The 106,247-nt window shown below is 47.5% G+C and carries 93 protein-coding genes, 1 rRNA gene and 2 pseudogenes; 42 read left to right on the forward strand and 54 right to left on the reverse strand.

Annotated features, from left to right (window positions below):
* Nucleotides 1-377: 377 nt before the first annotated feature.
* The 3 genes from HRU42_RS08035 to HRU42_RS08045 all read right to left on the reverse strand — a co-directional run bounded on the left by HRU42_RS08035 (nt 378) and on the right by HRU42_RS08045 (nt 2,774).
* Nucleotides 378-1,592: a 4Fe-4S binding protein gene (locus HRU42_RS08035; RefSeq protein WP_295030122.1), complete on the reverse strand. Its 1,215-nt coding sequence runs from the start codon at nt 1,590-1,592 to the stop codon at nt 378-380.
* Nucleotides 1,593-1,852: 260 nt separating this feature from the next.
* On the reverse strand, nt 1,853-2,500 hold the full coding sequence (locus HRU42_RS08040) for a DUF2959 domain-containing protein (RefSeq protein ID WP_295030124.1): 648 nt from the start codon (nt 2,498-2,500) through the stop codon (nt 1,853-1,855).
* Between the two features lie 52 nt (nt 2,501-2,552).
* Entirely contained in the window at nt 2,553-2,774 is a 222-nt protein-coding gene (locus HRU42_RS08045) for a hypothetical protein (RefSeq protein ID WP_295030126.1), read from the reverse strand.
* Nucleotides 2,775-2,936: 162 nt separating this feature from the next.
* Between HRU42_RS08045 and HRU42_RS08050 the strand changes: the two genes are divergently transcribed.
* The 4 genes and pseudogenes from HRU42_RS08050 to HRU42_RS08065 all read left to right on the forward strand — a co-directional run.
* Nucleotides 2,937-3,893 carry a virulence factor BrkB family protein gene (locus tag HRU42_RS08050; RefSeq protein WP_295030272.1) on the forward strand — a complete coding sequence of 319 codons (957 nt, stop codon included), beginning with the start codon at nt 2,937-2,939 and terminating at the stop codon, nt 3,891-3,893.
* Nucleotides 3,890-4,834 carry an alpha/beta fold hydrolase gene (locus HRU42_RS08055; RefSeq protein ID WP_295030128.1) on the forward strand — a complete coding sequence of 315 codons (945 nt, stop codon included), beginning with the start codon at nt 3,890-3,892 and terminating at the stop codon, nt 4,832-4,834. Before HRU42_RS08050 ends, HRU42_RS08055 begins: the two co-directional genes overlap by 4 nt.
* A gap of 4 nt (nt 4,835-4,838) precedes the next feature.
* Nucleotides 4,839-5,411: a hypothetical protein gene (locus tag HRU42_RS08060; RefSeq protein ID WP_295030130.1), complete on the forward strand. Its 573-nt coding sequence runs from the start codon at nt 4,839-4,841 to the stop codon at nt 5,409-5,411.
* A gap of 87 nt (nt 5,412-5,498) precedes the next feature.
* Nucleotides 5,499-5,669 (forward strand): annotated as a pseudogene (locus HRU42_RS08065) (D-aminoacyl-tRNA deacylase); the annotation flags it as partial.
* Between the two features lie 130 nt (nt 5,670-5,799).
* On the opposite strand, the gene HRU42_RS08070 reads toward HRU42_RS08065, so the two are convergent.
* The 30 genes from HRU42_RS08070 to gmk all read right to left on the reverse strand — a co-directional run bounded on the left by HRU42_RS08070 (nt 5,800) and on the right by gmk (nt 37,020).
* Nucleotides 5,800-6,393 (reverse strand): 2OG-Fe(II) oxygenase, encoded by a 594-nt coding sequence (locus HRU42_RS08070; RefSeq protein WP_295030132.1) that lies wholly within the window; start codon nt 6,391-6,393, stop codon nt 5,800-5,802.
* 53 nt (nt 6,394-6,446) lie between these two features.
* Entirely contained in the window at nt 6,447-7,682 is a 1,236-nt protein-coding gene (locus HRU42_RS08075) for a beta-ketoacyl-ACP synthase (RefSeq protein WP_295030134.1), read from the reverse strand.
* Nucleotides 7,682-8,416: a 3-ketoacyl-ACP reductase FabG2 gene (locus HRU42_RS08080; RefSeq protein WP_295030136.1), complete on the reverse strand. Its 735-nt coding sequence runs from the start codon at nt 8,414-8,416 to the stop codon at nt 7,682-7,684. Before HRU42_RS08080 ends, HRU42_RS08075 begins: the two co-directional genes overlap by 1 nt.
* Nucleotides 8,413-8,913: a hotdog family protein gene (locus HRU42_RS08085; RefSeq protein WP_295030138.1), complete on the reverse strand. Its 501-nt coding sequence runs from the start codon at nt 8,911-8,913 to the stop codon at nt 8,413-8,415. Before HRU42_RS08085 ends, HRU42_RS08080 begins: the two co-directional genes overlap by 4 nt.
* Nucleotides 8,913-10,124 (reverse strand): beta-ketoacyl-[acyl-carrier-protein] synthase family protein, encoded by a 1,212-nt coding sequence (locus HRU42_RS08090; RefSeq protein ID WP_295030141.1) that lies wholly within the window; start codon nt 10,122-10,124, stop codon nt 8,913-8,915. The genes HRU42_RS08085 and HRU42_RS08090 overlap by 1 nt, the downstream gene beginning before the upstream one ends.
* Before the next feature lie 53 nt (nt 10,125-10,177).
* Complete coding sequence (locus HRU42_RS08095) at nt 10,178-10,840, reverse strand: DUF3261 domain-containing protein (protein ID WP_295030143.1); 663 nt, start codon at nt 10,838-10,840, stop codon at nt 10,178-10,180.
* Nucleotides 10,841-10,853: 13 nt separating this feature from the next.
* The gene (locus HRU42_RS08100) at nt 10,854-12,116 is read right to left on the reverse strand and encodes an NAD(P)/FAD-dependent oxidoreductase (RefSeq protein WP_295030273.1); all 1,263 of its coding nucleotides are present in this window, start codon (nt 12,114-12,116) and stop codon (nt 10,854-10,856) included.
* Complete coding sequence (locus tag HRU42_RS08105; RefSeq protein ID WP_295030145.1) at nt 12,116-14,512, reverse strand: MMPL family transporter; 2,397 nt, start codon at nt 14,510-14,512, stop codon at nt 12,116-12,118. Before HRU42_RS08105 ends, HRU42_RS08100 begins: the two co-directional genes overlap by 1 nt.
* Nucleotides 14,509-15,315: an outer membrane lipoprotein carrier protein LolA gene (locus HRU42_RS08110; RefSeq protein ID WP_295030147.1), complete on the reverse strand. Its 807-nt coding sequence runs from the start codon at nt 15,313-15,315 to the stop codon at nt 14,509-14,511. Before HRU42_RS08110 ends, HRU42_RS08105 begins: the two co-directional genes overlap by 4 nt.
* Entirely contained in the window at nt 15,312-15,839 is a 528-nt protein-coding gene (locus HRU42_RS08115) for a thioesterase family protein (RefSeq protein WP_295030149.1), read from the reverse strand. Before HRU42_RS08115 ends, HRU42_RS08110 begins: the two co-directional genes overlap by 4 nt.
* Complete coding sequence (hutH, locus tag HRU42_RS08120) at nt 15,839-17,398, reverse strand: histidine ammonia-lyase (RefSeq protein ID WP_295030151.1); 1,560 nt, start codon at nt 17,396-17,398, stop codon at nt 15,839-15,841. The genes HRU42_RS08115 and hutH overlap by 1 nt, the downstream gene beginning before the upstream one ends.
* Nucleotides 17,399-19,114 carry a glycosyltransferase gene (locus HRU42_RS08125; protein WP_295030153.1) on the reverse strand — a complete coding sequence of 572 codons (1,716 nt, stop codon included), beginning with the start codon at nt 19,112-19,114 and terminating at the stop codon, nt 17,399-17,401.
* Nucleotides 19,114-19,491, reverse strand: a complete 378-nt coding sequence (locus HRU42_RS08130) for a thioester dehydrase (RefSeq protein WP_295030154.1) — start codon at nt 19,489-19,491, stop codon at nt 19,114-19,116. Before HRU42_RS08130 ends, HRU42_RS08125 begins: the two co-directional genes overlap by 1 nt.
* Nucleotides 19,484-20,848, reverse strand: coding sequence for an AMP-binding protein (locus HRU42_RS08135; RefSeq protein ID WP_295030156.1), 1,365 nt, complete (start codon nt 20,846-20,848; stop codon nt 19,484-19,486). The genes HRU42_RS08130 and HRU42_RS08135 overlap by 8 nt, the downstream gene beginning before the upstream one ends.
* A complete protein-coding gene (locus tag HRU42_RS08140; protein WP_295030157.1) occupies nt 20,845-21,393 on the reverse strand; it encodes a hypothetical protein in 549 nt (182 codons plus the stop codon). The genes HRU42_RS08135 and HRU42_RS08140 overlap by 4 nt, the downstream gene beginning before the upstream one ends.
* Nucleotides 21,393-21,641, reverse strand: a complete 249-nt coding sequence (locus HRU42_RS08145) for an acyl carrier protein (protein WP_295030158.1) — start codon at nt 21,639-21,641, stop codon at nt 21,393-21,395. Before HRU42_RS08145 ends, HRU42_RS08140 begins: the two co-directional genes overlap by 1 nt.
* Nucleotides 21,642-21,649: 8 nt before the next feature.
* On the reverse strand, nt 21,650-21,904 hold the full coding sequence (locus HRU42_RS08150) for a phosphopantetheine-binding protein (RefSeq protein ID WP_295030160.1): 255 nt from the start codon (nt 21,902-21,904) through the stop codon (nt 21,650-21,652).
* Nucleotides 21,891-22,697, reverse strand: coding sequence for a 1-acyl-sn-glycerol-3-phosphate acyltransferase (locus HRU42_RS08155; RefSeq protein ID WP_295030162.1), 807 nt, complete (start codon nt 22,695-22,697; stop codon nt 21,891-21,893). The genes HRU42_RS08150 and HRU42_RS08155 overlap by 14 nt, the downstream gene beginning before the upstream one ends.
* On the reverse strand, nt 22,690-23,406 hold the full coding sequence (locus tag HRU42_RS08160) for a beta-ketoacyl synthase chain length factor (RefSeq protein WP_295030164.1): 717 nt from the start codon (nt 23,404-23,406) through the stop codon (nt 22,690-22,692). Before HRU42_RS08160 ends, HRU42_RS08155 begins: the two co-directional genes overlap by 8 nt.
* A gap of 239 nt (nt 23,407-23,645) precedes the next feature.
* The gene (locus tag HRU42_RS08165; protein ID WP_295030167.1) at nt 23,646-24,512 is read right to left on the reverse strand and encodes a DUF3014 domain-containing protein; all 867 of its coding nucleotides are present in this window, start codon (nt 24,510-24,512) and stop codon (nt 23,646-23,648) included.
* Nucleotides 24,513-24,673: 161 nt separating this feature from the next.
* Nucleotides 24,674-26,749: an ATP-dependent DNA helicase RecG gene (gene recG / locus HRU42_RS08170; RefSeq protein ID WP_295030168.1), complete on the reverse strand. Its 2,076-nt coding sequence runs from the start codon at nt 26,747-26,749 to the stop codon at nt 24,674-24,676.
* A gap of 98 nt (nt 26,750-26,847) precedes the next feature.
* Nucleotides 26,848-27,147 carry a hypothetical protein gene (locus tag HRU42_RS08175; RefSeq protein WP_295030169.1) on the reverse strand — a complete coding sequence of 100 codons (300 nt, stop codon included), beginning with the start codon at nt 27,145-27,147 and terminating at the stop codon, nt 26,848-26,850.
* Nucleotides 27,148-27,309: 162 nt separating this feature from the next.
* Nucleotides 27,310-28,242 (reverse strand): calcium/sodium antiporter, encoded by a 933-nt coding sequence (locus tag HRU42_RS08180; RefSeq protein ID WP_295030171.1) that lies wholly within the window; start codon nt 28,240-28,242, stop codon nt 27,310-27,312.
* Between the two features lie 181 nt (nt 28,243-28,423).
* Complete coding sequence (locus HRU42_RS08185) at nt 28,424-30,082, reverse strand: AMP-binding protein (protein ID WP_295030172.1); 1,659 nt, start codon at nt 30,080-30,082, stop codon at nt 28,424-28,426.
* Between the two features lie 647 nt (nt 30,083-30,729).
* On the reverse strand, nt 30,730-31,173 hold the full coding sequence (locus tag HRU42_RS08190; protein ID WP_295030173.1) for a hypothetical protein: 444 nt from the start codon (nt 31,171-31,173) through the stop codon (nt 30,730-30,732).
* 1,561 nt (nt 31,174-32,734) lie between these two features.
* Nucleotides 32,735-33,430, reverse strand: a complete 696-nt coding sequence (gene trmH / locus HRU42_RS08195; RefSeq protein WP_295030174.1) for a tRNA (guanosine(18)-2'-O)-methyltransferase TrmH — start codon at nt 33,428-33,430, stop codon at nt 32,735-32,737.
* Between the two features lie 90 nt (nt 33,431-33,520).
* Nucleotides 33,521-33,904 carry a RidA family protein gene (locus HRU42_RS08200; RefSeq protein WP_295030175.1) on the reverse strand — a complete coding sequence of 128 codons (384 nt, stop codon included), beginning with the start codon at nt 33,902-33,904 and terminating at the stop codon, nt 33,521-33,523.
* Between the two features lie 32 nt (nt 33,905-33,936).
* A complete protein-coding gene (gene spoT, locus HRU42_RS08205) occupies nt 33,937-36,042 on the reverse strand; it encodes a bifunctional GTP diphosphokinase/guanosine-3',5'-bis pyrophosphate 3'-pyrophosphohydrolase (RefSeq protein WP_295030177.1) in 2,106 nt (701 codons plus the stop codon).
* 13 nt (nt 36,043-36,055) lie between these two features.
* A complete protein-coding gene (gene rpoZ / locus HRU42_RS08210) occupies nt 36,056-36,340 on the reverse strand; it encodes a DNA-directed RNA polymerase subunit omega (RefSeq protein WP_295030179.1) in 285 nt (94 codons plus the stop codon).
* A gap of 56 nt (nt 36,341-36,396) precedes the next feature.
* Nucleotides 36,397-37,020 carry a guanylate kinase gene (gene gmk, locus HRU42_RS08215; protein ID WP_295030180.1) on the reverse strand — a complete coding sequence of 208 codons (624 nt, stop codon included), beginning with the start codon at nt 37,018-37,020 and terminating at the stop codon, nt 36,397-36,399.
* Nucleotides 37,021-37,358: 338 nt separating this feature from the next.
* Here gmk and HRU42_RS08220 point away from each other — a divergent pair, with 338 nt between their 5' ends.
* Entirely contained in the window at nt 37,359-38,444 is a 1,086-nt protein-coding gene (locus HRU42_RS08220) for a DUF805 domain-containing protein (RefSeq protein ID WP_295030182.1), read from the forward strand.
* Between the two features lie 97 nt (nt 38,445-38,541).
* Nucleotides 38,542-39,609, forward strand: a complete 1,068-nt coding sequence (locus tag HRU42_RS08225; RefSeq protein ID WP_295030184.1) for a phosphotransferase enzyme family protein — start codon at nt 38,542-38,544, stop codon at nt 39,607-39,609.
* A 40-nt stretch (nt 39,610-39,649) separates the two neighbouring features.
* On the opposite strand, the gene HRU42_RS08230 is transcribed toward HRU42_RS08225, so the two are convergent.
* Nucleotides 39,650-40,288 carry an ERCC4 domain-containing protein gene (locus HRU42_RS08230; protein WP_295030186.1) on the reverse strand — a complete coding sequence of 213 codons (639 nt, stop codon included), beginning with the start codon at nt 40,286-40,288 and terminating at the stop codon, nt 39,650-39,652.
* A gap of 151 nt (nt 40,289-40,439) precedes the next feature.
* Here HRU42_RS08230 and HRU42_RS08235 point away from each other — a divergent pair, with 151 nt between their 5' ends.
* From HRU42_RS08235 to HRU42_RS08250, 4 genes are all read left to right on the forward strand, one after another.
* On the forward strand, nt 40,440-41,165 hold the full coding sequence (locus HRU42_RS08235) for an amino acid adenylation (protein ID WP_295030187.1): 726 nt from the start codon (nt 40,440-40,442) through the stop codon (nt 41,163-41,165).
* 389 nt (nt 41,166-41,554) lie between these two features.
* Complete coding sequence (locus HRU42_RS08240) at nt 41,555-41,722, forward strand: HipA N-terminal domain-containing protein (protein ID WP_295030189.1); 168 nt, start codon at nt 41,555-41,557, stop codon at nt 41,720-41,722.
* Between the two features lie 7 nt (nt 41,723-41,729).
* Nucleotides 41,730-42,236: a HipA domain-containing protein gene (locus HRU42_RS08245; RefSeq protein WP_295030190.1), complete on the forward strand. Its 507-nt coding sequence runs from the start codon at nt 41,730-41,732 to the stop codon at nt 42,234-42,236.
* Nucleotides 42,237-42,361: 125 nt separating this feature from the next.
* Entirely contained in the window at nt 42,362-43,369 is a 1,008-nt protein-coding gene (locus HRU42_RS08250) for an SEC-C domain-containing protein (RefSeq protein ID WP_295030192.1), read from the forward strand.
* 124 nt (nt 43,370-43,493) lie between these two features.
* On the opposite strand, the gene HRU42_RS08255 is transcribed toward HRU42_RS08250, so the two are convergent.
* The 10 genes and pseudogenes from HRU42_RS08255 to HRU42_RS08300 all read right to left on the reverse strand — a co-directional run bounded on the left by HRU42_RS08255 (nt 43,494) and on the right by HRU42_RS08300 (nt 57,813).
* A complete protein-coding gene (locus HRU42_RS08255; protein ID WP_295030194.1) occupies nt 43,494-46,484 on the reverse strand; it encodes a UvrD-helicase domain-containing protein in 2,991 nt (996 codons plus the stop codon).
* Between the two features lie 776 nt (nt 46,485-47,260).
* Nucleotides 47,261-48,124 carry a hypothetical protein gene (locus HRU42_RS08260; protein WP_295030196.1) on the reverse strand — a complete coding sequence of 288 codons (864 nt, stop codon included), beginning with the start codon at nt 48,122-48,124 and terminating at the stop codon, nt 47,261-47,263.
* Between the two features lie 14 nt (nt 48,125-48,138).
* On the reverse strand, nt 48,139-48,768 hold the full coding sequence (locus HRU42_RS08265) for a hypothetical protein (RefSeq protein ID WP_295030197.1): 630 nt from the start codon (nt 48,766-48,768) through the stop codon (nt 48,139-48,141).
* A gap of 157 nt (nt 48,769-48,925) precedes the next feature.
* Nucleotides 48,926-49,789 carry a hypothetical protein gene (locus HRU42_RS08270; protein WP_295030198.1) on the reverse strand — a complete coding sequence of 288 codons (864 nt, stop codon included), beginning with the start codon at nt 49,787-49,789 and terminating at the stop codon, nt 48,926-48,928.
* Nucleotides 49,776-51,359 carry an ATP-binding protein gene (locus HRU42_RS08275; RefSeq protein WP_295030200.1) on the reverse strand — a complete coding sequence of 528 codons (1,584 nt, stop codon included), beginning with the start codon at nt 51,357-51,359 and terminating at the stop codon, nt 49,776-49,778. Before HRU42_RS08275 ends, HRU42_RS08270 begins: the two co-directional genes overlap by 14 nt.
* The gene (locus HRU42_RS08280; protein ID WP_295030202.1) at nt 51,359-53,044 is read right to left on the reverse strand and encodes a restriction endonuclease subunit S; all 1,686 of its coding nucleotides are present in this window, start codon (nt 53,042-53,044) and stop codon (nt 51,359-51,361) included. Before HRU42_RS08280 ends, HRU42_RS08275 begins: the two co-directional genes overlap by 1 nt.
* A complete protein-coding gene (locus HRU42_RS08285; RefSeq protein WP_295030204.1) occupies nt 53,037-54,656 on the reverse strand; it encodes an N-6 DNA methylase in 1,620 nt (539 codons plus the stop codon). Before HRU42_RS08285 ends, HRU42_RS08280 begins: the two co-directional genes overlap by 8 nt.
* Nucleotides 54,657-54,730: 74 nt before the next feature.
* Nucleotides 54,731-55,849 carry a protein adenylyltransferase Fic gene (fic, locus tag HRU42_RS08290; protein ID WP_295030206.1) on the reverse strand — a complete coding sequence of 373 codons (1,119 nt, stop codon included), beginning with the start codon at nt 55,847-55,849 and terminating at the stop codon, nt 54,731-54,733.
* A gap of 263 nt (nt 55,850-56,112) precedes the next feature.
* Nucleotides 56,113-56,334: pseudogene (locus tag HRU42_RS08295) on the reverse strand (type I restriction-modification enzyme R subunit C-terminal domain-containing protein); the annotation flags it as partial.
* A 615-nt stretch (nt 56,335-56,949) separates the two neighbouring features.
* Nucleotides 56,950-57,813: a YicC/YloC family endoribonuclease gene (locus HRU42_RS08300; protein ID WP_295030208.1), complete on the reverse strand. Its 864-nt coding sequence runs from the start codon at nt 57,811-57,813 to the stop codon at nt 56,950-56,952.
* 194 nt (nt 57,814-58,007) lie between these two features.
* Between HRU42_RS08300 and rph the strand changes: the two genes are divergently transcribed.
* Together rph and pyrE are read left to right on the forward strand one after the other, a co-directional pair.
* On the forward strand, nt 58,008-58,721 hold the full coding sequence (gene rph / locus HRU42_RS08305) for a ribonuclease PH (RefSeq protein ID WP_295030210.1): 714 nt from the start codon (nt 58,008-58,010) through the stop codon (nt 58,719-58,721).
* Nucleotides 58,722-58,806: 85 nt separating this feature from the next.
* On the forward strand, nt 58,807-59,448 hold the full coding sequence (gene pyrE, locus HRU42_RS08310) for an orotate phosphoribosyltransferase (protein WP_295030212.1): 642 nt from the start codon (nt 58,807-58,809) through the stop codon (nt 59,446-59,448).
* Nucleotides 59,449-59,637: 189 nt separating this feature from the next.
* Here pyrE and folE read toward each other — a convergent pair whose 3' ends face one another.
* From folE to coaBC, 5 genes are all read right to left on the reverse strand, one after another.
* Nucleotides 59,638-60,297 carry a GTP cyclohydrolase I FolE gene (folE, locus tag HRU42_RS08315; RefSeq protein WP_295030214.1) on the reverse strand — a complete coding sequence of 220 codons (660 nt, stop codon included), beginning with the start codon at nt 60,295-60,297 and terminating at the stop codon, nt 59,638-59,640.
* Between the two features lie 225 nt (nt 60,298-60,522).
* Nucleotides 60,523-62,487, reverse strand: coding sequence for a S9 family peptidase (locus HRU42_RS08320; protein WP_295030215.1), 1,965 nt, complete (start codon nt 62,485-62,487; stop codon nt 60,523-60,525).
* 138 nt (nt 62,488-62,625) lie between these two features.
* Nucleotides 62,626-63,219: a nucleoid occlusion factor SlmA gene (gene slmA / locus HRU42_RS08325; protein WP_295030216.1), complete on the reverse strand. Its 594-nt coding sequence runs from the start codon at nt 63,217-63,219 to the stop codon at nt 62,626-62,628.
* Between the two features lie 134 nt (nt 63,220-63,353).
* Nucleotides 63,354-63,812 (reverse strand): dUTP diphosphatase, encoded by a 459-nt coding sequence (dut, locus tag HRU42_RS08330; RefSeq protein WP_295030217.1) that lies wholly within the window; start codon nt 63,810-63,812, stop codon nt 63,354-63,356.
* Between the two features lie 3 nt (nt 63,813-63,815).
* Nucleotides 63,816-65,057, reverse strand: coding sequence for a bifunctional phosphopantothenoylcysteine decarboxylase/phosphopantothenate--cysteine ligase CoaBC (coaBC, locus tag HRU42_RS08335; RefSeq protein ID WP_295030219.1), 1,242 nt, complete (start codon nt 65,055-65,057; stop codon nt 63,816-63,818).
* Nucleotides 65,058-65,225: 168 nt separating this feature from the next.
* On the opposite strand from coaBC, the gene radC reads away from it, so the two are divergent.
* The 4 genes from radC (at nt 65,226) to argA (ending at nt 68,062) form a co-directional block, all read left to right on the forward strand.
* Nucleotides 65,226-65,903: a DNA repair protein RadC gene (gene radC / locus HRU42_RS08340; RefSeq protein ID WP_295030220.1), complete on the forward strand. Its 678-nt coding sequence runs from the start codon at nt 65,226-65,228 to the stop codon at nt 65,901-65,903.
* 128 nt (nt 65,904-66,031) lie between these two features.
* Nucleotides 66,032-66,268: a 50S ribosomal protein L28 gene (rpmB, locus tag HRU42_RS08345; protein WP_144048435.1), complete on the forward strand. Its 237-nt coding sequence runs from the start codon at nt 66,032-66,034 to the stop codon at nt 66,266-66,268.
* Nucleotides 66,269-66,274: 6 nt separating this feature from the next.
* Nucleotides 66,275-66,448 (forward strand): 50S ribosomal protein L33, encoded by a 174-nt coding sequence (gene rpmG / locus HRU42_RS08350; protein WP_287943287.1) that lies wholly within the window; start codon nt 66,275-66,277, stop codon nt 66,446-66,448.
* Between the two features lie 294 nt (nt 66,449-66,742).
* Nucleotides 66,743-68,062, forward strand: a complete 1,320-nt coding sequence (argA, locus tag HRU42_RS08355) for an amino-acid N-acetyltransferase (RefSeq protein ID WP_295030223.1) — start codon at nt 66,743-66,745, stop codon at nt 68,060-68,062.
* Between the two features lie 65 nt (nt 68,063-68,127).
* On the opposite strand, the gene rarD is transcribed toward argA, so the two are convergent.
* A complete protein-coding gene (gene rarD / locus HRU42_RS08360) occupies nt 68,128-69,024 on the reverse strand; it encodes an EamA family transporter RarD (RefSeq protein ID WP_295030225.1) in 897 nt (298 codons plus the stop codon).
* A 148-nt stretch (nt 69,025-69,172) separates the two neighbouring features.
* Entirely contained in the window at nt 69,173-69,637 is a 465-nt protein-coding gene (locus tag HRU42_RS08365) for a thioesterase family protein (RefSeq protein WP_112350919.1), read from the reverse strand.
* 165 nt (nt 69,638-69,802) lie between these two features.
* Here HRU42_RS08365 and recQ point away from each other — a divergent pair, with 165 nt between their 5' ends.
* On the forward strand, nt 69,803-71,635 hold the full coding sequence (gene recQ / locus HRU42_RS08370; protein ID WP_295030229.1) for a DNA helicase RecQ: 1,833 nt from the start codon (nt 69,803-69,805) through the stop codon (nt 71,633-71,635).
* A 172-nt stretch (nt 71,636-71,807) separates the two neighbouring features.
* Here the strand turns inward: recQ and HRU42_RS08375 are convergent, their stop codons facing one another.
* The gene (locus HRU42_RS08375; RefSeq protein WP_295030231.1) at nt 71,808-73,559 is read right to left on the reverse strand and encodes a diguanylate cyclase; all 1,752 of its coding nucleotides are present in this window, start codon (nt 73,557-73,559) and stop codon (nt 71,808-71,810) included.
* Nucleotides 73,560-74,074: 515 nt separating this feature from the next.
* Here HRU42_RS08375 and leuA point away from each other — a divergent pair.
* The 7 genes from leuA to glpK all read left to right on the forward strand — a co-directional run bounded on the left by leuA (nt 74,075) and on the right by glpK (nt 83,272).
* The gene (gene leuA, locus HRU42_RS08380; protein ID WP_295030232.1) at nt 74,075-75,646 is read left to right on the forward strand and encodes a 2-isopropylmalate synthase; all 1,572 of its coding nucleotides are present in this window, start codon (nt 74,075-74,077) and stop codon (nt 75,644-75,646) included.
* A gap of 53 nt (nt 75,647-75,699) precedes the next feature.
* Nucleotides 75,700-76,794 carry a 3-isopropylmalate dehydrogenase gene (gene leuB / locus HRU42_RS08385; protein WP_295030234.1) on the forward strand — a complete coding sequence of 365 codons (1,095 nt, stop codon included), beginning with the start codon at nt 75,700-75,702 and terminating at the stop codon, nt 76,792-76,794.
* A gap of 172 nt (nt 76,795-76,966) precedes the next feature.
* Nucleotides 76,967-78,367 (forward strand): 3-isopropylmalate dehydratase large subunit, encoded by a 1,401-nt coding sequence (gene leuC / locus HRU42_RS08390; protein ID WP_295030235.1) that lies wholly within the window; start codon nt 76,967-76,969, stop codon nt 78,365-78,367.
* Nucleotides 78,368-78,448: 81 nt separating this feature from the next.
* Nucleotides 78,449-79,054, forward strand: a complete 606-nt coding sequence (gene leuD / locus HRU42_RS08395; RefSeq protein ID WP_295030237.1) for a 3-isopropylmalate dehydratase small subunit — start codon at nt 78,449-78,451, stop codon at nt 79,052-79,054.
* A 514-nt stretch (nt 79,055-79,568) separates the two neighbouring features.
* Nucleotides 79,569-80,921, forward strand: a complete 1,353-nt coding sequence (locus tag HRU42_RS08400) for an outer membrane protein transport protein (RefSeq protein WP_295030275.1) — start codon at nt 79,569-79,571, stop codon at nt 80,919-80,921.
* Between the two features lie 281 nt (nt 80,922-81,202).
* Nucleotides 81,203-81,730, forward strand: coding sequence for a nuclear transport factor 2 family protein (locus HRU42_RS08405; protein ID WP_295030239.1), 528 nt, complete (start codon nt 81,203-81,205; stop codon nt 81,728-81,730).
* A gap of 48 nt (nt 81,731-81,778) precedes the next feature.
* Nucleotides 81,779-83,272 (forward strand): glycerol kinase GlpK, encoded by a 1,494-nt coding sequence (glpK, locus tag HRU42_RS08410; protein WP_295030241.1) that lies wholly within the window; start codon nt 81,779-81,781, stop codon nt 83,270-83,272.
* 29 nt (nt 83,273-83,301) lie between these two features.
* Here the strand turns inward: glpK and HRU42_RS08415 are convergent, their stop codons facing one another.
* Nucleotides 83,302-83,601, reverse strand: coding sequence for a hypothetical protein (locus HRU42_RS08415; protein ID WP_295030243.1), 300 nt, complete (start codon nt 83,599-83,601; stop codon nt 83,302-83,304).
* 395 nt (nt 83,602-83,996) lie between these two features.
* Between HRU42_RS08415 and mraZ the strand changes: the two genes are divergently transcribed.
* From mraZ to lpxC, 15 genes are all read left to right on the forward strand, one after another.
* Nucleotides 83,997-84,455 (forward strand): division/cell wall cluster transcriptional repressor MraZ, encoded by a 459-nt coding sequence (gene mraZ, locus HRU42_RS08420; RefSeq protein WP_295030244.1) that lies wholly within the window; start codon nt 83,997-83,999, stop codon nt 84,453-84,455.
* A gap of 31 nt (nt 84,456-84,486) precedes the next feature.
* Nucleotides 84,487-85,428 (forward strand): 16S rRNA (cytosine(1402)-N(4))-methyltransferase RsmH, encoded by a 942-nt coding sequence (gene rsmH, locus HRU42_RS08425; RefSeq protein WP_295030245.1) that lies wholly within the window; start codon nt 84,487-84,489, stop codon nt 85,426-85,428.
* Between the two features lie 68 nt (nt 85,429-85,496).
* Nucleotides 85,497-85,811, forward strand: coding sequence for a cell division protein FtsL (gene ftsL / locus HRU42_RS08430; RefSeq protein ID WP_295030246.1), 315 nt, complete (start codon nt 85,497-85,499; stop codon nt 85,809-85,811).
* Nucleotides 85,812-85,891: 80 nt separating this feature from the next.
* Nucleotides 85,892-87,634, forward strand: a complete 1,743-nt coding sequence (locus HRU42_RS08435; RefSeq protein WP_295030247.1) for a penicillin-binding protein 2 — start codon at nt 85,892-85,894, stop codon at nt 87,632-87,634.
* A complete protein-coding gene (gene murE / locus HRU42_RS08440) occupies nt 87,634-89,112 on the forward strand; it encodes a UDP-N-acetylmuramoyl-L-alanyl-D-glutamate--2,6-diaminopimelate ligase (RefSeq protein WP_295030249.1) in 1,479 nt (492 codons plus the stop codon). Before HRU42_RS08435 ends, murE begins: the two co-directional genes overlap by 1 nt.
* Complete coding sequence (gene murF, locus HRU42_RS08445; protein WP_295030251.1) at nt 89,109-90,476, forward strand: UDP-N-acetylmuramoyl-tripeptide--D-alanyl-D-alanine ligase; 1,368 nt, start codon at nt 89,109-89,111, stop codon at nt 90,474-90,476. Before murE ends, murF begins: the two co-directional genes overlap by 4 nt.
* Nucleotides 90,476-91,558, forward strand: coding sequence for a phospho-N-acetylmuramoyl-pentapeptide-transferase (mraY, locus tag HRU42_RS08450; RefSeq protein WP_295030252.1), 1,083 nt, complete (start codon nt 90,476-90,478; stop codon nt 91,556-91,558). Before murF ends, mraY begins: the two co-directional genes overlap by 1 nt.
* Nucleotides 91,559-91,564: 6 nt before the next feature.
* A complete protein-coding gene (murD, locus tag HRU42_RS08455; RefSeq protein WP_295030254.1) occupies nt 91,565-92,914 on the forward strand; it encodes a UDP-N-acetylmuramoyl-L-alanine--D-glutamate ligase in 1,350 nt (449 codons plus the stop codon).
* On the forward strand, nt 92,907-94,121 hold the full coding sequence (gene ftsW, locus HRU42_RS08460; protein ID WP_295030256.1) for a cell division protein FtsW: 1,215 nt from the start codon (nt 92,907-92,909) through the stop codon (nt 94,119-94,121). The genes murD and ftsW overlap by 8 nt, the downstream gene beginning before the upstream one ends.
* Nucleotides 94,121-95,218, forward strand: a complete 1,098-nt coding sequence (gene murG, locus HRU42_RS08465) for an undecaprenyldiphospho-muramoylpentapeptide beta-N-acetylglucosaminyltransferase (RefSeq protein ID WP_295030258.1) — start codon at nt 94,121-94,123, stop codon at nt 95,216-95,218. The genes ftsW and murG overlap by 1 nt, the downstream gene beginning before the upstream one ends.
* Before the next feature lies 1 nt (nt 95,219).
* Complete coding sequence (gene murC / locus HRU42_RS08470) at nt 95,220-96,689, forward strand: UDP-N-acetylmuramate--L-alanine ligase (protein WP_295030259.1); 1,470 nt, start codon at nt 95,220-95,222, stop codon at nt 96,687-96,689.
* A 131-nt stretch (nt 96,690-96,820) separates the two neighbouring features.
* Complete coding sequence (locus HRU42_RS08475; RefSeq protein WP_295030276.1) at nt 96,821-97,588, forward strand: cell division protein FtsQ/DivIB; 768 nt, start codon at nt 96,821-96,823, stop codon at nt 97,586-97,588.
* Nucleotides 97,588-98,823, forward strand: a complete 1,236-nt coding sequence (gene ftsA, locus HRU42_RS08480; protein ID WP_295030261.1) for a cell division protein FtsA — start codon at nt 97,588-97,590, stop codon at nt 98,821-98,823. Before HRU42_RS08475 ends, ftsA begins: the two co-directional genes overlap by 1 nt.
* 74 nt (nt 98,824-98,897) lie before the next feature.
* Complete coding sequence (gene ftsZ / locus HRU42_RS08485; RefSeq protein ID WP_295030263.1) at nt 98,898-100,070, forward strand: cell division protein FtsZ; 1,173 nt, start codon at nt 98,898-98,900, stop codon at nt 100,068-100,070.
* Between the two features lie 166 nt (nt 100,071-100,236).
* On the forward strand, nt 100,237-101,157 hold the full coding sequence (lpxC, locus tag HRU42_RS08490) for a UDP-3-O-acyl-N-acetylglucosamine deacetylase (protein WP_295030265.1): 921 nt from the start codon (nt 100,237-100,239) through the stop codon (nt 101,155-101,157).
* A gap of 7 nt (nt 101,158-101,164) precedes the next feature.
* Here lpxC and HRU42_RS08495 read toward each other — a convergent pair whose 3' ends face one another.
* The gene (locus HRU42_RS08495; RefSeq protein ID WP_295030267.1) at nt 101,165-101,617 is read right to left on the reverse strand and encodes a DUF721 domain-containing protein; all 453 of its coding nucleotides are present in this window, start codon (nt 101,615-101,617) and stop codon (nt 101,165-101,167) included.
* 27 nt (nt 101,618-101,644) lie between these two features.
* On the opposite strand from HRU42_RS08495, the gene HRU42_RS08500 reads away from it, so the two are divergent.
* From HRU42_RS08500 to HRU42_RS08510, 3 genes are all read left to right on the forward strand, one after another.
* Nucleotides 101,645-102,544 carry a M23 family metallopeptidase gene (locus HRU42_RS08500; RefSeq protein ID WP_295030269.1) on the forward strand — a complete coding sequence of 300 codons (900 nt, stop codon included), beginning with the start codon at nt 101,645-101,647 and terminating at the stop codon, nt 102,542-102,544.
* 60 nt (nt 102,545-102,604) lie between these two features.
* Nucleotides 102,605-105,328 carry a preprotein translocase subunit SecA gene (gene secA / locus HRU42_RS08505; protein ID WP_295030271.1) on the forward strand — a complete coding sequence of 908 codons (2,724 nt, stop codon included), beginning with the start codon at nt 102,605-102,607 and terminating at the stop codon, nt 105,326-105,328.
* A gap of 808 nt (nt 105,329-106,136) precedes the next feature.
* Nucleotides 106,137-106,247, forward strand: a 16S ribosomal RNA gene (locus HRU42_RS08510); the annotation flags it as partial.

Below are 106,247 nucleotides of genomic sequence, written 5' to 3' on the forward strand. Positions count from 1 at the left end.
AACGGCATCAGGAACTGTGAGCCCGTGGGCCCAGTAATGTTGAATCCAGATAAAGAGCCTGAAACGGATGTAAGAAATGTAGCGTAAAATTAAGTAAAGAGTGCCAACTACCTTGAAAAACACCGAAACCTCAATCTAAGAGACCACTTATCTTGTAAATCAGCAGGTGTAGATGCGGCTGCGAGCTTCCAAAAAAAGGACTTTTTGGCAGAGCCCACAGGGACGTGTTCACGGCGTCTCGCAGAAGTATCTGCACAATCCTCGCCGGACAGGCGTTAGGTTACAATGAAGGGGGCGACCTTCAAGCTACTACTCAAGAACGAAATAGCCAAATGAACCCCAAAAATGCATTAAGCCTTCATTTGAAGGCTAGTGAATCAATGCCCAATTGAACCTAAGTGCTGTATCAAGTAGATGCGATCTGCATCCAAGGTTTGGCTAGGCCAGAAGCCGCCCATATAAGCGCCTAATGGAATGAGGAACATAATGAGTAGCAGGATCACGGTTAATCCCCTTGCGGATAACTTAATCCCATTGCGGGTGCTGAAGTGGAGCGCTTCCTTCTTGGGGCAGGCCGATACGCAGCGCATACAGGCCTGACATTCGTCGGAACGAATATTCTTCTGAGTGTGGACTGAAATATTGGCCGGACAGGCGCGGGTACATTTGTCACAGTTCATTCCCTTAGACTCGATCAGGCAGTGTTGTGTGCTTCTGCGTATCTTAAACGGGCTCAGGAAGCTGATTAAACCTAATAAGGCACCATAAGGGCAGATGTAGCGGCAGAAGCCCTGACGTCGCCATGCTGCGAGCGCTAAGATGAAGGCAAAGCATGCGAGAGTGACCAGCCCCGGGGTGATGAAGAACAGGCCCATCTTGAGATCGGCTATCTTGTGGTAGTTACCCTCCAGATAGTGCGGAATAGTCTGAGCCGGCATGCCTATGATGATGTAGAGCAATGCGGCTAACAGCAGATATTTGAGCATTCGAAGGGGCCAGTCTAGCCAGGCTGGTGGTAGCATCTCATTCTTAATGAAGCGTTTTCTCAGTTTATACAGGTATTCCCCTGCGAGTCCCAGGGGGCAAGCCCAACCACAGAAGGCGCGTTTGCATAGCAGTCCGGTCAGCAAGACCACGGCTAACATCACGGCCGCCGCTGGATGAGTCTGATCCCATAGGCCTAGAGTCAGTATGGCCTTGAGTTCTATGCCACCGGCGATGGGTAAGAAGGCATCGCCAACATCTGGCCTCATTAACCAAGGCGTGATGCCAGCTTTTAATAATGCCGTGTTTATCGCAAATTGAACCCCGACTAACAGCATAGACAGTGCCAGTAGATGTTGAGTGGCATCTCGCAGGGTATTTATCCTCTGTTCACCTCTGGCTAGCTCAGGTTTAAATTTAGTGAGCAGTAAGATTGAAGATGCTGCGATAGCACTCGCGAGCATCAAGGGCCAATACAGTGAGCTTATGCAGGCACCAACACCCAGAATGATAGTGGTCAAGGCTCCCGATTTTTTCCCACTCCAATAAAGTAAGCTGGCGCTATAGGCGAGTGCAAGCATTAAGGTTAATGATTCTACAAAGGTCATAATGATCTGATATGAGTGACAAGGTGTATCAATCAGAGGCTAGTGTAGAGGATTAGTTCTTTAGTGATCATGGGTTTGTGGAGCGGCTCATACTTCAAGGTTTACTAGGACTTCTTTTGGGGAGGTATATCACAAAGGTGTATGCGGGGAGTTTGTTTTACTTGTTTAAAACTATGAGTGCGCTAGGGAAGTGTAGGAAGCTTTCCGGGAACTAACCGAGTCTTGTTCCATAAGACTCGGATCACGATAGCCGGGTATTATTAATGGCCTTCCATGGCGGCAATAAATTTATTCGATGCCTCGATAGATTTATTCATCTCCTTGATCAGCCCTGAAATATCGGTCTTCAGGCTGGAAAACTCACCCTTGATGGCTCCGATCGCTTGGGCATTCAAGTTATGCTTCAGATAAAGCATATTGTCTTTCATTGCGGTTAACACAGGTGCCATCTTACTTTCGGCGCGCTTCATGGTACGAATTAGCTGCTCGTAGGAACGCTGAGTCTCACGTAACTTACTCTCACTGCTACGGCGTAGGCTGGCCTTGCTTATTTCGCCTATTTCGGTTTGCCATTCATCGAACAGGGCATCGGCCACATCTTCCACTTTTTCGATGCGGTTGCTGACGTCATCGGCTGCATCTTGAGATGATTCATATTCATCCTTGGCCTTGTTGTAGGCTGTCTCCAGATCGCCACCATCGTGGTTAATCAGGGCCTGCATCTCTTCGAGTGCCGAGCTAAATTGCTTCTGCGCCTCCTCTTGAGACTCTCTGGCATCCTCAACTCGGTCGACCATGATGTCACGCTTGTGATAACCTACTTTTTCCATTGCACCATAATAGGCGCTCTGGCAGCCTGTCAGGAGTAAGCTGGTGGCCACGATGGCAATTGCTAGGTATTGTTTCATTTGAGATTGTCCTTATCTGTGGGCGCCAACCGAAATGGCTTTGCTTGAACGCTTAGTTAGCTCTATATTTTGCGGCATCTATGATGCACCAAAGGTGGGCTATTGCGCCTATGATTGCAGGAAAGATCAGCCACCACATGGCATAACCGACTAGGGTAATGATGCAAAACAGCAATGCTGCTATGATTCTTCCTTGTACTAATTGCCCCAATCCTGGAAAGAAGAAGCTAGCGATAGCGGCAATTACGTTGCCTGCCGATCCTTGTTGTGACATCTATTTATTCCTTACACTTGTAAATATTAGGTTATAAGCTTTATTGTACGAATATACGTATTTAATACCAAGTCTTCAAATCAACACAATCAAGAGAACGCAGTGATAAATAAGATAGATGCAACACATTTTCGTACCTTGGGGCTAAGCATTTGGCATTTCATGGTACATCTAAAGCAGAGATTAGCGGAAGATCAGATCAATATACGTGCGGGGCACCTAGCCTATGTCACCTTATTGTCCTTGGTACCTATGGTGGCCGTGACCATGTCTATGTTGTCAGCCTTTCCCGTGTTTAGCGAGATTAGGGGCCTGATAGAAAGCTTTGTCTATGATAACTTCCTGCCTGCTGCCGGAGACAGTGTTCAGGTCTATATCAATGAATTTGTCGACAATGCTTCCAAGGGGACCGCAGTGGGTATTGCGGCCTTGATGGTCGTAGCTATCATGCTGATATCTAACATAGATAAGTCCCTCAACAGTATTTGGCGCACCACGGAGAAACGCTCCATAGTGGTGTCATTTTCCATGTATTGGATGGTGTTGACCCTTGGCCCTGTATTGATGGGGGCAAGCCTGGTGGCAACCTCCTATGTGGTGTCACTCAAGCTATTCAGTGGTGCAGATATCTCGGGATTTGTGCCCTTATTAGTTGAGCGTTTACCGCTGTTTTTCTCGGTCGCCACCTTCCTGCTCATCTATATGGTTGTGCCCAATATTAAGGTTAAATTTTTTCACGCCCTGTTAGGGGCGATTGCGGCGGCACTATTGTTTGAGTTTGGCAAGAAAGGTTTCGCCTTCTATCTGACTGAATTTCCAAGCTACGAGGCGATATATGGTGCCCTGGCCGTGATCCCCATCTTGTTTGTTTGGGTGTATCTCTCCTGGATTATCGTCTTGATTGGCGCTGAAATAACGGCGGCCTTGCCGGAATATCTTGATCATAAATTGCCTGCGTCTTCTGAGTCGTCATCGGATACTGCATCAGCTAAAGATACGATAAAGACCAGCATCTCCTATACCAACCATATCTTAGAAGTTAGGCCTGAGAAGAAGAACAAACAAAAAATTGCAGATAAAGCAGCAGAGATATCAACAGAGAAAGTGACCAAACTATGACGTCATTGCCCACATTTATTCGCCGAGACTGGCTAGATGTGGGTGATGGTCATCAGCTTCACTTGGCGCAATACGGCGATCCAACGGGGGTCCCCGTGCTATATCTTCATGGTGGGCCTGGGGCGGGTTGTATGAGTGAGGAATTAGCCCTGTTTGACGCTGAAAACTGTCATGTGTTGATGTTAGATCAGCGGGGAGCCGGTCGTTCTCAGCCTCTGGGTGAGATAGATAAAAATAATCTATTAGCCTTGCTTAACGATCTGGAAAAAGTACGCCTATGGCTAGGCATTCCGGCCTGGTGTTTAGTCGGGGGCTCCTTCGGTGCCACCTTAGGCATGCTCTATAGTGGTTTATATCCTGAAAAAGTGCTGTCTCAGGTATATTGGGGGCTGTTTATTCCCAGTGAAAATGGCATAAATTGGCTGTATTCGAATAAGGGCGCAGCCAACTTGTTCGCTGATGAGTACTCGGCATTTACAGCTCTTGCGCCTCTTTGTTCCAATGTAGAGCAGTTATTTGCAACATATCGGCTTGGACTCAAGCATATTGATACCGATACGCGTCATCAATATATCCGTTCTTGGCTAGCCTGGGAGTCGGCGCTTGCTATGCCTGCTAATGAACAGTCAAGCTTGGATGCCTTTATGAGTAAAAGTTTAGCCGCAATAGAGCTCCATTATGCGAGTCATCAATATTTTGGAGCTTATGCATTAATGCGAGCAATATCGGCACAAATTCAGGCGCCAAGCCTCATACTACAGGGGGAGATGGATTGGGTCTGCCCCACTCAAATAGTCGAAAAATTCTTAGCTCAATTTGGCTGTGACAGCATAAGTTACTCTGTGATTAAAAGTGGGTATCATGGATTAGCCGATGATAAGATGTTTCGGGAAGTCGTCTATGCCATACGGGAAATGGCAAACAATATGAAGGAAGTATAGATAAATGAAAAAATTGATTATCGCTGGCTTGGCCATCACATTGGGTGCCTGTGCGGCGACGGAATCTAGCGATGGGGCTCCAACGAGTGCCGTGCTGGCACCGGAGAGAGTCACACTAGGTGGCATGACGAATGATGAGGCGACTAAAATCTTATTCGAGGCATTGATCCATAAAAATTATTTGGCGACTATGGCGGGCCCCAACAGGATTGCCCTGCAGTTCGATGATACTCAGTTCTTGTTGCAGCCAAGTATTAATCCAGATGGCATAGATCGCATCATGATGAATCGATTCTACGCGGTTCATCCAAAACTGCGTGGCAGTAAAGACTTGCTCATCTTAGTCGGTACCCTCAACCATAAGCTTAATTTCGCTAAATTTACCCTCAGAGAAAATGGCGCAGTTATCCAGGTGCAAGGGGCCGCAACGTTCGTTAACACCATAGAGCTGGAAGAGATCAGACGCTTCATGTTGTGGACCGACGAAGGTCTGCGTCAGGTCGCTAATTCAATGCCCAAAGGCTCGGAGCAGCTAATCAAGCCTATTCCGGTAATGCAGCAGTCGCAGTCTTTGTGACCAAAAGTTCCTAGGAGCTAGATTTTAGTTCCTAGGCCCTTCTAAATAAGAGTAAATTGCAACGTGATAGCCCTCAGCGTGTTAAACAGGCCGAGTTTCTCCGGGGCGGGTACGCCGGAGCAGGCAAGAGTGTTGTATGAAGAGTTTATTGCATTCTGTCAGTCTAAAGGGGTGACAACTCAGACTGGTGAGTTTGCTGCCGACATGCAGGTGAGCCTGGTCAATGATGGTCCTGTTACCTTTAACCTCACCGTATAGGCTAGGCCTTGATGGCTAATTCGGAGCCATGTGCTGAGGTGCTGATCAGCAATACTCAGATAAGCTGGAAAACATAGACAGCTTCTTGTCTGAGCCGGGTAAATCAGGCTAACTCAGATATCTCAGTTGTTTATTTCAGCCAACCTGTGACGCTATATCTGACCATATTATTCTCTACCACTTCATGTTCTATGAGATGGCTTTTAAAGATAACTGTGTTACCAAAAATAGGCTGCACCTCGATGACCTTATCCTCGAGATGCAGCTTTAGCTCGCCACCATCTCCGTATTGCCAGGTGTCATTTAAGTAGGTGATAAAAGAAAACTTACGCTTGGCGTCATTCTTGAAACGATCGACATGCTTCTGGTAAAAGGTGCCTCGTTCATAACAGGCATAATGAAACTCAAAGTCTGAGATCCCGGTGAAGCAGGCTCGATTCAGGTAGGTAGAGAAGGCCAGTACGGCTCGATAGTAGGCTTGTTCGCAGGGGACTCTGGAATCCTTGTCGATCCAGGAAATTTTATCCGAGCGGATAAGATCATTGATTGTTCTGTTGGCACCATTGCCGATCTCGGCTCGTTGCAACGCTTCTCCAGCGTGCTTCTTGATGAGTTCAGCTCTCAAGTCGAATAATATCTCAGATTCGATCAGGCCATCGACCACCACATAGTCCCTATTAGCTAGTTCATCTATGATGTGCTCGTAAGTTGCAACTGGAGTCATATTTTCTCTTTTAAAATAATGTTCGATAATAATCTGCTGATTAGATCGCTTACCTAGTTGTCATTCCATCGTTTAAATATCAGTGAGGTGTTGATCCCACCGAAGGCGAAGTTGTTACTCATCACATGATCTGTGTCGATATGGCGAATGTCATCGCGGATATAATCTAACTCGCCGCAGGCGGGATCGATCTCGGTCAGGTTGAGTGTGGGCGCGAACCAGCCTTCATTCATCATCTCTATGCTGACCCAAGCTTCTAGTGCACCACAGGCACCTAAGGTGTGACCCGTGTAGCTCTTAAGAGAAGAGATTGGCATGTTAGGGCCAAATACTGAGCTGGTGGCTTGAGTCTCGGCGATATCGCCTCTGTCTGTCGCGGTGCCATGGGCGTTGACATAGCCGATGGCATCGGGCGCTAATTGGGCATCTTTCAATGCATGTCTGATGGCGATTGCCATGGTGGTCGCATTGGGCTGAGTCACATGCACGCCATCAGAGTTAGTGCCAAAGCCGACGATCTCGGCATATATCTTAGCACCTCTAGAGCGAGCATGTTCCAGCTCCTCGAGCACTAAGGTGCAGGCACCTTCACCGATCACCAGACCGTCCCGATTCTTATCGAAGGGGCTGGGAGTCAGTTTAGGGGTGTCATTTTTGGTGCTGGTGGCAAATAGAGTATCGAAGACCACGGCTTCGGTGGGGCATAGCTCCTCGCCGCCGCCGGCAAGCATCAGGTCTTGCTGACCATATTTTATCGCTTCATAGGCGTAACCTATCCCCTGACTCCCCGAGGTGCAGGCGCTGCTGGTGGTGTGCACCCGGCCCTTGAGACCGAAGAAGACACCCACGTTGACAGCTGTGGTGTGGGCCATCATGCGAATATAGCTGGTGGCGGTGATGCCTGACATGTCGCCATTCTTGAGCATGTCGCCGAAGGCTATGAGGGGATCGGTACTGCCTGTAGATGAGCCATAGGCTATGCCCATGGCACCGGAACTGACAACCGGATCATCGAGTAAGTTTGCATCTATAAGGGCGAGTTCACTGGCTCTGGTCGCCATTAAAGAGACTCGTCCCATGGAGCGTACCTTTTTACGCGAGTAGTGTGCTGGCTTGTCGAAATCGGTTACCGGGGCTGCTAGGCGGGTGTTGAGACCTGCATATCTGTCCCATTCATCGAAGCGAACCACGCAGTTTTTCTGCGCTTTTAAATTTCTGGCGATAGTCGGCCAGTCTTGGCCTAGGCTGGATATGCCCCCGATGCCGGTGATCACTACACGTCTGGACATTAGATCATGCCTCCGTTGACCGAGATAACTTGCCTGGTGATGTAAGCTGCATCTTCAGACATCAAAAACTTAGCGAGTCCCGCAATTTCAGCGGGTTTACCCATGCGCCGCATAGGCACGATATCCTTGATCATATCTTTGGGGAAATCTGCCACCATATCTGTCTCTATAAGCCCTGGAGCGATGCAGTTTACGGTGATCTTACGTTTTGCCAGCTCAAGAGACAGGGCCTTAGTCGCGCCTATGATGCCCGCTTTTGAGGCGCTGTAATTGACCTGACCTCTGTTACCTGCGATACCCGATACTGATGCCATGGTGATGATGCGGCCGCCTTTGCGGGTCTGGATCATCGGCATTATGGTGGGATGGATCACATTGTAGAAACCATCTAGGTTGGTATGTACCACCTTGTCCCATTCATTTTCTGTCATGGCGGGAAATGCGGTATCGCAATTGATCCCCGCATTGAGTATCACGCCATAATAGGCGCCATGCTGCTCGATATCGGCTGTGATGGCGGCCTTGACTCGCTCTCGATGGGCGATATCAAACTGCAGGCAAGACACCGAGACACCCAGGGCAATAAGCTCGCGCTTAGTCTGTTCGGCCGCGTCGACATTGCTGTGAAAATGCAGGGCGATATCGAATCCAGCCTCCGCCAGCTGTAAGGCGATGGCTTTCCCTATGCCGCGGCTAGAACCTGTGATCAGTACTCTTCTCTTTTCGGTGTTCATTTTTGCTCTTCCTGCTTGCTGTCAGAGATATAGGTTTCGATATCCTGAGGCTGAAATACATTCACGTTCGCCGCTGCGACTAAGGTTTGTTGATGAAATATCTGGCAATCGAATACCGCCAGCCCTGACTCTTCCTGGTAGAGCCTGGTGACCCGAGTCTGATAACTTTCCCCCAGCCGATAGTCGGGTATGTGCATCTGCAGCTTACGTGTGCCAAGCAAGAAACCGACGCGGATAATATCGCCACGGGATCTGGCTTCCACACCCGCGAGGGCGGCAATGCTCTGAGCCATATACTCGATACCCACGTAATTGGGCACGCCGTTAAGCTCTGCATCGAAATAGGGGCTGAGTTCGCCGATATCTACCTGGGTCAACAGGCTGTCAGTTTCATAGCTGATGAGGCGGTCGATCAAGATCATAGGATCTCTATGGGGGATCACATCTGCAATCGCCATCTGCGATAGTACATGGGCTGACATCTGTTGTGGACTCATTATTTATCTTTCCCTCGCGGGTTCCTGGCGAAAATGAGGCTGGCATTACTGCCGCCGAAGGCGAAGGAGTTACTCATCAAATAGTGTAGTTCAGCACTCTGGCCTTGGCTGACTAAGGGAAGTGATGGATCTTGTGGATCTTGAACGCCGTCCCATATCTGCGGTGGCAAGATTTGTCGGCTGTTCTCCTGGCTCAATAACAGGTAACAAAATGCGGCCTCTATGGCGCCTGCTGCGCCTAAGGTGTGGCCGGTGATGGGCTTGGTGGAGCTACAGGGGGGAGGCGTAGCGCCGAATACCTGCTCGATGGCTCTGCTCTCCATGGCATCATTTTTTTGGGTCGCCGTGCCATGTAGGTTGATGTAGTCGATATCAGCTGCAGCCAGATTGGCATCTGCCAGCGCCGACTGAATGGCCGCGATGGCGCCGCGTCCTTGTGGATGTGGCGCCGAGATGTGGTGGGCATCACTGGACTCGCCGATACCGGCTAAGATCACGCTGCTGGTGTCGTCAGCAGTGAGCTTTTGCAGGATAAAAAGGGCTGCGCCTTCACCTATGTTGATGCCATTTCGGTTCGCACTGAAGGGTTGGCAATGACCCTTGGAGACAGATTCAAGCGAGCTAAAACCGTTAAGGGTGAGCTTGCAAAGACTGTCGCCGCCGCCGACGATCACCAGATCGCACAGATCGGCTTGCAATAGGCGTCTGGCACTGGCGAAGACCTTGGCGCTGGATGAACAGGCGGTGGATACCGTGTAACAGGGGCCGGAAATGTCGAAATAGTGACGTAAAAAGTCACTGGCGTTACCTAGCTCTTGCTGGGAATAGCGATATTGTTCAGGGAAGGCCCCGGTTTGCGATCTTATCTTTAGGGCATCTTCACCGGCTTGGATCCCAGATGTGCTGGTGCCTATGACAATACCTATCCTTTGAGGCCCCCAGTCTACTTTTGCCCGGGCGACCCTGTCGGCAATCTGCTCTGCAGCGCACAGGAGCAGCCGATTGTTGCGGCAGTCATATTTGGCCAGGGACTCGGGTATCACCGGCAAGTCGAAGCTGACTTGTCCCACTAAGGTCTCGGCATCGGGGATGATATCGGTTCGATTCTTCATCGCGCCGACATCCCCCCTCGAGAGTCGGGATAGTACGATTGCAGCAGTCTTGCCCAGAGGCGTACACAGGCCTAAGTGTGAGATGGCTATTTTAGTCATGGTGTCTTTTTATGTTAACTCTTTGATAATGTGGTCAAGGAAAACCCCATGGGCTAAATTGGCGTTAGCGTTAACTCAAATTTAGCTTGCGGTATCTTCAGCGCTATTTCTGCCTGCCAAGGGTCATCATGACTGTACTCGATATTCACAATACTGTCATTCTGGGTGCCTGTGTTTATATTCGTTGTCGGATTGCTTGGGTCGGCATATATTTTTCGGCACCGAGATCCGCCACAATCCCCAGAGATCAGTATAGCCCCTTGTAAATGGGCATTTACCGTCTCTTCGGGCCAATAAATCAACTGAATCAGTGCCAGTAGGTACTCGGCCTTGAATTCGCTGCCCAATAATACACTCTGCTCACTGGTGAGCGTGCTGCCGTCATAGATCAAGGTAAACAGTGCCTGACCCAAGGGGGCAAGGCCGACTAAGGTGAGCCCGTTGGCATCGATCTCGACTTGTGTCATCAGTTCATGTTGAGATGAATCGACCCTAATAGCGGCTTTTTGTGTTGCCGAGCGTACCCAGATCTGATTCGTTTCGTCTAAGGGAATAGGCGCGAGGCAATAATTCACCTCTTTGGCCAGCGCGACACACGTTTGCCTCTGCAACGTCTGGCTGCAGGCCGACAGCATGAATGCCAACATAATCGTGGCACTCAGGGCTATCACAGTTTTTAGTTTGTGTTTAAGGCCGGTAAGCAAGCTCAGTGACATCAGAATGAACCCCTTATCTGCATAATTCGACAATCATGTTTAAGCGGCGCTCGGAGTCACTCACGAAGGGATTGCTCTCATCCCAGGCGTATCCGGCTAAGATAGAGCAGATCATCTGCTTGATGTTATTATCGGGCGCGTCGAAAAATATGATCTCCTGGAAGCGACCATCGTACCAAGCCTCGACATAGGTTCTAAAGGTATCGACGCCGCGCATAAGGGGCTTAGCATATTCGGCATCCCAGTCCACCTCTTCACCATCGAGTTGCCTGATGACACATTTAGCCGCCATTGAGGCCGATTGCATAGCGATAGTGACCCCAGAAGAAAAAACCGGGTCGAGAAACTCGCCAGCATTGCCCAGTAAGGCAAACTTGTCGCTGGCTAGGGTGGTGACATTAGCGGAGTAGCCCTTGAGCAGTGAGCATTCCCTTACTAGCTCGGCATTGGCTAAGAGTCTGTGTAAGTCGGGTTCCTGTTTTATCATCTCCATCAGCACATTCTGCAGATCGGCTTCAACATCCCCCAAGAGATGTGGCTCGGCCACAACGCCTAATGAACACCTGCTGTCACTCAAGGGGATCAACCAGTACCAGATATCTTTATTTTCAGGATGAACGCTGATTAGAATTTTCTGCCGATCGAAATGGACATTTTCCTCAGCACTGGGATCGATATTATCCTCAATATGGGTAAACACTGCGGTGCGACTCGGTAGGCAAGAGGGTTTCTCCAGCTCCAGTAATCTAGGTAGCACTCGGCCAAATCCACTGGCATCGAGCAGGTATTTAGCCTGAATACAATAGACTTCCCCTTGGCGGTTGCTGATGGTGAGTATCGGGTCTTGAGTCAGATCTATGGCTTGAACCGATTCACCAAAACGTATCTCAACCCCTTGGGACTCGGCCGTATCTGCCAGTAGTTTGTCGAAACTGGCACGCTCTACCTGAAACGTAGTGCCAGGGCCGCTGGAAAATTTATCGGTGAAATCGAAGTGAGTATATTTTCCTCTAGAGCTGAAGGCAGCACCATTTTTAAACTGAAAGCCAGCCTGGTTAACGGCCTCGAGCATGTTGGCCTCTTCGATGACTCTCATACAGGCAGGTAATAGACTCTCACCGATGGAGAAGCGAGGGAAATCTTGTTTCTCTATGACTATGACTCGCTTTCCTTGCTGGTGGAGTAGGCTGGCGGCAATGCTACCCGATGGACCGGCACCGATAATAGCAACGTCATAATCTGCTTGTATGCCTGGGTTTGAATGGGGTGCTTGCATCACTTAACAGTCCTTGTAAAAGTTTGAATAAAGGGGGAGAGCATAAAGGTGAAACTTATCCCTATCAGTAGGGTTAATCCAAAAAAGTGTATTGCCGGCGTACTGCTAAATGCCAGTAAGCCAAATGCGAGTATCGTCGAGCTAGCCGACATAAACACGGCCATCATGACGCCTCTACTCTCTTGTTTCGATTCGGCGAAGAACACGCTGTGATCGACGCCGATACCGAAAACGAGGATCAGCGCCAGGGAATGAAATAGGGTGAGTGAGGCCCCCATTATTCCCAGTGTGGCTAAGGTAAAAATCGCCGAAAGTGCCGGTACTGCAACGACCAGACAGGCTAATTTTATGCTGAAACGGCTGCAGAAAATCAAGGTTGCAGCCAGCATGGCCACAGCCAGCAAGATCAAGGTCAACTGACGATACTTGCCCATGACCTTAGAGATATCGCCGACCTTATCGACCAGCTGCACATGGGGGAAATCTGCGAAGAAATGACTGAGTGTATCTATATCTGCGATCCCGCCGAGTAACACTAGGGCACCGAATTCTTCTTGACCACTTGAAGGTAGTATCCATAAGGGAGCGAAGAGTTTGCCTGCTGGCGAAGCCAAGAAGGAGCTGGCATCGATATAATGGCCCTTGGCTGCCAGATACGCGTGTTTGAGCTTAGGGGCTAGCGCATCATCCAGGCCTAGAGTGTCAATAACCTGGATCAGATTCTGCTGATAAATCTCACCCTGAAGGCGATAATTTCTCGCTTGCCTGTCATGACTTGGTAGATACTTGCTCAGGCTAAATGAGTTACCAATTAGCTGTTGATTCACCGCATGGTTTAATCTTGGGGCCAGATCTTCTAAATGCTGTAGCAAAGCTTGCTCGCTGTCGCCCCTGACTAACAGAAATTGATTATCCGTGCCGCCACTGAGCAGCGCTCTCAAGGTGTTCTCTGGTACTTGTACCTCAGGTGGGCTCTGCTGCAGGTTGCGGATATCATCATCGCTTGTCAGTCTCAGTATGCCAAAACTTGATACCGATAAGCAGAGGATAATGATTAGGATCAAGCCTTTAGGCGTGAGTTTAATCAGCAGAGAGTCGATGATTTGTAGGTATCGGTCTGCTAATTTGAGTCGCTGCTCACCCTTAGGCAAGCTGCCAGATGCCAATAGTGGATAGGCGAGTACTAAGGTGATATAAGCCGACATTAGCCCGGAGGCACAGAACACGGCGACCTGTTGCATGCCGGGAAACGGTGCAAAACCTATGCTGGAGTAAGCTAAGACGCTGGTGATAAGGGCCAGAGTGATCGCGGGAAATATGTGTTGGATAACTTGGGTGGCACTGGCGTCAGGCTTATTTAGGCGTTCACAATAGAAGTGAAAACTATAATCGATGGCTATGCCTATCAAGCTGGTGCCGAAGACGAGCGTCAGCAGGTGCAATTCGGCAAATACCCAGCTAGTCATGACGACGGCGACTAACATGCTAGTCGTTATGGTCAGTAAGGCTATGGTCAGTGGCATCAGGGAACGAAATGCCAGCCAAACTAATAGACACGCGCCTAAGAGTGAGGCCAGCCCAAGGCTGGTGACTTCACTCTTAGCGAGCTGGGTCGCGGCCGCCGCATGAAAAAGTGCGCCGGCTCTGAGTATCTCTATCTCTGTATCTTGTCGCGCTAAGTGCTCGAATGCCTGAGTGAGTACCGCTATCTGCCGATCTTGCACCTTAGGGTTGAAGGCGCTGCCGACCCCTTTTGCCATGACTATGGCTGCCACTCTTTCCCTTGAATCTACTCCCGGCAACCTGGCAATCAAAATGCCTTGATGGACTTCCAATGCTTGTTGGGGAGCCAGTGCTTGCAAGTTTTGCGGGTAGAGCAGCAGGGGGTCATTGGCTAACAGGCCGCTGCTTGCGTAGCTAAATGCGTTATAGATTTGCTGCTGAGCTTGGTCTATGAGGCTGTCTAGCTTGCCGCTCTCTAGTGTGTGAGCCTGATCTGGTGTTAACAGGCTAAACCTATAGGGAAAATAATAGTTATTCAGAGACTCGGCCTGATTGATGTCGGCGCTCTTTATATCGACAAAGATGCCTTTACCTTGTTCATTTAGCTGTGTCATCACCCCTTGCGCAGCCTGGATCGCTTGTGCCTGGTTATCGGCAACAAAACCAAGATAGATTGAGTTTGAGAGTTGTTCTTCTACCCGCGACAGGGCGATATCTGTGAGGGGGTCTTGCTGAACATTTGGCAACATGGCCAAGATATCACTCTGAATTCTAGTGCCGCCTTGCCAGAGTGAGCAGCCGATAATCACGATGAGGGACATCATGATGAGCCAGATGGAGAATTTAAATTTTGCCGAATATTGGCCCAGCAGAGCGGCGAGCTTATCGATCATGATGCCTGCTTAGGTTTACGTTCTGGCTCTGTGGTGGCTTGAGAAGGCTTGCCTTGTTGCTGAATGAAATCAGGTGAAACTAGCTCTAACTCGGCTTCTGTCAGGGGACCATTGTTGATCGCTTCGAATTCGATTCTGCTGGTGTCCCCATTAGCGCTGACTAGTGTGAGCGCCGAGATCTGGCTGCTACCTTCTAATATCATCTGTGGGATGGCTTTTAGCAGCAAGGGATCTTTGGGGATCAAGCCCAGTGTCCAAGGTGCCTGTGAGTCAGGTGCCAGCAAGTAAAAGCTAAAGTGCTCATCTAGGGTCTGCAGCTCGCCACCGAGTAGGGCCTTGAGTAAGATGGGTAAGGTCTGCGCCAGGGCGCCGGCTCCTTGATTACCGCGGGTTTGAGAGACCTGTTGCTTGCCCGAACTATCGATCTGAATTAATGCATCGTCCTTGAGTATCAAGGTGGATTTGAAGGGCGTCTCTTGATTCCAGACCAGACCCAGTTGGGCATCGAATATAAAACTCCCCTTGCTAATTAGGGGTTTCTTAAGCACCTTTAGGCTTCGGTATTGGGTAAACTTTCCCCTAGCATGTTGGTTTAATTCGAGTCTCTTGCTGAGCTTCTCTATCTCTTGATTGTTTACTTCGGATTGAAACAGAGCCTCAAACTTGGCCGCTTGTGAACTGATAACAGATGATTCACTGGTGTTAGCCAGGGCAGGGCTACCCACGAGTGTGAGTAATAAGGCCGATAGCAATAATAGCGTCGAGGAAAATTCGCCACGTGAGCCGAACTGGATGTTAATCATCGCCCATTCTCCTCAGTACTTCTTGTTTTAGTACCTTGAGTTTCAATGCCTTGAGTTTGAGCGCTATCGATTGCAGCGCCGTCGATTTCGATGCCGGGAATGAACTGAGCTAGCTTCTGCCTGAATATGGTCGGAGTCACGAAGCACAGCTCATTGTTACTATCTACGGCAGCTTGGATGGTATAACCTTTAGTGAGACGTTTATTAGTGGCTAGATCTCTGATTTGGTAGTTGATCTTCATGCGGTTTTCCCATTCGACCAGGGAGGCTGTCACCTTCACTCTTTGATCGAAGGTACTAGGTTGCACATACTTTATCTGTAGATCCACGATAGGCCAGGAATAGCCCGAGGCCAACATTTCACGATAACCATAGCCAAACATATCCAACAGCTGACATCTGGCCATCTCGAAATAACGCAGATAGTTACCATGCCAGGTGATCCCCATGGAATCGACATCATGAAAGGGGATCAAGATCTCCAGCTCTGTGGTTAAGATAGATTTGTTGGAGCTTGAGATCATCAACAGACTTCCCACTCACCGGCCTGGATCTTATCTACCGTTTGTCTAAGCACAGACTCTAGTGGCCTATCTTCGGTTAACAGCTCAAAATCTGCCCTGACCTGATCTAATGTTTTCGCCAACGAAGGGGTGAGTGAAGACGGGCACAGCTCATCTTGTGAGATACGTAAATTGATCCCTTGAGTCATGGCCAGCAAAGCGGCAGCGGCAACTTGTTCGGTCAGCTGCAATACCCGCATGCAATCTCGCGCGGCTATGGTGCCCATGCTCACCTTGTCCTGATTGTGACATTCGGTGGAGCGGGAAAATACACTGGCTGGCATGGTATTTTTCAGCGCTTCGGCGGTCCAGGCGGATGCGCCTATTTGTACGGCCTTGAAGCCATGGTTGATGGAGCGTCTGGCTCCGGTCGCCGCCGATAAATTAGCGGGAAGACCATTGTTGAACTTAGGGTCCATGACCAGAGCCAGCTGACGATCGATGAGATCGGCGATGTTGGCGACTGTGTTCTTCATCGAGTCCATCACGAAGGCGATATGACCGCCGTAGAAGTGACCCCCATGCAGTATGTGCTCACCTTCGGCATCGACTATCGGGTTGTCGTTGGCACTGTTAAGCTCGGTCTCGATAAACTGACGCATGAAGGGCAGTGCATCTTGCATCACGCCTATGATATGGGGGGCGCAGCGAATCGAATATCTGTCCTGGAGCCGATCAGAATTACGTGGATGCTCATGGTGATTGAGATCGGTACGGATCCAGGCGGCTATCTGGTTCTGTCCAGGATGAGGCTTGGCGGCAAATAAAATAGCGTCGAAATGGTTCGAATTCCCCTTCAGTGTGAGGGAAGCCATGGCCGTGAGTCGACTGGCCAGACGACACAGATACTGGCCCCTGTCGAAGGCGAGGCAGGCGAGTGCCGTCATGACGGCTGTGCCGTTCATCAAGGCTAAGCCTTCTTTGGGGCGTAGCTTCAATGGCGTGATGTTAAGCTTGGCATAGACATCGGCAGTAGGCTGACGTACGCCTTGGTAGATCACGTCGCGCTCACCCACCAGCACGGCGGCAAGATAAGATAAGGGGGTAAGATCGCCACTGGCACCGACTGAGCCCTCTTCGGGGATCACGGGAATAATATTTAAGTTGAGTAGCATCTCTATGCGCTGCAGCAGCTCATAGCTCACCCCAGACTTGCCAATGGCCAGAGAGCTGAGGCGACAGGCCATCACGGCTCTGGCCTGTACTGTGCTTAGGATCTCACCGAGTCCACAACCGTGGAAACGCAAAAGATGCAAGGGCAGTTCGTGAACCAGATCGAGTCCGACGGTGACAGTGCAAGAGTCACCGTAACCTGTGGTGACACCATAGACGACGCCTTCTTCATTGAGCAAGCTGTCGATGAAGAGGGCCCCCTTCTGGATATAGGTCTGAAAATCACCGGTATCTGTTAATTTTGCCTTAGCGCCCTTGGCCACAGCCACCACATCTTCTAGGGTTAACGCCCTGAGACCAAATTGAACAATCATGTCCGCTGGGTTTGCTTGGCTATTCTGAGTCATCTAGTTATCTGTCCTGTCTTTATCCTGAGAGTTGGCGCGTTGGATATCGTCATCTTTACGCCAAAAATCAAAAAAATTAAACCATTGCAAGGGTTCTCGCCGTGCAAAATATTCGAGTCGTGCACTGTAATGATTGACGGCTTGTTCGAGCCTCTGCATGCGTCCTTTTCTGGGGCCCTTGAGTGTATTTGAAAACGTTTCCAGGTGGACCACATAGCGGCCCTGTTCTCGCAGGCAGAACATGAGGTAGACAGGACAATCGAGCAGGCCGGCAAGGATAAAGGGTCCCTGAGGGAAGGGGGCCGGTTCTCCCATAAAGGGGGCATATATGACCCGCCCTTGGCTGTTGGACGAGGTCCTGTCTCCTGCGATGACGACCAGTTCACCGTCTTCTATCTTCTGCTGCAATAGCATAGAGGTGCTGGGGCCGAGCTCGCTGACCTGGATAAGGTTGACCGAACTGTCCGGATTGAGCTGTTTCAGTACCCGGTTAAAGTTCTCGGCATTATCGGTGAGCACCATGACGTTCACTTTCACCTTTTTTTGGTGAACCGATATCGCGCGGCATAGCTCTAAATTACCTAGGTGAGACACCAATAATACGGCACCTTGGCCGGCTTCGAGCCGATCCGCCAGTAGGACTCTATTGGGAAAGTCTATCTGGCTGAGCTGGATGCGGTCGCACCAGGCATCGATGCGGTCAAGGGCCGCATTACCAAAGGCAAAGAAATGTTTGAGGCCGTGCTGCCATCCTAAGTCTCCCTGCAGTTGAGGGTGCTGGGGATCGCATGCTTTTACTCGGTTGAGAAACTCGAGGGAGGCCTTTCTCGCGTTGCGCCCGGTGAGGAAAAAATACAAGATCACCGGATACATGATGGCGCGACAAAGCCAGTGGCCACCGAGTTTATAGCTTGATGCCAGCAGCTTGATGCCCCAGTAACTGCCTCGCTCGCCTATGCTGGACCAGTGGGAGTTTGATTGATCACGATTACTGCCGCCTATTATCTTGCGGGGCAAACGTTTCAGCATGCCGAAGAAGAGACGAGTATGCATACCTGAAATACGCAAGTTATCCCATAAGCCCTGAAAATGGCTGATGCCGTCTTCGGGATAGATGACTCGGGTCGGCAGATGAATGACTTGTACGCCTTGCCAGTGCAAGCGAACCATGACTTCTATATCGAAATCCATGCGCTCGCCGAGGGCATTGGTGAGGAAAAGCTGCTCGGTTGCTGCCAGGGGATAGACACGAAAACCGCACATGGCGTCCTGAATATCGAGACTTAGAGTCTCAACCCATACCCAAAAGTGAGTGAGGTAGCGAGCGTATAAACGGATTTTAGGCACTGACTCATCGTATTGAGGCAAGCCGGAGATGAGTGCCTCTGGTTTTTCTTCGGCCCGAGCGAGCATGGCCGGAATGTCGTCTAAATTATGCTGGCCATCGGCATCGACCTGTAATGCATGGCTGTAACCCTCCCTGTAAGCGGCGCGCAATCCTGTGGTCACCGCGGCGCCTTTGCCGCGATTAAAGGGGTGGTGCAACAGGGTGACCCAGGAATAACGCTGGGCCAGAGATGTCAGCAGGTAGCGAGTGGCATCATCGCTGCCATCGTTAACCAAATAGCAAGGCAGCTCAAGATGTGCCAGCCTCTCGAGGGTTGCCTCGATGGCGACAACATGGTTGTAATTAGGGATGACTAATGCGACTCGCATCAGCTGGCCTCACGAATAAGTGTTGATTCGGTCGCGAGTGCGACCCGACCCGATGCGAAACGTTTGTCGCCATCGAAGTAACGGAAAATCAACTTGGTCTTGGCCTTGTTCTCGCTGATCTCCAGGGTCACTTCAGAGTCAGGTAACATCAACTGCTGAAACTTGAGCACTTCTAAGGTGGCAATATTTCGCGGGTAGCCGAAATGCTGGCAACCTAAGCGAATGGCCCAATCCAGTTGGGTCACGCCGGGAAGCACGGCCTGTTCGGGAAAGTGCCCCTTAAAAAAGGGTAAATTTGCGGCGATGAAGAGGCGAAATACGATGGCATCGCCATCACAGCTCTTGGATAGAATTTGAGGCAAACTGGATTTAATCATGGTTGAATAACTCGGTTAGCTGTGCCTGAATGCGTTTGCCTTGTTTGTTGACGGGCAGCCGATCTGGGTAGCGCCAACGTCTGGGTAAGGTCACCCGTTCAAACTGGCTCAACAGCTGGGCCTTGAGTAAATTGTTTAGGCTCAGCTTGCCTTCACTCTCGAGGTGGGCCTTACCATGTTCAGATAGTTCGATGACGGCGCCCAGTTGCATGCGTGGCTGATTTAACATCACCAGGGCGGCATGACTGACTAGGGGGTGGCTCTCGAGTAGTGTCTCCATCTGCACCAGGCTGACACGTTTCTCTTCGATCTTGATGATGCGATCCAGGCGTCCTTGCAGTCGAAACAGCCCAGGCTCGATGAGGGTTATCTTGTCTTCACATCTAAGCCAATGCTGATCTTCTAAATAGGGAGACTTGACGGTGAGGGCACCATCTTTGGGATCGGGTGATATTTCAACATTGGCAAAGGCTTGCCATGGTTGATCTTGCCTCATCTGGCGACGATAGCCGATACCACCGGTTTCCGTGCTACCGAACACTTCGATGGGCAGGCGTCCATAACAATGAGCTATGCCTTGCGCGGCGTCGAAGCTCAATGGACCGCCGGAACTGAAGACTAGGCTGGGTGATCTAAGTTGTTTCTCATTGTTTAGAGACTCAGGTAAGCGGGACAACTGAGCCGGACTGCTGATGAGGCACAGATTAGGAAACAGGCTGGTGTAGTAGGTCAGGGTCTCTGGATATTCGATGATATCACTCAAGAAGGGACGCCCTGCGGCTAATGGCCAAAGGATCTTGAACAATAAGCCATAAATATGTTGATGTGAAACCGTCGATACCACGCTACATTGGGGCAAGTGCTTGGCGAATGTGTGCTCCAACACGGTCACTTCGGCGTCTAATTGAGCGAGTGACTTACGGACGGCTTTAGGCTGGCCACTACTGCCCGAGGTATACAGCACCAGCTCGCCCCATTTCTCGCTGGTCGGCCATTGGCTTGTAGCCGATGAGAGCTCTTTCTTAAGCATGACTAATGCCTTACCTTCACATAAAGCTTCATCGGAAATCACGCCATCGAATTTATGGGTCAAGTCACTCAAGCTACCCGTCTGGGTATTAGTCGGTAAGATGATCTCTTTTCCGGCGAGTAGTGCGGCACATAAACCGACAGCAAACAGATCACTGCAATCACAGGCTAATAACCAACGTCGGCAAGGTGATTGACTCAGTTGCCGATGCACACTCGCAACCTGGTTGGTGAATGCACCGCCAGTGATAATATCATGATGGTTAAAACTGATAAGCTGTTGGCGCGAAGGCCCCTTGGATAACCAAGATTTGAGTAACGCTGTCATGATTTATTCAACCAAATAGTTCTATACAACCACTCGCCACCCAGTAGCGAACCGATAAGTAGATAGGCGATGAGCCCATTATACAGGGTCCAGATCTCTAACGAGGCGTAGAGCGCCGTGTATAACGCCATTGACCCATTAAAAACAAATAAGCCACACCATATCAGGGTGACTTTTTTCAGGTAAGGAGTCGCCTCGTGCGGCAGTTCGGGCTCCTTTAATCTTGCTAGTCTCTCTATCATGCTAGGGCCTAACTTTAGAGAGTAAACAAACAGCATCAGCATACTGAGATTTATGACTACAGGATAATAGAGTAACCAGTCATGCCGTTTGGCGATAAAACTTGCCGCCGTTAATCCTATGCCTACTAAAATCGGCAAGATCATGGCTTTGACTTGTTGCTTCTGAATCAATAATCGTAGGATTAAGATGAAACAAAGCACCATAGCTATGGTGCCAGCAGGCAAATAGTTGAGTCCGAAATAGACTGCTAAAGGGTATCCCAGCAGCAGAATACCGGTGACTATTTGCAAAAATAGCCGCATTACTCTTGAACGAGTCCTTCGATGGCAGAAACCACATCGTCTACGGTGCGCACGGCTTTAAATTCTTCAGGTTTGATCTTCTTGCCTGTCATCTGTTGTAGCTTGATGACGAGATCGACAGCATCGATACTGTCCAGATCGAGTTCTTCGTATAGGGACGCTGATGGTGAGATATCGGCCTCATCGATCTCGAATTCTTCGACTAAAATGCGAGTTAAGGTGTGCAGTATTTGTTCACGGCTTTGCATAATCTCTCCTAAACTCGCTGCGATTCGATAAAGCTGGCCAGACTCGACACGCTGTAAAAATGTGCCTTGGTGGCATCTGAATTGGCTTCGATTTTGACATCGAACTGCTTCTTAATTGCCAGTCCAAGCTCCAGGGCATCGATTGAATCTAGTCCTAGACCTTCACCGAATAGCGCCGCCTCGGTGTCGATATCATCGACAGTGACATCTTCGAGATCTAGGCTATCTATGATTAATTGTTTTATTTCGTTATCTAGTTTCATCATGTTCTAAGTTCGTCTTAAAGTAATCTTCCAGATCCCGTGTAAGTTGACGTGCCATTTTCGCATCGCCTCCGGCAATCGCATCATACCTGATATGGTCGATGGTTTCGCCTACTTCGACTCGCATGCCTATGGTGCGACGGGGTATTTGATACCAGGCTTCTTGTTTACTCAAGCCTGGTGCATTGGTACGAAGAACCACAGGCAACAAATCTGTCTTGGTTCTCAGTGCAATATTGGCGGCGCCTCTGGCAAAGCTGTTGATGCTAGTGCCTAAGACTGTGCGTGTGCCTTCGGGGAAAATGATTAAATTGGTGCCGTTTTTTAGCACATGTCTGCAATCTTCCAGTAGCAATTCGGCGCCTCGATTGGGGATATAACCGGCACAGGCGACCACTCCACGCATGAAAGGGTTGCGCCAGATCCCTTGTTTAACGATACAGCCCGCGTTGGGCATCAAGCTGATCAATACCACCACATCGACCAGAGTCGGATGATTAACGATCACCACTCTGCCTTTAGCCGAGGTGAGACGCGCTATATTTTCAGGACTCACCTTGATGACCCCCGCCCAGGTTAGCATATAAACGAAGCCGCGAAACATGATGTGTACCGCCTGCTGTACGCGGCGGATCCGCTCTAATTCTGTGCCTGGCCAGAACCTCAACAGGGGTAACAGGGTTAACGAGCTCAGCAAGCCACCGATACCGAAGGTGATATAACAAGTAACGCCGCCTATCCATCTGGGAACATAGGCTAGTCCTGTTAATCTGACTGCGGGGGTATCAGTCAAAGCTGAGTTGCCAATGATAGTGACCCAAGTTACCGGCTAGAGTCCTGACAACAGACAAACTGTGTATCAGCTCAGCATAACTAATCTTTCTATTTCCCCGGGGCTGACTGAGCGTTAATTGTGGTTTTGTACATGTCTCATCGTATCGCTGGAGAACTAAGGCAAGAGAGATGGGGAGGCTAATGTCATCAACAAAATGTGTGTATATGTCGGGCACAGGCTGATCGCCGAAGACGAGTAATACCGGGGCCGGATCTTCATGGAGCAGGGCATAGGCTTCGATAAGTGCCTGTGGCAAGCTTTCTTCACCCGCGGCAATAGACGTCGACGGGGCTCGATTATCCGTAAGAATACTGTAAATTCCGCTTGCTGTGTTGTGCACCGATTGGCTAAAGGCCGTTGGAGAAAGAGGTTCTTGTGCGACTAGGTTATCGAGTAAGCCTAAGGTGCGATGTAACTCTCCGTGCCTGGAGGCAAAAATTGTGCGGCATGAATTAGGTGCATCGGCCTGAAATGCGGCCTCGAGTTGCATCTTGGTCAAGGCGCTATAGCGTCGTCGCTGCATTGCAGGGACTCGTGCTAATTTAGGCGCATCAGGCACAGAGGGGCTTTGGTTATCATCGGAACTTTGCCAATGCTGCCAATCTTGGGGTTGCTGATGTCGGGGGGACCAGGCTCCCCAAGAACAAATGTTAAACCTTAACTGCAACGGAATGCCTCTGACACTAGATTAAAAATTGAGGATATATTTATTAAATCAAGGGATTATCTTGTCAAATCCCGAGCTGGCAAGCAAGTTGCCATTTTTGCGTTATTCTACACTAGATTAACTGGGATGATGAAGTGTTTTGAGACACAGGTGTTGTTGAAATGTATATGCTTGTGACGTTTGGAGTGATAAAACCCGCAGCCTATGCAACGGGTTGGTTTGTGGCGGGAGCTTGTCTATTAGCCTGCTAAATATTTTTTCAGCTTACGCAGCGCCGCTTTCACCTTCTTGGTGTTTTCGGGACCCATGCGCACCATAAGTTTCTGTGCGTTGGGCAGTGCTTCTAGCTGAGGATCGACAAACTGATAGTTTACACTGATGCCATCGAGTTCAATGGGCTGCTCTATGACAGGAGCCGCCAGCATGATGTCGATCGCTTGCAGTAACCTCTGATTGAAGCTCATGTCACCGTAGCCTAGCTCCTCGAATGCCTCTTCAAGCAAGGGCGTTAGCTCCTTGTAGGTCGCTGCGAGTTGTTGTTCATCTAAGTTAGCGACAAAATTGGCGTACAGATCATATCTGTGATAGCTATCGGGATTAAGATATGTCTTGTTGGTGATGTCTGACACCGTGAAGCTTCTGTCGGGGGCCTTGAGAGGGCTCACTTTTCGTGCCAGTTCACCCTGGGCTATGTTATCGATGAAGACCACGAAATGCCTGACCAGATCTTTTTCCACTAACATTGGCTCGATCTTCATGCCATCGGCAATTTCGACCGTTTTCTGATGTACATAGCCGTCGCTGTTACTCAAGCTCGGCAGTGGTTCTACCTGTATTTGTGGTTCCACTTCAATTTCAATTATTTCAGGCTCTATGACGTCTTCAATCACAGATTCCGCAATATCCGCAATCGTTATCAGGGGCTCTTGCGGTATAACATTCTGCACTTCAACGGGCTGCGGCACAGGCTCAGGTTCATCGGCTTGGAAGTAATAATAGGCACCTCCTGCAATGATCGCTGCCACCGCAAGGGTAACAATGGCTAAAGTACTGGAATTAGCTGACTTCTCTTGTGGCGCGATTCTATCTTCTTGATTGACTTGCATGTAATACCCTTTGTAAATACGACTCGGTTACAGGAGGTGACAGCTCTAATACCCAAAAGAGGGCTAGTCCATTTTGCAAAATTTAGCGGCCTTGTCTATAGGTATTAGCCGAATTAAAGAATAATTAATCGAATAACAATTAACGGATTTATGCTTGCCCTCTAAGCTTGGACGTACTGGTCTCGATCGCCTAGCCAACGTTGCACTATGCCATCGACATTATCCGGGACCTGTTCCATGATATGTACGGCCAGCTTCTGAATGTTGGGGATCAGTGCCTGATCTCGAACCAGATCGGCAATCTTCATGTCGGCAATGCCGGTCTGCTTGGTGCCTAAGACCTCGCCCGGGCCCCTGATCTCCAGATCTTTCTGCGCTATGATGAAGCCATCGTTGCTCGCTCTGAGTACCCCCAATCGCTTGGTCGCCGTCGGTGACAAGGGCGCCTTATACATGAGTACGCAGTGACTGGCGACGGCGCCTCGACCGACTCGTCCCCTGAGTTGATGCAATTGAGCCAGACCTAAACGTTCCGGGTTCTCTATGATCATCAGGCTGGCATTGGGAACATCTACCCCCACTTCTATGACTGTGGTGGCCACCAGGAGCTGCAGTTCACCAGATTTGAACTCGGCCATGATGGCCTTTTTCTCGGCAGACTTCATGCGTCCATGGATCAAGCCTATTTTGAGTTCGGGCAGTGCCAAGGTCAGCTCTGCGGCGGTATCTTCTGCCGCCTGACATTCCAGAGCTTCCGACTCTTCGATCAAGGTGCATACCCAATAGGTCTGTCTACCATCATAGGTGGCAGCATGGCGAACTCTCTCTATGACCTCATTGCGTCTCATGTCGGCCACGGCTACGGTTGTCACCGGAGTTCGCCCTGGTGGCAACTCGTCTATCACAGAGGTATCGAGATCGGCATAGGCTGTCATGGCCAAGGTGCGCGGAATTGGCGTCGCTGTCATGATCAGCTGGTGGGGATGGAAGCCCTGGCTGATGCCTTTCTCTCGCAGGCCAAGCCTCTGATGAACGCCGAATCTATGTTGTTCATCTATGATGATGAGAGCAAGATTGTTGAACACAACCTGCTCCTGAAAAATCGCATGGGTGCCGATAACGATATTAGCCGCGCCGGACTCAATATCTTGCAAAGCTTGCGCTCTGGCCTTGCCCTTGACCTTACCGGCTAGCCAGCCGACTTTGAGCCCCAGAGGCTCAAACCAGAGGGCGAAGTTCTCGGCGTGCTGTTCGGCGAGTAATTCTGTCGGGGCCATCATGGCCACCTGATAGCCATTTTCTATGGCCTGCAATGCCGCCAAAGCTGCCACTAATGTCTTCCCCGAGCCCACATCTCCTTGAACCAGACGCATCATAGGCGAACTTTTTTCGAGATCGCTGCCGATGTCAACGCCGACTCTCTGTTGCGCCCCGGTAGGCTTAAAAGGCAGTGCCTTGAGGAAGGGGTTGAGTAGTTTACCTGTTGCGGTCAGACTCACGGCGTGATCGCGATTGCTGCGTTGACGCAACTTGAGCATGCTCAGGTTATGGGCTAAGAGTTCCTCCTGGATCAAGCGTTGCTGCGCCGGGTGGTGACCTTGCTCAAGATCGAACTGGGAAACCTGGTTATTGGGTCGATGTAATAGCTGTAAGGCCGCGTTGAGACTCAGGTTGTTGGGTTGCAGCTGAGGTGGGAGGAGTTCCTGCAAGCCGCCGCCGTCGAGCATGGCCAAGGCTTGATCTGTCAGCTTTATCCAACTCGCCTGCTTTAAGCCTTCGGTTGTCGGATAAACAGGCGTCAAGGTATCACTCATGACCTGGTCGTCATCTGCGTGGATCAGCTTATATTCTGGATGGACTATCTCGGCCTGATGTTTGCCGCGACGTATCTCTCCATAGGCCCTGATGCTTGCGCCATTGACTAGGCCATTCTTCTGCGCCACAGAAAAATTAAAAAACCTGAGGGTTAAGTAGCCTGTGTCATCTCTCACGGTACAGGTCATCATGCGCTTGCGGCCCTGGATGATCTGACTGGACTGGATCACGGCTTCTATGGTGCCGTAACTGCCAGGATAGAGTGAGGCTATGGGATATATTTGAGTGCGGTCTTCATATCTTAATGGCAGGTGGAATAGTAGATCTTGTATCGTATGAATGCCGAGCTTAGCCAGACGTTCGGCCATCTTCTTGGCAACGCCCTTAAGATCTGTGACAGGAACAAGATCGAGTCTCTTCACGCCCGGTACCCATTTTATCGATTGAATGTTATCTGAGTAAAATACTCAAACACTGTATTTATATACATATACTATCAGATAAACCCATGATGGCAATGTTAGGGCCAATTTAACCCTTTATAGCCAGCCTTTTTGTCTTGCAATTCGGGCTGCATCGATTCTATTGCTTGCGTTAAGTTTGCCAGTGTGGGCTGACCGAGTATGTTGGCACCTATGGCTAAACGATAATTTGCATAAGCCTTATCATAATCTTGGCTTTGCTCTCCGAGAGTTTCTAGCTGTGCTAGGTTCATGGTGTTGGCTGCTGCATCTATGGCGGTGATCTGATTTGCGCTAACGGGCAGGGTAAAGATTGCCGCTGTGCTGATGAGAGTGCCGACCAATAAGAACGTCTGCATATATTTCTCCTTGTAGTCCCGAGTGCTCGGGTGGATTAAGTCCCTTTATGGGGTCAGGACTAGTATCAAAGAGATTGGAAGAAACTTGCAGACACAAAGGTCATAAGATCATGATGACAATTGTCATCATGATCTTATTTTCAGAATGTAAGGGGCTGGATATTAGGCTGAGGCCTGCACGACCAGATAGCCCATATAGCTGAGATAACCGGTTAGCAGTATGGCGCCTTCGCGGCGGCCGATCCTGAATCCTGTCCAAGCGAAGGGCAATAAAAGCAGGGATAGGGCCAGCATGACGATAAAATCGAAATTCTGAATACCGGCGGCGGCAATAGGATGAACCAGGGCGGTTACACCTAAAATGCCCAAAATATTGAACAGGTTAGAGCCGACTATGTTACCTATGGCTAGGTCACTCTCTCCCTTACGTGCGGCCACCAGAGAAGTGACTAGCTCGGGCATGCTGGTGCCTATGGCGACTACGGTCAAGCCTATGATGACTTCGCTGATCCCAAATGTCTTGGCCAGATCCACGGCGCCATCAACGAACAGTATCCCGCCACCCACGAGCATGGCGATGCCTACGATAATAAACAACACAGAAAGCCCAGTTTTTTGTGGGGTATCATCTATCTCTTCGCTGTCACCACTATTGCGCGAACTGATAAAGCTGAAGCTGAGATAGCCGACTAATAAGCTGAAGAGCAGGGCGCCATCCCAGAAGCTGAGCTCGCCATCGAGTAGCAAGCCCCAGAAGAGCATAGAGGCGGCGATCATGATGGGAATATCACGTTTGACCATCTGTGACTTCACCTGGATTGGACGTATGAGGGCTGTGATAGCCAAGATGAGTCCTATGTTGGCGATGTTAGAGCCGATGACATTACCTAAGGCGATGCCACTATTGCCAGCCAGGGCCGATTTTAAACTGACGGCTAGCTCGGGGGCGCTGGTACCGAAGGCGACTATGGTGAGGCCGATAATTAGCGGGGTAATACCGAGTCTAAGGGCGATTGCGCTGGCGCCTCGCACTAAAGCTTCGGCGCCTAAGGTGAGGATCACGAAACCACCTATGATATAGAGAGCGATTAACATCTTAGTTCCAATTATCCTGTGGTAAATTTTTTGATTATCTAGCTTAAAGTTTTTTCATCATAAGGCAAACATTAACGCCATATTATGTCATTAATGTTGCTATAGGTTTCAGGCTGGGACCACCACACAAAAAAGCACGCTCGGCGCGTGCTTGCTATTATTTTGTATTAAAGAGTCACAACTAGTCTATTTCATCTTCCCAGCGTATCTTGCCGCCACGTATGCCGTCGACTCTGTCAGTGAATCTTTTTTCCAGTACATGACGCTTAATTTTAAGTGTTGGAGTCAGCACATCGTTATCGACATCCCAGGCGTCCTTGACGACTATGATGGCATCCACAGTCTCATGGGATTCAAGATTGGGGTTGATACTGTCCAGTGTCGCCTTAAGTGAGCGACGAACCTCTTCCCTCGGCTGCAGATATGCCCCTTCGGAGAGTTGCACTAAGGCGATAGGGTGAGGCAGACCAGAACCTATGACACACAGTAATTCAATATGGGGATCTTGTGCCATCTTGCGCTCTATGGGCACGGGGGCGACATATTTCCCCTTAGAGGTCTTGAAGTTATCTTTAACCCTACCGGTAATTGATACACAACCATCGCTGTCGATGGAGCAGAGATCTCCGGTGCGGAAATAGCCGTCTTCATCGAATGAGGCGGCGGTCAGCTCATCTTGTTTATAGTAACCTGTCATCAAGCCCGGGCTTTTTACCAAAAGCTCGCCCTTGTCCGTTTGCTTGATTAGGCAACCTTCGACGGCGCGGCCGACTGTGCCGATTTTACTGGCATCGAAGGGATAGTTGATGATGGAGTAGGCGCTGTTTTCTGTCATCCCCCAGGCCTCACTGATATTGAGGCCTATGCTGTGATACCAGTTGATCAACGATGGTGGAATGGGTGCAGACCCAGATCCTAACAAGCGACAATGCTCCAGGCCTAGGCCTGCATGGATCTTCTTCTTGATGATGCCGTTGATAATAGGGACCTTAAGCAGCAAGTTCAGCTTAGCGTTACCTATCTTGGCGATAATATTTTGCTGAAATAGGCTCCAGAGCCTAGGGACCGAGAAAAATACCGTGGGTCTGGCACGTTGCACATCGGCAACGAAACTATCCAGACTCTCGACGAAGGCGACGCTGCTGCCGGAGTAGAATGAGGAGCCTTCCATCGCCACGCGCTCTGTGATGTGGGCCAGAGGCAGGTAAGAGATTAATCTGTCGTCGACACCTGTGTTTAGATCTCTTACCACCGCCTTACAGGTCCAGGCGTAGCTGGCGAAGGTCTGCATCGCCCCCTTAGGCTTGCCGGTGGAGCCAGACGTATAAATGAGCGTCATGGTCTGCTCAGGAGTCGCAAATGGGGCATCTAGCAGGGGCTCACCAAGTTGCAGTAGGTTCTCCCACTTATATTGAGCCGGCATGGTGTCGTAGGGCATGGCCATTCGCAAGATATCGCCGCCAACTCCAGCTTCTTGATCGGCCCAGTAATCTAGCTTACCAATAATTATGGCCTTGGCTTCGCTGTGCTCCAACACGTAACGTATGGTATCGGCGTTGGCAGTTGGGTAGATGGGCACACTGATATAGCCGCCATGCATCAGGGCGAGATCGGTAATAAACCATTCGGCACAGTTTTTAGAGAGCAGGGCGATTTTATCACCCGGTTTGAGGCCTAAGTGTCTCAGTGCACCGGCGAGCTGCTGCATCTTCTGCTGTACTTCGCGCCAGCTAAAATCTAGGTACTGGCCATTGATCGGTTGTCGCAAGTAAGTCGAGTCACCTAGTGTGTCAACCCAGTGGTTGAGCATCTCTACAGGTGTTTTGATCTGTGATTCCATCGGCAACTCCATACTTGTGATTGTTAATTCCTTTCCAATCGGCAAACTTTTGTTTTTATAAGGCTTGTGTTTGCTGTTGGGATTAATTTGAGTATGGCGAAAATTGTGAACGATGACAATTAGTTTGGATAACTGTGAGATAAATCGATACAAAATTGGGCTAGCCTTGGAATGAAGGCTGATGACATTTTTTGGTTTAGCTTCTGGCTGAATGGGTATTGGGGAGTGTGTTTTAAGGTCGTCCTTTCATGGTGATCTATCGCCTGTCCGGCGAGGCATGTGCACTCTTTATTTTGAGACGGTTCTGCGAGTCGCCGGCTCTTGATTTCATAAGAGTCATCCATGTGGGCTCAGCCAAAACATCTGACCGCCACGGGCCAATGATACTCCCGGTATCATTATGGCATTCCCTACATCCTTGTAGGTCAAGGAGGAAATGCCGAAAAATGTAGGGAACATTTTCGGCCCTGTTTTGGAAGCTCGCAGCCGCATCTACACTCAGTTATTTACTTCTTCGATTTGGGTTTCATTGGTTGAGTCGGTAACACGGAAATGCCCCAATATGAGTTTCAAGACTGAATACCTTGAATTAGATGTTGTATGGCTAAACTAATGGTACAGCTATTTTTTGAGGCTAAAAAGTGTGTTTAACTCTTGAAACTGGATATGTAGCGTCCAATATTCTCCCCGTCTACTCTTTCATTTTTGAAGTAAAGAGAGACTACAGTTAGAAAATTGCCTGCTTTATTTTCGGTGTAGCGAAGTACTAACAGAGAGTCAGGGTTAACTCTCATCATTATTTTTATCTTATTGTTTTCTTCAGTGGTGTATATAGTGCCAGGTTGAGATAGCTTAAAGGATAGGGCCTCTTGCAAACTCTTCTTTATCTTTTTTAACCAGTGTCCATGTCTGTGTTCAATGTGAATTTGGCCAAATCCCCTATGTCCTACTTGGAGTCTAATGGGAAGATCTTCATCAAAATTTACCATGGTGCCAGCTGGAATTACGGCCCAGTCTCTGTTGCCATTAATTTCCCAGAAATCAAATTTATGTGTACCTGTGCCAGTGTAAGTAAAAATATCTGATGCCATGGAAAAACGTATCTGTCTAAAAGGGCTAGGATACTATCAGCTTTGAACTATTGACACCATCGTCAATCTTAACTAAGATGAGCTTAGGTCGTTTAAAGACGATTTGTCAGCCTGAGGTAACCTAAGATGGCTAGACAGAATAGTAAAAGCACAGTTACCCTTGACGTGCAGAGCGAGGTATAAATTATTTTGAAAGTTATATTTAACTAACAAATTAATTTGTTCAGTGACTCATTTATGAGACTGCGGGCGGCGCTCCGACCAAATCATTCAAGAAGCTGCTATATAATAGCAGCTTTTTTTATGCCTAAGATCTAAGTCTACGATGTAGACAAACAATTGATCCTATGGTTCTGGGGAAATTAGATGCCTTACTGATTTCCCTTGTTAACCTCAGGTATCCCTTTTAATACCATCTTTATCTAATATTCTTATAAAGCAGCATAGTTAATTTATCTACTTTGCTAGTATAGTTACACACAAAATTTAGCTACTTGATTGGAAGTTGAACACAATCGGTGTTCTCTTAGATGCTTCAATCTTCCCCATACTGATCGTAATGCAAATCGTAGGTAACTCTAACGTATTGTGTCTATTCATGAGTGAGCTTGTTATTAACTCCAGTAAAACAAACTGTTATAACATGGTATGCTGACTTAAATTTTATACAATACAGAGGGCGGAGCGGATTAGGGATCTAAGATACTTTTTCTAATCAATGTCAGGATCACTAGAGTGGTTGCACTAAACCATTTCTGTCCATAAACGTGTTTAGTTGTCACAAGCCAGTAGAACTAAAATCGAAGAAATAAATACTCAGGTGTGAACGCGGCTGTGACCTTCGACAGCATGGCGAGGTTTCACTACGTGAAACTATCCGAGCGAGAGATAGGGATATCGAACTGGCAGCTAAACACGGACGTTGTTTGCTGTCGCAGAGGCTATATTGTGCCGTGTCACTGAAGTGTTTGCACTTAAGGTCGTTCATTCACATCTGACCCATAGGGATATGGGAAATGTCTTGAGATGTAGGGAACATCTCTGACCATGTGATCACGACATTCATACATCCTGTACAGCACCTGCTGCAAGCAATAAATACCAATGAAGCCATGCTTACCAGATAACAACCAAATACCAAACCAGCCAAATGAACCGACATTAGATATTTCAGCAACTTGTTATCCGACAAGTAAACACATTTTTGTCCACAAATGAGTTTCAGACTCCCTGAAAACTAAAATCGAAGAAATAAATACTCAGGTGTGAACGCGGCTGTGACCTTCGAAAACAGGGATGTTTTCGTAGAGCTTACATGGACGTATTTACAGCGTGTCATAGAAGTGTTTGCACATTCTTCGCCGGGCAGGCGTTAGATAACAGCTAAGCTATGGCATTCATAAAACCAGCCAAACAACAAAACCTGTCAAATGAACCTAACCCCTAAAGATATTTAACTAACTTGTTATCCGACAAGTTGATAAGGTTTTTAGTCTAGAGCAGCCCAGAGAGCGGGATGAACTAGCGCGAATAGCTATGCTGGGTGAACTAGCTCGCGTCACTAGGCGGGGTGAAATTCGGGAGAGCGCATTTTTGCCCACCAGATGTCATCGGCGACGATCTGGCCTAGGTCATCGACCTTAGGGTAGGGAACATTCTTGCGTAGACAGGCTTTGGCGTAGATGGGGTGGCCTTGTTCAAATAGCTTTATCTGACAGTAGTCATCATCTAGCTTGCGACGGCCATACATGCCGGCGGCTTGTCGTTGGCGCTGGGCCTCATACATGATGAGTGCAGAGGCTACCGAGACATTGAGTGATTGCACCATGCCTATCATGGGAATAATAATATGTTGATCGGCTGCCGCTATGCCTTCGGCGCTCACGCCATCATGTTCATTACCTAAGATGATGGCGGTGGGGCGGGTATAGTCTATGTCACGAAAATCGACGGCCTGTTTCGAGAAGTTGGTGGCTAATATCTGCATGCCCTGAGCGCGAAACGCGGCTGTGGCATCATGCATATGATAGTGCTTAATCGTTTTTACCCATTGCTGGCTACCGGAAGCTGTGTTGCCCGAGACGCGCATCTCTATATCTGGCCATACCGCATGAATTTGATGAATACCCACGGCATCGGCGGTGCGGATCACGGCTGCTATGTTGTTGGTCTTATGCACCTTATCTAAACAGAGGGTGAGATCTGGCTGACGGTTATCCAACATTTCATTGATACGTGCTAAGCGTTCTGGGCTCATAGACTTACTTCTTAAATCTGTAGCTGTATATGCATTTATGCAAGGAAAGCAAAAGGGCGCCGAAGCGCCCTGATCGAGATTGAGTAGGGATTAAATCTCCATCACTCCATCCATCTCCACTAGTGAGTCTTTCGGTAGCTGTTTAACTCCGATAGCCGCACGAGCCGGGTAAGGCTGTGAGAAGTAAGTTTCCATGATCTCGTTGACCGTGGCGAAGTTGCTCAGATCTGTCATGAAAATATTAAGTTTGACTATATCACTCAGAGAGCCGCCGGCGGCTTCACAGACCGCGGTCAAGTTGTCGAAGACTTGCACCACTTGTGCAGAAAATTCATCGCTAACCATCTGCATAGTCGCTGGGTCTAATGGGATCTGACCAGACAGATAGACTGTGCTACCCACTTTAACAGCCTGAGAATAGGTGCCGATTGCCTGTGGTGCCTTATCGGTTGCTATGATGATTTTTTCTGCCATAACGCTCTCTCTAGTTAGTCTTAATGAATTATTTATCGATTACGGGATGTTCTGAGTACTTCGGGCAGTACCCTGATACGTCGCATCACGTTTGCTAGATGAATTCGGTCTCTTACTGAGATCCTCAGGTTGACTAAGAAGACTCTTCCGTCACGCTCTTCGGTACTTAGGCTGTGAATATTGGCACCCTCTCCGGCGACAATTGAGGTGATCTTAGCCAGGGCACCTTGGTGATTCACTATCTCTACCCGCAGATTAGCCTGGAACTCGACGCCTTCGGCATTATCCCATTGAACCGGGATATATTTGTCTGGTTCACCTTGATAGCCCCGGATATTGGCACAGCTTTCCATATGGACGACTAGGCCCTTACCCGGACTCACGTGGGCAATAACCGCATCACCCGGAATGGGGCGACAACAGTTGGCGAAGGTGACAAGCATGCCCTCGGCGCCACGAATAGGCATCATGTGGGAATCATTATGTTCCAGAGGTACGACCTTATCGCCCACTAACCTCTGCGCTATTACTATGCTCATCGCATTGCCCAGGCCGATATCAGCCAGCAATTCATCTAAGGTATTATGCTTGGTATCGTTGACGACTTTATCGATCTGCTGTGGATCGATAGAATCTAATTTGGTTTGGCCTAAGGCATGATTGAGTAGACGTTTACCTAAGATAACCGCGTCGTCTTCGGTGAGACTCTTGAGTAGCTGACGGATCTTAGCGCGTGCCTTGCCAGTCACCACGAAGTTTAGCCAGGCCGCATTGGGTCTGGCACCTTTGGCAGTGATGATCTCTATCGTCTGCCCCGAGATCAGCGGCTGACTCAAGGGGTAGGCTTGACGGTTAACGCGAGCGCCGACACAGGTGTTACCCACGTCGGTATGAACTTCATAGGCAAAATCGACCGGAGTTGCCCCAACCGGAAGTTCGAGAATACGCCCCTCTGGGGTAAATACGTAGATCTCTTCCGGGAAGAGTTCGGTCTTGAAGTTTTCCACAAATTCGAATGAGGTGCTGGCGCTCTGCTGCAGTTCGAGCAGGCTCTGCATCCACTTGCGAGCACGAACTTGACTGGTGGTGCCTTGCTGCGCCGAGTTGCCTTTCTTATAGATCCAGTGAGCAGCAACGCCTTTATCCGCCATCTGATCCATGTCTTCGGTACGGATCTGTATTTCGACCGGTACTCCATGGGGGCCAAATAACGAGGTATGCAACGACTGATAGCCGTTGGCCTTTGGAATGGCGATATAATCTTTGAAACGGCCCGGGCGAGGCTTGTATAGGCCATGCATGGCGCCCATGACTCGATAACAGGTATCTATGGAATCGACGACGATACGAAAGGCATAGATGTCCATGACTTCCTGGAATTGAAGTTCTTTATTGCGCATCTTGTTGTAGATGGAGTAGAGGTTTTTCTCGCGACCTTGGACTGTACCCTCGATCTTGGTATCTTCGAGGCGAGTATGTACCGCGGCTTCTATGCTCTGGATCAGTTCCTTGCGGTTACCTCGAGCGGCTTTTACCACCTCTTTCAATACGCGATAGCGCATTGGGTAATAAGCCTGAAAGCCTAAGTCTTCTAGCTCTATCTTGATATTATGGATACCGAGACGATTGGCTATGGGAGCATAAATTTCCAGAGTCTCCCGCGCAATACGGCGACGCTTATCGGGCCTTAAGGCTCCTAGGGTGCGCATATTGTGAGTGCGGTCGGCTAATTTGATGAGGATAACTCGGATATCTTGAGTCATGGCCATCATCATCTTGCGGAAGTTTTCGGCTTGTGCCTCTTTCTTGTCGCGAAATTTTAGCTTATCGAGTTTGGAGACGCCTTCGACCAGTTCGGCGATGGATTCACTGAAAATATCAGCCAACTCATCTTTAGTGACCGGGGTATCTTCGATAGTGTCATGCAGGAGGGCGGCCATAAGCGTCTCATGATCGAGACGCATATCGGCCAGGATGCGGGCGACCGCAACCGGGTGGGTGATATAGGGTTCACCACTTGTGCGCATTTGACCTTCATGGGCATCACGCGCCACCTGATAGGCCTGCTTGAGTAACGCTACCTGATCAGGTTCTAAATAACTTGATGCAGACTCTTTGAGACCTTCAAACAGATACAAGTGGTTGTACTCCTTATATTACGTTGTTGCGACCTTCGGCAATCGCTGCAACGGCAGCAATTTCTGCTGCTTCACGTTCACGAACCGTTTGGCGCTCATCGGCATCCAAAGTCTCGGCGGTAACTAGACCTAATTCGATTTCGCGCAATGCGATAACGGTAGGCTTGTCGTTCTCCGGATCTACCATAGGCTCTTTGCCCTGCACAGCGATTTGGCGAGCACGACGCGCTGCAACCAGGATCATATCAAAACGGTTACCGATTTTGTTTACGGCGTCTTCTACAGTTACGCGAGCCATGTGTGAAACTCCAGTGTTAGGATGAAAAAATGACGCAAAATTGTATATGATGGCGGCTAGTCTGCCAACAGATCTTTAATCATATCATTTAGTGCATGAATTTGGCTAGCACCTGTTAGGCGTTGGCTGCGAATAATTGCGACTAAGTCGGCTAAAGCTGTGTCGAAATCGTCATTTATGATGATGAAATCATACTCGTCATAATGGGAGATCTCTGATGCTGCTTGAGCCATACGCCCGGCGATGACTTCGCTGCTATCTTGGCCACGACCCGTGAGGCGTTTTTCTAATTCGGCTCTTGAGGGGGGGAGAATAAATATTCCAATGGCCTCGGACATCACTTTCTTGACCTGTTGCGCCCCTTGCCAGTCGATATCGAGAAAGACATCTATGCCATCGGTCAAGGTTTGCTCGATCACTTTTCGCGATGTGCCGTAGTAGTTGCCAAACACCTCGGCCCACTCGAAAAACGCATTTTCGGCGATCAAGGCTTTAAACTCTTCGGTTGTCACGAAATGATAGTGCTGGCCATTGACCTCACCCGGACGAGGTTTACGAGTCGTATGTGACACGGAAACTTGTTTATCGGCGGGCTTATCTTGTAGCAATGCCGAAATGAGAGAGGATTTACCCGCGCCGCTGGGCGCCGATACGATAAAGAGATTTCCGCGTGCGGTCATGAGCTAAGCATCCAAAATGTAAAACGAAATATGGCTCCCGAGCATCGGGAAGTCGCATATTATACGCCCGACAGCCGCTGCGGCGCTAGTGGCAGTTTAATCTGAATCCTATTAATGTTTTTTGAGGGAACGGGATAAGTGAAACAAGTTTAATGCCTGATCCACACGCTTTATTCAAGCTGGCACTGACTTTGAGCTATAAATTGGTTAGTCTGTATACGGTTAATTCGACCATTTTAGGTGTATGACGCTTAAGAAATATGAGACCTATGGGTCGCTTCATTTTTACTCTTAACTCCTAGGAGTAAGAGCATTCAATTTTATTAGGTATTTTTTCCATGCAATATCAATCACTTTTTTGCTTCAAGGGCCTAGATAATGGGGTCAGATTTGCGGTAATTAGTGCCTCCGTGTATCTTATTTTACTGCTTAGTTTTGTGATCTTGGGTCAAAGTGCAGCCCTCTTGGTGCTAGGCTGTTTACTCGCCCCGGTACTTGGCTTGAGCGCTTATAGAAGGATGCGTGATGTGGCAGGGCCAACCTGGTATGCCAGCCTGGTGTTAATCCCCCTATGCCTATTTTCAATCTCACTCGTCTATGCCGCTAGCCTGACGCTAACAGTCGTTATTCTTATCATCGCTGCTTTACTCAGCCTGTTTTTTGCCAGGCTCTCCCCGGTTGGCAAGGTTAAGTCCTATCATCAAGGTTATGCGGGCCCAGCAGTCACATCTGTATCTAGAGCCAAGGTTAGACGAGTAGAGCCTAGATTAGGTGGTCATGGGGGCGTTGCAGATAGCGATGAGTATGACGTACAAGAGCCTGATGCATATGAAGACGTGAGTGAGGAGGAGCAATGGCAGACATCCTCCTCTCAGCAGAGATTTTCTGACTCGATGGCACTGAGGCAGTGGATTTATTGGGCTAAACAGAATAAAAAACTATTATTCGGTGTCGTAGCCGGTCTGGGTGTTTTAGTGCTTATAGGCGGCTTGTATGAGGCATTATCTTCTGCTGATGAGCCTGCAAACGAACGGATTCAAGCGCTATCAGAGCAGGTAATTGCACCCATTAGAGAAGAAGCTAAAATACCGGACGGATTTAGCGTGTTGTTGGAAAACGATGTGCTGATCATTCGCTGGTTAGGAGAGAAGGGAATCGCGGGCGAGATCTGGTCCCTCGCATCGGCAAAGGGAGACCGCAGCTGTGCCAAGCTGAGTTTCAACGATGGCAGTCATTATCGGCCCATGCGAGTGGAATATATGCCTGATACGTCCATCGAGGCGCGTTTCTCACCTCTCGATACGCGAGGGATAATCTCAGACATCGCAATGCGTGGCAGCATCAAGCTATGTGGCTATGGTTTCAGCCTCAAGGGAAGCCAGTCCGCATTGGCTAAAAATGCCGCTTTTATCCCTTATTTATAGCTGACATAATAGCTGGAATAAATGTCACTTAGACTTTAGACTGCTCGGCAGAAAAGCTCTCAGGAGCTTTAACTAATAAGTGAAATGGAGTTGTTGAGTGATTGATTTTATCAGGCAGTCTGTGTTGCCTTATTTTGGTATTGGGAGCAGCGATGCCAAAGTCTCATCTCTGGGAAATGGTCATATAAATGATACTTTCTTGGTCCGTTGGAGTGATGGTGAATTCGTTCTTCAAGGACTCAATACTCAGGTATTCAAGACGCCGAACGCCTTGGTTGAAAATGCTCATAAAATATCTGAACACTTAGCAAGAAAGCGTAAGACCAATGACTATTCGCTTAAGGTCGTTAAGCCTGTGCGTACCGATAAAGGCCTGCTGGCTGTCGATCTCGGTGAGCAAGGTTTTTGGCGTGCCATCACTTACCTTCCCCATAGCCGGAGCATAGACGTGGTCAGCTCTGAAGATGAAGCCTACTCCGCGGCCAAGGCATTTGGGCATTTCTCATCTTGCCTGAGCGATTTTGATGCGACTCAGCTTGAGGATGTTATCCCACAGTTTCATCACCTTCCCGGACGTATAGAACAGCTCATGGTTGCAGTGAAGAATGACCAACATAATAGGTTGGCTAGCTGTCAGGACTGGGTTGATTTCGTCTTTTCTCAGCAAGACATCCTACAAGAACTTGGTGAGGTTTCGTCAACTTTGCCATTTAGAACATGTCATAACGACACTAAGATCAATAACATGCTTTATGATGAACGGAATATGAGCAGCTTGGCTATCATAGATCTCGATACCTGCATGAAGGGACATCTCATGTATGACTTCGGTGACATGGTGAGAACCTTCACCTCGCCGGAAGAGGAAGACTCGACATCTCTGGAGAATGTTCATGTTCGCGAAGCTATTTTTGCCGCCATCTGCCGTGGTTATTTGAGTGAACTCGGTACTGTGCTGACCCAAGATGAGAAAGCCAGCTTGTGGCTAGGTGCCCGAGTCATGTGCCTGATGATTGGGGTGCGCTTCCTGACCGATCACCTTAACGGTGATATTTATTTTCATATACAGCATGAGAATCATAATTTAGAGCGCGGGGCGAATCAATTCACCTTATACCAGAGCCTGCTTGATCAGCAAGTCAGGCTAAAAACTTATTTAAATTGAGTCCGCCATCTTAATTGACAGTGTTTGGGAAGCTTGTTGATCATGAGGTTAATATGTCACGTATTTTTCGAGACTTCTGCTGTCCTATGCCCTCTATTTTACAGAGCTCTTCTGCTGATGCCGTGAATATGGCCTCTATGTTATCAAAGTGGTTCAACAGGCGTTTTGCTAATTTGGGGCCGACTTGAGGAAGGCTTTGTAGTATGAAAAGTTGGCGGTTTTTTTTACGTTTGGGTTTTCTGCCATTGTGTATTAAGTCTGTTTCTCTGCCGTGTAATTGTTTGGCACAAAAGTAGAGTATTTTAGCTGATTCAGCCTGAGACAAGCTACGTAAGATAGGCATGTTGAAGTTGATTGAAATAGAGCACAGCGCCCCTATCAATGCTTCTCGAGTTATATCATAAGATGCAATATCGCGAGATGAGCCTTCTATAAGCAGTGCTGTATTGTGGTCGCATGCGGATAATCTCTCGACCTGAGAAAATAGCCTACCGTCACAGAGAGAAACCACCAGATCGGGCAGGGTCTTCCTTTCGATAAGCCAGTTACCTATCTGATAATCGCCGAGTGTGAGCCGTTTTTTCACTAGATAAACGTTGTCATGGAGGGACAATTGCGCCAGCAATAAGTCTGCGTGTTCCCTGTCGTCATAGGCTATCTCAATGAGGGGGTTATTCATCCTGAATACTCAATCAAAACTTCGACTGTTACTGAGTCTAGCTTAAATTCAAGCATGTTCTGTTTTATGTCAAATTCTGTAGCAAGGTCATCAATGGTTTGGAAAGGTGATAACATGCTGGTCATCTAAAGAGTTAATCTGAGAGACCTTGATGGCGCTATTTTTAAGCCTGTCCAATCCCATGTGTAAAATGCTTAAGCAGCCCCTTGAGCGAATGACTGACGCCGATGGCAATAATCCTGGTGTGCAGTCGATTAGCACCAATGCTAATCGTGTGAGTTGGCAGGGGCAGGTTATTCACTTATCAGGCCGTCAGTGGCAGCCCTATGATGATGGCAGTTGGTTGGTGGTGTTTATGGAGTCCCATAGCCGGTACAACATGATGCTCCATTACCCTGCTAAGCCTGAATGGGATCAGGTACAGCAAGATTTTTATAATCACTGGAAATTACACGCCATTGCTTGGTTGCGAGCGGAGGGTTTTATTCAAAACGATGATCATGGCATGCAGGTGCTCGATAATATCGAAGATTACTTTGAACGCACTAAGGTTCACCGTTTTCGCAATTTAGACCGCAGCATAGGTGCTCATATTACTGAGATACAGTACTATTTACATTCACTTTTTGATGATCAAAAACCGCGTAATTTTAACAGCGATGAGGCGTGGGAGCTGAGCATATTTATCAATCAGCAACCGCGTAAAATTAATGGCCAGCGCAGTAAAAAGCACCAATTTACCCCAGTGGACCGCTTTATCGATGATGTTCTATACCGCTTTTCTAGTGGCATCAGCGTCACCAGTTATCCCAATATCGAACCGGGGGATTTTCCGTGTCCGTATCCGCAACAACCCGTGTTAAGACTGTTGAAGTAATTGAATAATCGAGTAATTGGGGCCAGAGTCTGATTGAGTAAATTGGATAATAGTGCCTGCTGATCATCGTATTTTTGAGACCAGCCATTTACACGGCTACCCAGAACACGCTAGGTTTTAACGCCTCTAGCGTGTAGAAAGTGCTTTAACGCCTATAGCGTGTAAATATGGTTTTAACGGTTAAAGCGTATAAAGCTTGGTTTACCTGTTTTAGCGGGTAAAATAGATGTGAAGATCGGCGCTAAAGGTAACACTATCATGAAGGTGACTAACTCAAAACAGCTGAGTGCGTATCTCAAAGATGCCCGGCTTAATAACTCACAGCTAGCAAATCCACCAAACACAGCCGCAAGCAGTGAGTCTAACAAGGCGTGGAAGGAGGAGTGGTAATGGCAGTCCTCGATGTTTATATGAATGGTTATCTGGTGGGTGAGTTTACTAAATCGACGACGGGTTCCCATCTGTTTAAGTATGTAGCCCAATGGTTAGACACGCCTAGTAGTCGTCCTATCTCATTATCTATGCCGCTGCGAAAGCAAGCGTGGCCCAGGTATTGAGCAGATCATGCGGTATCTACTCGGCTCGATGAATTCTGAGCGAGATAGATATAACTTTATGAAGTCTCAGGTGCTGTTCTGGCTGTTAGCAGCAACCTATGGTCATGCCAAAAACTTCTCACTTTTCATTGAGGCCGATGGCGGATATCGACTAACCCCCTGTTACGATATTTTATCTATGTATCCAGTCATTGGGGGTAAGGGATTAAATATTCGCGATGCCAAGTTGGCTATGGGGCTTAAGGCAACGAAAGGTAAGAAGTATCAAATTGCACAGATCTTTCCAAGACACTTTATGCAAACTGCTCAGGCTATAGGTTTTGACATCTATGCTATGTCTGCCATCTTGATTGAGATTGCTGATACAGTCGATTTTGTGGTGATGGAAGTTAAGAGGCAGCTGCCAAAAGACTTTCCTGCGCACATAAGGGATTCAATACTTGATGGACTAGCTAATAGAGCGGAACGGATAACCGTAGATTGGGGCCGACTTGAGGAAGGCTTTGATGTATGAAAAGCTGGTGATTGCCCGTGTCCTTATCAGCAAACAAGCTTGTCAGCGATAGAGAAAGCACTTGTCCAACGAAGACAGGAAAACGCGGTATTGCTGAGTTAACAAATATAAAAGAGTAGCCAAATATGAAATCAGTCCGCAACGACCCTTGCCCGTGTGGCAGTGGCAAAAAGTACCAAGATTGTTGCATGAATAGTGCTTCAAAGCAGCACGCCTCAATGTTGGATGACATTGAGCAAGTTGCCGCTATGAATCCCAACTTGTCCCTTGATGAACTCAATATCGTTGCAGAGCACAAAATGCAGGCAGCGAATAATCTCCCTGTTCCTGACTTCTGTGGCCTCTCGCCAACACAAATGGCCAATTGGTTATATTCGCCTTTCAATGAATTGGAATGGGTCACAATAAGCACGCCAGAGGATTTATCTAGGAGTCCTGTGATGCGCTATTTAGCGCTGATTTTAGATGAGGCCATGCAGCATGGTGGTTCATTTAAAGCGACCACTAAGGGCAACTTGCCCACAAAACTGGTTAGGCAAGCCAGTGATGAATTACCTCAATTTGCTGTCTCTCGGTATCCAACGCATATCAGCATCAATGAATACTGCGGCACTAACGAAGATAAATTTAATGCGCTGCACTACAGTCGTGTGTTGGCGGAAATTGCGGGCATTATTTATCGTCGCAGTGGTCGTTACCATGTAAAAAAGACCGCGCAAAAGCAGTATCAAAAACAAGGTATTAATGCTTTTTTTATTCCCATGCTTGAAGCGGCAACCGTTAAGTACAATTGGGGCTACCTAGATGGATGGGAGCACGCTATGGATCTAAGGAAATTCTGGTTATTTATGCTGTGGCGCTTGCAAAGTCATGGCAGTGTTGATCAGTTGATTGAAGAAGTGGCTACAGCATTTCCTAATGTATTACTCGAATGTTCATCGGAGGAATACCTATCGCCAAGCCAGTTGTTGGGTACCTTGATTGAATCGCGCTTTATTGATCGGTTTCTACAGTTTTGGGGCTTTGTGACGATAGAGCGAAAACGGTATGTTTCCGAAACACACGTACCGAGAAAGGTAGATATACTGCCAGTGCTAAAGCAAGCTTTTCAATTCAATATTGACAATCAATAGGCGAGGCTATGTTAGATATAGCCGTATTATTCAATTGTAAGTCATGTCAGACCAAAATCGAAATCAACTCGAAAAGCCTGCTGGAAACTGATCTACGCTATTTTTGATAAGTAACTATCCTCAATTAACGGGGTAAGGCAATTTTCGACTTGTCCACCGCATTGCGACAACTGGGCGAGCTGTTACCGCGATAGTTGTTGCACCCCCAAAAAGCACCTCGCTTACTTTCTCTTGCAACCATATCGCCCCCACAAACGCTGCATAGTGGTGCTGTGTGGCTACAGGCTTCATTTACACATACCTTAAATCCTGTAAAGCGTTTACGCGTCATCGGGCTACCACAAAGCTCACAGCCCTCCTCTTTGTGATTGCACAGCGGAAAGTGAGAACATGAGTAGAATGATTTGAAGTTGCCAACTCTTGGTTTTAGTGTGCCAGTCGTGCAGCGTACACAGTTAATCTCTTCAAAGATTTTTTGCACTATAGAGGTGCTGAACTCCTCTTGCTCAATGGCATACTTCTCCTTAAGTAGTTCGATCACAAATGGACTCGCGTCTGTCATATCGGCAAGCACGTATGCGCGGTGTTTTGCGCGGGTGAGTGCGACATAAAATAGGCGGCGTTCTTCTGCAAACTCAAATGCCTCAGTCTTAGGCAGAAAGGCATCAAGTATAGCGGGCGTGACTTTCATTGAAGGAAAACCATGCTTTCCCGTTGTCATCCCCATGATCACCACATAGTCTGCTTCTTTGCCTTTTGAGGCATGAAAGGACTGACACGCAATGGTCAGGTGTGGATACCTCACATTCAGCTGTCTTAGCTCACTCTTATCGGGTAGTTGAAACCAGAAGCGCCCAAGTAAATAAACGCTAGGCTGATGCTTGAGTTTATCTGCTCCCTTATTAACCCGCATGCTAATAGCATTTAAGGCCTGATCCAGTGCATTAGGACTTGGCTCATCCTGAGTCGCTGGCTCATGTTCGCCGCGGCGTATCAATGAAACCGTGGGGTAAGTGACCTGAGAGAGAGAGCGGATATCTTTCTTTAGCTGCACAGGGTTCTTAGTCACAAACTGTGTTGCCACATCGCCAATGCCGCTGTTAAATCTGAATGTCTGATCTAAGTATGATTTAGCTGTTGGGCCGAAGTACTGGGTAAACTGCGTGGTTAAACTGACGTCAGCACCACTAAAGCGATAGATTGCCTGCCAGTCATCGCCCACACAAAACAGTGACGCCTTCGGTTTTGAACCCGGTAAGCAGGAGTCTCTCAGTGCTCGAACTAATCGCGATCTGGGCTCGGAGATATCTTGAAATTCATCGACCATGATAAAGCGCCACGGGCTGATGAACTGCCCAGCTTGAAGATAGCTTAGCGCTTTACCTATCATATCTTCAAAATCTATATCACCACTGGCTGACAGATGTTGCTGGTAGCGGCTTAGTATGGGCGCTAGTAGCTCAAATACCTTACGGGTCTGCTTTGCGTCTGCAGCATTATTAAATACCTTCTCTAATCCGTTCTCGTCTATGCATGCTGCTTTATACAAGCCAATTAGTTTACTGAACAACTTGGCTAACTCAGTAACACGACCAAGTTCATTGAGAGTGGCCAGAATCGCTGCATCGGGAAGAGGGGAGTATTGAACTTCAAATGCTTGCAAGGCATGTTCAAGTTTTGCAATGAGCAGCCCTTTTTTATGCTGATAGTAAAACAACTCAAGGCAGACTGTTTCGCGATTTTTATGTAATTGGCGCTTCCACTGCATCGACGCTAAATATTGCTGGTTATCGATATAGGGGGCAGTGCTACCATCTTCATTGATGCCGAAATACTCAATATAAACACCATACTCAGGTAGGTAGAAGTCGGGTTGATATTGGCGGAAATCAATACTGCTTACATCGTGCTCATATTTAGCTTCATACTGGTATTCAATGCCATTGCTGAACAACCAATTGGCAATGTATAGCTCGCCAAAGCTCTTTACCCGCTCCCCTTTAAGGGTGCGAATATCGTTGTCATTTAAATACTGAAAGTACTCACCTTGGGAATCAAAGTCGAAAGGACTTTTCTCCACATAATAGTATTGGCTAAAGTACTCGAGCAGCGGCTTGCGATAGGCCTCATCTTCAATCAAAGTTTCAAGTGTATCTTGTACCCATCTATCTTTGGCTTTTTCATCCTCAGCCCAAGGAGATAAGCTAGGTGACGCACCTTCAACTTTGGCAATGACTCTTAACCCTAGGCTGTGGAAGGTGCTTGCCTTGATCTCATCGGTACCCAGCTTGTCTTTAATCCGCTCGTCCATCTCATCAGCAGCTTTTCGACCATAAGCGAGCAGTAGAATATCATCGGCTTGTGCCTGACCACTGTTGACTAAATAGCCGGCACGCCCCACCATCACGCTGGTCTTGCCCGTTCCTGCACCAGCTAATAGCAGGTTATTGTTGTCATCAATGATACAAGCTCGTCGTTGCTTATCGGTCAGAGGGTTAGACTCAACATGCTCAAAGAAATCGGCAAACTTGAGTAGCTGAGATTGGACATAGTTTTCACGCAGCCTCTCGATATCGGCCTGGTTCCAGTTATGCATCTTCTTTAGCTTGCCCAGCGCGGATTTTATATCGCTAGCCAATGTCATATCTTCACACCAAGGAAACCAGCGTTTATATTCGCGCTTAATTCTGGCCTGTATCATCTCTAAACGGGATTGACGCAGGTATTCTGTGGCAAGGGTGCGCTCAACTCTATCCACCAGCTCACAGATACGCTGCCCATTGCTACCAGCCCACAGCAGCACTGCCGTTTTGCCAAACTGATAACGCGCTAAATAGGTTAAGTAGGGCAGTTGGTAAGCCTTACCGGATACGGTAAAGCCAAGTAGATAACCTAAAGGGCTAAAGTTAAATGCTGGTGGTGAATCTAGCTGTTGCCACTTGAAACTAACTTCGTCACTAGATCTGCTTGTTGCTCGATACCCAGCCGTAAGCAAACCTTTGCCGCGATGAAAAGTAATACCACTGTCGGTAAGTTTTACAGCATCAGGCTTGCCCATATAAAAATGGCCAAACCAACTGTGCTTGATATTTTGTTCAGACTGCTTTGATGACAATATGTAAACCTACTGCGTGAAATTATGGCTAGCACTCCACTATAACCTGCCGTCAGTGGATTGGGAGTACTTGGTCGGCGTCTAAACCTCGGTGAGTACATCGGGTTTTTTCGCTATCTGGGGTTTGGTAAGTCAGCCCTTTCAGCTTATGGAATACCCACTGGTCATATTCTTTACCAACACGACAGCATCCATCTTTGCAGTAAAACTTATTAGCTAAAAGATTACAAGCTTGGTTACTCTGCTACGGGTTGATAACGTGTCTCAAGCAGCTAGCTCTTTTCGGTCAGAGCGGTCTCTAAATAGTGTTTATGCGCTATTGGGTATGGATTAGGGTTGCCTAATGGATGCTAAGTTATGGTCGCCACTTTCATCCACATACACAAGGAAATCACTAAACCCACGCTCACAGCCTAATATGGTTGGAAAACATGTTGATAAAACTGCGTTTAATCGACATGTGATCCATGTTTTTAGTGTTGATGTCGATAGCATCAACACTAAATCAACTCGAAAATCCTGATGGAACCCACAAGAGAGATGTGTTCTCGCATGAGAAGCTAACCTAATAGGCAAACAAAAGCCCAGCGAGAAACTGGGCTTAGATGCACTCATTCAAATCGATAAAAACGTTATTCCACGTTTTGAATTTGAATGTAGGTTGAATTGTTCATGTGCATTTAAATCAGCATCTTATCTACAGGTAGGAAAGCTGGATATGGTTTTAGTCACCAATTTAGTACCATTTTGTAAGGTGTGTAGGTTGCTAAATTTTCTTAGGTATTATTGTAAGCTACGTTCTTATCTTCTATCGGCAACGCTTTTTTATTAGCTGGAGGAGTTGGCTTGATTGCTCGAAGTTCATTTTTAAATGTTAATACTGCTGCTAACACAGCAATCAGAATTAGCAGTAAATTCTTTAGGTGTGCTTGTTGTATTACCCTTTTATTATGCTGCTGGTTTAAGAGCTCATAGTGTTCCAGCATCTTGGCTGATTCAGTTGCAAACTCTCTAACAAAAACAAAGTGGTCGCTATTATGTTGCATAAATAGTAGCTCACTAGAATAGAACTCTTTAAGTAAGTTATCATGCCTTACCATCAAATTAGCTTTTTTATTATCGGTAAGGAGAGTTGTATCGACATTCAATGCATTTCTTAAAGAAGGAAGAAATTTTTCAATTGCCTCCTTTCGTGCTTCGAAGTCTTTGGTTAACTCTATGAACCTTTGGTAATCACTTAGAATCGACTCTGTAATGAGCTTATTTCCGGTTAACCGTATTTCTGGGAGCATCGGGACTGATTCATGGATCATTCTGGCTGCGACAGCGCTATGTAGTTTTAATACTCTGAGTAGGGCTTTTATTTGATAGTGATATTCATCGATATTTTTAAAGAACTCTGGGCCGATGGTAGTAGCGTCTTTCCATCTTAATAGATTTGAGTAGTTTTTTGAACTCCGTATTCGATCAAATTTTTCGTAGATCTGCTCTCCCCAGTAATCGATTTGAAAAATGTATATTTCAGATTTATCCACCTTAACCTTGCCTGCATCAGGCCATACGTATGTCTGGGTAAACATAGTTAAAACCCCTGCAAACGTGATGATTGCAAGGCTAGATATTTTCAACATAACACTCATGATTCATCCCTTATTTAAGCTTTTATTTCCATGATTTTTCTTAACTTCTCAATACTCATCGCTGGCTTTTCTGCGTGAAGCATTGCGTGGCTGTTGGGACAAACGGGGACTAGGTCGTTAATTGGGTCGACTTGGTAGCTTTCACCGACTGTCGCTATATCGATCTTATGATGAACATGGATAAAGCCTTTGGCCATCGCGCCATACTTGGCTTCAAAGTTAAAGTTACAGACTTGGCAGATTGCTCCGTACTCATCAATACAAGCAGCCCTAGCTTTAGGGTCACGCTCATAGGCATTGATAGTCACTTGCTTTACAGCCCCTTCAGTAAACTCTGCTGGCGGCTTAGGGACTTCATCAGGATAAACGGAGCTAACTACTTGTGAAGCTAGTTTGGCTCGATATGAGTCCACAAGCGTCCTTACTTCTAGGTGTTTTGCTTTTGATTTAGACCATCGATACTCAAGATGCAGCTCAACAGACTTGATTACCCGCTCAAACTCAGAGTAAGAAAGGTCTTCATAAAAGCGAGCAAAGAAAATCTCATAAGACAAGGCACTCATAGCACGCTTGTATACTCTGCCTTCACTGAATGCTACGAAGTTGCGCATGTAATTAGTTGCAGATGTTTGGTTCATATCCAACTAGCCAACTAGCTGTTCTAGTGTTTCTTCTAGCGAGATATTTTGTAATGCAAACAAGGAACCCAGATCATAGACCTGTTGTAGTTGAGCTGATGTGATCTCTTTGTTCATCATTAAAGTCCTTTTAATTTCGAGCAAGTTGCGGCTGGTAGTATATCTATGGAGTAAGGTCTAACTCACCGATTAAATCTGCTAAATATGGTGCATTTTTATTAGGCAAAATGTGTTGAACGGCTGCTGCACTAAAAGAGCTTTTACGGTTACAGAGCTTCTTTAACCTTTCCTTGGCCTCAGTTATGCCACGACGGTACTGATCATTTAAATCAGCATCATTAAGACCGGATGTTAATTTAAGAAGCATAATACTGGATCGAACATCTTTAATGGCTTGTAATCGGTGAGGTGTGATTGTTTCATGATCAAGGTTCAATAAGGTCTTAGAGAGCCTAACCTTTTCAAAACCAATAGGGTTTGCATCATAGGTTACAGCTGATGAAGTTTGACCTGTTTCAACCTCAAACGATAAAAGTTTTACATCATCTATAGAGCAAGGGTCTAAAATTAAGTGGTGAGCATAATCACAAGGTGCACCTATACCCCAGCAACGCATTGACTCATCGACGATAGGAAAGTAATCAACTTTACCTCCCTCATCCCTTGCTCGGTTTGCAAAAATACATGAATAGCGATAATTATTTATGTCGTAAGCTTTCCACCAATATCCAGGGTGCTGCTGATCACCTTGTTTTACAATAACGCCACCAGCATCTTTAACCCTACCTTTTGGCCAATAGTGATCCACATCGAAATCAGTACCAATCTGAGGTGATTCGGTATACCAGCATTTTGCTCCAAACTCTGCTATAAAGGTCCTTTTTAAGGAACTCCACTTATTACCGATAGCCTTTATTTCTGCGCTCGGATCAGCAGCAACCTTCACTCTATCGGACCACTGCTTTGATTTTTTATCCCAGGTCTTAGTCTTACAGTTTGCGAATTTAGACTTATCAATGTACCTCATTCGAAGAGATCCTCATATCTTTGAGAATATTCTCAATCATCTGTTTTCTAGCTTCAACTGAGGCAACTTCTTTACCGTATTTAAGATATTTACTTCGCGCTATTAAAAACTGGCGATAATCTTCATCGGGATGAATGTAACCATAACCAAGTTGCTCAAGTTGAGTATTGAGCTCTTCTAACCGCTCAGGATTGGTATCTTCTGCAACTAAGCGCCTTCTTTCTCGAATGAGGTCTTGAGTACCGTCATCCAATGTTGTTAAAAGACCGAACATATCACTGGTTAAAATACCGTTTACACTCATGCCTTTAGGGCTTTTTTTCGGTGTATTGACTGAAATTTTTTGGCTCGCCTCATTTCTTGATACAACTTGTATTTGTTCCTTATTCAACTCTGCAATAGAGAGGGGATGGTGAGTAGTCATAATAATATGACTACCAAATCCCTCAGGGACAAATAACTCTAAAAACCTATGGTATTTTGCTGCCCAGTATGGGTTCAAGTGAGTATCTGGTTCATCGAGTAAAAATAGCGCATCTCGTTTTGCGGTAAACTGAAGTAGCCCAAAGATAGTGAGTAGTTGCTGTTCGCCTTCGCTTAGCTCGCTAAAAATTACATTTTGGTTAGATTTGGTTTGCTTCACTTGTATTTCTACTCTGGCCAGAATGCCAGAGAGATAGGTCGCTTCAAGGATTTTAAACAGATCCTCGGGGCGCATGTTTTTGGATAATTCATCTAGCTTGGATTTGTTAGGTAGGAAAAAGCTCATTACTTGTTTTTTCTTGACCCTTTTGGACAGTAAATCCAGTTGAGGCTCCTGCGTTTCAATTGGGCCTATAGAGTACTTTTTTACTAGCTCTAAAAAATCTCGTATAGCTCCTGTCGCTCCCCAGAAGTCACTAGCATCATTACTTCCCCAATTTACGGGTTTTGTAAAATAGAATGTGGCTGACTCAAAACTCTTTATAGAAAGCTCTTGTTTCAAAAACTTTGTAGCATGTGGTACGCCACGCGCTACAAAAAATGATAACAATGAAAATTGACTGTGGAAGGGCTTGGCGTAAAAGAAAGGTCTAATATTGTCTCGAATATTAGCCCCCTCTTTGATTACTTGAAGGTAGAAGTCTCTTCTTGAATCAAAAAATAATGACTCTAACCGATCGCTTGGTCCTGAATAATAGGCAAAGATATTACGAGGAAGATAATGTGATAGGCCATCTCTATCTCGTTTTATCTTGCTTATATTGATATGCTGCCATTCTGAGATAGTCTCATTCGAATGTTCTTGAACCTTTATCTCATAAACAGTTTCTCTCGATACATCTGCATTGATATGCATCCAAGTTTCTAAACTAGCGTCACCAATTTTATACTTCACCTCATAGGAAAATGGTGGTGGGGTATCTGTATCTAAATACTTAAAAATTTGTACGATAGCCTCAATGATATTTGACTTCCCAGTGCCATTTTGACCGATGATGACAGTACGATTCTCATCATCTGAAAACCGTATTTCTACACCTTTCAGGTTCTTAAAATCTGAATTAATCTTTAAGTATTGTAGTTTCATTATTTAACGAAAAATCCTGTTATTCCATCAACTGTTTTTTCTTCAATCTTATTATCACTAAGCAATTTACTTATTTCATTAAAAATTTCAGCCATCGATAAGTCAGGAGTTAGCTTATCAAAAATATCCTGAGGCTTATGTGCAACACCATCAGCAATGACAGATTCAACAGGGCTAAGGTTATTATCAATAGCAGTATCTTGAGTTTTTTTAGCTGTAACCTTCTTGGCACTCACCTTCTTCACAGGCTTTTCCTTAGATGCTTTGGTGGCTTTTGCAAGAGCTTCTCGCTCGGTTTTAATGCGTTCAAGCAGGGATTCAGCGCTGTTGTCACCTGATATAAGCTCTGGGTTAGCAGCGCGCCAGTCGGCGGTAAGTTCGCCTCTGAAGGCTTTAGCGAGTATCGACTGGGTGAGGTTATTGACGCGTAGCTGTGCTTTATTAACCTGGGCTTCAACTTTGTCAGCGAAGGCGAATAGCCCTTCGACACGGCGGACGATTTCGGTTTGTTCTTCTAGCGGTGGTAAAGAAAAGGGAGCTTCAGAAACCGTTTTCTGATTAATTTTAGGCATATTACCTGCGGTACCAGTCGCATTATCTCTAAAGTACTTTCTCACTCCCTCAGACAGTAATGCCAAATGCAGGTACTTTCCAATGACCTTCTTGCTTGGCTTACATTTCATCATTAAGTCGGGATAAACATATTGATTATCTTCACCAAGGTAAAGTGCACTCACTCCCACGTAGTCAATAGTATTCCCCCTTTGAATCAAGATATCTCCATTCTTAACCCATAAATGGGAACTATCGTCTATATTAAGCTCAACATACTTAAATTTATTATCTACGAACTTACCTGGTGTAGTCGCAGACAGAGTCAAATTTCTATATTGAGTTACATAATTTACGCCTTGTGGGGACCTTCCATTACGTGGCTTTTTTTCTACAACATCAATTAGTTTAACTTCACTCCACTCATCGGAAGCTTCACTACGCCACTCTTCCGTCAATTCGCCACTCACTGCAGCAGCGAGGACGGATTGGCGGAATGACTTCAGGATAGCTGGGATGGCATCGAGGTGGGCTTTCGTGCTTTTCACCTGTTCCAGCAGCTCTTCCAGTTTGTCGGCAATGATTTTTTGTTCTGCGATAGGGGCAACTATAACTGGTAATGTTTTAAATCTGGCCTGTGTCATATTCAAGCCACTTTCACTGATACCTGTTTTTCTATCATTTAACTCTTTTTGAGCTATAGATGTTCTTAACCAAGATTCAATATAACTAGGAGTAATATAGTCCTCTGGGAATCTAAGTCGATACATCTTGCCTGATAGAAGTAACTTATCTCTGCACTGCTTTACAAAACAAATAACACCACACCTAGATCTAGGCCCTGCATTTGTCACGAGTAAGTCACCAGAATGTACTTCAATTCTTGGTTTCGGTTCTTTAGATAGCGGTAGCTTTTTATTTTCGTAATCTAAGAAAAAACCGTCTTGAATCGCGGTTGTTTTTAACACTCCCCACTCATTAATTTTTGCAGGTTCTTTGTCACATTGAGGGCTCCAGCCCTGATGTATTAACTTTCCATCAGATTGAGGTTTTAAAATATTATCTATCTCTGTGGAGCACCAGCCTTCAGGCAGTGTCCCCCCAAGTTCAAAGTTGGTATCTAAATCACTCATCCCTTCCTCCACCAGCTAGCGACTTAACCAAAGCCTCAAGATCAGCCAATGCGCCTTTAAGCTCTGTCATCGCTTCGCCTGCCAGCTCTTCAGGTGTTCCTAGATCTGCAGTATCGATGCTGTTAGCATCTTTGAGCCAGGAGATATCCAGTGAGTCACCCTTGGTGTCGCGGATGTATTCACGGCTAAAGCATTTCCAGCGACTCTTTTCTAAGAGAAGCTCAGGGCTGTGCATTGCTTGCTTTGCTTTATCTTCAAGATCAGTAAAGCTCCAATCCCCTTCGGCTCTAGAAGCAAGATCTGGATTCCCGCCTTCGCGGGAATGACCTGAAGGGTCATAAACTGCTTCAAATGGCTTAAGGTGCTGTTCACCGAAGGGGGTGCGCTTGCCAAACTTAGGCATGTTGGTACGCAGGTCATACACCCAAGTGTTGGTGGTGCAGTTTTCCTCTTGCTGCCGATTCGTAACAGAGCCTTTAGTAAAGAATAGAACGTTAGTCTTGACCCCCGCAGCGTAGAAGATGCCTGTTGGCAGACGAAGAATCGTGTGCAGGTTGCACTTGTTCATCAGGTCACGACGAATATCGGTACCCACGCCCGCTTCAAACAAGACGTTATCTGGTAGCACGACGGCGGCACGTCCACCCGGCTTTAAGTTGCGATAGATATGCTGCAAGAACGCCAGCTGCTTGTTGTTGGTGGGGTAGGTTAAGTCATCGCGAGTAATGGAAGCATCGCCGCCCTTGCTGGTACCGAAAGGTGGGTTAGCTAAGATTATATCGGCTTTAGGTAGATTCATACCCACTTGGCCAAGACTATTACCTAGATGCACCACACCTTCGTCGTCACCTTCCATGCCGTGTAGTAGACAGTTCATTAAGGCTAGGCGGCGAGTCGATGGTACTAGCTCAACACCGACAAAGGCATTGTGTTTTTGAAATGCTTTTGCATTATCTTTTAGATCATATAAATCGTCACTTTGGTCTTTTATATAACGGTCAGCAGCAATCAAGAAGCCTGCGGTACCGGCGGCGGGATCTTGAATGACTTCGCCATGCAATGGGTTGATGACGCGCACCATGGAGTCGATCAGCGCTCGTGGGGTAAAGTATTGACCAGCACCGGATTTGGTCTCGTTAGCATTTTTCTCGAGTAAACCTTCATAGAGATCACCTAGGCCATCCTTTTGCGCACTGAACCAGTCGATAGAATCGAGTGATTTGATTAATTGCTTTAGGTGGCGAGGCTCACGCAAACGGGTTTGGGCATCGGCATAGATAGCCAGAATTAATGGATCTGTTACGACTATTTTCTCGATGGTATTTTCTGGGTTTTCAGGATCTATTTCACGACGTTTACCTGTAGATAGTGCCATCAAGATGTTTTTATAGTCATTCAATAAGTTGATGCCGTCTTTATCACTCAAGTCACTCCAACGGCAGCCCGTTGGCAATGTGTGCTTGTTGAGTAGCCCTGCCTCGGTGTTCTCGTGCACCATTTTGATAAATAGCAGTAGTACTAGCTCGGTGACATAATCGGAGTAGTTAATGCCGTCGTCGCGCAGCACATCACAGAGGTTCCACAGTTTTTGTACGATATCGTTGTTGCTCATTTTACTCTCAATTTTTTGATGCAAACTCAATAGCCTGCTCATTTTCAAATTAGTTGGCTTCAGAGCCTATTTATTCAAGAAAAATAACGGCTGAACTGATTACTGTCTTGGGTCATCAGTTCAACCAATTTAGGGTGTACAAATAGCTTCTCTTTGCCCGATTGCACCTCTTGAAGAACGCCAATATCGCACAGCTGCTTTAAATACACCGAGGCGGTTTGGCGTTTTGCTAAGCCGTTTTCGACCAGGTTTTGAATGCGGCAATAAGGTTGCTCAAAAATCACCTGCACTAGCTCATAGCTGTAGATTTTAGGTAACTGCTGGCGTACATGTTCGGTGGTGTGCTCTATGAGCTCACGGGCAGCGGCTATCTTGTGGGTAGTCCACTTAGCGGTTTGCTCTACGGCGTTTAAGATAAAGATGATCCAAGGCTGCCATTCCTGTTTAGTAGTCACGTTGAGTAGCAAGCGATAGTAGTCTTGCTTATTCGCGACGATATAACGGCTGAGATACAAGATCGGTGCGCTAAGCAGTTGTTGGTCTATTAAGTAGAGGATATTGAGCACGCGCCCCGTACGACCATTGCCATCGGTGAAAGGATGAATGGCTTCAAACTGATAGTGGGCCATGGCCATCTTGATCAGTGGGTCGACATCATCCTGGTTATGTAAAAAGGCTTCCCAGTTGCTGAGCAGATCGCGAATGACTGTCTCGCCTGCTGGTGGGGTATAGATAACTTCACCCGTGGCCTGATTGGTTAAGCTGGTGCCTGGTACTTTACGTACATCCATCTGCACCGATTTTATGGTACTGCAGATCTCTAATGCGGTAGTGACACACAGCGGCCTGCTGGTTAGCTGGGTAAAGCCTTGATACAGGGCGGTACGATAGCGAAGCGCCTCTTTGGTCATTGGATCGGCTTGGCTGTCTTCTTGAGCGTACTGAAACAGCTTGTCGGTAGTGGTGACAATGTTTTCAATCTCACTACTGCCTTGTGCTTCGAGCAGTGGCAGTAGGTTGATAAGCAACCCTTGGTTAGGCAGAAGCTCACCCGCTTGCTTTAACTCCGCTAGGGCGGCGCGGGCAGGAATACAGGCTTTGAGTATGGGTAAGGTTTCGGCTAACTCCCCGAGATCTGCTGCTAGCGGCAGGAGAGGCAAATGCTTGTATGCTTGTTCAGCTTGCCATTTCATGTTAAAAAAACCTTCTTTTATCGACATAAATAGATATTGCACTGAGCTTATGTCGATTCAATCGACATGTAAAGACGTCATGTTTATAAAAGCCTATTTAATCGACATGTACTGTAGCTTATTGGTGTTTATGTCGTCCCTTTATGTCAACATCAGTATCAATATGTATAGAAAGTGCCGATATCTATACAAGTTAAATTTATATGTATAGAAAATGCGATTTTCTATACATGTCCCTGCGACCATATCTCTGAGACAAGGTACTAGCCGGCTTGCCAAAGGTACTCATTAAGCTCAATGAGTACGGTGTCGAGTTGGTCATCGAGCACACTGTTAAGGCGCTTAGCCCCACCTTGGTCGGCGAAGCGTTGATTAACGAAGGACTTGTCGATAACCGCTTCATGAACCAACTGCTTGGCAAGACGTTCTAGCCATTTACGCTGATTTGGGTTCCAATCATGTTCGCTGCAAATACGTTGCATTGCGTGAGTTAATCGGGGTCAGTAAAGTTAATCGGAGTCAGAGTAAGATTTAGTCAGGATTATAATTCAGTGTTCCCCCCAGTGTCATGACTGTTGTTCTCCTAATTTGATATGAGTAAAAACTAAGTGTCTAAAGAGGTTGTATCACCCATAAATGCTGATGTGTAGGCGGTTATTGGTTTACCAAAATTAGAGATCATACATACCATTTATGAGCCATAAGTTATGGCGTTCACCTTCATTAATCTGGTGCCATTTGTTGTACATATTTAGAGAGGTTAATAAGTTTCTAGCCGTATTTAAGCTCAACACTGTGCTAAATCGAAGAGATAATTAGACAAGTGTAAACGCGGCTGTGAGCTTCTAAAACAGGGATGTTTTGGTAGAGCCCACAAGGATGTGTTTACGGCGTCTCGCAGAAGTGTTTGCACATAAGCGAGCCGCAGGCTATTGATTAAAGTAGAAGCCTTGCCGCGCAATAATCTTAATTAACTTGATGGAAAATGAACTTGCACAAGATGCTTGCAGCTTGTTATCGAACAAGGAGCTTGCTCATAGGCAAACAAAAGCCCAGCGAGAAACTGGGCTTAGATGCACTCATTCAAATCGATAAAAACGTTATTCCACGTTTTGAATTTGTTCGCGCATCTGCTCGATCAGCACTTTGAGTTCTACTGCGGCGGCGGTGATTTCGCTGCTGATAGATTTGGAGGCCAGTGTGTTCGACTCACGATTGAATTCCTGCATCATAAAGTCGAGACGACGGCCCTGGGCGCCACCTTTTTGGAGGATGCGCTGGGTTTCTGCGACGTGGGCGTCGAGTCGGTCCATCTCTTCTGCCACGTCCATCTTCTGGGCGAGAATGACCATCTCTTGTTCCAGACGGGCTGGATCCAGTTCGCCGGTGATCTCGGCCAGACGGTTAGTCAACTTATCACGCTGCCATTGCATTACCGTCGGCATGTGGTCACGGACGATGGCAACTTGCGCGACTATGGCGTCTAGGCGGGTTTGCAGCATGACATTGATGGCTGCACCTTCGCGGCCTCGCGCTTCGATAAACTGATCGATGGCGCTGTCGAAGGCCAGCAATAATTCTTTGCTTAATGCGTCCATATCTTGCTCTGAGCCCGACATCACCCCTGGCCATTTTAAGATATCGACCAGATTGAGTTCACCTTGACCCGCTTCTTGTTTGACCCAGTTGGCGGCGTTTACCAGCTGCTTGGCAAGCTCTTGGTTGAGCTGCAGTTCGTTGCTCTTGTTGTCGGCAAGATCGTATCTGAGGTTTACTTCGATTTTTCCACGGTTTAAACGCTTACGCAATTTGTCTCGTAGGATGGGCTCTAGGCTACGGAAATGTTCAGGCAGACGCAGATAAGTTTCTAGATAGCGTTGATTGACCGAGCGGATCTCCCAGGAGGCATTGCCCCAGTCTGCTTTGTGCTCGATACGTGCGTAGGCTGTCATGCTTTGGATCATGGTTTTTCCAATTGTTTAACCGTGAAAGGGATCTAGGATTATAGACCTAAGCCAGCTAGGTTCAAAGTAATGCATCTTGGCTTTAGCCATATATCGGCAAATAACATGGCATCCGAGGACACAAATCTCTATACTATCCCCCCAAAATCATCCAGTAAAAATCGCCAATCGATTCATCAATACAGGAAATTCCTATGCGCCCTAGTGACAGAACGCCGGCTCAATCTCGCCCAGTGACGATCACCCGTCAATTTACCGCTCATGCTGAAGGTTCTGTTTTAGTCGAGTTCGGCGAGACAAAAGTACTCTGTACGGCTAGCTTCGAAGTGGGTGTGCCTCGTTTTCTTAAGGGCAAAGGTCAAGGTTGGGTTACGGCTGAATATGGCATGTTGCCTCGCTCGACTCATACTCGTATGAACCGTGAGGCAGCCCGTGGTAAGCAATCTGGTCGTACTCAAGAGATCCAACGTCTCATCGGTCGCTCACTGCGTGCAGCCGTGGATATGAAAGCCCTAGGCGAAAACACGATTGTTATCGATTGTGACGTGATTCAGGCCGATGGCGGTACACGTACAGCGGCTATCACCGGCGCCTGTGTGGCCTTGGTCGATGCGCTTAACTGGGCTCGTGGTAAGGGGATCTTGAAAACTAATCCACTTAAGTTCCTTATCGCCGCGGTAAGTGTTGGTATCTATAAAGGTGAGCCAATATGCGATCTTGAATATATCGAAGACAGTGCGGCGGAAACGGATATGAATGTGGTCATGACCGAAACCGGTCAGATGATCGAAATTCAGGGCACCGCCGAAGGTGACCCATTCAGCCATGAAGAGCTGCTAAGTATGTTGGAACTGGCTAAGCACGGTATTCGTGAAATAGTCGATGTACAGAAAGCGTCATTGAATTAAAGATAACCAGGACCCAATCGGGTCCTTTTTTGAATAACGATACTTATAAAAAGTAACATTGAACAAGTTAAATTGAGGAGAGATTGTGAAAGCTTATCAGCGTGAGTTTATCGAGTTTGCCCTAGAACGTCAGGTATTGAGATTTGGCGAGTTTACGCTTAAATCCGGCCGTATCAGTCCCTATTTCTTCAATGCTGGTCTGTTTAATACCGGACGCGATCTCGCCCGTCTGGGGCGTTTTTACGCGACCGCTTTGGTCGACTCTGGCATAGAGCATGACCTGCTTTTCGGTCCCGCTTATAAGGGCATTCCGATTGCGACCACGACGGCGGTTGCCCTGTGTGAGCATCATGATATCGATATGCCATATTGCTTCAACCGTAAAGAGAAGAAACAGCACGGTGAAGGTGGCAGCTTAGTCGGTAGCGAGCTAAAAGGCCGCGTCATGCTAGTCGATGACGTGATCACCGCAGGTACTGCGATTCGTGAGTCGATGGAGATCATTCAGGCCCATGATGCTTCGTTAGCTGGGGTGCTCATTGCTCTGGATCGTCAAGAGAAAGGCAAGGGCGAACTATCTGCTATTCAGGAAGTGGAACGTGATTTTGGTTGTGAGATAATCTCAATCATCAAGCTAGGTGATCTGATCAACTACTTGTCTGAAAAACCGGGCATGGAAGCGCAGTTGGCTTCGGTGAGTGCTTATCGCGATCAGTACGGCATATAAAAGTTAGAACGCCTCCGGCTACTGAACGCTTTGCTTACAGATAACAGAACACTTCGATCACAAAAAAAGCAGGGACAACATTTTGACCTGCTTTGATTTTCTATGAGTTCGCTGGCCGTTGCGGTATCCGTAAACGAGCTTGCGAGTGTTCCATTTTCGCGCGATTTCAGCCGTTTTAATTACTCACTTTTAATTACTTAAGAATTCTGCGCGGGTCGCGGGGTTTGATTTGAAAATTCCACCCAGTGCGGTGGTGGTCGTCGAGCTGGTGGAGTCCATGATGCCACGAGACTTAACGCAGTAATGTACCGCATCCATCTTCACCGCCACATCTTTGGTCTCAAGCAGAGTCTGTAAGGCCACTAACACCTGTTGAGTGAGGCGTTCTTGTACCTGAGGTCTCTGGGCAAAGAAACGTACGATACGGTTAATCTTGGACAGGCCTATGATGTTCTTGCGTGGTAAGTAAGCCACGGTCGCGAAACCATCTATGGTGACCAGGTGATGCTCACAGGTACTGGTTAGGCTGATATCTTTGACCTTAACCATCTCATCGAAGCCCATCTTATTTTCTATGACGGTGATCTTAGGAAAGTTGGCGTAATCTAAGCCGGAAAATATCTCATCCACATACATCTTGGCGATTCGACGTGGGGTATCGATCAGGCTGTCATCGGTCAGATCCAGAGACATCAAGGTCAAGATCTCGCGCATATGATGCTCGATCCTTTCTTTACGTTCCTCTGGGCTGAATGCTGAAGGTAGCATAGGTGTCTCGAGTCCTCTGGCTAGTAATGCCGTCTGAACTTGTACTGCTGACTCACTGAGCTGTGCTTCTTTCGATGTCATAGTGTCCTCCACTATTCAGATAGTGGTTATTTCCGGTGCATTTTTATGGCTGTAAATGTCGAGTGTTAATTCGATTTAGCTAAAAGCCATGGGCTAGTTAGTATGGTCGTAGAATAACAATCGGACGGGGAGGATACCTTGAATCGATGATAAATTATACCCAGAAACTGTGGGGGAATAACAAAAAGCCGATTGAGACAATCGGCTTGAAATATCTGTTAGTGATTATAGATTGAGATTTTTCCCAAGGAACGCCAGCATAAGTTGGTAATATTTCTCTTGGTGTTCATCATTATAGAACCCGTGTCCCTCATCATCCATCACCAATTTTTCATAGGGGTAGTTAATCTCTTGCAGTGCATCTTCAAGAGATTCAAGCTGTTCTATGGGGGCTCGTTCGTCTTCCCCTCCGTGTACCAATAACAATTTAGCCTTAAGTTTGTCGACATTATGACTCGGAGACATCTTGGTCAGCATGGCTGCGTCGGTACCGAGAACCTGCTTAAGGTAGGCTCTACCGGCTCTTAGTCCCTGAATATCTCCCTCGTTAAACATCAGCTCAAGATCATATATCCCCGCAAAACCGATAGCACATTGAAACAGATCGGGGGCTAATATTGAGCTCTGCAGCGCCGAGTATCCACCGAAGCTGCCACCGACGATGCAGATGCGTTCTTTGTCGACGTATCCCTGTTCGATGACATAGCGAGTAGCATCTATGATGTCATATTGAATCTCTTCGCCCCATTCTCGATGACCAGCATGTTCAAAACGGTCGCCATAGCCACCCGAACCTCTAAAATTAACCTGCAGCACGGCTGCACCTTGACTGGCTATGAGCTGATTTTGATTATCGAATTTCCACCAGTCTCTGGGGCCGTGGGGACCGCCGTGAGGGTTAACGACCAGAGGTAAGTTTTTAGCTAGCTTACCGTTGGGCAAGGTCAGGTAACCATGGATCAACTGTCCATCTCGGCTGGTGAACGTGATGGGCTTAACTTCGGCCATCAGCTCTGGGTCGATCCATTTTTTCTGAGAAACAAGATACTCAAGTTTTACCGTTTTACTGTTGAACAGGTAGTAATCACCCGGGTTTCTATCGTTAAACGCCTTGATAATAAATTGGCTGCCATCTGTGGTTTCACTTACTAAGTGAATCTGATGTCCCGGCAATGAAGCCAGTAGCTGCTTGACATATTTGGCGTGTGTATCGTTTTTATCGACAAACTCGTAGGTTGGATAGCCATTCTCATACTCAACCGCGTAGAGTTTTTTCGTTATTTTATTGAGCCATATATTGCTCGGATCGACGACTTTATCTTGGCTTATGAGTTTTTTAGTCCCCGTTTTAATGTTGACCAGGTATATGCCTTTGGGCTTGCCATTCTCACTTCCCAGTACATAAACACTGTCATTATTTTCGCCAAAAGCGATGGGACTCATCTGATTAAGGTTTAGATTGAGTTTATCTGTATCTATCCATTGACTGTCTTGTCGATAAAAGAGTGTGGAGCTAATGTGATCTCTGGTACCGCTGACAAAATGGACCTTGCCCTCATCGTCATTGAGGAACCTGGCATAGGGGACGGGCGCCGTGGTGATTTTTTTACGGGTGCCCTTGTAAACATCGACTTTATAAACCTTTTGTCTGTTTTCTGCCGTATTGCTCCCCCCCGAGCCCCAAGGTAATGCCTGGACTAGCATGTAGCGTTCATCATTAGGCAGTGGATCTAGGATGTAAGCTGTGGCGCGAATAGGGGTGTTTTTTTTCAGTCTAGACCCTGTTTGAATTTCACCACCTTTATAGCCAAACAGGTATTGGCTTTTGGAACCATCGGCATTAATGGCCATCAACTCGCCATAGTATTGTGGATGATCTTTCCAACCTTTTAGGTATTCTTTTTGTAATACAATCCGCTCATGATTAACCCATTCATAGTTGCCGACCTGAGCATTCCCTGGAAAATGAATAACGTTAATTGGTTTTTTAGAGATAGTGTCTAAGATCATCAGCATTTTCTTGCCCTCTTTCGAGGTTAAGACGCTAAGGTATTCACCATTCGGAGATATTTTGACATTAGTGTACTGGGCTGAGCGGCTAAATTGGGCGATGAGATCTTTGGTTTGAGCTTGGACTAATAGGCTGTTTAACAGCAGGCAGGTAAAACTAAACCACTTAATTAGTTTCATAGGGACATCCTTGTTATATGTTTTTATATGTTTTCACTAATGTGTCAAGGTGTGATGGTAATGTAAAGTTTTAGGGGCTGCAATTATTTTTGTGTAGAAACAGCAGCCTTTATACGGGCTGCTGTAAGGTAAGTGGGGTTAGCTTTGTAGCAGCTGCTGTTGAATAAATATCCACTGTTGGTCGAAGTGCTGAGTCGGTTTTTGTTTGAACTCGCTGCGAACAAATTGAGCGATACGCCCTTCGGCGACGGCGAGTAATAGATTTGCCAGAATCGCTTCGTCCAGTTTGAAGCCCTTGCCTTCACGTAAGGTCTTCTCTCGGAGGATTTGTTTCAGATGGGTCTCTATCTTACAAAATATCAAATTAACCCGGCTGCGCAGGCGTTCATGTTCACCCAAGAGGGCGTCGCCATTGAGAATTCGCGAGATCCCCGGGTTACGCTCGGAGAAGATAAGCAGCAGTTGCAGCAATAACTGGCAGCGTTTCATGGTGTCTTTCTCCTCATCCATGATGAGGTTGATGCGCGAAAGCAGCGACTCTTCGATAAAGTCTATCAAGCCCTCAAACATGCGAGCCTTACTCGGAAAGTGACGATACAGGGCCGCCTCGGATACACCGACTTCGGCAGCGAGCTTGGCCGTGGTGATTCTTTGTCCTGGATTGGTTTCTAGCATGGTGGCTAGACATTGGAGAATATGTTCGCGGCGATTAATTTTAGGGCTTGCAGCCATTTGGTTTTCCTTCACTCGAATACGACAGGAGCTAGGTGATATGTTCATTTGCCTTTAAATGGATCTTAGGCAAGTGAATGTCACTCTTATTGATCACACTCAGTTAGCTAATATTCATCTGAGTGAGTGTTTTTTTATTGGGTACCTGAGTGGCCAAAACCTGCTTCGCCACGACTCGAATTATCAAATTCATCGACAAGCTTAAATTCAGCCTGTACTACAGGTACAAATACCAGTTGGGCTAACCTGTCACCTATCTCTAAGGTAAAAGGTTCACTGCCCCTGTTCCAGCAAGAGACCATAAGCGGTCCTTGGTAGTCGGAGTCGATAAGACCGACTAAGTTTCCCAGCACTATGCCATGTTTATGACCCAGGCCAGAGCGCGGTAAAATTATGGCCGCAAGTCCTGGATCGGCAACATAAATCGAAATGCCGGTTGGAATTAAGATGGTTTCACCCGGCTCGACTATGATAGTCGTCTCGATCATGGCCCTAAGATCCATACCCGCACTGCCTGGTGTTGCGTAGGCGGGAAGGGGATACTGTGAACCGATACGCGGATCGAGAATTTTTATTTCTATGGGTGTCTTCATTTGTTATTTCTTGTCATCTTTTAACATGGCTATTCGTTCGGCGACGATGCCGAGTAGCTGGCTAGCCAAGGTTTGCTTATCGGTTGCCGGAAGATCTATCTGACCCTTGGCCCAAATGACCTTGAGCGCATTATTGTCGGCATTGAAGCCCAGCTCAGGATTAGACACATCATTGGCGGCTATCATATCGAGTTTCTTGCGCAGCAGTTTATCTTTAGCGTAGCGTTCGACATCTTGGGTCTCGGCGGCAAATCCTAAGGTAAAAGGTCTTGGGTTATGGCTGGCTACGCTGGCTAAGATATCAGGATTCCTTACCAAGGCAAGCTGCATATCGGTGGACGTTTTTTTAATCTTATCCACTGCAACATCTGCAACTCGATAATCGGCCACGGCGGCGCAGCCGATGAAGATATCGTGCTTGTCGACTCGGCTCATCACGGCCTCGAGCATGTCTTGGGTCGATATAACATCGACTCGTTTGACTCCAGCGGGTGTCGCCAGATTGACAGGTCCAGAGACTAAGGTGACCTCGGCGCCCATGTCGGCTGCCGCTTTGGCGATGGCGAAGCCCATCTTACCCGAACTATGGTTGGAGATATAACGCACAGGGTCTATGGCTTCACGTGTCGGTCCGGCTGTCAGTAGTAGTGAGTGGCCTGCCAGTAATTTAGGCGCGAAAAATTGCACTGTCAGGGCGACGATATCCAAAGGTTCGAGCATGCGTCCCGGGCCAATTTCGCCACAGGCTTGACTGCCAGATGCGGGTCCCCAAACCTTCAGGCCGCGTTTGGCTAGGTTTGCCAGATTATCTTGTGTCGCCTGATTGCGATACATCTGCTGGTTCATCGCCGGGCAAAGTATCACGGGGGCCTCGGTCGCTAAGCAAGTGGTGGTAATAAGCTCATCGGCCATACCCGCATTTATTCGGGCTATCAGATTGGCCGTTGCTGGGGCGACAATCACCAGATCCGCCCATCGAGCCAGCTCTATATGACCCATGGCCGCTTCTGCACTGGTATCGAGCAGGTCTGATGCCACCGGATGTCCGGATAAGGCTTGCAAGGTAAGTGGAGTGATAAATTCCTTGGCGCTCTGACTCATCACTACACGTACGTCGAAGCCACGCTCTTTTAAGCGTCGGATAAGATCGGCAGATTTATAGGCCGCGATGCCGCCGCCTATAGCGAGTAGGATATTTTGATGGGTCTGGCTTGAAGACTGATTTGAAATCTTACTTTGGCTCATACTCTTGCTCATAGACTGTGGCTCGTAAGGATGACTCACGAGAAACAATGCAGTCGCTAAATTGAATTGCTGCCTAAGATATCACAAAGTTTAGGCCGTGGAGGATACAAGTTTTAGAAAACTCGACCATACTCTGCAGAAGATAAAAATTCACGCAAGGAGGGGGGGATGGGGATCAAAGATTGGCCGTCGGGCGAGGGACCGCGAGATAAACTACTGAGTCATGGAGCGGGTCAGTTATCAGATTCTGAGCTGTTAGCTGTGGTGCTTAGAAATGGCGTAAAGGGATTAAGTGCCGTTCAATTAGCCAGGGATCTAATTGCAGAGTTTGGCGGGCTCAGGGAGCTATTGAAGGCGTCTCAGCAGGAGGTTTGTAAATTATCGGGTATGGGACCGGTAAAGTTTGCTCAGATCCAGGCTGCGGCCGAGCTGAGTACCCGAATTTCGGCAGAAAAGTTAAAAAGAGGCAAAATATTGAGTGATCCTGATTTAACTCGGGACTATTTAATGAGACAATTGCGGGATCGTGCCTATGAGGTGTTCGCCATCTTATTGTTGGACAGTCAGCACCGAGTCATTCAGTTTGTTGAATTATTCCGTGGCACCATAGATTCAGCGTCAGTCTATCCACGAGATGTGGTGTGTCTGGTGCTTGAGAAAAAAGCCGCGGCCGTGATTGTCTGCCACAACCATCCATCAGGAGTTGCGGAGCCAAGCTTGGCCGACAGGCGAATTACAGAGCGATTAAAGTGTGCCTTGGCAACCATAGATGTTTCCTTGTTAGACCATATGGTTGTAGGCGATCGCGAGATAGTTTCATTTGCAGAGCGGGGATGGATAGACTAACTATTCCTTGCTCTTTGCTTTTAGATCCTGTATAAAATGCGCCCTCTGTTGTGTGCCTCAGGCGACGGCCGTGTTCGAGGTGCATTAATGCTCGAGCGTTAAAATATTTAGTTTTGGAGAAGATTGACATGTCAAGAGTATGCCAAGTAACTGGCAAGAAACCAATGGTTGGTAACAACCGCTCGCACGCGAAGAATTCTACGCGTCGTCGTTTTTTACCTAACCTACAAAACCATCGTTTTTGGTTAGAAGGCGAGAAGCGCTTCGTTAAGCTACGTCTTACCCCTAAAGGTATGCGTATTATCGATAAGAAAGGTATTGAAGTTGTTGTTGCAGAACTTCGTGCACGCGGCGAGAAGGTATAATAAACCATGGCTAAATCTAAAAGTAATCGTGAGAAGATCAAGCTAGTTTCTAGCGCTAAGACTGGTCATTTCTACACGACTGAAAAGAACAAACGTAACATGCCTGAAAAGATGGAAATCATGAAATTTGATCCCGTTATCCGTAAGCACGTTATGTACAAAGAAGCTAAAATCAAGTAATAACTTGTTGCTAACTTCTAATAAAGCCCCTGATTCAGGGGCTTTTTTTTTGCTTAAAATTTAGTGTGTTCAACGCATTGCCATATAGATCAATTAAGATGAATAATCTAAATTGTTATTCATTTGTGATTTTTTCAGTTTTATTAGTCCACACCCTATTTTAAAACAGTTTTCACATGCTGACGATTAAATATAAATGCTTTTATTTTGCATTAAAATGCAATATCATGCTTGTTGTAGCCTACGGCTGTAGCCGTCTGTTTTGCATAAATGAATTAAGGTGAGAATATATTCGTGCGTACCACTGAACTCGTTGATGGATTTCGTCACTCAGCTTCCTACGTCAATTCCCATAGGGGTAAAACCTTTGTGGTGATGCTTGGGGGAGAGGCGTTAGCTAATAAACAATTTCGCTCGATCATTAATGATATCGCGCTCTTGCATAGTCTGGGGATCAAGATGGTGCTGGTGCATGGTGCCAGGCCGCAGATTGATGAGGCTTTGGCAGATAAATCCATCCAGCCTGAGTACTACAATGGCGTAAGGATCACCGACGAAAATACCTTTAAGGTAATTAAGCAAGTTGTGGGCGGATTGCAACTGGATATCACCGCCAGACTCTCCATGAGTCTGAGTAATACTCCGATGCAGGGGGCACAGATCAATGTGGTGAGTGGTAATTTCGTCATCGCTCAACCTCTTGGTGTCGATGATGGTGTCGACTATTGCCTGAGTGGCAAGGTTAGGCGTATCGATGTTCAGGGCCTCAAGGGCCAGCTGGAAAGTAATAGCATAGTGTTACTCGGGCCCGTTGCCGCTTCGGTTACGGGAGAGAGCTTTAATCTGACCGCCGAAGAGGTCGCCACTCAGATCGCAGTGAAACTCAAAGCCGATAAGATGATAGGTTTTAGCTCACAGAAAGGTATCCTGGATAGTACAGGTCAGGTGCTGGCCGAATTGATGCCAAATGATGCTCAAGCTATCTTGAACGATTTAGACTTAAGCTCGAGTGTCTGTCAGGGTACTAAAGCCTTTCTCAAGGCCAGCATAGATGCCTGCCGCAATGGTGTCTCCCGTTGTCACTTCGTGAGTTATCTGGATGATGGTGCCTTGCTGCAGGAGCTCTTCTCCAGAGATGGTATCGGTACCCAGATTGTCACCGAGAGTGCCGAACGTCTGCGTCGTGCCAGCATTGGCGATATCGGCGGGATCTTAGATCTGATCCGTCCGTTAGAGCACAAAGGCATTCTAGTCCGTCGTTCCCGTGAGCAGCTGGAGATGGAGATTGAGCAGTTTATGCTTATCGAACGCGATAATCTGGTCATAGGCTGCGCGGCTTTCTACCCATTTGAGGAAGACAATGCCGGTGAGTTTGCCTGTCTGGTGGTACATCCAGAATACCGGGATGCCGACAGGGGCAGCATACTGCTGAAGAATATTATCGGTCAGGCCAGAGTCAGGGGCTATTCAAAATTGTTTGCCTTGACCACGCGCAGCATTCATTGGTTCCTGGAACATGGTTTCGATATCGTCGATGTGGAAACCTTGCCCGATAAGAAGAAGCAACTGTATAACTACCAAAGAAAATCCAAGATACTCGCCTTAGAACTATAAGGTCCTGAGTCGCTATAGAAAAAAGGCCCTTATTTCTATGATGAGAAATAGGGGCCTCTTGATGATTAGCTTGTAGCTTGCTGTTGCTTGCGTTTGTAGAACATGTCTATGGTGAATACCACCAAGGCTCCCCAGATAAACAAGAAGGTGATCCCTTTCTCTAGGTCGAAAGACTCGCCATAGAGGGTAACAGCCAAGATAAACATGATGGTCGGGCCCAGATACTGAAGAAAACCCAGTACTGATAGCGGGATCCTCACCGCCGCAGCGGCGAAACAGAGCAAGGGTATGGTGGTCACTATGCCCGCCGCCAATAGCAGCAGATTGAGTGACATCTCGTTGGTCATCATGTGGGTTAATGAGCCGCCTACATTGGCAAGCAGGTAGATGAGTGCAACCGGGAACAAGATGGCGGTCTCGACCAGCAAGCCAGTCTTAGCATCGACATTAACCTTTTTGCGTAGCAGTCCATAGAGAGCGAATGAGCCGGCAAGACCCAAAGATACCAGGGGAATGGAGCCAAACGAGATCAGCTGCACCATCACGCCGCTAGCGGCCAGAGCGACGGCAAACCATTGCAGTTTCCGCAGTCGCTCCCCCAGGAAGGCCATGCCTAACATGACATTCACTAATGGATTGATAAAATAACCTAAGCTGGCATCTAGCATATGATCATTATTGATAGCCCAGATAAACAGTAGCCAGTTAGCCGCGATCAGGATTGAGGTCAAGGTTAATACCATAAGCTGCTTGGGCCGCTTCAGCACTTGTCTGAGGCGAGCAAAGCCACCGAATGTCATCGTGAGCATGGTGACAAACACGAATGACCAGATCACCCGATGGATCAAGATCTCGGTAGCAGACACCTGTCCCAACAACTTGAAATACAGGGGGGCGAAGCCCCAGAGAGTATAAGCACAAATAGCAAAGACTATGCCTTTGCGGTGTTCAGAATCGAGCATGGATTAGACTACAAAATGAGAAAGTGGCTCATTGTATTCCTCAAGCCTTATAGCCTCAAGGTTAAAGCGGTGAGTAATAGTTTCATGCCTGTCTCATGATAATGACACCAGCGGAAATAAAGCCGACAGGCATGAATTTGAAGGGGGCTTAACCGACCATATAAGTGCCAGTGCCGAAGGCGATGTGATCGCCACGTTCATTATGCAGTTCCATGCGGCAGACTGACACGCGATTGCCGGCGCGGATCACAGTGCCGGTGCCGGTAAATATCTCACCTCTGCCGGGCCTGAGGTAATCTATTCTTAGATCTATGGTGCCTAAGGTTTGCAAGCGGCTCTGTAGTTCTTCTACGCTCCAGTCGTCGCGACTGGCGACTAAACCCGAGAAGGCCGTTAGTCCACCGACAACGTCGAGCACAGTGGCTGTGACGCCGCCATGGAGGATCTGCTGGTGGATATTGCCGATAAGCTCAGGTTTCATATTGACGCTAACTTCGACGCCGTCGATATCATAACGTTTGATGTCCATGCCCAAGAGGTTATGAAACGGCACTTGTTTATCGAACACCTCGGCCACTCTCTTAAGAATTTCGGCTTGCACTGGATTGGTCATAAGCATCCTTTTATAGGGTAAGTATCTATTGCTGTTTATAATTAGAGCAATTAATCTATCGCTTACTCACCTTGGTATGCAAGATTATTCTCAAAGTTTAGGACGATCATGAGAGACAAGAGGCGCGAGCTTTATTAGAATGGTCGGCCCTATTTCTGACTCCCGATGCCCATGGACCAAGTGACGCCGCAACCTCAATCAGATCCACTCTCTTCGAGCCTGCAGTCGGTATTCGGCTACCGCACCTTCAGAAAAGGCCAGCGGGAGGTGATCGAGCAGATCTGCGCCGGTATCGATTGCCTGGTGATCATGCCTACAGGGGGGGGGAAGAGCCTGTGTTATCAACTGCCGGCATTGCAGATGGCCGGTTTGACCATAGTGGTCTCACCGCTGATCTCCCTGATGAAAGATCAGGTCGATAGCCTACAGCAGATGGGAGTCAATGCCGGATACCTCAATTCATCTCAGGCTGGGGAAGAGCGCGCCAGGATCCTCAGGGAGATGCACAGCGGCGAGCTAAAACTGCTTTATGTCTCTCCAGAGCGTTTGCTGCAAGCCAGCTTTATCGAGCGTTTACATGAACTGCATATCTCGCTTTTCGCCATAGATGAGGCTCATTGTATCTCCCAATGGGGTCATGATTTCAGGCCCGAGTATGCGGCGCTAGGCAGGCTGAGACAGTATTTCCCCCATGTGCCTATCATGGCGCTGACGGCCACGGCGGATCAGGCGACCAGGCAGGATATCTGCCAGCGTCTGACCATTACTCCCTTCTCCTTGCTCACCAGTTTCGATCGTCCTAACATTCGCTATACAGTGGCTGAGAAACTCAATGCCGCCAATCAGTTACGTCAGTTTGTCACTGCCCAAAATGGCACCAGTGGCATCATCTATTGTGGCAGCCGTAGACGAGTCGATGAGGTGGCGGAACGGCTGAGACTTCAGGGTCATAATGCCGATGCCTATCATGCGGGCAGGACTCAGGAGGAGAGGGCCGATGTGCAAGACCGCTTCTTGAAAGATCAACTCGATATCGTGGTGGCAACCGTGGCATTTGGCATGGGTATCAACAAGTCCAACGTGCGTTACGTGGTGCATTACGATATTCCCAAGAGCGTGGAGTCCTATTATCAAGAGACGGGACGTGCCGGACGTGATGGTTTAGATGCTGAGGCCTTGATGCTGTTCGACCCCGCCGATATCGGCCGGGTACGTCATCTTATACAGCAAAATGAGCCGGGTCCCCAGCAGCAGGTCGAGCTACATAAGCTCAATACCATGGCCGCCTTTGCCGAGGCGCAGACCTGTCGTCGTCAGGTGCTGTTGCACTATTTCGACGAGCGTGCCGAACAGCCATGTGGTAACTGTGATATCTGTTTGGATCCGCCTAAGCGATATAACGGCATTCAAGATGCGCAGAAGGTGCTCTCCAGCATCTATCGTTTGAAGCAAGGCTTCGGCATCAATCACCTCATCGAGGTGTTGCGTGGCTCTAAGGCCGCCAATGTGCTCGACCGGGGCCATGATAAGTTATCCACCTGGGGAATAGGCAAAGACAAGAGTCATGAATACTGGCTGAGTATCATCAGGCAGATAATCCACCTAGGCTTTGCCAGTCAAGATATTACCCGGGGGTCGTCGGTCAAGTTGAATCCCTCGGCGCGAGCTGTGCTCAAAGGGGAAGTCGAGTTATTGTTGGCAGAGCCGAGGATCATACTGCAAACCACGACTAAGCGTCGTAGCGGCAGCACTCGTGCGCCATTGAATTATGATCGTAAGTTATTTTCCAGATTGAAGTTGTTGCGCAGACGCTTGGCTGAAGAGCTGGATGTGCCGCCTTATCTGGTATTCAACGATGCGACTCTGGCCGAAATGGCGGCCATGACCCCCACCAGTCCAGGCGAAATGCTGGCGGTTAACGGTGTCGGTGAGCGTAAGTTAGGCCGTTTCGGCGGTGAATTCCTCGATGAGATCGCTAACTACCTAGCCGATAGCTAGAAGCTGCTAGCAACAGTAGGCCGTTGCGGCGGTGAATTAGCTTAATAAGTCGCTAACTAGCTAGCCGATAGCTAGAAGCTGCTAGCAACAGTAGGCCGTTGCGGCGGTGAATTAGCTTAATAAGTCGCTAACTCGCTAGCCGATAGCTAGGCCTGATTCTGGGAGGCACTAACTAAGCCGTTACTGTGCTAAGGCTTACCTGTTTCCTATTCTTCAACATTAACAGTTTTACCTTAGCTCGTTTTATCAAAGACTCGAGGCTGTCCTGTTGTTGCAATTTTGCATAGCCAATATTAGTTCGATGACCTTGCTGAAGTGGCAGCATCACGGCTTTTATCTGTTCGATTATCTTTAAGGTCCCTTTCTCCTGTGTATGGGGTAACAAGATCACCAGCTCCTCGTCGATAGTCGTGGTGACGATGTCTTGCTCTCTGAGGAGATTCTCCAGTCTGGTATGCAAGAGAGGTAGATCGGCATGAAAAATATGTTTGCAATCGATAAGAATAAGACTCAAATTGAAACCGACAAGTTTACTGTGGCCGAGCAGTTTATCTATTTTCTGTTCGAGTGAGCTGGTGATCTTGGGCGCTGGTGCGAGCTTAGTCGATTTTCGTCTCTGTCTTATTGCTATAAGAGCCAGGAGGATGAATAGCGTAAGTAGTATATATTCACTCTTAAACTGAGTGTGATGGCCTAACATGTGACTGTGTTCACCTAGGGCGGAATGTACAATTTGTTGTCGACTCAGGCGAGTGTTTAATTGCTGTAAACGCGTATCCTTGATGAAGTTAAAGGTATTTTCTGCAGCATCGAATCTGAGCAGCTGGTAATGATATGCCTGTTCGAAATTTCCCAGACGAACGTAATAGTCACTCAATACCTGATAACAAAGTACTAACTCATGATATTTAGAGGTTTGTAGACTCTTTGCTATGGCTTGGTTCATCAGGGGCATGGCTCTAGCCTGGTTGTCGCTTGTCAGTAGCACTTGGGCAAGTAGACGTTGGGTACGTAATGTTTCTATGGTGCTTTTTTGTTTAATGAAGGTATGTAAACTGATCTCCAATAGCTGAATCGCACGACTGTAATTTTCTCTCCTATATTCCAGCTGAGCAATATCCTTGTAACTCACGGCAAGCTCGAAAGCCGTTTCGAGTTCGGGTAATAAATTTTTTGCCTCTTTAATCAGCTGGTCACTGGATTGGGAACGGTTAAATTGAGCCATTTTTGCCACTAGTATGCTGGCAGTGAGTAGCACCTTCCCCTTGGGATCATCTCTAACTAGGGCCTTTGCCAATATCTGGTAGGCAGGATTAAATTGACTGTTCTTGGCCAGCAGTTGGCTCATGGCGAATGTGATGCTGATTCTGGGGGGGAGTACCCAATTGACTGCTTGAGATTGGGTATCGGCATAGATATCACTGGCTAAACCGAGATCTTCGAATGCGCTGCTGTAGCTGTCCATCTGGGTGTCTATTATGCCTCTAAGCCTTAATCCATTCACTAGGGACTGAGGTTGTTTCAGCTCCCTAGACAGCATGATTGAGCTGTCTAGTAAGGGAAGCGCCTGTCGGTAATCACCATAGTGACTGAATGCGGCAGCCATACAGTTGAGAAAATAGGGACGCGCCTGATCTAGCTTGAGGAGCTTCGCCTTGGCTTCATTCATACGGGCAAGGTTAATTGCCGCCTCATTATCACCTAATTGCAGCAGAGTTTCACAGCGGAGTAGAGTGAGCCTGAGCTTCTCAGCTTCAGAGAGTTTGATCTGTGACGTTATACTGTCTAGTTTGTTGATTTCAATTAGGGCTTGGCTGGGGTATTGGTATACTAGCGTATTGACCGTATCGAGTCTGTCTTGTGTACTTGCCCATGCTGGCACTAGCCAGAACGTGAGGCAAAGCACTGAGAGACGAAAGATCATTGGGTGAAGCTCCGTTTACTTATTCTAAATCCATGTGGCAGGCATTATAACTAATTTGATGCATTAAAAAACCACAGAGTATGATTTAGAACTATTTGTTGCAAAACAGACTTATTATCTAGATATCTTAGGTAAATGGCTGCTGATTATAGGGTTAATGAAAAGATAGCCAAGCTTTAAAGGTGTTTACTCTGGTCTAATCAGGCCGAAGTGAAAAAAATGGGGTTGACACCGGAGCCGCCACACGTTAAAAATTAACCGTTCTTTACTAAACTAACGTCATAATCGAGTATTAACCAGCTGCATAATTAATTGTGCACACTGAATAAATAAGACAGATGAATATAAAACGTGCATTACTCAACCTCCTCATTCTCATTCTCGCAGGTCCTGCGCGGAGGATGTAGTGTTGCACACTCGATAGAGAAACAGCATTCACAAACCCCGCGCTAACAAACGCGGGGTTTTTTGTTGTTAAGCGCAAATAATAATTAGGTCTTCCACGGAGAAACCAGATGTCTAACCGAGTGATTATTTTTGATACGACCCTACGTGATGGCGAACAGGCCTTGGCGGCAAGCTTAACGGTTAAGGAAAAGCTACAGATAGCACTGTCTTTGGAACGACTGGGTGTTGACGTGATGGAAGTGGGTTTTCCTGTTTCGTCTCCGGGCGATTTTAAGTCTGTTCAGACCATAGCCCGTACGATAAAAAACAGCCGAGTGTGTGCCCTGTCCCGTGCCTTGGAAAAAGATATCGATGCCGCGGCTCAGGCTCTGTCGGTTGCCGAACAATTCCGTATTCATACGTTCATCTCTACCTCGACCATACATGTTGAGAGTAAGTTGAAACGTTCTTTCGATCAGGTATTAGAGATGGCAGTTGGCGCCATCAAGTATGCACGTCGATTCACCGACGATGTCGAGTTCTCCTGTGAAGATGCCGGTCGCACGCCTATCGATAATCTTTGCCGCATGGTCGAAGAGGCAATTAAAGCGGGTGCCAGGACGATTAATATTCCCGATACCGTAGGTTACACTATACCGAGTGAATTTGGCTCCATCATAGAGACCCTGTTTAACCGAGTACCTAACATAGATCAGGCGGTGATCTCGGTTCATTGTCACGATGACTTGGGTCTATCTGTGGCGAATTCGATCACCGCGATACAGCATGGTGCACGTCAGATCGAATGTACGATCAATGGTATCGGTGAGCGGGCGGGTAACTGTTCTCTGGAAGAGATCGCCATGATCTTGTCTACCCGTAAGGCAAAACTTGGCTTCGAAACCGGCATCAACGCCAAAGAGATCCACCGCACCTCTAACTTAGTCAGCCAGCTGTGTAACATGCCAGTACAGGCTAACAAGGCGATAGTCGGTGCCAATGCGTTCACTCATTCATCGGGTATTCATCAAGATGGCATGCTTAAGTCACAGAATACTTATGAGATCATGACCCCAGAGAGCATAGGTTTACCCCGTAATAATCTCAATATGACCTCGCGTTCTGGACGTCACGTGATCAAGCATCGCATGGCCGAGATGGGTTATGTTGAGAGCGATTACGATATGGATACCTTGTATACCGCCTTCGTCGAACTGGCGGACAAGAAGGGTCAAGTGTTCGATTATGATCTTGAGGCGCTGGTCTTCATTGAGGCTCAGGCCGATGAGGACGCGCATTATAAATTGCAGCAGCTGGTGGTCCATTCTGATTCCACCCAAGGTAAGGCGACTGCGACGGTTAACGTGGAAATCGATGGCCAGACTGTCACGGAGGCGGCCACAGGTAATGGTCCTGTGGATGCCGCCTATAATGCCATCGCCCGTGCCAGCAAGCGTGAAGTGAATATTACCAGCTATAAGCTAAGCGCCAAGGGCGAGGGACAAGATGCCCTGGGTCAGGTCGATATCGAGGCGAGCTACCAGCAGCAGAGCTTCCATGGGGTCGGGCTGGCGACCGATGTGGTCGAGGCTTCGGTTCAGGCGTTGATACATGTGATGAACCTGACTTGGCGTGCAGATAAAGTTGCCGATTGCAAAGAGAAGATTCAGCAGCAGCGTAGCGAGTTTGGCGGCGTATAATAACGTTAATAATTATTCGAATAGTAAAATTAAAGAGTTGGAGTTTGTGTCGTATGAGTTATCAAATAGCGGTGTTAGCCGGAGATGGAATTGGGCCCGAAGTGATGGCCGAAGCACGCAAGGTGTTGGCCGCGGTCGAGAAGCGTTTCGATCTCTCAATCGAATATAGTGAATATGATGTTGGGGGCGCGGCCATCGATAATCATGGTTGTCCTCTGCCTGAGGCTACGCTAAAGGGTTGTGAGGCGGCCGATGCCGTGCTGTTTGGTTCTGTTGGCGGTCCTAAGTGGGAGCACCTTCCGCCAAACGATCAACCTGAGCGTGGCGCGCTGCTGCCTCTACGTGGACACTTCGAGCTGTTCTGTAATATGCGTCCGGCCAAATTACATACGGGTCTCGAACATATGTCGCCACTGCGAAGCGACATCTCAGAGAAGGGCTTCGATATCCTCTGTGTGCGTGAATTAACCGGTGGCATCTATTTCGGCAAGCCTAAGGGTCGTCAGGGAGAAGGCGAGAATGAAGAAGCCTTCGATACCATGAGATACAGCCGCAAGGAGATCAGGCGCATAGCCAAGATAGCATTCGAATCCGCCCAAGGTCGTCGTAACAAGGTCACTTCGGTCGATAAGGCTAACGTCTTGGCCTGTAGCGTACTCTGGCGTGAAGTGGTCGAAGAGGTCGCTAAGGATTACCCTGATGTCGAACTCGAACACATCTATATCGATAATGCCACCATGCAGCTGCTACGTCGTCCCAATGAATTCGATGTCATGCTCTGCTCTAACCTGTTCGGCGATATCATCTCGGATGAGATAGCCATGTTGACCGGCTCTATGGGTCTGCTGTCATCGATTAGCATGAACAGCGAAGGTTTTGGCATGTATGAGCCCGCTGGTGGCAGTGCGCCGGATATCGCCGGTCAGGGGATCGCTAATCCCGTGGCGCAAATTCTGTCAGCCGCCCTGCTGCTGCGCCATAGCCTGAAACTCGAAGACGCCGCCCAGGCGATAGAAGCCGCCGTGAGCAAGACACTCAGCGACGGTTACTTAACCGCTGAGTTACTGCCTGCAAGCGAGCGTAGTAATGCTAAGTCTACCAGTCAGATGGGTGATTATATCGCTCAAGCTGTTGCCGAAGGGGTTTAAGCTAATGACTAAGACGTTATACGAATACGGCATGAGGGATGGTTTTACTGTCTCGGTTATTACATTCATTATAGGGGAGAGCTAACTCGTGGCTAAGACTTTATATGAACATGGCATGAGGGATGGTTTTACTATCTCGGTTATTACATTAACGCTAGGGGGAAGTTAACTCATGGCTAAGACGTTATACGAGAAGGTATGGGATGCACATATCGTCATTGAGAACGAGGATGAAGCGCCACTGATCTATGTCGACAGACATCTGGTCCATGAGGTGACATCACCCCAGGCATTCAGTGGTTTGAGGGCGGCGGGTCGTAAAATGCGCGCGCCAGAGAAAACCTTCGCAACCATGGATCATAACACTTCGACTAAGAGTGCAAGTCTAGATGCTTTGAGTCCTATGGCTCGAATCCAGGTAGAAACACTGCAGGATAACTGTAAAGAGTTTGGTGTGCGCCTGTATGACATACATCATAAGAACCAAGGCATAGTGCATGTGATGGGGCCTGAGCTCGGCATCACCATACCCGGCGCCGTTATTGTATGTGGTGACTCGCACACCGCCACTCATGGTGCATTTGGTGCACTGGCGTTCGGCATAGGTACGTCTGAAGTTGAGCACGTGATGGCGACGCAAACCTTGCGTCAGTTAAAAGCCAAGACGATGAAGATTGTGGTACGTGGGCATGTCGCTGCCGGGATCACGGCCAAAGATATCGTACTTGCCATCATAGGCAAGATCGGTATGGATGGCGGCACGGGTTATGTGGTCGAGTTTTGTGGTGAGGCTATCGAAGCCTTAACCATGGAGGGTCGCATGACTGTGTGTAATATGGCCATTGAGATGGGGGCTAAGGCGGGGATGATTGCGCCGGATGCGACCACGGTCGAATACATGAAAGGGCGTGAATTTTCACCCAAGGGCCAAGCTTGGGAGCAGGCGGTAGCGGATTGGGCCGAACTAAAAACCGATGACGATGCCGTTTTTGATGCGACAGTCGTGCTCGAGGCCGGTGATATCGCGCCTCAACTCACATGGGGAACCAATCCAGGGCAAGTCGTTGCCATCGACGGCGTCGTACCCAACCCTGCCGATGAACCAAACGCTACGGTTAGACACAGCATCGAAAAAGCACTCAAGTATGTGGCGCTCACTGCCGGGACTCGTATGACTGATGTGAGTATCAACAAGGCTTTTATCGGCTCATGTACTAATTCTCGTATCGAAGATCTACGCGCTGCGGCAGCACAGGCTAAGGGCCGTAAAGTGGCTGATGGTGTGATCGCAATTGTGGTACCAGGATCTGGCTTAGTGAAGGAGCAGGCGGAGGCCGAAGGCCTGGATAAAATTTTTATCGACGCGGGATTCGAGTGGCGTCTACCGGGTTGCTCTATGTGTTTAGCGATGAACGATGATCGTTTAGAGGCCGGCGATCGCTGCGCCTCAACCAGTAATCGTAATTTCGAGGGACGTCAGGGACGAGGCAGTCGCACTCACCTTGTTAGCCCAGCTATGGCCGCAGCGGCAGCGATAGCAGGTCACTTCGTCGATATTCGCAAGCCTTACTAGGAGCACCGGGATGTATGAATTTTTTATAGTCTATGATGAGATGTCGTCGATATTCACAGAGCTGACTAGGAGCACAGATTAATGAATCCATTTACCTCACACACTGGGCTTGCGGTCATGATCGATAGCGCTAATGTGGATACCGATCAGATCATCCCTAAGCAGTTTCTGTCTAAAGTGACTCGCGACGGTTTTGGTGTGCACCTGTTCCATGATTGGCGTTATTTGGACGAGGCTGGCGATCAGCCAAATCCAGCGTTTAGCCTCAACTTTTCCAGATATAAGGGCGCCTCGGTTCTCCTTACTAAGGAAAATTTTGGCTGTGGTTCTAGCCGTGAGCATGCGCCATGGGCATTAGCCGATTTTGGTTTACGCGCCATTATCGCACCAAGCTTTGCCGATATTTTCTACGGTAACTCTATCAATAACGGCCTGCTGCCGGTGCGTTTGACTGATGTCGAAGTGCAGCAGTTGATGGATGAGGTTGAGGCACAAGAGGGCGCCGAGATCACCGTCGATCTTGAGGCCTTAACGGTCACATCTCCGTCGGGGGCTACATTTAGTTTTGAGATTGAGACGTCGGCTCGACACAACCTGCTCAATGGCTTGGATGCCATTGGTTTGACGTTAGCTTATGTCGATCAGATCGCGGCTTATGAAGCAAAACTTCCAAGCTGGAAGCTGTAAGTTTTTTTAAGCGTACATTTGTACTGTAAGTGTTACCAATCCAGAGCCGGATAAACATGAGTTTATCCGGCTTTTGTATTAAATCCCAATTCACTTTCTCTATGTTATTGAAAATATTGTCGTTTTGTTTTTTTGTGGGAACCAATGCAAGGTTTTGTTGTTTTTGGCAGTGGTTTTAACTGGCAGAACTTTTCTATTTAAGCTAACGTGTGTAAGTCACTGCTTGCGCCGTTACTTGTTGATTTATATCACTATTGTGGTGGTGTTCATCATCTATTCCCAATCCTGTGGTGACACAGTCTCGTCATTGCTGACTCCTAGACCGTTTTAAATAGCCATTTAATCTTAACAAATACTGCATACCTCAGCATATCTAGTTAATTACTCTGAATCATCTCTCTTGCTTGCAAAGATACTCTGCATAAGTACACTCCAGATGCTAAAAATCGAGCTAATGCTCTAAAGCTGATATCGATTAAGAAAGATAATAATTATGGGAATAAAAACTAAGATGATGAACAAGCGCATAATATCTCTGGCCGTGACTGGGGTGCTCCTGGGAAGTGTGTCTCATGTACAGGCGGCAGGTTTTCAATTAGCCGAGTACTCAGCCACGGGTCAGGGGCGTGCTTTTGCCGGTGAAGCGGCTATGGCCGATAATGCATCCACTCAGGCACGTAACCCTGCCATGTTGACCTATCTGCAAGGGACGAATTTCTCTGCTGGTGGCATCTATGTGATGCCAAATGTAGATGTGATGGGTGATATTTCTATCGCTTCTCCCTTGTTTGGTTCACCGGCGATGACGATGAATGCCGATGCCATAGATGTCGCCAATAATGCTCTGGTGCCTAATTTTTATTTTTCGAGTCAGATCAATGATAGCTGGACCTGGGGAGTGGCGGTTAACTCTAATTACGGTTTGACGACTGAGCTAGTGGGCGATCACGCGGCGGCCATTTTCGGCAGCGAGACTTCGGTAACGACAGTCGAATTTAATCCCAATATTGCCTATAAGATCAATCAAGCATTCAGTGTTGGTGCAGGCTTGAGAGTCGTATACGGCGAGGGCAGTATTGGCGCGTCGGCTCCTGGCTGGATCAATGGCTTGAAGGCTCATCCTTCCTTGCCAGCAGACGTCGCAGCGGCTCTACCAGCTGGTGGAACTAACCTTAAGAGCATGGAAGGTGACGATATCGCCATGGGATGGAAACTTGGTGCCAGCTGGCAGGTAAATCCTGCACATCGTCTGGGTTTCGCCTATCACAGCGGTGTTGAACTGGAACTCGATGGCTCGGCTTCGGGTCTGCTTTATACCGGTGGCCAAGATGTCGATATTGAAGGTAACTTGCCGTTGGAGTTACCGGCATTTGCCGAACTGGCTTCTCATCATCAACTCAGTGATAACTGGGCCATGCATGCCAGTGTGAATTGGACTCAATGGAGTGTCTTCGATGAATTAGTCGCTTATTTCCCGGGTGACGTTAAGCCTGTGGGTGGATTGGAGTCTGATCTGGTTAAAGAAGAGAACTTCAAAGATAATTGGCGCTTCGCATTGGGCTCTACCTATCAGTTAAATAACCAATGGCTGTTACGCACGGGTATCGCCTACGATAATACCGCAGTGGATGATGAGTATCGCACCATGACTATTCCGGATTCTGATCGTTTGTGGCTCAGTGCCGGTGCCGGTTATCAAGCCTCTGAAAATCTGACTGTGGATTTCGCTGTCACTTATATTAAAGCTTACGGCGATGCACCGATCAATGAGTCGATGGATCTAATGGAGCTGGCTCAGGTGAGCTTCGATGGTGAAGCTGTTGGCGATGTCTGGTTAGTCGGCATGCAGTTAAGCTATAAGCTATAAGCTATAAGCTGTAAATTTGTATAACATAAAAGAGTGCCTCACATGTGTGGGGCATTTTTATTGCTGTTACAAATATGAGGCGTATATATCAGCGAAATCAGCTTATTAAAATCTAATTTTATGCTGTGTTGCCTGTTGCAACTGCTTACATATTGAATAGGCTTGAGGGATTTTCTATATTTTGTTAGTAAAATGAACTTCATAAGATTATATTCATCTAATACGATAAACCTAATCTGTGATCTAATTTAGATCGGCAACTACCAAACAAGAGGTGTGATATGAAGCCCTATCTACTTGCGGCGACCCTGTCTTTACTTCCTTTTACCGCAATGGCTAATCAGACCCCTACCGAGATCGTCGAAGGATTTATCGCAGCTTATAACAGCCATGATGTCAAACTTATGCTGCAATACACATCAGATGATGTGCGTTGGATGCATGTTACCGGGACCAAGGTTGCGATTGAAACCTCTAGCCAGGAAGAGTTTGCGGCGGCGATGGCGGATTATTTTGAGACATTGACTGATGCTAATGCCACTATTCTGCAGATGATCGATTCGGGCAATTATGTCAGTACTGTGGAAAGGGTGACCTGGGACAATGATGGTGAGCAACTGAGTCAGTGCAGCATAGGTAATTTCCATATTAAAAATGGTAAGTTGGCCGAGTTTTGGTATCTGCCGGCCCATGCTTGTGATGAAATCACGGTTGAAGCCAATGCTGAAGAGTTCGAGCCAGCTGATATTGTGGAACCAGAAACAATAGTGCCACCCGAAATAGGCGTGTTACAGGAGACTCAGCAATAATCTGAATGTATGTGACTGAGACACAGTAATCAATAATAGGACAAGATTGTGACCAAGAAATATGTGATCGCGTTAGATCAGGGGACTACAAGCTCAAGAGCTATCGTATTTGATCATGATGCCAATATTGTTGCCATGTCTCAGCGCGAATTCACCCAAGTATACCCTCAAGCAGGCTGGGTCGAGCATGATCCTATGGAAATTTGGGCATCTCAAAGTTCGACCCTGATCGAAGTGCTCGCCAGAGCCGATATTCACAGTGATGAAGTGGCTGCCATAGGCATAACTAATCAGCGTGAAACTACGGTCATATGGGATAAAAACACGGGCAAGCCGGTATACAACGCCATAGTGTGGCAGTGCCGCCGCAGCAGTAGTATCTGCGATGAACTCAAGTCGCAAGGCCTAGAAGAATATGTACGCGAGTCTACCGGGCTTCTGTTGGACCCCTATTTTTCAGGCACTAAAATAAAGTGGATATTAGATAATGTTGCCGGCGTGAGAGCTCGGGCGGAAAAGGGTGAACTCCTGTTTGGCACTATCGATACCTGGCTGGTGTGGAAGCTGACCGAGGGCAAGGTTCATGTCACAGACCCGACCAATGCGAGTCGCACCTTACTGTTTAATATTCATACTCAGCAATGGGATAAAAAGCTACTCAAGGCACTCGATATACCCAGCTCGCTGCTACCCGAGGTTAAGCCTTCTACTTATATCTATGGTCAGACAAGAATTGCAGGGGAAGGTGGTGAGATAGACATTGCCGGTATTGCAGGGGATCAGCAGGCGGCCCTGTTTGGTCAGCTTTGTATCGATGAGGGCATGGCCAAGAATACCTATGGCACTGGCTGCTTCTTGTTGATGAATACAGGCAAACAGGCGGTGCGATCTCAGCATGGCTTGTTAACCACCATTGCCATAGGTGCCGAAGGGGAAGTTAATTATGCCCTGGAGGGAGCCGTGTTTATGGGGGGGGCGACGATTCAATGGCTCAGAGATGAGCTTGGTCTTATTCGTGATGCCCAAGATACCGAATACTTCGCTTCCAAAGTAGCAGATACCAATGGTGTTTATCTCGTCCCAGCCTTTGTCGGTTTAGGTGCGCCTTATTGGGAGCCTAATGCTCGTGGTGCATTAGTCGGTTTAACAAGAGGCTCCAATCGTAATCACATTATCAGAGCCGCACTAGAGGCTATTGCCTATCAGAGTCGCGATCTTCTCGAGGCAATGACCAAGGACAGTGGAGTCATGTTAAAACAGCTTAACGTCGATGGTGGCGCCGTTGCTAACGACTTTTTAATGCAGTTTCAGGCTGACATAAGCAACGTAGAGGTGCATCGTCCAGTCGTCACCGAGACTACCGCAATGGGAGCCGCTTTTTTGGCTGGTTTAGCTGTGGGGTTTTGGCAATCAACCGCTGAGCTGAAACATAAAGCTAACTTAGATAAATCCTTTAGCCCCGGTATTTCTGCCGAGGCTAGAGAGAGTCTTTACTTCGGCTGGAAACAGGCTGTTGCTCAAGTGACGTCAACTAATCCCTAGTTGTCATTGGTTTCGAGTTAGCGCTTAGATTAAATATCTATATCAATTCTAGGAAGTGGCGAGTTCGTCGCTTCATGTTCGGCAAGCTCCTTCTTGCTTGCGTCTTCTCTTTCTTGTTGACTCGCTGGGGCAGCACGGCGATCGCCGCGGCGCCTATCTTGCGGTGATTTTCGTCGCTCAAGACTCGGTGGCAGCTGGAACTCTGGGGTCCGATGGTCATCAGCAATACTCGCACTCTTGTCAGTTTCTTCTACCATCAAGCGTTTACGTGCAAAGCTCAGCCGAATGGGGCGTGCAAGCATGGCATAAAGGCTATCTAAACCAACCATAATATCTCCTGTTAAGTGCGCTTACTTATTAGTACTATCGGCAGTACCTGCTCGATATTTAGTCATGCTTAAGTGTTAAAGGATGTTTTAGCATCGAGTTAAATTGCCAACTGAGTCGAATATTTGTGGGATTCCCTACTCGTTTCCAGCTCAAGTATTCGACATTAGCTTCCTCTTCTGCCTGTTTTTTCAACTATTTAAGGCTCTAGATCCACTTTTCCCCATCTGGTTTCATCAACTCAATCACTTTTTAAACATGCTGCTAACCCGCTTGAATACTGGATTTTTAAATAGCGGGTGCTCTTGACAAGCCTTGTGTTCTGTCTCTAAAATTAGTCATTGTGGGAATTTGTGGATATATGTGGGACATTAACTGACAACAAGGACAAGTTAACGTGTTTCGTGGTGCGAGTGCTATAAACCTTGATACAAAAGGCCGGATCGCTATTCCTAAACGCTACCGTGAGTCATTACGTGGCGAATATAACGGTCAGTTAGTGATTACTGTTGATTTTCAATCATCATGTCTTCTGCTGTATCCATTAGATGAATGGAACAAGATTGAAGCAAAACTGCTCCAGCTCTCCGATACCCAAGCTTCTGAACGAGCGATGAAAAGATTACTATTAGGCTATGCACACGAGTGTGAGCTAGATGGTAACGCTAGGTTATTACTTCCTCTGCCGTTACGTCAATATGCGAATTTAGATAAACACGCAATGTTAGTGGGGCAGTTAAACAAATTTGAGCTCTGGGATGAGGCTGCATGGCAGCAGCAGATAGAGCAAAGCCGAGAGACGATTCGTAGCGAAGACTTCGCCAACAATGAACGTCTTGCCGATTTCTCACTGTGATCAGTGACGCAAAAATAGATAGAAGATACTAATGAGCCAAGAATTTTCACATTTATCAGTACTGCTTTCTGAAACGGTTGCAGGCCTGAACATAAAACAAGATGGCATCTATATCGATGGCACCTTTGGCCGAGGTGGGCATTCTCGTGAGGTGTTGAAGCACCTAGGTGACAATGGTCGTTTAATTGCCATAGACAGAGACCCACAAGCTATTGAGGCTGCTCAGCAGTTTGCCGACGATAGCAGATTTAGCATAGTGCATGGTGGTTTTGGTCAATTGGCTACTTATGTTGCAGCGCTTGGTTTGAAGGGCAAGATAGATGGTGTCTTGCTCGATTTTGGTGTTTCATCACCTCAACTGGACGATGCCGAGCGTGGATTTAGTTTCTTAAGAGATGGTCCACTAGACATGCGTATGGATAATTCTCAGGGTGAAACTGCTGCAGAGTGGATCGCCCGCGCCGAAATTGAAGATATGGCTTGGGTATTTAAAACCTATGGTGAAGAGAAGAATTCTCGTCATATCGCACGATGTATCGCTGCAGATAGACAGAAGACGCCTTTCTTGAGAACCAAGGAGTTGGCGGATCTTATTGCTAGGATCTGTAAGAGTAAGGAGCGTAATAAGCATCCAGCCACACGAGTATTTCAGGCGATTCGCATCTACATCAATAGTGAATTAGAGCAGATCGATCAGGCATTAGAGGGTGCACTGACTGTGCTGGCACCCCAGGGACGTTTATCGGTGATCAGTTTCCATTCGCTGGAAGACAGAATGGTGAAACGCTTTATCCGTCGTCATACCCAAGGCAAGAGTGTTCCTCATGGCTTACCAATCACAGAGGCCGAACTCGATAAAACGCGCTTGTTGAAGGGCATAGGTAAGGCGACCAAGCCTTCTGCCGAAGAGGTTGAGATAAACAAGCGATCCCGCAGTTCGGTTTTGCGAGTCGCAGAGAGATTAGAGTATTGATGATGGGGGGAAGCGAATGCTAAACCCTGACTCATTGGTTATACGCGTGTGTGGTAGGGAGTGCTGATATGGGGCAATCTCAGCTTAACCTGACTCGAATCATCTTACTCGATCTTTGGCATCATAAGTGGGTGATGCTACTTGCTGCTGCTGTGGTTGCTAACGCGATCACCATTGTATATACCAGCCATGTGAGCCGTAAATATATCAGCCAGTGGGATCAGATGTGGCAGGAAAGAGATAGGTTAGATATCGAATGGCGCAACCTATTGCTCGAAGAACAATCTCAGTCTGAACATAGTCGAATTACCCGGATTGCGAGTAAAGAGTTAGACATGAGTCGACCCTTGCCTAAGGAAGAGGTCGTGGTAAGGATACCGTGATGATAATCTCGTTTATATATTGAAAATTATAAATATTCACCCGCTACAAACAATCAGGGAGAGGTGATAACAAGAGCATCATGAGGAAAAACAAGCAGGCAAAAAGGAAGCAAAAACCACAACTCATTCACTGGCGTTTATACGTAGTGGTGGGGTTCGTCTGCCTGTTATTCACCAGCTTGATTGGTCGTGCCGCCTATATTCAGGTCATCGAACCTGAAAAGTTGCGCCATGAAAGTGATATGCGCAGCTTAAGAACGACCAGCAGAGAGGTCCAGCGAGGACTCATTACCGATCGTAACGGTGAAATGTTGGCTGTCAGTGTCCCCGTGAAAGCCGTATATGCCGATCCAAAAGTGGTTTTTGCTAAAAATGGCTTTGCCGATATGCGTCTTTGGCAGGCATTAGCCGATGTGCTCCATGAGCCCAAAGACAAGATTTTAAGTCGGATCCAAGCCAATCCTAAACGAAGGTTCACCTACTTGAAGCGTCAGGTGACCCCTGCGGTTGCCGACTACATCAAGCAACTAAAATTACCCGGGATATATCTTAAAGCCGAATCGCGCCGTTATTATCCTACCAGCGAAATCACCGCCCAATTGATCGGCATTACTAACATAGATGATGTCGGTATAGAGGGGATTGAAAACACCTATAACGACTGGTTGACGGGCACTCCTTCGAAACAAAAGGTACGTAAATCCCGAGATGGACACGTAGTCGAGCGCCTAGATATGGTGCAAGAGGGTGAGAGCCCCAATGACTTGGTACTGAGTATAGATCAGCGTATTCAGCAATTAGCCTATCGAGAGCTCAAGCGTGTCACCGAGATAAATCAGGCTACGTCTGGTTCGATAGTCGTCATAGATGTCAATACCGGTGAAGTATTGGCGATGGCGAATACTCCATCCTATAACCCTAACTCCCGAGACAACTTAAAAAGTTATCGCATGCGTAATCGTGCGTTAACCGATGCCTATGAGCCGGGCTCAACAATTAAACCTTTCGTGGTCGCTGCAGCATTAGAAGCGGGGACCATAGACAAGAACCAGATCTTTAAGACCTCACCGGGACGCATTCGGATCGGCGGTAAGATAGTGCGTGATGGCAGGGACTATGGCGATCTTTCCTTGGGTGAAGTCTTGGTTCATTCCAGCAACGTAGGCATGACCAAGATAGCCCTATCTATGCCGGTGCAGGAGCTATTAGGTTATTACCAGGCCATGGGCTTAGGCAATTATTCAGGCATTAACCTCGCGGGAGAGAGTACCGGCTTGCTGCATGACCGTCGCCGCTGGTCTGAGTTTGAACGAGCGACGCTTTCTTTTGGTTACGCTCTCACTGTGACGCCGTTACAGATCGCAAGAATGTACGCCATGTTGGGCGGTAAAGGTGTCTTGTACCCATCTTCGATCTTGAAGCTCAAGCAGAAGCCGGAAGGCGTGCAGGTGATCTCTCCGGAAGTTGCCCAGCATGTGATGGAGATGCTGATAGGCGTGACTGAGCCTGGAGGCACAGCCAGAAAAGCGCATATCGAAGGCTACCCAGTTGCGGGCAAGACAGGTACGGCGCGAAAAGCCGTTGCCGGCGGCTATGGTGAAGACTATGTTGCCCTGTTTGCCGGTGTCGCTCCGGTGCATAACCCAAGACTCGCGATTGCAGTCGTGGTGAATGAGCCCAAGGGAGACAAGTATTATGGTGGCGATGTGGCCGGTCCTGCATTTGCTAAGGTGATGTCCGGCGCATTACAGATGCTGAATGTGGAGCCCATTTCCTCGCAAGAAAAAGTCCGTCTAGAGAGTCATGTCAGGAGAACAGAATAATGCGACTCAGTGATCTTCTAGCGCCTTGGTTGCATTACTCAGGGCCGGAATCATTCAATAACATATCATTGGACAGTAGAGCGATTACTGGCGGGGATCTCTTTATTGCGGTTCCCGGACATCTTGTGGATGGCAGAAAGTTTATTGGTGCAGCATTCGAGCAAGGTGCGGTAGCAGCCTTAGTCCACACCGAAGACCCTGGTGAACATGGTCAGCTCCAGCTTGAACAAGCTGGTTCACCTCAGGTGTTGTTTTTCCAATTAAGCCAACACTTGTCGGCAATCGGGGCACAAGCTTATCCATTGGGCGCGCAGAGACTCAAGCTCATAGGTGTCACCGGAACGAATGGTAAGACATCCATTACTCAATTGATGGCTCAGTTAGTCGCTCTCTTAGGCAAGCAAGCTTCCTTAATGGGCACCTTAGGCAACGGTTTATGGGGGGACTTGGTCGACAGTGGCAATACCACGGCCGATCCTATCACGGTTGCCGCCCAGTTACAGGCTTTCAATCTAGCGGGTGCCGACCTGTGTGCCATGGAAGTATCCAGCCATGGCCTTATTCAGAGACGGGTTGAAGCGGTTCCTTTCGATGTCGCCGTGTTTACTAATCTGAGCCGAGATCACCTCGATTACCATGGCACTATGCAGGCTTATGGCGACGCCAAGAAAAGGTTATTCACGTTTCCATCATTGCAAAGCAGCCTGATAAACCTAGATGATGAGGTCGGACGCCAGTGGCTCCGCGAGGAGCAATCGACTAAGCATATTGGTTTCAGTATCTGTGCGGCATATGCCGATGCGGCGAGTATCTACACCCAAGATAACCATCAACACGATCAAGGCGTCACGGCGACGCTAGTCTGGCCCGAGGGGCAAGCAAAGTTGGCGTCACCTCTGCTAGGTGGTTTCAATCTCTCCAATTTAGTCGCCGCACTGGGTGCATTATATTTGGTCGGGTACGATATGCGGGCCATGGTGGCCATGGCACCTCAACTTAAGCCTGTTGCGGGAAGGATGGAGCGGTTTACCACAAAAAATGGTGTGACCCTAGTGGTCGATTATGCTCATACCCCGGATGCTATAGAGCAGGCGCTCAAGGCGTTGAGAGGCCATTGTGAGGGTCAGTTATGGTGCTTGTTTGGCTGTGGTGGCGATCGCGATAAGGGTAAACGGCCACTGATGGCACAAGCTGCCGAAGCCTATGCAGATAAGGTGATGATCACCAGCGATAATGCCAGGAGTGAATCTCCTGAAGTCATTATCGAAGATATATTAGCGGGGTTGAATGCCCCAGAGCGGGTGCTAACTCAAGTCAGCCGGGAGAAAGCCATCAGACAAGTTGTCGCCATAGCTAAGCCTGGAGATCTCGTCTTGCTGGCGGGAAAAGGGCATGAGACCTATCAAGAAGTAGCCGGTGAACGCTTGGATTATGACGAGAGAGCATTAGCGCAATCATTGGCAGGAGAGCAGATATGATCCCATTGAATTTGTCGGCTATATGTCGACGCTTGAATGCCAGATTAGTGGGTGAGGACCGTGAATGTCGCCATGTTTCCAGTGACAGCCGAGTTATCCCAGCACAAACGCTTTTTGTCGCATTGAAAGGCGAGACATTCGATGGACATCAATTTGCCAGCACGGCAGTGGACAATGGCGCTATAGCCTTGTTGGTCGACCACGAATTGCCACTGAACATTGCTCAATTGATTGTTAAAGATACCCAGAGGGCGATGGGAGAGCTGGGTGCTTATCTAAAAGAGCTTATTCAACCAAAATCCGTCGCGTTAACCGGTTCAAATGGCAAGACCAGTGTTAAGGAGATGGTAGCGACCATCTTATCTCAAAGGCACAAGGTCTTGTACACCGCAGGAAATTTCAATAATGAAATTGGCGTGCCTTTGACGCTACTGCGCTTAGAGGCCGATGATGAATTTGGTGTGTTCGAGTTAGGCGCGAATCACAAGGGAGAGATAGATCACACCTCTTCCTTGGTGAAGCCTGATGTGGCCTTAGTCAACAATGTGGCCTCGGCGCATCTGGAGGGTTTTGGTTCTCTCGAGGGTGTTGCCAGTGCAAAGTCTGAAATATTTAATCATCTAGCTGCGACTGGGACGGCCGTTATCAATGCAGACGATCAGTTTGCCTCAGTGATGCTGGCAGCATCGATGAATTTTACCCAATTGACGTTTGGGATCGAGTCCGCAGCCGATATTCAAGCATCTGATCTTGAAGCCGATCCTATGGGGTGCTATCGCTTTAAGCTGAGTTACTCGCAAGACTCGGTCTTGATAGCTCTGCCATTATCTGGACGACATCAGGTGAGCAATGCCCTAGCCGCTACTGGGGTCTGTTTATCGTTTGGATTAACGCTAGATGAAATAAAATTAGGCTTATCACTCCTGCTGCCTGTCAAAGGTAGAATGCTGCCCACTCAACTGGGGCGCGTGCGTGTGATCGATGATAGTTATAACGCCAACCCTGCTTCGGTCACTGCTGCAATCAACTGGCTTCAAAAAATTGAAGGTCATCGCTGTTTAGTGCTGGGTGATTTGGGAGAATTGGGCGACAATGCGTCCCTTTTGCATACTGAGCTAGGCGAACTGACAAAACAAAGAGGGCTGGATTCGCTGTTTACCTTAGGTGAACTCAGTGCTAATGCGAGTCGTGCCTTCGGAGGCTATGGTCATATTAGCCTGGAACGCTTGGTCGAAGATTTGATAAAAAATATTAAGCAGTTGCAAGGTGATGTAACTGTATTGGTCAAAGGATCACGTAGTGCCAGGATGGAGCGCGTGGTCGAAGCTTTAATACTTGCCTACGGGCGCGGGGAGTTTGTTTAATGCTGGTCTATCTGGCGGAGTATTTAACTCAGTTTTATTCTGGGTTTAACGTTTTTTCATATGTAACTTTCAGAGCCATCTTGGGCCTGATGACCGCTTTGATCTTCTGCCTTTGGTGGGGACCAAAAATGATCGAGCGTCTACAGACGCTGCAGATTGGACAGGTGGTGCGCAATGATGGACCTGAATCACACTTTAGCAAGAGTGGCACGCCAACCATGGGCGGTATTCTGATCTTGGCTGGTATTTTTATCAGTGTATTGCTTTGGGGTGATCTGGGCAGTCGCTATGTTTGGGTCGTACTGTTCGTATTGGCGAGCTTCGGTCTTATCGGTTTCATCGATGATTATCGCAAAGTGGTTCGTAAAGATACCAAGGGATTGATTGCAAGGTGGAAATATCTCTTGCAGTCAATAGCGGCGCTAGTGATCGCGTTTTACCTTTATGCCTCTGCGGATACTGCGGGTGAAACCCAACTTGTGGTGCCATTTTTCAAAGATGTTATGCCGCAGATGGGGGCTTTCTTCATTGTGCTAGCCTACTTCACCATAGTCGGCTCGAGTAATGCGGTGAATTTAACCGATGGGTTAGACGGCTTGGCCATCATGCCTACTGTCATGGTTGCGGCAGCATTTGCCTTGATTGCCTATCTGTCTGGTCATGTACAGTTCGCTAACTATTTACATATTCCTTATCTGCCCGGGGCCGGTGAGCTGGTCATTGTCTGCACCGCGATCGTGGGGGCGGGGCTGGGCTTTCTGTGGTTTAATACTTACCCAGCACAGGTCTTCATGGGAGATGTTGGATCCCTTGCTCTTGGGGCCGCATTGGGAGCGATCGCAGTATTGGTTCGTCAGGAAATCTTATTGGTCATCATGGGTGGCGTGTTCGTGATGGAAACAGTTTCGGTGATTTTACAGGTCGGATCATACAAGCTTCGTGGTCAGCGGATCTTCCGTATGGCACCTATCCATCATCATTATGAATTGAAAGGCTGGCCCGAGCCTAGAGTGATCGTTCGATTCTGGATCATCTCACTCTTCTTGGTTCTGCTTGGTCTTGCCACGCTGAAGTTAAGGTAATTGACTATGGAACTGCACAATTCGCACCTAGTTTTAGGGTTGGGAGCCACTGGGCTCTCGGTTGTGCGCTATTTGTGCCAGCAGGGCATCACACCTCTGGTCATGGACAGTCGTGAGCAACCTCCTGGGGCCAAGCAGCTCGCGCTCGAATTTCCTGAGGTGAACTTAATTACCGGTGGCTTCGATTGTCGCTATCTGGTGCAGGCCAGTCAAATAGTCATCAGTCCAGGCATAGCCATAGATACACCTGAGATCCGTGCCGCCATAGACATGGATATCGAAGTTATCGGTGATGTCGAGTTGTTCGCAAGAGCAGTTAAAGATAGCAGCCCATGCGTCATCGGCATCACAGGCTCGAATGGTAAGTCAACGGTCACCACATTAGTGGGCGAGATGGCCAAAGCCGCCGGCCTTAATTATGCGGTGGGTGGCAACATAGGCATCCCGGCGCTGGACCTATTACAGCGTCCAATCGATCTTTATATACTCGAGCTGTCCAGCTTTCAACTAGAGACCACTCATAGCCTGAATTGCATTGCGGCGACCTGCTTAAATATCAGTGAAGATCATATGGATCGTTATCGAGATCTAGAGGCTTACAGGCAAGCTAAGTTGTCCCTTTACGATCAGAGTAAACGAGCCTTGTTTAATCGTGAAGACTGCCTGACACAACCCAATGGTCCGATGAACCAAAATAGCTTCGGTTTAACGTCACCGGTAAACGATGAATGGGGCATCAAGGACGGCAAGATAGTCCATGGGACAAGCGAGATTGTTTCATTACAAGATGTTGCGATAGTCGGCAGTCATAATCATGCCAATTTAATCGCCGCCATGGCCCTGGCAGAGCATGCCGGTATCGAAAAACAAGCCATGATTGAGGTGGCTAAGCATTTTACTGGCTTGGTTCACCGATGTGAGCTAGTGGCAAATATAGACGCAGTCTCCTACGTCAATGATTCAAAGGCGACGAATGTCGGTGCTACGGTTGCCGCGTTGCAAGGCTTAGGTGAGCATCTAGGTGACATCATTCTGATCGCCGGTGGCGATGGCAAGGGGGCCGACTTTAGTCCATTGGAAGCCGTGTTAGATAAGGTTACTCACCTCATTACCTTAGGTAAAGATGGCGATGAAATAGCGGCACTAAAAGATAACGCTAAGCGAGTCGACTCGATGGCTGATGCCGTCAAGCAAGCCGCTGGTTTGGCAACGGCTGGCGACATTGTCTTATTGTCTCCGGCTTGTGCGAGTCTGGACATGTATAAGAATTTTATGGCTAGGGGCGATGATTTTCGGCAACTGGTACAGGCGTTAAGAGGCAAAAACGTAGATCCTGAGGCTGTCACGGATGTCTAGCCAAGAGAGGCAAGTTAACGTATTTGGCTCGTCTGTTACATGGCGCTGGCCCAACATGTTTAAAGGCAATGAGGCTCCAGGCACGCAGTTGTACGATCGTGCCTTGCTGTTAGCTATCCTCTCATTGATAAGCTTTGGTTTTGTGATGGTGATGTCGGCCTCTATGCCTGAGGCGCAGAGCCTGACGGGAAATCCTTTTCACTTCGTTATCAGGCATATTGTGTATCTTATTGGCTGCGTGGTCATTTCCGCCGTAGTTCTGCAGATAGAGATGAGTCACTGGCAGAAATTTAGCCCCATGTTATTGCTTATCGTAGGCATCATGTTAGTTGCGGTTTTGTTGGTAGGGACCACAGTGAACGGCGCTAAACGTTGGTTAACGATCGGGCCGATTAGAATACAGGTAGCAGAACTGGCCAAGTTTGCATTTGCTATCTATATGTCTGGCTACCTTGTGAGGCGCCATGAAGAAGTCAGAGAAAATGCCAAGGGCTTCTATAAGCCGATTGCCGTGTTTGCGGTATATGCGGTGCTTATTCTGTTGCAGCCAGATCTGGGTACGGTTGTCGTCTTATTTGTGGGCACAGTAGGCTTACTTTTTTTGGCGGGGGCTCGATTATTTGATTTCTTCGCCCTGATCTTGACCGGGGTGTTGGCGTTTGTGGCCTTAGTATTATTGGAGCCATATCGAATGCGCCGGGTGACATCTTTCTTAGACCCATGGCAAGACCCGTTTGGCAGCGGTTATCAGTTAACTCAGTCCTTGATGGCCTATGGCCGTGGGGACTGGTTTGGGCAGGGCCTGGGTAATAGTATTCAGAAGCTAGAGTACCTGCCGGAAGCGCACACGGACTTTATTTTCGCTGTGGTAGGTGAAGAACTGGGTTTTGTGGGTATTATCTTAGTCTTATCTGTATTGTTTTTCGTTGCGTTACGCGCGATCAGACTAGGTAATTTATGTATCGCGATAGATAAGGCCTTCGAAGGTTATCTCGCCTATTCCATCGGCATCTGGATCTGTTTTCAGACGGTTGTGAATGTGGGAGCGAGTATCGGCATGTTACCGACCAAGGGCTTGACCTTGCCATTTATCAGTTATGGGGGCAGCAGCCTCTGGGTTATGACGGCCGCAGCCATGATATTGCTCCGCATCGATCATGAACGGCGTTTGAGTTGTATCCAGGCAGTACAAGGGAAAATTAATTAATGACAAATGTCTCCGCAGATAAACGTATCTTGATCATGGCCGGTGGTACCGGTGGCCATGTGTTTCCTGCTTTAGCCGTCGCCAAATTTCTGAGCCAAAAAGGCTGGAAGGTGAGATGGCTGGGTACGGCCGAGCGCATGGAGGCTCGTCTAGTGCCTCAGCATGGCTTCGATATTGATTTTATCGATATCAAGGGTGTCAGAGGCAATGGACTCGTGCGTAAGTTAGCCGCGCCATTTAAGGTGATCCGCTCTGTGATGCAAGCGAAGGAAGTGATACAAGAGTTTAAGCCAGATGTCGTCTTAGGCATGGGTGGCTTTGCCAGTGGGCCAGGAGGAATTGCAGCCAGACTGATGGGAATACCTCTGGTCTTACATGAACAGAATGCCATCCCAGGGATGACTAACAAGCTGCTGTCTCGTTTTGCAAGCAAGGTTTTATGTGCCTTCGAGGATACCTTCGAGCAAGCATCGGCTCAGGTCGTCGGTAATCCGATCCGTAAAGAGTTAGTCGAGTTAGGCCAGTCTGCGCCGCAAGACTGTGTCGAAGAGGCACTAAAAGTATTGGTCGTTGGCGGGAGTTTAGGGGCGAAAGTATTTAATGATCTTATGCCCGGAGTGACTGATGCCGTGAGTAAGACTCACTCCATTACCGTCTGGCATCAAGTGGGTAAAGGCAATCTGGTTTCGGTGCAAGGCGAGTACCAGCATCTAGGTCAAGACGGAAGCGTCATAGTCGCCGAGTTTATTGACGACATGGAAGCTGCCTATCGTTGGGCCGATGTGGTGTTATGCCGGGCTGGTGCCTTGACGGTATCTGAGTTAGCGGCCGTTGGTTTACCGAGTATCTTAGTGCCTTACCCGCACGCGGTCGACGATCATCAGACAAAAAATGCTCAAGTGTTGGTGAATGCCGGGGGCGCATTTTTACTGCCTCAGACCATTCTGGATGCCGACAAAATAATTAATAAGTTACAGATATTAGCCTCCGACAGAGCCGAGCTTTGTCAAATGGGCGCACGAGCTAAAGATGTCGCTGTCATTGACGCCACCGAAAAAGTGGCTGAAGTTTGCATCGAGTTGGCGCAGAAGGATTGAGATGAGTAAGAGCAAAGATAAATTTTCACAGTTAAGAAGCATCATTCCTGAGATGAGACGAGTTAAGCATATCTATTTCGTCGGTATCGGTGGTGCGGGCATGGGTGGAATCGCCGAAGTCTTGGTCAATGAGGGCTACCGCTTATCAGGTTCCGATATTGCCGAGAATGCTGTCACTGAAAGGCTGAGAGCCTTAGGCGCTCAAATTTATATCGGGCATCAAGCAGAACAAATTCATGATGCAGATGTGGTGGTGGTATCGACCGCTATCGATGCCGAAAACCCGGAGCTAGTCGCGGCGAGAAAGCTGAGAATACCGGTTGTGCAGCGTGCAGAGATGTTGGCTGAGTTGATGCGCTACCGTCACGGGGTCGCGGTTGCAGGTACCCACGGTAAGACAACCACGACTAGCTTGATTGCCAGTGTCTATGCTCAAGCCGATCGAGATCCTACTTTCGTTATCGGTGGTCTGCTAAATAGTGCAGGAACCAATGCGAGATTAGGTCATAGTCGTTACCTTATCGCCGAGGCTGATGAGAGTGATGCTAGCTTCTTGCATCTGCAGCCCATGGTCAGTGTAGTGACCAATATCGAAGCCGATCATATGGATACCTATGGTGGAGACTTTGAGAAATTAAAATCAACCTTCATCGATTTTCTGCACAACTTGCCATTTTATGGTGTCGCAGTGATGTGTATCGATGATCCGGTTATCCGTGAACTGCTGCCTAAAGTAGGTCGTAAAATTGTGTCCTATGGTTTTAGTGAAGCTGCGGATATTCAAGCATTGAACTTCGTTCAGCATGGTTATCGCAGTCACTTCACCCTCAGACGCGAAGGAGTGGCAGACATAGAAGTGATGGTGAATTTGCCTGGTGAGCACAATGTACTCAATGCACTGGCGGCGATTGCTGTGGCTACCGAAGATGAGATAGAAGATGAGGCCATTGTACATGCCTTGGCTGAGTTTCAGGGCATAGGAAGACGTTTTCAGCAACTCGGTAGCTTCGCCACAAGCAAGGGGGAGGTGATGTTAGTCGATGATTATGGTCACCACCCTAGTGAAGTGGCTGCAACCATTAAGGCGGCAAGATTGGGCTGGCCCGATAAGCGTCTGGTGATGATCTACCAGCCACATAGGTATAGCCGTACTCGAGATCTTTATGATGATTTTGTCGAGGTGCTATCTCAAGTCGATAGCTTAATCTTGCTCGACGTGTATGCAGCGGGAGAAGCCCCTGTACCGGGAGCCGATAGTCGGGCATTATGTCGATCCATTCGGCAGCGTGGCCAGCTGGATCCCATTTTTGTTGCCGGATCAGAGCCGCTGCTTAGCTTATTGCCGGATATTCTACAGGATGGAGACTTGTTGCTGACTCAGGGAGCCGGCAATATCGGCGCCTTGTCAAAGTTAATTGCTCAAACAAATTTAGGTTTTGAGCCTGCAAGTTTAGAGATGGGTGAAGGGTGATCTTGTACTGTATGCCATTGAAGGCGGCCGAGCTTTTGACCCAGAGCCTAGAGTCTATATAATGACCAGCTTTCCGAGGCGTATCTATGCAAGGCATACACACCGAAAGAAAGAGAACAGGTGGGATATTCGTGTCTTGGGGTGAGCTAGGTAGCCGTTGCAAGGCTAAGCTGTCGCAGATGGATTGGTACCTCTGTTTTGGGCTGATATTTCTTCTGCTGGTCCTCATGGGATTATCCATGGCCGCCTGGAAGTTGAATGTGATACTCAACGATGCGGACGCCCTGCCTATTGAAGCCGTTGCCATCAAGGGCCAGCGAACCCATACCTCAGACGAGGAGATACAGACGGCCCTGCAGGGCTTGATGCAGAGAAGCTTTTTTTCTGCCGATGTCAATCAAGTTCAGGAGGCGTTAGAGGCATTGCCATGGGTTTATCAAGCGTCGGTGAGACGTGAATGGCCTGCTAAATTGAGAGTCTACTTAGTCGAGCAAGATGTGGTTGCCCATTGGAATGGCGATGCCTGGCTCAACCATCTTGGGGAGGTGTTCGATGCCCCTCAAAAAGAGGACATTGGTCCCTTGCCAAGATTAGCCGGCCCTGAAGATCAGTCTAAGCTAGTGTTGACCACGTATCGGCAAGTGAGTGAGTTACTGAACATTAATGGCTTTGACTTAGAGGGATTAAGTTTGAGTCCCAGACATGCGTGGCATGGCGTCTTAAGTAGTGGAGTCATGCTAGAGCTGGGTAGAGAAGATAAAATGGCGAGGATACAAAGGTTTATAAACGTGTATCCGATGCTCATAAAGCAAGATAAAGACCTTGCTAAGGTAGATTTGCGCTACGACACCGGATTAGCCGTGAGTTGGGTTAACGCACAGAAGAGAACCAATAAATAATGACCAAGAATCAAGATAGAAACCTGATCGTTGGATTGGACATAGGCACGTCAAAAGTTGCTGTGATTATAGGTGAAGTGCTGCCCGATGGTGAAATAAGCGTCATCGGTTTGGGGACCCACCAATCCAGAGGCATGGATAAGGGGGGGGTGAATGACCTCGATTCTATTGTACGCAGTGTCCAGCGAGCCTTAGATCAGGCCGAATTGATGGCCGACTGTCAGGTCTCGTCTGTCTACTTAGGCATCTCCGGAAAGCATATCGCATGTCAAAATGAGAATGGCATGGTGTCGATCAATGATGAAGAAGTCACCCAGGACGATGTCGATAATGTTATCCATACGGCTCGTTCGGTGAAGATACCGACAGAGCGTCGTATTTTACATGTGTTACCACAAGAGTACGCCATCGATGTTCAGGATGGGATCAAGAGTCCTATTGGCATGTCCGGTATGCGCATGGAAGCCAAAGTGCATATCGTCACATGTGCCAATGATATGGCGAAAAATATAACTAAGAGTGTCGAGCGTTGTGGTCTTAAAGTCGATGATCTCGTGTTCTCGGCGATTGCTTCAGCCGACTCGGTGTTGACCAATGATGAGAAAGATCTCGGGGTCTGTCTGGTCGATATCGGCGGTGGAACAACCGATATCTCGGTATATACCAATGGTGCATTGAGGCATTGTGCGGTGATACCGGTCGCGGGGAATCAGGTGACTAATGATATCGCCAAGATTTTCCGTACTCCTCTGGCTCATGCAGAACAGATAAAAGTTCAGTACGCTAGCGCCCGAAGCGCTATGGTGAGTCGTGAAGACAGTATAGAAGTCCCATCTGTAGGGGGGCGTCCGTCTCGAACAATGTCGAGGCATACCTTGGCGGAAGTGGTTGAGCCAAGATATCAAGAATTATTTGAGCTGGTATTGAAAGAATTACGCGATTCTGGTCTAGAGGATCAGGTCGCTGCTGGTATCGTGCTCACCGGTGGAACATCTTCCATCGAGGGGGCTGTGGATGTGGCTGAAGCCACATTCGGTATGCCGGTAAGAGTAGCAAACCCACTACCTGTGAAAGGCTTATTCGAATATGTTGATCAGCCCATATATTCGACCGGTATTGGCTTGTTACACTACGGAGCAAGAAGATTGTTTGAACGTCAGTTTGAGCGTCCTGAGCGACAAGGGGTAACCAGTCTTTGGAATCGGGTTCAAAGTTGGTTTAAAGGTGAGTTTTAATACCAAGTTAGTACATTAACTTAGTGTTTGATTTGGTATTTCATATATAACGCAGGCAAAACGGAGAGAAGACCATGTTTGAGATCATGGACAGTCATACAGATGAAGCGGTGATCAAGGTCATCGGTGTCGGTGGCGGTGGCGGAAACGCAGTAGAGCATATGGTTAAACACAACATCGAAGGTGTTGAGTTTGTTGCGACTAACACAGATGCGCAAGCACTGAGAAAGTCATCTGCTGGTACAACTATTCAATTAGGACGCGATGTCACTAAGGGTTTAGGCGCCGGAGCAAATCCAGAAATAGGCCGTTTGGCCGCAGAAGAAGACAGAGAAAATATCCGCAATGCTCTTAAGGGCTGTGACATGATCTTCATTGCTGCGGGTATGGGTGGCGGAACCGGAACCGGAGCCGCACCAGTAGTCGCAGAAATAGCCAAAGAAGAAGGGATCTTAACGGTTGCGGTCGTGACCAAGCCGTTTCCTTTCGAAGGCAAGAAGCGCATGACTTATGCGGAGCAAGGCATCGAAGAGCTGGCTAAGCATGTGGATTCACTGATCACAATTCCTAATGAGAAGCTGCTTAAAGTATTAGGGCGTGGCACATCGCTGTTAGATGCATTTGCTGCGGCTAACAATGTACTTCTTGGTGCCGTTCAAGGTATTGCCGAGCTTATCACGCGTCCGGGTTTGATTAACGTCGATTTCGCCGATGTGAAGACTGTGATGTCTGAGATGGGCAACGCCATGATGGGCACTGGTGTCGCCAGTGGTGAAGACCGAGCCGAAGAGGCCGCCGAAGCTGCTGTAGCCAGTCCATTGTTGGAAGATATCGATCTGGCTGGAGCCCGTGGTGTGTTGGTCAATATCACAGCTGGCATGGATATGAGCATAGAAGAGTTTGAGACCGTGGGTAACCATGTCAAAGCTTATGCTTCGGATAATGCCACTGTGGTTGTTGGTGCGGTTATCGATCCAGAAATGAGTGATGAGCTACGTGTTACTGTCGTTGCTACTGGTATAGGCTCAGAGAAGAAGGCTGATATCCAATTGGTGACCAAGCCTGCTCCTCGTCCAGAGACTGTAGTGACCCCAGAAGTTCGTACCGAGCCACAAGGTGAAGAGCTTGTTCAGCCTATGGCTAGCGGCAATGTGGTTTCTGTGGCGCAGACGGTAGTGACACCAGCACCAAGGAATGAAACTGATTACTTAGATATTCCCGCTTTCTTACGTAAGCAAGCTGATTAAGCTGTTAGTGTGGGAGGGGCAATAATTAAATTTCGCTGCATGTTGCTGTTGGCGAATTTTGGTTAATCTGCAAAGATATGCTAACATATTTGACCAGCCACGCCTGAATCTAGTGATTCAGGGGATAGGTTGATTGCTTTTTTTGTTGATATATACAGGTAAGACTATGATTTTTCAAAGAACTGTTAAAGAAATGGTAAAAACAACCGGAGTCGGATTACATTCCGGCAATAAGGTGACTTTGAGTATCAAGCCTGCACCAGTTAATTCGGGTATCGTACTCGTGCGCACAGACTTGGAGCCTGCAGTTTCTATTCCTGCCAAGGCGGAACTTGTCCGTGAAACAACCATGTGTACGGCACTGGTAAATGACGATGGCATTCGTATATCAACGATCGAGCACCTATTTGCAGCGCTTGCGGGACTCGGTATCGACAATGCCATCATTGAAGTCGATGCGCCTGAGATACCTATTATGGATGGCAGTGCTAGTCCATTTGTTTTCTTATTACAATCAGTAGGAATTCAAGAGCAAGCCGCCCCCAAGAAATATTTAAGAATCAAGAAAAACATACGTGTCGAAGACGGTGATAAATGGGTAGAGTTAAAGCCTTATAAAGGCTTCAAAGTCGATTTTACTATCGACTTCGATCACCCGGAAATTGCGCGTAGTAATCAGCATATGGTGATGGATTTCTCATCTTCAGCCTTTATTCGTGATATCAGTAGGGCGAGAACCTTTGGGTTTATGCGTGATATTGAGTATTTACGTGCTAATAATTTAGCCTTAGGCGGTAGCATGGAGAATGCCGTTGTGCTTGATGAATATAAAGTTCTCAACCCCGATGGTCTGCGTTATGAGGACGAGTTCGTTAAGCACAAAATTTTAGATGCGTTTGGTGATTTGTATGTTGCAGGCTATGCCATAGTCGGTGAGTTCTGCGCATATAAGACTGGGCATGCGCTAAATAATCAATTGGTACGTGCTTTACTTGCCCAGCAGGATGCCTGGGAACTAGTCAGCTTCGAGAAAGAAGATGAAGCGCCAGTGAGTTTTTCGGTTCCTAGCGGCGCAGTATTTGCCTGATAGTGAACTAAGATTGCCTTGAACGGCTGGCTAAAGCAGCCAGCCGTTTTAGTTTTATTCCTAAAGATCCTCCCGTATGTTCAGCTAGCGCCTCTATGTGTTCTGCAGCAACTTTAGTAATTTTGTTGTTATTTGTTTTGGGTTTTGTTGCATACAAAAACAGACTCGGGTTGACTTTAACTTCGATAGCGGACAGCATGGGTAACGTTTCGGCTTGAAGCTGTTGCAAAATTTTGGCTTTTTGGAAGTTTATTCTTGCAGCCCATGCAGCAGTCGTCGTTTCGATAACTAGAACACCCTGACGGAGATTGGCAACCTTGAGTTGCTGTGACACTGGACCGGTCAGCACTTGTTTCACGTAACGATCCAAGTGCAACAGAAGTTCTGCCTTTTCAGCTATATCAGGGAATTTCCCTTGCTGATGCAGTAACTGGCTTAGATCTTGAGGGGGCTTTTTCATATGATAATAAAATGGCTTAATTAGGCTATGAGTGTAACAGTTTTTATTCAAGGTCGAAATGGCGCCACAAGATGGCAGCCTGGTAAACGTTGGCTATTATTGCCCGTTCTGTTGCTCGCAGCCGGAACTGGCTTGTATCAGCACAACACCAAACAAATTCAGCAACAGCAGACTAATACCGATAATGAACGTGTTGCTCGTGAAGAGCAGAAACAAGAACTTATTGAGCTTAAAGGCGCGACTGAATCACAACTAGCCATGCTGGTAACTCATGTTGCCCGTATGCAAGCTAAAGTGACTCGTCTCGAAGCGCTCGGTCTGCAAATCGCTAAGAACAATCAATTAGAAGATCAGTTTGATTTCTCTTCCGAAGTCGGTGTTGGAGGCCTGAGTGATTTGGGTGCCAACATTGAACTCGATCAACTTATTCTGGATATGGATAAGTTAGTGTCACGAATAGATAATAATAATGCTCAACTTTCAATACTTGAAACTGTCTCATCTAATCTCCATATAGATGAAGAGCGTTATATATCTGGGCGTCCCATCCGTAAAGGTTGGTTATCGTCGCCCTACGGTTTACGTAATGATCCTTTTAGCGGGCGCAGAACGATACATAAAGGTATCGATTTCGCCGGTAAAGAGGGCACCAAGGTGGTTGCGACTGCAGCTGGAGTGATCACTTGGGCAGGAAAAATGTTTGGTTATGGTGAGTTGGTAGAAATAGACCATGGTAATGGTCTGCGAACTCGCTATGGACATAATAAATCTCTGTCAGTAACTGTGGGTGATGTCGTCGCCAAAGGCGAAGGTGTTGCACTTATGGGGAGTACTGGTCGTTCGACTGGACCTCATGTGCATTACGAAGTGTTGCGGGGTGGGCAACAGATAGATCCACAGAAGTTTGTCTACCGCAAAGCAAGTTAACTTAATAATTGGCATTCAGACTCGACAGGGACTAGGCCAACAACATAAAAAGTGGTTCAGATGTTTGGTAAAATACTGACAAAATTATTTGGTAGTCGCAACGATCGTACACTTAAGTCTCTTAGTAAGGTTGTCACTGAGATCAATGCGCTCGAAGAAGATTATGAAAAGTTAACTGATGATGAGTTAAAGGGGAAAACCTCGACTTTTCGTGAGCGTTTAAATGCTGGGGAAACATTAGATGATGTTTTACCAGAAGCGTTCGCGGTTGTTCGTGAGGCATCTAAGCGTGTATTCGAGATGCGTCACTTCGATGTACAGATGCTCGGCGGCATGGTTCTAGATAGTAATCGTATTGCTGAGATGCGTACCGGTGAAGGTAAAACTTTGACGGCGACACTACCTGCCTATTTGAATGGATTAACCGGTAAGGGTGTACATGTCATTACTGTTAACGATTATCTTGCCCGTCGCGATGCCGAAAATAACCGTCCACTTTTTGAGTTTCTAGGCTTAACCGTTGGCATCAACGTAGCAGGCTTAGGCCAGCAAGAGAAGAAAGACGCATATCACTCAGACATTACTTACGGAACCAATAATGAGTTTGGTTTCGACTATCTGCGTGACAATATGGCGTTTTCACCTCAAGAACGTGTTCAACGCCCACTTCATTATGCCCTGATCGATGAAGTTGATTCGATTCTTATCGATGAAGCGAGAACGCCACTGATCATCTCTGGCGCTGCCGAAGATAGTTCGGCTCTCTATACTAAGATCAATACGCTAATTCCGCAGCTTGTCCGTCAGGATAAAGAAGATACGGAAGAGGTGATCGGCGATGGAGATTATTCTATCGACGAGAAAGCTAAACAAGTACACATGACCGAACGTGGTCAGGAGAAAGTCGAAGTTCTGCTGACCGAGCGAGGCATGTTAGCCGAAGGTGACTCCCTCTATTCGGCAGCGAATATTTCATTAGTGCATCATGTTAATGCAGCGCTTCGTGCTCATACACTCTTCGAGAGAGATGTCGACTATATCGTTCAGGACAATGAAGTGGTCATTGTCGATGAGCACACCGGGCGTACCATGCCGGGTCGTCGCTGGTCGGAAGGTCTTCATCAAGCTGTTGAAGCCAAAGAAGGCGTCAATATTCAGAATGAAAACCAGACGCTGGCTTCGATCACGTTCCAGAACTTCTTCCGTCAGTATGAAAAGCTTGCGGGTATGACAGGTACCGCAGATACCGAAGCGTTCGAGTTCCAGCATATCTATGGTTTAGATACGGTTGTTATCCCGACCAACCGACCTATGGTAAGAAAAGATAATGCCGATCTGGTTTATCTGACTCCCGATGAGAAATATACTGCAATCGTCGAAGATATTCAGGGTTGCCGCGAACGTGGACAGCCAGTTCTTGTGGGTACAGTCTCAATCGAACAGTCTGAGCTCTTAGCTCGCCTGATGCAGAAAGAGAAGATTCCCCATGAAGTCTTGAATGCTAAATTTCATGAGCGTGAAGCCGAAATTGTTGCACAAGCAGGAAGGAAGGGAGCCGTTACCATCGCCACCAATATGGCGGGTCGTGGTACCGATATCGTCCTTGGCGGTAACTGGGCGATGGAGATCGAAGCTCTTGAGAACCCAACGTCTGAACAGAAAGCTAAGATTAAGGCCGATTGGCAAGTTCGTCACGACGAAGTGGTTGAAATCGGCGGGTTACATATTTTAGGTACCGAGCGTCATGAGTCACGTCGTATCGATAATCAGCTGCGTGGACGTTCGGGTCGACAAGGTGATGCAGGCTCTTCACGTTTTTATCTTTCAATGGAAGATAGCTTAATGCGTATTTTTGCCTCCGAGCGGGTTTCATCAATGATGAAGAAACTTGGCATGGAAGAAGGTGAAGCCATTGAGCACCCTTGGGTATCACGCGCTATTGAGAATGCCCAACGTAAAGTAGAAGCTAGAAACTTCGATATCCGTAAGCAGTTACTGGAGTTTGATGATGTAGCCAATGATCAACGTCAGGTCGTTTACGCTCAGCGAAATGAGTTGATGGATGCCGAAGATATTCAAGATACTATCGTTAACATTCAAGCCGACGTAGTCAATGGCCTAGTCGATCAATATGTTCCGCCTCAATCATTAGAAGAGTTGTGGGATGTGCCAGGCCTTGAAAAGCGTCTGGAGCAGGAATACGCGATTAAAATGCCACTGCAGGAGTGGTTGGATAAGGAAGACGACCTTCATGAGGAGACACTTCGTGAACGTATCCTAGAGACTTGGGCCAAAGCATATCAAGCCAAAGAAGAAATGGTCGGTGCACAGGTTCTGCGTCAGTTCGAAAAAGCTGTCATGCTGCAAACCTTAGATGGACTCTGGAAAGAGCACCTAGCTGCTATGGACCATCTGCGTCAAGGTATTCATCTGCGAGGTTATGCGCAGAAAAACCCTAAGCAGGAATATAAGCGTGAATCTTTTGAAATGTTCCAACAGATGTTGGAATCATTGAAGCATGATGTGATCAGCGTGATGTCAAAGGTCCAGGTGCAGGCACAGTCAGATGTTGAAGAGATGGAAGAACGTCGACGTCAAGAAGAAGCAAAGATCCGCCTAGACTATCAGCATGCTGCCGCAGAAGCGTTAGTGGGTGCAGAACAGGCTCCAGATTTAGCTGGGCATATTCCGACGGTACGCGAAGGGGCAAAAGTGGGTCGTAACGATCCTTGCCCATGTGGTTCGGGCCGTAAGTATAAGCAGTGTCACGGTAAGCTTACCTAAGTTAGTTAGGCCGGAATGCAGAATAAACCTGAAAGTCACTCATCTGAGTGGCTTTTTTATATCTTACTGCTTCTCAATTGCTAGCAGGTTTAAAAGACCATCGACGATTTAATGAGCCATAATGCACGAATTGTGGATAAATCTGGGGGTAAGCAGTGGGTTAGTTGTGACTATCAGAAAAGTTATAAAAAAGATCGTTTTTATTCATAAAACTGCTTGCGATCATTCTAATACTGCCTATAATGCGCATCCACTGACACGGTAAACAGTCCTACTAAGCATTAAGTTGAGTAAGACACTGTCGAGTCAGGGCAACAAGTTAGCTTAATTTTATAATAGTTTTTAGGTTGTTTTTAACGCTTAAAAATCTTTTTAAAAAAGCACTTGACGCCAACCAAGGAAAGCGTAGAATACGCCTCCTCAAGCCAACGACCTAGCGTCACGGCGGCATCATAAAATGATGCAACGCTCTTTAACAATTTATCAAGTAATCTGTGTGGGCACTCACAGGTGTTGAGTTATTCGAAATTGCCTCTCACGAGGTAATCAAAAATTTAACTCGACGAATCTCTTACTCCTTTATAAGGAATAGAGAAGCTGAGTGACCATAGCGACTTTGGTTTCTACTTTCTTACTCTCACGAGCAAGCAAAGTAAATTCAAAGAAGCAAAATATGTAAGCTTCATTGGCATTCTCTTTATAGAGAGTGATTAATGAAAAACAGTTTTTTGTTTTCACTTTTTAAAAAGTGAACACATAGTTTCGTTGAGCCGATGTCATCATCGAAAGAGGATGCATCAAAAAACTTTAATTGAAGAGTTTGATCATGGCTCAGATTGAACGCTGGCGGCAGGCCTAACACATGCAAGTCGAGCGGAAACAGGAAGTAGCTTGCTACTTTGCTGTCGAGCGGCGGACG

Source organism: Shewanella sp., assembly GCF_013214165.1.
Taxonomy (GTDB): domain Bacteria; phylum Pseudomonadota; class Gammaproteobacteria; order Enterobacterales; family Shewanellaceae; genus Shewanella.

Coding starts and splice junctions, on each gene's coding strand:
- murD (WP_295030254.1), top strand. CDS start 91,565: ATGGAACTGCACAATTCGCACCTAGTTTTAGGGTTGGGAGCCACTGGG.
- HRU42_RS08180 (WP_295030171.1), bottom strand. CDS start 28,242: ATGTTAATCGCTCTCTATATCATAGGTGGTTTCGTGATCCTCACCTTA.
- HRU42_RS08055 (WP_295030128.1), top strand. CDS start 3,890: ATGACGTCATTGCCCACATTTATTCGCCGAGACTGGCTAGATGTGGGT.
- dut (WP_295030217.1), bottom strand. CDS start 63,812: ATGAAGACACCCATAGAAATAAAAATTCTCGATCCGCGTATCGGTTCA.
- rsmH (WP_295030245.1), top strand. CDS start 84,487: ATGAGCCAAGAATTTTCACATTTATCAGTACTGCTTTCTGAAACGGTT.
- HRU42_RS08130 (WP_295030154.1), bottom strand. CDS start 19,491: ATGATTAAATCCAGTTTGCCTCAAATTCTATCCAAGAGCTGTGATGGC.
- HRU42_RS08060 (WP_295030130.1), top strand. CDS start 4,839: ATGAAAAAATTGATTATCGCTGGCTTGGCCATCACATTGGGTGCCTGT.
- rpmG (WP_287943287.1), top strand. CDS start 66,275: ATGGCTAAATCTAAAAGTAATCGTGAGAAGATCAAGCTAGTTTCTAGC.
- HRU42_RS08040 (WP_295030124.1), bottom strand. CDS start 2,500: ATGAAACAATACCTAGCAATTGCCATCGTGGCCACCAGCTTACTCCTG.
- HRU42_RS08165 (WP_295030167.1), bottom strand. CDS start 24,512: ATGCAAGTCAATCAAGAAGATAGAATCGCGCCACAAGAGAAGTCAGCT.
- coaBC (WP_295030219.1), bottom strand. CDS start 65,057: ATGAGCCAAAGTAAGATTTCAAATCAGTCTTCAAGCCAGACCCATCAA.
- radC (WP_295030220.1), top strand. CDS start 65,226: ATGGGGATCAAAGATTGGCCGTCGGGCGAGGGACCGCGAGATAAACTA.
- leuB (WP_295030234.1), top strand. CDS start 75,700: ATGAGTTATCAAATAGCGGTGTTAGCCGGAGATGGAATTGGGCCCGAA.
- mraY (WP_295030252.1), top strand. CDS start 90,476: ATGCTGGTCTATCTGGCGGAGTATTTAACTCAGTTTTATTCTGGGTTT.
- HRU42_RS08115 (WP_295030149.1), bottom strand. CDS start 15,839: ATGATCTCAAGCTCCAACAAATCTATCTTAACCACAGAGCTGGAGATC.
- HRU42_RS08185 (WP_295030172.1), bottom strand. CDS start 30,082: ATGGAATCACAGATCAAAACACCTGTAGAGATGCTCAACCACTGGGTT.
- slmA (WP_295030216.1), bottom strand. CDS start 63,219: ATGGCTGCAAGCCCTAAAATTAATCGCCGCGAACATATTCTCCAATGT.
- leuC (WP_295030235.1), top strand. CDS start 76,967: ATGGCTAAGACGTTATACGAGAAGGTATGGGATGCACATATCGTCATT.
- ftsL (WP_295030246.1), top strand. CDS start 85,497: ATGGGGCAATCTCAGCTTAACCTGACTCGAATCATCTTACTCGATCTT.
- trmH (WP_295030174.1), bottom strand. CDS start 33,430: ATGAGCCCAGAACGCTTAGCACGTATCAATGAAATGTTGGATAACCGT.
- HRU42_RS08435 (WP_295030247.1), top strand. CDS start 85,892: ATGAGGAAAAACAAGCAGGCAAAAAGGAAGCAAAAACCACAACTCATT.
- secA (WP_295030271.1), top strand. CDS start 102,605: ATGTTTGGTAAAATACTGACAAAATTATTTGGTAGTCGCAACGATCGT.
- HRU42_RS08270 (WP_295030198.1), bottom strand. CDS start 49,789: ATGAGGTACATTGATAAGTCTAAATTCGCAAACTGTAAGACTAAGACC.
- HRU42_RS08375 (WP_295030231.1), bottom strand. CDS start 73,559: ATGATCTTTCGTCTCTCAGTGCTTTGCCTCACGTTCTGGCTAGTGCCA.
- HRU42_RS08190 (WP_295030173.1), bottom strand. CDS start 31,173: ATGGCATCAGATATTTTTACTTACACTGGCACAGGTACACATAAATTT.
- HRU42_RS08275 (WP_295030200.1), bottom strand. CDS start 51,359: ATGAAACTACAATACTTAAAGATTAATTCAGATTTTAAGAACCTGAAA.
- HRU42_RS08095 (WP_295030143.1), bottom strand. CDS start 10,840: ATGTCACTGAGCTTGCTTACCGGCCTTAAACACAAACTAAAAACTGTG.
- ftsZ (WP_295030263.1), top strand. CDS start 98,898: ATGTTTGAGATCATGGACAGTCATACAGATGAAGCGGTGATCAAGGTC.
- HRU42_RS08035 (WP_295030122.1), bottom strand. CDS start 1,592: ATGACCTTTGTAGAATCATTAACCTTAATGCTTGCACTCGCCTATAGC.
- leuA (WP_295030232.1), top strand. CDS start 74,075: ATGTCTAACCGAGTGATTATTTTTGATACGACCCTACGTGATGGCGAA.
- HRU42_RS08320 (WP_295030215.1), bottom strand. CDS start 62,487: ATGAAACTAATTAAGTGGTTTAGTTTTACCTGCCTGCTGTTAAACAGC.
- HRU42_RS08500 (WP_295030269.1), top strand. CDS start 101,645: ATGAGTGTAACAGTTTTTATTCAAGGTCGAAATGGCGCCACAAGATGG.
- HRU42_RS08110 (WP_295030147.1), bottom strand. CDS start 15,315: ATGATTAACATCCAGTTCGGCTCACGTGGCGAATTTTCCTCGACGCTA.
- HRU42_RS08235 (WP_295030187.1), top strand. CDS start 40,440: ATGGCGCTATTTTTAAGCCTGTCCAATCCCATGTGTAAAATGCTTAAG.
- leuD (WP_295030237.1), top strand. CDS start 78,449: ATGAATCCATTTACCTCACACACTGGGCTTGCGGTCATGATCGATAGC.
- ftsA (WP_295030261.1), top strand. CDS start 97,588: ATGACCAAGAATCAAGATAGAAACCTGATCGTTGGATTGGACATAGGC.
- HRU42_RS08280 (WP_295030202.1), bottom strand. CDS start 53,044: ATGAGTGATTTAGATACCAACTTTGAACTTGGGGGGACACTGCCTGAA.
- folE (WP_295030214.1), bottom strand. CDS start 60,297: ATGACATCGAAAGAAGCACAGCTCAGTGAGTCAGCAGTACAAGTTCAG.
- HRU42_RS08140 (WP_295030157.1), bottom strand. CDS start 21,393: ATGCGGCTATTTTTGCAAATAGTCACCGGTATTCTGCTGCTGGGATAC.
- rpmB (WP_144048435.1), top strand. CDS start 66,032: ATGTCAAGAGTATGCCAAGTAACTGGCAAGAAACCAATGGTTGGTAAC.
- HRU42_RS08045 (WP_295030126.1), bottom strand. CDS start 2,774: ATGTCACAACAAGGATCGGCAGGCAACGTAATTGCCGCTATCGCTAGC.
- HRU42_RS08250 (WP_295030192.1), top strand. CDS start 42,362: ATGAAATCAGTCCGCAACGACCCTTGCCCGTGTGGCAGTGGCAAAAAG.
- HRU42_RS08405 (WP_295030239.1), top strand. CDS start 81,203: ATGAAGCCCTATCTACTTGCGGCGACCCTGTCTTTACTTCCTTTTACC.
- hutH (WP_295030151.1), bottom strand. CDS start 17,398: ATGACTCAGAATAGCCAAGCAAACCCAGCGGACATGATTGTTCAATTT.
- HRU42_RS08125 (WP_295030153.1), bottom strand. CDS start 19,114: ATGCGAGTCGCATTAGTCATCCCTAATTACAACCATGTTGTCGCCATC.
- HRU42_RS08300 (WP_295030208.1), bottom strand. CDS start 57,813: ATGATCCAAAGCATGACAGCCTACGCACGTATCGAGCACAAAGCAGAC.
- HRU42_RS08075 (WP_295030134.1), bottom strand. CDS start 7,682: ATGTCCAGACGTGTAGTGATCACCGGCATCGGGGGCATATCCAGCCTA.
- HRU42_RS08400 (WP_295030275.1), top strand. CDS start 79,569: ATGAACAAGCGCATAATATCTCTGGCCGTGACTGGGGTGCTCCTGGGA.
- HRU42_RS08105 (WP_295030145.1), bottom strand. CDS start 14,512: ATGATCGATAAGCTCGCCGCTCTGCTGGGCCAATATTCGGCAAAATTT.
- HRU42_RS08150 (WP_295030160.1), bottom strand. CDS start 21,904: ATGAAACTAGATAACGAAATAAAACAATTAATCATAGATAGCCTAGAT.
- HRU42_RS08230 (WP_295030186.1), bottom strand. CDS start 40,288: ATGAATAACCCCCTCATTGAGATAGCCTATGACGACAGGGAACACGCA.
- HRU42_RS08260 (WP_295030196.1), bottom strand. CDS start 48,124: ATGAGTGTTATGTTGAAAATATCTAGCCTTGCAATCATCACGTTTGCA.
- rarD (WP_295030225.1), bottom strand. CDS start 69,024: ATGCTCGATTCTGAACACCGCAAAGGCATAGTCTTTGCTATTTGTGCT.
- recQ (WP_295030229.1), top strand. CDS start 69,803: ATGCCCATGGACCAAGTGACGCCGCAACCTCAATCAGATCCACTCTCT.
- murG (WP_295030258.1), top strand. CDS start 94,121: ATGACAAATGTCTCCGCAGATAAACGTATCTTGATCATGGCCGGTGGT.
- HRU42_RS08135 (WP_295030156.1), bottom strand. CDS start 20,848: ATGACAGCGTTACTCAAATCTTGGTTATCCAAGGGGCCTTCGCGCCAA.
- ftsW (WP_295030256.1), top strand. CDS start 92,907: ATGTCTAGCCAAGAGAGGCAAGTTAACGTATTTGGCTCGTCTGTTACA.
- gmk (WP_295030180.1), bottom strand. CDS start 37,020: ATGACCGCACGCGGAAATCTCTTTATCGTATCGGCGCCCAGCGGCGCG.
- fic (WP_295030206.1), bottom strand. CDS start 55,849: ATGAAATGGCAAGCTGAACAAGCATACAAGCATTTGCCTCTCCTGCCG.
- HRU42_RS08285 (WP_295030204.1), bottom strand. CDS start 54,656: ATGAGCAACAACGATATCGTACAAAAACTGTGGAACCTCTGTGATGTG.
- HRU42_RS08100 (WP_295030273.1), bottom strand. CDS start 12,116: ATGCAAGCACCCCATTCAAACCCAGGCATACAAGCAGATTATGACGTT.
- HRU42_RS08220 (WP_295030182.1), top strand. CDS start 37,359: ATGCAATATCAATCACTTTTTTGCTTCAAGGGCCTAGATAATGGGGTC.
- HRU42_RS08145 (WP_295030158.1), bottom strand. CDS start 21,641: ATGCAAAGCCGTGAACAAATACTGCACACCTTAACTCGCATTTTAGTC.
- HRU42_RS08175 (WP_295030169.1), bottom strand. CDS start 27,147: ATGCAGACGTTCTTATTGGTCGGCACTCTCATCAGCACAGCGGCAATC.
- HRU42_RS08245 (WP_295030190.1), top strand. CDS start 41,730: ATGCGGTATCTACTCGGCTCGATGAATTCTGAGCGAGATAGATATAAC.
- rpoZ (WP_295030179.1), bottom strand. CDS start 36,340: ATGGCTCGCGTAACTGTAGAAGACGCCGTAAACAAAATCGGTAACCGT.
- murF (WP_295030251.1), top strand. CDS start 89,109: ATGATCCCATTGAATTTGTCGGCTATATGTCGACGCTTGAATGCCAGA.
- HRU42_RS08200 (WP_295030175.1), bottom strand. CDS start 33,904: ATGGCAGAAAAAATCATCATAGCAACCGATAAGGCACCACAGGCAATC.
- murE (WP_295030249.1), top strand. CDS start 87,634: ATGCGACTCAGTGATCTTCTAGCGCCTTGGTTGCATTACTCAGGGCCG.
- HRU42_RS08080 (WP_295030136.1), bottom strand. CDS start 8,416: ATGAACACCGAAAAGAGAAGAGTACTGATCACAGGTTCTAGCCGCGGC.
- HRU42_RS08090 (WP_295030141.1), bottom strand. CDS start 10,124: ATGACTAAAATAGCCATCTCACACTTAGGCCTGTGTACGCCTCTGGGC.
- HRU42_RS08070 (WP_295030132.1), bottom strand. CDS start 6,393: ATGACTCCAGTTGCAACTTACGAGCACATCATAGATGAACTAGCTAAT.
- lpxC (WP_295030265.1), top strand. CDS start 100,237: ATGATTTTTCAAAGAACTGTTAAAGAAATGGTAAAAACAACCGGAGTC.
- murC (WP_295030259.1), top strand. CDS start 95,220: ATGAGTAAGAGCAAAGATAAATTTTCACAGTTAAGAAGCATCATTCCT.
- HRU42_RS08495 (WP_295030267.1), bottom strand. CDS start 101,617: ATGAAAAAGCCCCCTCAAGATCTAAGCCAGTTACTGCATCAGCAAGGG.
- HRU42_RS08085 (WP_295030138.1), bottom strand. CDS start 8,913: ATGAGTCCACAACAGATGTCAGCCCATGTACTATCGCAGATGGCGATT.
- HRU42_RS08415 (WP_295030243.1), bottom strand. CDS start 83,601: ATGGTTGGTTTAGATAGCCTTTATGCCATGCTTGCACGCCCCATTCGG.
- HRU42_RS08365 (WP_112350919.1), bottom strand. CDS start 69,637: ATGACCAATCCAGTGCAAGCCGAAATTCTTAAGAGAGTGGCCGAGGTG.
- HRU42_RS08050 (WP_295030272.1), top strand. CDS start 2,937: ATGGTACATCTAAAGCAGAGATTAGCGGAAGATCAGATCAATATACGT.
- HRU42_RS08240 (WP_295030189.1), top strand. CDS start 41,555: ATGGCAGTCCTCGATGTTTATATGAATGGTTATCTGGTGGGTGAGTTT.
- rph (WP_295030210.1), top strand. CDS start 58,008: ATGCGCCCTAGTGACAGAACGCCGGCTCAATCTCGCCCAGTGACGATC.